The 115343-nt window shown below is 65.0% G+C and carries 112 protein-coding genes (2 of these 112 cut by a window edge); 63 read left to right on the top strand and 49 right to left on the bottom strand.

All coding sequences use genetic code 11. The annotated features are described in order from the left end of the window. Positions 1-287, top strand: partial view of a DUF1906 domain-containing protein gene (locus CH292_RS08790; RefSeq protein WP_019665433.1) — the end only. The gene continues 481 nt to the left of window position 1, outside the view; 287 of the gene's 768 nt are visible here — the last part of the coding sequence; its start codon lies beyond the left edge, outside the window; the stop codon is at positions 285-287. Between the two features lie 62 nt (positions 288-349). Here the strand turns inward: CH292_RS08790 and CH292_RS08795 are convergent, their stop codons facing one another. Then, positions 350-1579 (bottom strand): MFS transporter, encoded by a 1230-nt coding sequence (locus tag CH292_RS08795; protein ID WP_037141179.1) that lies wholly within the window; start codon positions 1577-1579, stop codon positions 350-352. A gap of 51 nt (positions 1580-1630) precedes the next feature. Then, on the bottom strand, positions 1631-2434 hold the full coding sequence (locus CH292_RS08800) for a hypothetical protein (protein ID WP_037141181.1): 804 nt from the start codon (positions 2432-2434) through the stop codon (positions 1631-1633). A 324-nt stretch (positions 2435-2758) separates the two neighbouring features. Between CH292_RS08800 and CH292_RS08805 the strand changes: the two genes are divergently transcribed. After that, positions 2759-4003 (top strand): mannosyltransferase, encoded by a 1245-nt coding sequence (locus tag CH292_RS08805; RefSeq protein ID WP_019665430.1) that lies wholly within the window; start codon positions 2759-2761, stop codon positions 4001-4003. Here the strand turns inward: CH292_RS08805 and CH292_RS08810 are convergent. After that, positions 3945-4235: a 4a-hydroxytetrahydrobiopterin dehydratase gene (locus CH292_RS08810; protein WP_019665429.1), complete on the bottom strand. Its 291-nt coding sequence runs from the start codon at positions 4233-4235 to the stop codon at positions 3945-3947. The two genes, CH292_RS08805 and CH292_RS08810, sit on opposite strands and share 59 nt — an antisense overlap. Between CH292_RS08810 and CH292_RS08815 the strand changes: the two genes are divergently transcribed. After that, entirely contained in the window at positions 4234-4653 is a 420-nt protein-coding gene (locus tag CH292_RS08815) for a (deoxy)nucleoside triphosphate pyrophosphohydrolase (RefSeq protein WP_094654506.1), read from the top strand. The genes CH292_RS08810 and CH292_RS08815 overlap by 2 nt on opposite strands. On the opposite strand, the gene CH292_RS28860 is transcribed toward CH292_RS08815, so the two are convergent. Continuing rightward, positions 4631-4807 carry a hypothetical protein gene (locus CH292_RS28860; protein WP_019665427.1) on the bottom strand — a complete coding sequence of 59 codons (177 nt, stop codon included), beginning with the start codon at positions 4805-4807 and terminating at the stop codon, positions 4631-4633. The genes CH292_RS08815 and CH292_RS28860 overlap by 23 nt on opposite strands. 187 nt (positions 4808-4994) lie before the next feature. Between CH292_RS28860 and typA the strand changes: the two genes are divergently transcribed. The 5 genes from typA to CH292_RS08840 all read left to right on the top strand — a co-directional run bounded on the left by typA (position 4995) and on the right by CH292_RS08840 (position 10342). Then, entirely contained in the window at positions 4995-6932 is a 1938-nt protein-coding gene (gene typA, locus CH292_RS08825) for a translational GTPase TypA (RefSeq protein ID WP_020112613.1), read from the top strand. Between the two features lie 134 nt (positions 6933-7066). Continuing rightward, complete coding sequence (locus CH292_RS08830; RefSeq protein WP_037182661.1) at positions 7067-8794, top strand: ABC transporter family substrate-binding protein; 1728 nt, start codon at positions 7067-7069, stop codon at positions 8792-8794. After that, positions 8770-9675, top strand: coding sequence for an N-acetyl-1-D-myo-inositol-2-amino-2-deoxy-alpha-D-glucopyranoside deacetylase (gene mshB / locus CH292_RS08835; protein ID WP_020112612.1), 906 nt, complete (start codon positions 8770-8772; stop codon positions 9673-9675). The genes CH292_RS08830 and mshB overlap by 25 nt, the downstream gene beginning before the upstream one ends. 27 nt (positions 9676-9702) lie before the next feature. After that, positions 9703-9861 carry a hypothetical protein gene (locus tag CH292_RS28865; RefSeq protein ID WP_179277938.1) on the top strand — a complete coding sequence of 53 codons (159 nt, stop codon included), beginning with the start codon at positions 9703-9705 and terminating at the stop codon, positions 9859-9861. 28 nt (positions 9862-9889) lie between these two features. Beyond that, positions 9890-10342 (top strand): hypothetical protein, encoded by a 453-nt coding sequence (locus CH292_RS08840; RefSeq protein WP_019665421.1) that lies wholly within the window; start codon positions 9890-9892, stop codon positions 10340-10342. On the opposite strand, the gene CH292_RS08845 is transcribed toward CH292_RS08840, so the two are convergent. Genes CH292_RS08845 through CH292_RS08855 form a run of 3 tightly spaced genes read right to left on the bottom strand, consistent with a single transcriptional unit; the run spans position 10269 to position 12933 of the window. Then, entirely contained in the window at positions 10269-10961 is a 693-nt protein-coding gene (locus CH292_RS08845; RefSeq protein ID WP_179277939.1) for a uracil-DNA glycosylase, read from the bottom strand. The two genes, CH292_RS08840 and CH292_RS08845, sit on opposite strands and share 74 nt — an antisense overlap. Beyond that, positions 10958-12448: a PH domain-containing protein gene (locus CH292_RS08850; RefSeq protein ID WP_094654508.1), complete on the bottom strand. Its 1491-nt coding sequence runs from the start codon at positions 12446-12448 to the stop codon at positions 10958-10960. Before CH292_RS08850 ends, CH292_RS08845 begins: the two co-directional genes overlap by 4 nt. After that, entirely contained in the window at positions 12445-12933 is a 489-nt protein-coding gene (locus CH292_RS08855) for a PH domain-containing protein (protein WP_019665418.1), read from the bottom strand. The genes CH292_RS08850 and CH292_RS08855 overlap by 4 nt, the downstream gene beginning before the upstream one ends. Before the next feature lie 236 nt (positions 12934-13169). Here CH292_RS08855 and CH292_RS08860 point away from each other — a divergent pair, with 236 nt between their 5' ends. From CH292_RS08860 to CH292_RS08885, 6 genes are all read left to right on the top strand, one after another. After that, positions 13170-15749: a bifunctional FO biosynthesis protein CofGH gene (locus tag CH292_RS08860; RefSeq protein ID WP_051104911.1), complete on the top strand. Its 2580-nt coding sequence runs from the start codon at positions 13170-13172 to the stop codon at positions 15747-15749. A gap of 1 nt (position 15750) precedes the next feature. After that, positions 15751-16500, top strand: a complete 750-nt coding sequence (locus tag CH292_RS08865; RefSeq protein WP_020112609.1) for a hypothetical protein — start codon at positions 15751-15753, stop codon at positions 16498-16500. A gap of 111 nt (positions 16501-16611) precedes the next feature. Next, entirely contained in the window at positions 16612-16935 is a 324-nt protein-coding gene (gene fdxA, locus CH292_RS08870; RefSeq protein ID WP_019665415.1) for a ferredoxin, read from the top strand. A gap of 2 nt (positions 16936-16937) precedes the next feature. Beyond that, positions 16938-18041, top strand: coding sequence for a succinyldiaminopimelate transaminase (dapC, locus tag CH292_RS08875; RefSeq protein WP_094654509.1), 1104 nt, complete (start codon positions 16938-16940; stop codon positions 18039-18041). A gap of 40 nt (positions 18042-18081) precedes the next feature. After that, on the top strand, positions 18082-19554 hold the full coding sequence (locus CH292_RS08880) for a SulP family inorganic anion transporter (RefSeq protein WP_094654510.1): 1473 nt from the start codon (positions 18082-18084) through the stop codon (positions 19552-19554). A gap of 3 nt (positions 19555-19557) precedes the next feature. Further along, positions 19558-19947, top strand: coding sequence for a MerR family transcriptional regulator (locus tag CH292_RS08885; RefSeq protein WP_019665412.1), 390 nt, complete (start codon positions 19558-19560; stop codon positions 19945-19947). On the opposite strand, the gene CH292_RS08890 is transcribed toward CH292_RS08885, so the two are convergent. Next, complete coding sequence (locus tag CH292_RS08890) at positions 19919-20323, bottom strand: hypothetical protein (protein WP_094654511.1); 405 nt, start codon at positions 20321-20323, stop codon at positions 19919-19921. The two genes, CH292_RS08885 and CH292_RS08890, sit on opposite strands and share 29 nt — an antisense overlap. A 2-nt stretch (positions 20324-20325) precedes the next feature. Between CH292_RS08890 and CH292_RS08895 the strand changes: the two genes are divergently transcribed. Beyond that, entirely contained in the window at positions 20326-21741 is a 1416-nt protein-coding gene (locus CH292_RS08895; RefSeq protein WP_094654512.1) for an acyl-CoA synthetase, read from the top strand. Here CH292_RS08895 and CH292_RS08900 read toward each other — a convergent pair. Next, the gene (locus CH292_RS08900; RefSeq protein WP_094654513.1) at positions 21738-22337 is read right to left on the bottom strand and encodes a CHAP domain-containing protein; all 600 of its coding nucleotides are present in this window, start codon (positions 22335-22337) and stop codon (positions 21738-21740) included. The two genes, CH292_RS08895 and CH292_RS08900, sit on opposite strands and share 4 nt — an antisense overlap. 87 nt (positions 22338-22424) lie before the next feature. Here CH292_RS08900 and CH292_RS08905 point away from each other — a divergent pair, with 87 nt between their 5' ends. The 5 genes from CH292_RS08905 to CH292_RS08925 all read left to right on the top strand — a co-directional run bounded on the left by CH292_RS08905 (position 22425) and on the right by CH292_RS08925 (position 26276). Beyond that, the gene (locus CH292_RS08905; RefSeq protein ID WP_094654514.1) at positions 22425-23435 is read left to right on the top strand and encodes a MerR family transcriptional regulator; all 1011 of its coding nucleotides are present in this window, start codon (positions 22425-22427) and stop codon (positions 23433-23435) included. Positions 23436-23572: 137 nt separating this feature from the next. Further along, positions 23573-24085: an OsmC family protein gene (locus CH292_RS08910; protein ID WP_094654515.1), complete on the top strand. Its 513-nt coding sequence runs from the start codon at positions 23573-23575 to the stop codon at positions 24083-24085. Between the two features lie 3 nt (positions 24086-24088). After that, complete coding sequence (locus tag CH292_RS08915; RefSeq protein ID WP_094654516.1) at positions 24089-25387, top strand: O-acetylhomoserine aminocarboxypropyltransferase/cysteine synthase family protein; 1299 nt, start codon at positions 24089-24091, stop codon at positions 25385-25387. After that, positions 25384-25839, top strand: a complete 456-nt coding sequence (locus tag CH292_RS08920) for a CoA-binding protein (protein WP_094654517.1) — start codon at positions 25384-25386, stop codon at positions 25837-25839. The genes CH292_RS08915 and CH292_RS08920 overlap by 4 nt, the downstream gene beginning before the upstream one ends. Beyond that, the gene (locus CH292_RS08925) at positions 25836-26276 is read left to right on the top strand and encodes a 6,7-dimethyl-8-ribityllumazine synthase (protein WP_094654518.1); all 441 of its coding nucleotides are present in this window, start codon (positions 25836-25838) and stop codon (positions 26274-26276) included. Before CH292_RS08920 ends, CH292_RS08925 begins: the two co-directional genes overlap by 4 nt. Here the strand turns inward: CH292_RS08925 and CH292_RS08930 are convergent. The 3 genes from CH292_RS08930 to dapD all read right to left on the bottom strand — a co-directional run bounded on the left by CH292_RS08930 (position 26273) and on the right by dapD (position 29422). Next, a complete protein-coding gene (locus tag CH292_RS08930; protein ID WP_094627520.1) occupies positions 26273-27679 on the bottom strand; it encodes a cytochrome P450 in 1407 nt (468 codons plus the stop codon). The genes CH292_RS08925 and CH292_RS08930 overlap by 4 nt on opposite strands. Further along, entirely contained in the window at positions 27658-28368 is a 711-nt protein-coding gene (locus CH292_RS08935) for a hypothetical protein (RefSeq protein ID WP_094627519.1), read from the bottom strand. Before CH292_RS08935 ends, CH292_RS08930 begins: the two co-directional genes overlap by 22 nt. Before the next feature lie 100 nt (positions 28369-28468). Then, positions 28469-29422, bottom strand: a complete 954-nt coding sequence (dapD, locus tag CH292_RS08940) for a 2,3,4,5-tetrahydropyridine-2,6-dicarboxylate N-succinyltransferase (RefSeq protein WP_094627518.1) — start codon at positions 29420-29422, stop codon at positions 28469-28471. Positions 29423-29577: 155 nt separating this feature from the next. Here dapD and CH292_RS08945 point away from each other — a divergent pair, with 155 nt between their 5' ends. The 11 genes from CH292_RS08945 to CH292_RS08995 all read left to right on the top strand — a co-directional run bounded on the left by CH292_RS08945 (position 29578) and on the right by CH292_RS08995 (position 38719). After that, on the top strand, positions 29578-30480 hold the full coding sequence (locus CH292_RS08945; RefSeq protein WP_256977991.1) for an SMP-30/gluconolactonase/LRE family protein: 903 nt from the start codon (positions 29578-29580) through the stop codon (positions 30478-30480). A gap of 16 nt (positions 30481-30496) precedes the next feature. Then, on the top strand, positions 30497-31588 hold the full coding sequence (gene dapE / locus CH292_RS08950; RefSeq protein ID WP_020112599.1) for a succinyl-diaminopimelate desuccinylase: 1092 nt from the start codon (positions 30497-30499) through the stop codon (positions 31586-31588). Positions 31589-31612: 24 nt separating this feature from the next. Then, entirely contained in the window at positions 31613-32356 is a 744-nt protein-coding gene (locus CH292_RS08955; protein ID WP_033188056.1) for a TIGR00730 family Rossman fold protein, read from the top strand. After that, positions 32353-32898, top strand: coding sequence for a TIGR00730 family Rossman fold protein (locus tag CH292_RS08960; protein ID WP_019665396.1), 546 nt, complete (start codon positions 32353-32355; stop codon positions 32896-32898). The genes CH292_RS08955 and CH292_RS08960 overlap by 4 nt, the downstream gene beginning before the upstream one ends. Before the next feature lie 99 nt (positions 32899-32997). After that, the gene (locus tag CH292_RS08965; RefSeq protein WP_037141221.1) at positions 32998-34776 is read left to right on the top strand and encodes a long-chain-acyl-CoA synthetase; all 1779 of its coding nucleotides are present in this window, start codon (positions 32998-33000) and stop codon (positions 34774-34776) included. 22 nt (positions 34777-34798) lie between these two features. Beyond that, entirely contained in the window at positions 34799-35659 is an 861-nt protein-coding gene (gene folP / locus CH292_RS08970) for a dihydropteroate synthase (RefSeq protein ID WP_019665394.1), read from the top strand. Further along, positions 35656-36588 (top strand): glucosyl-3-phosphoglycerate synthase, encoded by a 933-nt coding sequence (locus CH292_RS08975; RefSeq protein ID WP_094654519.1) that lies wholly within the window; start codon positions 35656-35658, stop codon positions 36586-36588. Before folP ends, CH292_RS08975 begins: the two co-directional genes overlap by 4 nt. Positions 36589-36631: 43 nt before the next feature. Next, positions 36632-36925, top strand: a complete 294-nt coding sequence (locus tag CH292_RS08980) for a DivIVA domain-containing protein (RefSeq protein WP_019665392.1) — start codon at positions 36632-36634, stop codon at positions 36923-36925. Beyond that, positions 36922-37527, top strand: a complete 606-nt coding sequence (locus tag CH292_RS08985; protein WP_037141227.1) for a DNA-3-methyladenine glycosylase I — start codon at positions 36922-36924, stop codon at positions 37525-37527. The genes CH292_RS08980 and CH292_RS08985 overlap by 4 nt, the downstream gene beginning before the upstream one ends. A 97-nt stretch (positions 37528-37624) precedes the next feature. Beyond that, positions 37625-37792: a DUF3117 domain-containing protein gene (locus CH292_RS08990; RefSeq protein ID WP_068369835.1), complete on the top strand. Its 168-nt coding sequence runs from the start codon at positions 37625-37627 to the stop codon at positions 37790-37792. A gap of 90 nt (positions 37793-37882) precedes the next feature. After that, on the top strand, positions 37883-38719 hold the full coding sequence (locus CH292_RS08995; RefSeq protein WP_019665389.1) for a putative RNA methyltransferase: 837 nt from the start codon (positions 37883-37885) through the stop codon (positions 38717-38719). Here the strand turns inward: CH292_RS08995 and glgA are convergent. Beyond that, positions 38689-39864 carry a glycogen synthase gene (gene glgA, locus CH292_RS09000; protein WP_026347837.1) on the bottom strand — a complete coding sequence of 392 codons (1176 nt, stop codon included), beginning with the start codon at positions 39862-39864 and terminating at the stop codon, positions 38689-38691. The genes CH292_RS08995 and glgA overlap by 31 nt on opposite strands. A gap of 76 nt (positions 39865-39940) precedes the next feature. Between glgA and glgC the strand changes: the two genes are divergently transcribed. After that, positions 39941-41155: a glucose-1-phosphate adenylyltransferase gene (gene glgC / locus CH292_RS09005; RefSeq protein ID WP_026347836.1), complete on the top strand. Its 1215-nt coding sequence runs from the start codon at positions 39941-39943 to the stop codon at positions 41153-41155. Positions 41156-41398: 243 nt separating this feature from the next. Here glgC and CH292_RS09010 read toward each other — a convergent pair whose 3' ends face one another. Beyond that, a complete protein-coding gene (locus CH292_RS09010; protein WP_026347835.1) occupies positions 41399-42031 on the bottom strand; it encodes an O-methyltransferase in 633 nt (210 codons plus the stop codon). A gap of 199 nt (positions 42032-42230) precedes the next feature. On the opposite strand from CH292_RS09010, the gene sigE reads away from it, so the two are divergent. The 4 genes from sigE to tatB are packed head-to-tail and all read left to right on the top strand — an operon-like array spanning position 42231 to position 45141. Then, the gene (sigE, locus tag CH292_RS09015) at positions 42231-42836 is read left to right on the top strand and encodes an RNA polymerase sigma factor SigE (protein WP_026347834.1); all 606 of its coding nucleotides are present in this window, start codon (positions 42231-42233) and stop codon (positions 42834-42836) included. A 16-nt stretch (positions 42837-42852) separates the two neighbouring features. Beyond that, the gene (locus CH292_RS09020) at positions 42853-43188 is read left to right on the top strand and encodes a hypothetical protein (RefSeq protein WP_033188102.1); all 336 of its coding nucleotides are present in this window, start codon (positions 42853-42855) and stop codon (positions 43186-43188) included. Between the two features lie 59 nt (positions 43189-43247). After that, positions 43248-44723, top strand: coding sequence for a S1C family serine protease (locus tag CH292_RS09025; RefSeq protein ID WP_196806923.1), 1476 nt, complete (start codon positions 43248-43250; stop codon positions 44721-44723). Between the two features lie 10 nt (positions 44724-44733). Continuing rightward, complete coding sequence (tatB, locus tag CH292_RS09030) at positions 44734-45141, top strand: Sec-independent protein translocase protein TatB (RefSeq protein WP_019665382.1); 408 nt, start codon at positions 44734-44736, stop codon at positions 45139-45141. A gap of 95 nt (positions 45142-45236) precedes the next feature. On the opposite strand, the gene CH292_RS09035 is transcribed toward tatB, so the two are convergent. The 6 genes from CH292_RS09035 to CH292_RS09060 form a co-directional block, all read right to left on the bottom strand. Continuing rightward, on the bottom strand, positions 45237-45968 hold the full coding sequence (locus tag CH292_RS09035) for an amino acid ABC transporter ATP-binding protein (protein ID WP_019665381.1): 732 nt from the start codon (positions 45966-45968) through the stop codon (positions 45237-45239). Beyond that, positions 45965-47425: an amino acid ABC transporter substrate-binding protein/permease gene (locus CH292_RS09040; RefSeq protein ID WP_020113422.1), complete on the bottom strand. Its 1461-nt coding sequence runs from the start codon at positions 47423-47425 to the stop codon at positions 45965-45967. Before CH292_RS09040 ends, CH292_RS09035 begins: the two co-directional genes overlap by 4 nt. 98 nt (positions 47426-47523) lie before the next feature. Next, positions 47524-48660 (bottom strand): Mrp/NBP35 family ATP-binding protein, encoded by a 1137-nt coding sequence (locus CH292_RS09045; protein ID WP_019665379.1) that lies wholly within the window; start codon positions 48658-48660, stop codon positions 47524-47526. Positions 48661-48738: 78 nt separating this feature from the next. Further along, complete coding sequence (locus tag CH292_RS09050) at positions 48739-49605, bottom strand: lytic transglycosylase domain-containing protein (RefSeq protein ID WP_027499054.1); 867 nt, start codon at positions 49603-49605, stop codon at positions 48739-48741. A gap of 96 nt (positions 49606-49701) precedes the next feature. Then, the gene (locus tag CH292_RS09055; protein ID WP_051104910.1) at positions 49702-50247 is read right to left on the bottom strand and encodes a DUF1003 domain-containing protein; all 546 of its coding nucleotides are present in this window, start codon (positions 50245-50247) and stop codon (positions 49702-49704) included. Positions 50248-50267: 20 nt separating this feature from the next. After that, positions 50268-51542: a magnesium transporter MgtE N-terminal domain-containing protein gene (locus CH292_RS09060; RefSeq protein ID WP_019665376.1), complete on the bottom strand. Its 1275-nt coding sequence runs from the start codon at positions 51540-51542 to the stop codon at positions 50268-50270. Positions 51543-51619: 77 nt separating this feature from the next. Between CH292_RS09060 and CH292_RS09065 the strand changes: the two genes are divergently transcribed. The 6 genes from CH292_RS09065 to CH292_RS09090 all read left to right on the top strand — a co-directional run bounded on the left by CH292_RS09065 (position 51620) and on the right by CH292_RS09090 (position 57559). Next, a complete protein-coding gene (locus CH292_RS09065; protein WP_094654520.1) occupies positions 51620-52621 on the top strand; it encodes a CoA ester lyase in 1002 nt (333 codons plus the stop codon). After that, positions 52618-53109, top strand: coding sequence for a general stress protein (locus tag CH292_RS09070; protein ID WP_019665374.1), 492 nt, complete (start codon positions 52618-52620; stop codon positions 53107-53109). Before CH292_RS09065 ends, CH292_RS09070 begins: the two co-directional genes overlap by 4 nt. 199 nt (positions 53110-53308) lie before the next feature. After that, complete coding sequence (locus tag CH292_RS09075; RefSeq protein ID WP_019665373.1) at positions 53309-54631, top strand: ABC transporter substrate-binding protein; 1323 nt, start codon at positions 53309-53311, stop codon at positions 54629-54631. Further along, positions 54628-55551, top strand: a complete 924-nt coding sequence (locus CH292_RS09080; protein WP_019665372.1) for a carbohydrate ABC transporter permease — start codon at positions 54628-54630, stop codon at positions 55549-55551. Before CH292_RS09075 ends, CH292_RS09080 begins: the two co-directional genes overlap by 4 nt. Continuing rightward, positions 55551-56384: a carbohydrate ABC transporter permease gene (locus CH292_RS09085; RefSeq protein ID WP_019665371.1), complete on the top strand. Its 834-nt coding sequence runs from the start codon at positions 55551-55553 to the stop codon at positions 56382-56384. The genes CH292_RS09080 and CH292_RS09085 overlap by 1 nt, the downstream gene beginning before the upstream one ends. Before the next feature lie 5 nt (positions 56385-56389). After that, positions 56390-57559: an ABC transporter ATP-binding protein gene (locus tag CH292_RS09090; protein ID WP_019665370.1), complete on the top strand. Its 1170-nt coding sequence runs from the start codon at positions 56390-56392 to the stop codon at positions 57557-57559. A 104-nt stretch (positions 57560-57663) separates the two neighbouring features. Here CH292_RS09090 and CH292_RS09095 read toward each other — a convergent pair whose 3' ends face one another. The 4 genes from CH292_RS09095 to CH292_RS09110 all read right to left on the bottom strand — a co-directional run bounded on the left by CH292_RS09095 (position 57664) and on the right by CH292_RS09110 (position 61200). Beyond that, entirely contained in the window at positions 57664-57939 is a 276-nt protein-coding gene (locus CH292_RS09095; RefSeq protein ID WP_019665369.1) for a hypothetical protein, read from the bottom strand. An 84-nt stretch (positions 57940-58023) separates the two neighbouring features. Further along, entirely contained in the window at positions 58024-59526 is a 1503-nt protein-coding gene (locus tag CH292_RS09100) for an MFS transporter (RefSeq protein ID WP_094654521.1), read from the bottom strand. A gap of 110 nt (positions 59527-59636) precedes the next feature. Next, a complete protein-coding gene (locus tag CH292_RS09105; protein WP_019665367.1) occupies positions 59637-60494 on the bottom strand; it encodes a hypothetical protein in 858 nt (285 codons plus the stop codon). Beyond that, positions 60484-61200: a metallophosphoesterase gene (locus CH292_RS09110; RefSeq protein WP_037141238.1), complete on the bottom strand. Its 717-nt coding sequence runs from the start codon at positions 61198-61200 to the stop codon at positions 60484-60486. The genes CH292_RS09105 and CH292_RS09110 overlap by 11 nt, the downstream gene beginning before the upstream one ends. 33 nt (positions 61201-61233) lie before the next feature. Between CH292_RS09110 and CH292_RS09115 the strand changes: the two genes are divergently transcribed. After that, a complete protein-coding gene (locus tag CH292_RS09115) occupies positions 61234-61830 on the top strand; it encodes a suppressor of fused domain protein (protein WP_094654522.1) in 597 nt (198 codons plus the stop codon). On the opposite strand, the gene CH292_RS09120 is transcribed toward CH292_RS09115, so the two are convergent. Then, entirely contained in the window at positions 61827-62924 is a 1098-nt protein-coding gene (locus CH292_RS09120; RefSeq protein ID WP_026347831.1) for a magnesium and cobalt transport protein CorA, read from the bottom strand. The two genes, CH292_RS09115 and CH292_RS09120, sit on opposite strands and share 4 nt — an antisense overlap. A gap of 57 nt (positions 62925-62981) precedes the next feature. On the opposite strand from CH292_RS09120, the gene CH292_RS09125 reads away from it, so the two are divergent. The 4 genes from CH292_RS09125 (at position 62982) to CH292_RS09140 (ending at position 66273) form a co-directional block, all read left to right on the top strand. Beyond that, positions 62982-63833 (top strand): PHP domain-containing protein, encoded by an 852-nt coding sequence (locus CH292_RS09125; RefSeq protein WP_020113102.1) that lies wholly within the window; start codon positions 62982-62984, stop codon positions 63831-63833. Continuing rightward, complete coding sequence (locus tag CH292_RS09130) at positions 63830-64444, top strand: MarC family protein (protein WP_019665362.1); 615 nt, start codon at positions 63830-63832, stop codon at positions 64442-64444. The genes CH292_RS09125 and CH292_RS09130 overlap by 4 nt, the downstream gene beginning before the upstream one ends. A 16-nt stretch (positions 64445-64460) precedes the next feature. Further along, positions 64461-64709, top strand: a complete 249-nt coding sequence (locus CH292_RS09135) for a hypothetical protein (RefSeq protein ID WP_019665361.1) — start codon at positions 64461-64463, stop codon at positions 64707-64709. Between the two features lie 367 nt (positions 64710-65076). Further along, positions 65077-66273: an NADP-dependent malic enzyme gene (locus tag CH292_RS09140; protein WP_020113101.1), complete on the top strand. Its 1197-nt coding sequence runs from the start codon at positions 65077-65079 to the stop codon at positions 66271-66273. A gap of 31 nt (positions 66274-66304) precedes the next feature. On the opposite strand, the gene CH292_RS09145 is transcribed toward CH292_RS09140, so the two are convergent. From CH292_RS09145 to CH292_RS09160, 4 genes are read right to left on the bottom strand one after another with little or no spacing between them, the layout of a single operon-like run. Then, positions 66305-67003, bottom strand: a complete 699-nt coding sequence (locus CH292_RS09145; RefSeq protein WP_033188066.1) for an ABC transporter permease — start codon at positions 67001-67003, stop codon at positions 66305-66307. Continuing rightward, the gene (locus CH292_RS09150; RefSeq protein ID WP_019665358.1) at positions 67000-67665 is read right to left on the bottom strand and encodes an ABC transporter permease; all 666 of its coding nucleotides are present in this window, start codon (positions 67663-67665) and stop codon (positions 67000-67002) included. The genes CH292_RS09145 and CH292_RS09150 overlap by 4 nt, the downstream gene beginning before the upstream one ends. Next, positions 67665-68834, bottom strand: a complete 1170-nt coding sequence (locus CH292_RS09155; RefSeq protein WP_094654523.1) for an ABC transporter ATP-binding protein — start codon at positions 68832-68834, stop codon at positions 67665-67667. The genes CH292_RS09150 and CH292_RS09155 overlap by 1 nt, the downstream gene beginning before the upstream one ends. Before the next feature lie 12 nt (positions 68835-68846). Next, on the bottom strand, positions 68847-69812 hold the full coding sequence (locus CH292_RS09160; RefSeq protein ID WP_170947450.1) for an ABC transporter substrate-binding protein: 966 nt from the start codon (positions 69810-69812) through the stop codon (positions 68847-68849). Positions 69813-69988: 176 nt separating this feature from the next. Here CH292_RS09160 and CH292_RS09165 point away from each other — a divergent pair, with 176 nt between their 5' ends. Then, positions 69989-70876: a glycine betaine ABC transporter substrate-binding protein gene (locus CH292_RS09165; RefSeq protein ID WP_033188067.1), complete on the top strand. Its 888-nt coding sequence runs from the start codon at positions 69989-69991 to the stop codon at positions 70874-70876. Here CH292_RS09165 and CH292_RS09170 read toward each other — a convergent pair. The 3 genes from CH292_RS09170 to CH292_RS09180 are packed head-to-tail and all read right to left on the bottom strand — an operon-like array spanning position 70832 to position 74170. Next, positions 70832-71770, bottom strand: coding sequence for an alpha/beta hydrolase (locus CH292_RS09170; RefSeq protein WP_019665354.1), 939 nt, complete (start codon positions 71768-71770; stop codon positions 70832-70834). The two genes, CH292_RS09165 and CH292_RS09170, sit on opposite strands and share 45 nt — an antisense overlap. 4 nt (positions 71771-71774) lie before the next feature. Further along, a complete protein-coding gene (locus CH292_RS09175) occupies positions 71775-72608 on the bottom strand; it encodes an SDR family oxidoreductase (RefSeq protein WP_019665353.1) in 834 nt (277 codons plus the stop codon). After that, positions 72605-74170 (bottom strand): NAD(P)/FAD-dependent oxidoreductase, encoded by a 1566-nt coding sequence (locus CH292_RS09180; protein WP_094654524.1) that lies wholly within the window; start codon positions 74168-74170, stop codon positions 72605-72607. The genes CH292_RS09175 and CH292_RS09180 overlap by 4 nt, the downstream gene beginning before the upstream one ends. A gap of 69 nt (positions 74171-74239) precedes the next feature. On the opposite strand from CH292_RS09180, the gene CH292_RS09185 reads away from it, so the two are divergent. Further along, positions 74240-74875, top strand: a complete 636-nt coding sequence (locus CH292_RS09185; protein ID WP_019665351.1) for a TetR/AcrR family transcriptional regulator — start codon at positions 74240-74242, stop codon at positions 74873-74875. Between the two features lie 160 nt (positions 74876-75035). Here CH292_RS09185 and CH292_RS09190 read toward each other — a convergent pair whose 3' ends face one another. From CH292_RS09190 to CH292_RS09215, 6 genes are all read right to left on the bottom strand, one after another. After that, a complete protein-coding gene (locus tag CH292_RS09190) occupies positions 75036-78869 on the bottom strand; it encodes a multifunctional oxoglutarate decarboxylase/oxoglutarate dehydrogenase thiamine pyrophosphate-binding subunit/dihydrolipoyllysine-residue succinyltransferase subunit (protein WP_080733888.1) in 3834 nt (1277 codons plus the stop codon). Positions 78870-78981: 112 nt separating this feature from the next. Then, complete coding sequence (locus CH292_RS09195) at positions 78982-82773, bottom strand: ABC transporter ATP-binding protein (RefSeq protein ID WP_179277940.1); 3792 nt, start codon at positions 82771-82773, stop codon at positions 78982-78984. Positions 82774-82809: 36 nt separating this feature from the next. Beyond that, the gene (locus CH292_RS09200) at positions 82810-83574 is read right to left on the bottom strand and encodes an ABC transporter permease (protein ID WP_019665348.1); all 765 of its coding nucleotides are present in this window, start codon (positions 83572-83574) and stop codon (positions 82810-82812) included. Then, the gene (locus CH292_RS09205; RefSeq protein WP_094627508.1) at positions 83571-84620 is read right to left on the bottom strand and encodes an ATP-binding cassette domain-containing protein; all 1050 of its coding nucleotides are present in this window, start codon (positions 84618-84620) and stop codon (positions 83571-83573) included. The genes CH292_RS09200 and CH292_RS09205 overlap by 4 nt, the downstream gene beginning before the upstream one ends. 97 nt (positions 84621-84717) lie before the next feature. Continuing rightward, entirely contained in the window at positions 84718-85587 is an 870-nt protein-coding gene (locus CH292_RS09210; RefSeq protein ID WP_094654525.1) for an LLM class F420-dependent oxidoreductase, read from the bottom strand. A 19-nt stretch (positions 85588-85606) separates the two neighbouring features. Further along, positions 85607-86347, bottom strand: coding sequence for a hypothetical protein (locus CH292_RS09215; protein ID WP_094654526.1), 741 nt, complete (start codon positions 86345-86347; stop codon positions 85607-85609). A gap of 83 nt (positions 86348-86430) precedes the next feature. Here CH292_RS09215 and CH292_RS09220 point away from each other — a divergent pair, with 83 nt between their 5' ends. Together CH292_RS09220 and CH292_RS09225 are read left to right on the top strand one after the other, a co-directional pair. After that, on the top strand, positions 86431-87246 hold the full coding sequence (locus CH292_RS09220; protein WP_256977986.1) for a helix-turn-helix domain-containing protein: 816 nt from the start codon (positions 86431-86433) through the stop codon (positions 87244-87246). An 18-nt stretch (positions 87247-87264) separates the two neighbouring features. Beyond that, positions 87265-87684 carry a VOC family protein gene (locus CH292_RS09225; protein ID WP_179275253.1) on the top strand — a complete coding sequence of 140 codons (420 nt, stop codon included), beginning with the start codon at positions 87265-87267 and terminating at the stop codon, positions 87682-87684. Here CH292_RS09225 and CH292_RS09230 read toward each other — a convergent pair. After that, positions 87666-88673 carry a glutathione S-transferase family protein gene (locus tag CH292_RS09230; protein WP_179275252.1) on the bottom strand — a complete coding sequence of 336 codons (1008 nt, stop codon included), beginning with the start codon at positions 88671-88673 and terminating at the stop codon, positions 87666-87668. The genes CH292_RS09225 and CH292_RS09230 overlap by 19 nt on opposite strands. Before the next feature lie 4 nt (positions 88674-88677). Next, positions 88678-89370, bottom strand: a complete 693-nt coding sequence (locus tag CH292_RS09235) for a GNAT family N-acetyltransferase (protein ID WP_094654528.1) — start codon at positions 89368-89370, stop codon at positions 88678-88680. A gap of 148 nt (positions 89371-89518) precedes the next feature. Between CH292_RS09235 and CH292_RS09240 the strand changes: the two genes are divergently transcribed. Both CH292_RS09240 and CH292_RS09245 read left to right on the top strand, forming a co-directional pair. After that, positions 89519-89722: a cold-shock protein gene (locus tag CH292_RS09240; protein ID WP_019665340.1), complete on the top strand. Its 204-nt coding sequence runs from the start codon at positions 89519-89521 to the stop codon at positions 89720-89722. A 228-nt stretch (positions 89723-89950) separates the two neighbouring features. After that, complete coding sequence (locus tag CH292_RS09245; protein ID WP_019665339.1) at positions 89951-91399, top strand: MFS transporter; 1449 nt, start codon at positions 89951-89953, stop codon at positions 91397-91399. A 94-nt stretch (positions 91400-91493) separates the two neighbouring features. On the opposite strand, the gene CH292_RS09250 is transcribed toward CH292_RS09245, so the two are convergent. Beyond that, a complete protein-coding gene (locus CH292_RS09250; RefSeq protein ID WP_019665338.1) occupies positions 91494-92639 on the bottom strand; it encodes an acyl-CoA dehydrogenase family protein in 1146 nt (381 codons plus the stop codon). 87 nt (positions 92640-92726) lie between these two features. On the opposite strand from CH292_RS09250, the gene CH292_RS09255 reads away from it, so the two are divergent. Together CH292_RS09255 and CH292_RS09260 are read left to right on the top strand one after the other, a co-directional pair. Next, entirely contained in the window at positions 92727-93518 is a 792-nt protein-coding gene (locus CH292_RS09255) for an enoyl-CoA hydratase/isomerase family protein (RefSeq protein WP_094654529.1), read from the top strand. 10 nt (positions 93519-93528) lie between these two features. Further along, on the top strand, positions 93529-94464 hold the full coding sequence (locus CH292_RS09260; RefSeq protein WP_094654530.1) for an adenosine deaminase: 936 nt from the start codon (positions 93529-93531) through the stop codon (positions 94462-94464). Here CH292_RS09260 and CH292_RS09265 read toward each other — a convergent pair. Together CH292_RS09265 and CH292_RS09270 are read right to left on the bottom strand one after the other, a co-directional pair. Further along, positions 94457-95938: a molybdopterin-dependent oxidoreductase gene (locus CH292_RS09265; RefSeq protein WP_019665335.1), complete on the bottom strand. Its 1482-nt coding sequence runs from the start codon at positions 95936-95938 to the stop codon at positions 94457-94459. The two genes, CH292_RS09260 and CH292_RS09265, sit on opposite strands and share 8 nt — an antisense overlap. Before the next feature lie 18 nt (positions 95939-95956). Then, complete coding sequence (locus CH292_RS09270) at positions 95957-97252, bottom strand: D-arabinono-1,4-lactone oxidase (protein ID WP_094654531.1); 1296 nt, start codon at positions 97250-97252, stop codon at positions 95957-95959. Between the two features lie 66 nt (positions 97253-97318). On the opposite strand from CH292_RS09270, the gene CH292_RS09275 reads away from it, so the two are divergent. Next, positions 97319-97951, top strand: coding sequence for a TetR/AcrR family transcriptional regulator (locus CH292_RS09275; protein ID WP_019665333.1), 633 nt, complete (start codon positions 97319-97321; stop codon positions 97949-97951). A gap of 46 nt (positions 97952-97997) precedes the next feature. Further along, complete coding sequence (locus tag CH292_RS09280; RefSeq protein ID WP_176458789.1) at positions 97998-99191, top strand: alanine racemase; 1194 nt, start codon at positions 97998-98000, stop codon at positions 99189-99191. On the opposite strand, the gene CH292_RS09285 is transcribed toward CH292_RS09280, so the two are convergent. Continuing rightward, positions 99188-102622: a bifunctional RecB family nuclease/DEAD/DEAH box helicase gene (locus tag CH292_RS09285; RefSeq protein WP_094654533.1), complete on the bottom strand. Its 3435-nt coding sequence runs from the start codon at positions 102620-102622 to the stop codon at positions 99188-99190. The genes CH292_RS09280 and CH292_RS09285 overlap by 4 nt on opposite strands. Positions 102623-102678: 56 nt before the next feature. Here CH292_RS09285 and CH292_RS09290 point away from each other — a divergent pair, with 56 nt between their 5' ends. Next, the gene (locus CH292_RS09290; RefSeq protein WP_020113087.1) at positions 102679-103293 is read left to right on the top strand and encodes an alpha/beta hydrolase; all 615 of its coding nucleotides are present in this window, start codon (positions 102679-102681) and stop codon (positions 103291-103293) included. A gap of 43 nt (positions 103294-103336) precedes the next feature. On the opposite strand, the gene CH292_RS09295 is transcribed toward CH292_RS09290, so the two are convergent. Continuing rightward, the gene (locus CH292_RS09295) at positions 103337-105124 is read right to left on the bottom strand and encodes a long-chain fatty acid--CoA ligase (RefSeq protein ID WP_033188077.1); all 1788 of its coding nucleotides are present in this window, start codon (positions 105122-105124) and stop codon (positions 103337-103339) included. Between the two features lie 450 nt (positions 105125-105574). Here CH292_RS09295 and CH292_RS09300 point away from each other — a divergent pair, with 450 nt between their 5' ends. The 5 genes from CH292_RS09300 (at position 105575) to CH292_RS09320 (ending at position 112503) form a co-directional block, all read left to right on the top strand. Then, on the top strand, positions 105575-107266 hold the full coding sequence (locus tag CH292_RS09300) for a DEAD/DEAH box helicase (protein ID WP_170945279.1): 1692 nt from the start codon (positions 105575-105577) through the stop codon (positions 107264-107266). Positions 107267-107399: 133 nt separating this feature from the next. Beyond that, positions 107400-108878 (top strand): carboxylesterase/lipase family protein, encoded by a 1479-nt coding sequence (locus CH292_RS09305; protein WP_094654534.1) that lies wholly within the window; start codon positions 107400-107402, stop codon positions 108876-108878. Positions 108879-108968: 90 nt separating this feature from the next. Then, a complete protein-coding gene (locus CH292_RS09310) occupies positions 108969-109463 on the top strand; it encodes a 2Fe-2S iron-sulfur cluster-binding protein (RefSeq protein ID WP_019665325.1) in 495 nt (164 codons plus the stop codon). Next, positions 109460-110455, top strand: a complete 996-nt coding sequence (locus CH292_RS09315) for a xanthine dehydrogenase family protein subunit M (RefSeq protein WP_020113083.1) — start codon at positions 109460-109462, stop codon at positions 110453-110455. Before CH292_RS09310 ends, CH292_RS09315 begins: the two co-directional genes overlap by 4 nt. Next, on the top strand, positions 110452-112503 hold the full coding sequence (locus CH292_RS09320) for a xanthine dehydrogenase family protein molybdopterin-binding subunit (RefSeq protein ID WP_094654535.1): 2052 nt from the start codon (positions 110452-110454) through the stop codon (positions 112501-112503). Before CH292_RS09315 ends, CH292_RS09320 begins: the two co-directional genes overlap by 4 nt. 40 nt (positions 112504-112543) lie before the next feature. Here the strand turns inward: CH292_RS09320 and CH292_RS09325 are convergent, their stop codons facing one another. The 4 genes in view from CH292_RS09325 to CH292_RS09340 are tightly spaced (at most 9 nt apart) and all read right to left on the bottom strand, a layout consistent with a single transcriptional unit that may run on beyond the window. Next, positions 112544-113290 carry an amino acid ABC transporter ATP-binding protein gene (locus CH292_RS09325; RefSeq protein ID WP_094654536.1) on the bottom strand — a complete coding sequence of 249 codons (747 nt, stop codon included), beginning with the start codon at positions 113288-113290 and terminating at the stop codon, positions 112544-112546. Next, positions 113287-114771 (bottom strand): ABC transporter permease subunit, encoded by a 1485-nt coding sequence (locus CH292_RS09330; RefSeq protein WP_080733889.1) that lies wholly within the window; start codon positions 114769-114771, stop codon positions 113287-113289. The genes CH292_RS09325 and CH292_RS09330 overlap by 4 nt, the downstream gene beginning before the upstream one ends. 9 nt (positions 114772-114780) lie before the next feature. After that, positions 114781-115263: a RidA family protein gene (locus tag CH292_RS09335; protein ID WP_020113080.1), complete on the bottom strand. Its 483-nt coding sequence runs from the start codon at positions 115261-115263 to the stop codon at positions 114781-114783. Between the two features lies 1 nt (position 115264). Next, on the bottom strand, positions 115265-115343 hold the 3' portion of the coding sequence (locus tag CH292_RS09340) for a histidine phosphatase family protein (protein ID WP_019665319.1). Its footprint extends 488 nt past the window's final position; 79 of the gene's 567 nt are visible here — the last part of the coding sequence; its start codon lies beyond the right edge, outside the window; the stop codon is at positions 115265-115267.

Genomic DNA, 115343 nt, shown 5'->3' on the forward strand with positions numbered 1-115343 from the left:
CCGCGGTGCAGTTCGCGACCCTGATCGCGCCGTACATCCTGGGCTGGGAATCGATCGTCGGCCCGGAGAACACCGGCATCTACGCCAATTCACCCACGATCGAACTGGCGTCCATCGCCGGGCTCGGTCAGTGGTACTGGCAGCACAACTGGGGCACTCCGAAAGGATTCCGCCACCCGGCTGCGCATTTGCATCAGGTTCAGATCGACAAAGCGAAAATCGACGGAATCGGCATCGACCTGAATGTAATTCTGAAGCCCGATTACGGCCAGTGGTCGTTGGCCTGAACCGGAAAGAATTCCGCAATGAATCTCATCGATGTCATTTATTCGATCGCGGCGTATTTCTATCAGCTTTTCTCGGATTCGCTCGGCTCCTGATTCGCCGTCGTTCTTCCGAACAGCAGAATCAACGACACGACGGCCAATGCTGCGACCGCCGCAGAGAACACGACACCTGCGGTGACCAGACCCCACGCCGTCGCTGCAGCACCTGCGCCGATGACGGGGACAGAAATGGCGATGTAGAGGACGACGAACAGCGTCGACGTCACCTCGGCGCGGCGGTCCGGGGGTAGTTCCTCGGTCACCGACGCCAATCCCTTGCTGAACGTGATGCCCTGACCGATGCCGCACACCACCGCGGCGACCAGCAGTACGGGCAGGGATGCGGTGGCCAGAGCCAGGCACAGAGCGCCGACGCCGACGATCAGCGTGATGCACCCACCGCGTAGTGCGACGGTGGTGTCGAGACCGCGCAGGGCGATCTGCGCGGCCGCCGACGACGCGAACGTCACGAAGACGACGGCGCCGACGACGGCGTGGTTCTGCACTCCCAGAATCTGCGTGACGAAGCCGGGGGAGACGCCTGTGAACAGCCCGAGAACGGCGAAGCCGGCGAACCCACCGATCGATGCCCGGACGAACGTGGCCCGGACCGGGCCGGGCACGGACAACCTCTGCATGTGCGGACGCGCTCCGGGCAGCACGGTCACCGGCTCCGGAATCAGGAACACGGCGACGCCTGCGACCGCCAGCAGGACGAGGTTCACGACGAACGTCAGCTGCGTCGGCTCGGGGAGGTACTCGACCAGCAGTCCCGCCACGAGCGGTCCGAGCCCGAGTCCGCCGATGTTCGCTGCCGTGGCTATCGCGGGAGCCCGGGACTTCCACGTCGAGGCGCTCGAACCTGCAGGCCCCGGACGTGGATCGGGAGCCAGTTCCACCAGGGTGACCGTGGCCGTGCCGACGAAGATGCCCGCGGACAGGCCGGACAGGACACGTCCGACGAGAAGGGCAGCGAGGGACCCGGCGAAGACGAACACCAGTGCGCTGGCGATGCCGAGCGCAATGCCTGCAAGCAGGAGCGGGCGCCTACCCAGCGAATCGGACCAACGTCCGAACGCCAGGAGGGCGGCCAGGACGCCGAGCGCGTACGCCGCGAAGATCACGGTCACGACGAACACCGAGAACCCGAACTCGGCCTGGTACAGCGAGTACACCGGGGTGGGCATCGTCGTGCCCATCATCGCGATCGTGAACGCGTAGGTGATCGCTACGAATGCAACAGGTTTGCTCACCAGCAAACCTTAGTGGGCAATGCCGGCCAGGGAACGACCAGGCTCGGTCGATCAGGGAACGAACACGGTCCCGATGGTCGGCAGGAATCCGCACGTGCGTGCCGGAGCGGCCGGATCTTCCTTGGACTGCGTCGTGATGGAACCCGAGACGACAGCGAGCACGCGGCCGGGGCCGGTGTCGGCGATAGCCGAGACGGTGGCCGGTCCGTCCGGATTGATGTTCGATGCCCCGGTGAGTTCCGTGGTGCCTGTTCGACGGTTGTCGAGGTTGAGCCACGTGACCGTCAGCGGAGCTTCCTGGACCTGCGCGATGGGCGCGGTGCCGAGCGCGGTGAAGACGAAACCTGCCTGGCCGGCGGGCGGACCGGGAGGGGGCAGCGTTGCCGGGCCGGGTACTGCGAGTGCTGTGCCGACCGAGTCCGCGCTGTCGGAGATGCATCCCTTACCGATGGTGGGGTACAGGAACTGCGCGATGACCGGACCGTCCGCGGGAGGAAGCTCCGGGCCACCGCCGCCGGAACCGTCGAGGAACGTGATGACCCGCTCGAGGGTGGACTTGACCTGATCCGGCAGAGCCGAGTTCTCGAGGAGCGCGCGCGCCTGGGCGAGAAGATCCGCCTGAGGTGCGGCGGCGACATCCGTCGGACCGGCTGCAGCGCCGAGAATGGCCGGCGCGAACGAGGCGAGGGCTTCGATCTGTGCGTAATCGGGAAGCGGCTGATCCGGAGTAGGGAGGAAGAAGGGAGGTACCTGCGTCTCGGGAGTCGGGGACTCAGGAGCGGCGGGGGCCTGCAGTGCAGGTTCGGCCGATGCGGTGGCCGGCACTGCCAGCGCGGCAGCGATTGTCACAGCCACTGCGGTGACGGTCCTGCGCGTTACCCCGTTACGAAGCACTTGATTTCCCCATCCTCATCGAAAGCGGGCCGTGGAACTGTTGCTGGCTCGAGGGGTCACTCTATGTATACGGCCCATCGTTGTACAGCCGATGCCGATGCCAGACTGCCACCGTAGATTAGCCTGTTACAGAAGTGAATAGTGTTACTGGTGATGAAACTGTTATTTGTGACAATCCAACACGTGGTCGCGGAATTTCTGTGAACGGCTGTTTCGGAACCGGATCCGGCGCCCTATAGGCTCAGGCGTCAATCGCGGTCGAATCGAACGGGAGCAGTTACTTCAGTGAACCCCCCGCCCCGTCTGTCGATCCTCCGGCTCGCACCTCTCCTGCTGGCTGTGTCGGTGATCGCGCGTCTCGTCTGGGCGTTCGCAACCGAGAACGGCATGAACCTCGTCGACCTGCACGTCTACGTCGACGGATCCGCGGCGCTGCTGCGGGACGACCTCTACGACTTCACGTATTCCGAAGAGACTCCGGACTTTCCGCTTCCGTTCACGTATCCGCCGTTCGCGGCACTCGTGTTCTTCCCGCTGCACTACCTGCCCTTCACGTTCGTCGGCGTGTGCTGGCAGCTCGCGACGATGGCCGCACTGTTCCTGCTGATCAAGCTCGCACTCGAGATGATCCTCGGCGACGACGCGGCAACCGTGCGACCCGCCATGGCGTGGACCGCGCTGGCTCTGTGGACCGAACCGGTACGCACCACGCTCGACTACGGGCAGGTCAACGTCTTCCTCGCCCTGGGGGCCGTGCTCGCGGTACGCAGCTCCAGATGGTGGGTCGCAGGCGGCATCGTCGGTTTCGTCGCCGGCATCAAGCTGACGCCCGCGATCACCGGACTGTTCTTCCTCGCCACCCGACGATGGAAGGCCGCTGCATTCTCGGCCGTCGCGTTCGGGGCGACTGTCGCCGTCAGTTACGCGGTCCTCGGACACCAGGCGGGCACGTACTTCACGACTCTGCTGGGCGACGCCGACCGCATCGGTCCCGTCGGATCGGTGTGGAACCAGTCGCTCCGAGGGGCGATGAGCCGCATCGCGGGATACGACGTCGAATCGTCCGTCGCCTGGATCGCCGGCGTACTGGTGATCGCTGCCCTCGCGGTCGCTGCGTGGCGGGCGCTGCCCCCCGGTGACCTCCTCGGCACGCTGATCATCGTCCAACTGCTCGGGCTCGCCGTCTCGCCCATCTCCTGGTCCCATCACTGGGTCTGGGTCATGCCGATGCTCGTGTGGTTGCTGCACGGCCCCGACCGCCGACGAATCGGAACCCGCATCGTCGCCGGATACTGGCTGCTCACGACGCTCGTCGGAGTGCCGTGGATACTCAGCTTCTTTCAGGAATCGATCTGGCTGGTCTCCCGGCCCGGAGTGCTCGCCTGGTTCGGTGCCGTCGACATCGTCGGAATCGTGCTTGTCTACGGCTGGGTCGTCTACCTCGGTCGAGATCGCCTGCGCGAGCAGTTGCTCAGTCTTCGGGCAGCAAGGCGTCGATCCGATGCGCCAGATCCACATCCTTCTGCGTGAGCCCGCCCGCCGAATGCGTCGACAGAGCGAACGTCAGCTTGCGCCATCGAATGTCGATGTCCGGGTGATGGTCGGCGGCCTCCGCGGCAGCCGCCACACTGGAGACGAACTCGATCGCGGACGGGAAGGTCGGAAGTTCGACGGTGCGGACGATCGACGAGTCCACCCGTCGCCACTGGGGGAGGGCGCGAAGGGCGTCGTCGACATCGGAATCGGAGAGTAGGTCGTCCATGACTGACGATGGTGGCACGAAGAGACGTCTCGTGGTGGCAGGAGCGATCGTCTCCGACGGATTGTTGCTGCTCGCGCAGCGCTCGCGGCCCGCCGAACTCGCCGGCCTGTGGGAGCTTCCCGGCGGGAAAGTGGAGCCGGGCGAAACCCCCGAGGCGGCGTTGGCGCGCGAGCTGCGTGAGGAACTGGGCGTCGAGACCGCCGTCGGCAATGCGTTGACCGGTGATGTCGGTCTGGCCGAAGGCCGTGTGCTCCGCGCCTACCGCGTCGAGTTGATCTCCGGTAACCCGGTACCGCTCGATCACTCCGCGCTTCGCTGGGTGGATGCGTCGGCGCTGTCCACAATGGACCTCGTCGACGCCGATCGCGCCTGGGTCCCCGAATTGAGTGCCTTTCTCAGGCAGCCCGAGCCTTCTTGAGGCCCTTCTTCAAGTCCTTGCCGGTGGCGCCAGCATCTTCGAGTTTCTTCATACGCATGATGACGACGGGGCACTTCAAGCACCGTGTTTTCTTGCGGCAACACTTCTTCTTGGGCTTCAGACCCGAGATGTCCTTGGCCTTGACCTTGCCCATTTTGGTGGCTCCGCTTTGCTCGACTCGAAGGTGAATTCCTACCCAACAGTACTGCGTGGTGCAGGTCACCCTGTGCGAGCGGGTAAACTCGATCGGTCGCGAGAACCTCGCGGTGCAGCGCGCTTCTCTAGCGACATAAGCCCGCTAGCGAACAAGAGCCCGCATTCGACCCAGGAGAATTTTTCGCGTGAGCGCCCCAAGCAGTGCAGACAACATCGACAGCACCACAACCTTCCGCAACGTAGCCATCGTTGCACACGTCGACCACGGCAAGACCACGCTGGTCGACGCCATGCTGCGGCAGTCGGGAGCGTTCGAGGAACGCGCCGAACTCGTGGACCGAGTCATGGACTCCGGTGACCTCGAGAAGGAAAAAGGCATCACCATCCTGGCGAAGAACACCGCCGTTCACCGCCACAACCCGGACGGCACCATCACCGTCATCAACGTCATCGACACCCCCGGCCACGCCGACTTCGGTGGAGAGGTCGAACGCGGCCTCTCGATGGTCGACGGCGTCGTCCTGCTCGTCGACGCGTCCGAAGGCCCACTGCCGCAGACGCGCTTCGTGCTCCGCAAGGCGCTCGCCGCGTCGCTGCCCGTCATCCTGGTCGTGAACAAGACCGACCGTCCCGACGCGCGCATCGAAGAGGTCGTCTCCGAGAGCCACGACCTGCTGCTGGATCTGGCGTCGGACCTCGACGACGAAGCGTCCGAGGCAGCCGAGCTCGCCCTCGACCTTCCCGTTCTGTACGCCTCCGGCCGTGAGGGCAAGGCATCGAAGGTGCAGCCCGAGAACGGCAGCGCACCGGACGCCGAGAACCTCGACGAACTGTTCGACGTCCTCCTCAACTACGTTCCCGCGCCCAAGGGCAACGTCGACGCGCCGCTCCAGGCGCACGTCACCAACCTCGACGCGTCGGCCTTCCTCGGCCGCCTCGCGCTCGTCCGTATCCACAACGGCACGCTCAGCAAGGGCCAGACCGTCAGCTGGATGCGTGAAGTCGACGGCGAGCCCGTCGTCCAGAAGACCAAGGTCACCGAGCTGCTCAACACCATCGGTGTCGAGCGCGTCCCCGGCGAGAAGGGTGTCGCGGGCGACATCGTCGCTGTGGCCGGTTTCCCGGACATCATGATCGGTGACACCCTGGCCGACCTGGAAAACCCGGTCGCCCTGCCCCGCATCACTGTCGACCAGCCGGCCATCTCGGTCACCATCGGCACCAACACGAGCCCGCTCGTGGGACGCGTCAGCGGCCACAAGCTCACCGCTCGCATGGTCAAGAGCCGTCTGGATTCCGAGCTCGTCGGCAACGTCTCGCTCAAGGTCCTCGACATCGGTCGTCCCGACGCCTGGGAGGTGCAGGGTCGTGGTGAGCTCGCCCTCGCCATCCTCGTCGAGCAGATGCGCCGCGAAGGCTTCGAACTGACCGTCGGCAAGCCCCAGGTGGTCACCCGCCAGGTCGACGGCAAGATCCACGAGCCCTTCGAGGAGCTCACCATCGACACCCCCGAGGAATTCCTCGGCAGCGTCACCCAGCTCCTCGCGGCACGCAAGGGCAAGATGGTGCAGATGACGAACCACGGCGCAGGCTGGGTTCGGATGGAGTTCATCGTCCCGTCGCGAGGCCTGATCGGTTTCCGCACCGACTTCCTCACCGACACCCGCGGCACCGGTATCGCCAACGCCGTCTTCCACGGCTACGCACCGTGGGCAGGCGAGATCCGTGCACGCCACACCGGCTCGCTCGTCTCGGACCGCAGCGGAAGCGTCACCCCGTTCGCCATGATTCAGCTGGCCGACCGCGGAACGTTCTTCGTCGAGCCCGGCGCGGACACCTACGAGGGCATGGTCGTAGGTATCAACCCGCGTCAGGAAGACCTCGACATCAACGTGACCCGCGAGAAGAAGCTGACCAACATGCGTCAGTCCTCCGCCGACGTCATGGAGACCCTGGCCAAGCCGAAGAAGCTGGACCTGGAAATGGCCATGGAGTTCTGTGCAGGCGACGAGTGCGTCGAGGTGACCCCCGAGGTCGTTCGCGTCCGCAAGGTGCACCTCGACTCCAACGAGCGCGCTCGCGAGCGTTCGCGTAGCAAGTCCCGCGACAAGGCTGCTCTGTAATCAGTCTGTTTCGGTAAATTCTGGGCTGATGTCTCAGGTTCGAGCGTGGTGACCCTGCAGAGGGCCACCACGCTCGTGACAGGAGTGGAGCTCGAGGAGTGGACAGGTGCTGTGACGACGAAGGAGCGGCCATAGTGCGGCGGACGAAGAGTGGCATTGCAGTCGCAGCCATTGCACTGGCGTTGGCAGCCTGCACGGCCAATCCGCCGCCTCCCGTCGAGAGCGAACCCACTCCCGAGACCACGACGACCACTCCGGCGCCGACCGAAACCGGCGATCGGGTGGTCGTGGCCATCGACGACGTGGGGATCGGTTTCAATCCCCACCTGCTCTCGGATCAGTCGCCGGCCAATTCTGCTGTCAGTTCCCTCGTCCTACCGAGCCCCTTTCGTCCGATCGCCGATCCGAACGATCCGGCGAGCACCGTCTGGGCTCTGGATTCGACTGTCCTCGTGTCGGCCGAGGTGACGTCTCAGAACCCGTTCACGGTCAGATACCAGCTGCGCAACGACGCACAGTGGTCCGACAGTGCGCCCATCGCCGCCGAGGACTTCAGATACCTGTGGCAGCAGATGATCTCGCAGCCAGGCGTCGTCGATCCCGCTGGATACGCGCTGATCGAGGACGTCGCCTCGTCCGGTGGAGGCAAGACCGTCGACGTCACCCTGTCTCAGCCGTACCCGAACTGGCAGCGACTGTTCACCGACCTGCTGCCGAGTCATCTGCTCAAGGACTCGCCCGGCGGCTTCGAGACCGGCCTCAGCGACAACGTTCCCGTCTCCGGCAGTCAGTTCAACATCAAGTCCATCGACCGTGGGCGCGACGAAATCCTGCTCGAGCGCAACGACCGCTATTGGGGTGAGCCCGCCTTGCCGTTCCAGATTCTGCTTCGCCGGGGCGGAACTCCGGCTCAGCTCGCGGATTCGCTGCGTTCGGGCGACGCACAAGCTGCGCAGGTCCGAGCAGGAACGGCTACGGAAGCGCAACTGTCGGCAATCCCCGGTATTCGCACCGGCATTCGGTTCCAACCCCGCGTTCTGGATCTGACGCTGAACGGGCGCACGCCCGTGCTGGCCGACCCGGTCGTGCGGCGAGGGATGCTGGGTCTGCTCGACTCCTCGCTGTTGTCCACCGTCGCAGCAGGATCCGGATCTGCCGATCATCCTGCCCGTGCGCATCTGACCTCTCCGTCGGACACGCGCTACGACGCCACCGCGCCGGCTCCGATCTCTCGCGAGGCCGCGGTGACGCTGCTGGAACAGGCCGGGTACGTTCCCTTGGCCGACGGGTCTTTCGGAAAAGCCGGTGTGCCTCTCGATTTCGTGATCGGTGCCGTGGAGAACGACACGGTGTCGATCGCCGTCGCGAACACCGCGGCGGACCAGCTGTCCGGCGCAGGAATCAAGGCAACGGTCACTGCGCTGCCTGCGGAGGAGTTGTACAGCACCGCTCTGACCGACAGCGAGGTCGACGCGATCGTCGGGTGGTCCGCGGCCGGAGTGGATCCGGCAACCGTCATGGCGTCTCGATTCGGTTGCCCGGCAACGCAGACCGACGCGCCCGCGCAAGTGGAGACCGAGGGCGACGACGCGCCTCTGCCGTCACCGAGCAATCTGTCCGGGCTGTGTGTGCCGGAGCTCGAAGGCTCGGTGGACCGCGCGCTTCGAGGGGAACTACCGGTTGACCGCCTCGTCGCCGAAGCCGAGCCGAAGCTCTGGGAGTTGGCCGCGGTGCTCCCGATCATGCAGGATTCTTCCGTCGTCGCAGCGGGCACCGGCGTGGAAGGTGCGTCGTTGACCGGTCCCATCGAAACGGGGATCTTCGGCGACGCATCGAAATGGGTGAGGACACCGACCAAGTGAAACTGCTACTCGTTCACGCACATCCGGACGACGAGACCATCACCACCGGAGGCACCATCGCGCGTTACGCGCGAGCAGGCGTGGAAGTGACGGTCCTGACGTGCTCGCTCGGCGAGGAGGGCGAGGTCATCGGAGACACGTGGGCACACCTCGTGGTCGACGAAGCGAACCAGCTCGGTGGATACCGCATCCTCGAATTGGACAGGGCGCTGGCAGTTCTCGGTGCACAGCCTCCGAGATTCCTCGGTGGAGCAGGGAAGTACCGCGACTCGGGAATGGCCGGAACGGCGGCGGCGGCCAATCCGCGGGCGTTCGTCAACGCGAATCGAGACGAGGCGCTCGAAGCGATGCTGTCGGTGGTACGCAGTGTGCAGCCGGACGTGATCGTCGGCTACGACCCGGAGGGCGGCTACGGTCACCCGGATCACCAGCAGGTGCATTCTCTGGTGACGGAAGCGTTCGACCTGGCGGGAACGGACCACTATCCGGACGCGGGTGCGCCCTGCACGCCGAGGAAGTTCTACTGGACCGTCACCGGCGAGAAGCAGCTGCACGACGGTATCGACGCGATCGGCGAGGTGCCCGACGGTTGGAGGATGCCGGAGGACGGTGAACTCCCCTCGGTTCCGGAGAGTGTCGTGACGACGTCGATCGATGTGCGTGAGGTCTTCGACCTCAAGCGTGATGCCCTGCGTGCCCACGCCACTCAGGTGACCGTGGCGCCGTCGGGTGTCGAGTACGCGCTGTCCAACAACATCGTGCAACCCATCCTCGCCGACGAGCAGTACGTGCTGGTCCGCGGCGAGCCGGCGGACCTCGATTCGTCGGGTAGGGAAACGGATCTGTTCGCCGGCGTACTAGGATATGGCGTGAATCACTAATTTGATTGCATCTGGGGTGGGTCACACATGTACAACTGGATCGTGCAGGACGCCATAGTCGCGTTCGTCAACTCGCTCATGCCGGACTTTCCGCGGCAGGAAATGCTCTACCAGCAGGGACTGACCGATATCGCGTCGGCGCTGAGCACCCTACTGACCTCGTTGGGATACCCGCCGGTCTCCTGATCGATCTCGATACGTCAGTATTGGACGCATGATCTCGAAGGCCGCATCCAATGCTGTCGTCCTCGTGTCGAGGGCAACTCTCGCAGTACTGATCTTCGACGGTTTTCTGTGCGGCGTTCTGTCGATCCTGTTTCTTCCCACCTACCTCGGCTCGGTGCCGTTCCCGGTGAGTGCGCTCCTTGCCGGGGCTGCGAACGTTGCGTTGCTGTTCGCGGCCCGCAAGGTCGCCGAGGAACCGGTTGCCGTCGCGTCGCCGCTGATCGCGTGGTTCGTGGCCGTCCTGCTGTGCATGTTCGGTGGCCCCGGCGGAGACGTCCTGCTCCTGGCGGACTGGCGCACGGCGGTACTGCTTCTCGGCGGACTCGTTCCACCGGGTGTCCTGCTGTTCAGCTGGAGGCTGCAACGTCTCACAGCAGCCCCGCATGCTCACCCGCATCCCGGAGCACATTCTCGATCATCGTCGGGGTCAGCCTCCCGGTGAACGTGTTCTGCTGGCTGACGTGGTAGCTGCCGAACAAGCGGACGCCGTCGAGTTGGACGTGCACGCCGTGCCCGAACTTCGGCCGCGGTCGCGGGACTTCCCACCCGTTTCGTTCGAGCATCGGCAACAGTGATTGCCAGCCGAAGCCGCCGAGGACGACGATCGATCGCAGTGTCGGCTTCAGCAGGCGCAGTTCGATATCGAGCCACTTCTGGCACCGGTCACGCTCGGTGACCGTCGGCTTGTTGTCCGGGGGAGCACAGTGCACGGGAGCCGTGATCCGTACACCTCGTAGCTCGAGGCCGTCACCGATATGGGTCGACGTGGGCTGGTTGGCCAGCCCGACGGCGTGCAGCGCCGCATAGAGAAAATCTCCGCTTCGGTCGCCGGTGAACATGCGCCCGGTGCGATTGGCTCCGTGAGCTGCGGGCGCGAGCCCGACTATCAGAACGCGTGCATCCGCCGGCCCGAATCCAGGGACCGCTCTGCCCCAGTAGGTTTCGTCGCGGAACGCCGCCCGCTTCTCGACGGCCACCTTTTCACGCCAGTTCACCAGGCGTCGGCAGGCCCTGCACTGCGATACCGCCGCGTCGAGCCGAGGAATGTCTCGTGGGGTCATCGAGCCCACTTGTCACCGGCTCCCGGAGTCACCGCCTCGACGAGTGACCACGCCTGGTCGACGGGTACGTCGAGGATTTCGTAGTGCCCGACACCTGCGGGAGTCGCGGCGACGATGGTCGCGACCCCGGCGCGGCGCTGGAAGAAGCTCTGGCGCACGGTCCACCCGATGATTCCTGCAGCCTCGAGGCTGTGGCGCTTGCGATCCAGCGAACCGTGCTGCGTGATCAGCCAACCCGGTAGAACGGCGTGGCCGAGACCCCGACAGCGGTCCCAGGCAACCAGGAGTGCGCCGACGAACAGAACGGCCAGTGCGGCCCAGACGAGGATGGGGATCGGTGCACCTGCGTACTCCGCGACGCCGACGCCTGCTGCGACGACGGCGACAGGTAGCACCGCCCGTGTGTAACGCCGACGCTGTGCAGCCGGGCCGTGCACCACCAAAGGTTTTCTGGCGTCCCCGTGAAGTCCCGCGTCACCGAGGACGACGGTCATCATTCGTCTGGCTTCGACAGCGGGAGCCTGGGGGAGCAGCAGTGACGACTCCTTCTTCTCCGCACTGACACCGGTCATGATGGCGTCGAGCTTCGCGCCTTTCGCGACCCGCAGCAGCAGCGGCTCGGACAGTGACGTCCCGCGCAGACGTTTACGGTCCAGTGTCGTCGACCGGGTCCTCAGCAGTCCGTGTGCGACGTGCAGTCGAGTGCCGTCGTCGGTGACCGTCAGGTTGCCGTACGCGATCAGGTAGCGGACGCAGGCGAACACGCTCGCTATCGCCAGCAGGACGAGGAGTCCGACCACGATCACCACTGCGATCCCGAATCGCTCGGCGGAGTCGATGCTGTCGGTGACGACCGAGGACTCGGTGATCGTTTCCGCGAATCCGTACTGGAACAGGACACCGATCGCTGCGGCGATGGTGACGACGCCGGTGAACGAGAACGGTGCATAGCGCACCCACGACGTCCGCCAGTGCGCGATCTCGTTCTCTGCCGGTGGCGCTTCGTTCGGAGAGTCCAGTCGTCTCGTGACTCGCTCGAGCAGCTCTTCGCGCAGGGCAGGTACGACCTTCGAGTCGAGTGCGTTCAGCTCGAACTTCTCACCCTTTCCCGCCTGCTGACCCGTGCCGATGCGCAGGATCGACAGACCGAGCACGCGGTGGAGCACACCGGCCTCGATGTCCACGGACCGAATGCGGCTGCGCGGCACCGACAGGAGCTTCTTCTGAAAAACGCCGGTACGCAGCTGCACGTGCACCGGGCCGATTCGGTAACTCGTGGTGAACCAGCGCAGAATCGCGAACACGACGACCACCGCGACGATGATCAAGCCCCACAGATGATTGCCGCTCTGACTACCGACGATGAACGACACCAGCAGGACCGGCAGAACCTTCACTGCCTCGTTGACCGGATGCACCAGCAGCATCCGCTTGTCGAGCCGCAACCACGGTTGCTGCTCTTCCTCGGCGAGGAGTTCGTTGCTCATGTGGCGTCGCCCAACGTCCGTCCCGCGATGTCGGTCAGCTGTGCGACGGTCTTGTCTGCAACCTCCTTGTCGAGGGCCGTGATCTTGACAGCACCCGCGGAGGACGCCGTCGTCACCGTCACCGTCGACAACCCGAGCAGGCGATCGATCGGACCACGCTCGGTGTCCACTGTCTGCACCCGGCTGATCGGGGCGACACGTCGCTCCTGGTTGAACCACCCCGTGCGGGTGTAGACCGCGGTGTCGCTGATCTCCCAGCGGTGCACTCGATACCGCCAGATCGGCGTCACCACGATGTCCAGTACCGCGAGCACAACCGACACCCCGAACACCGTGACGTGCGGCCACGTCGTCCACGTATCAACGACCACCGCCCACACGACCTGTGCAACGAACACCGGAATCCAGATCAACGTCGCATTGATCGCCCACAACTGCTTGGCACGGGGACTCGGACGCCACGCCGGGTCGGTCATCGTGATCATGCCTACAGACCCTATCCGCACACCCTGGCCGCGCGGGTTGTAGCGGGAGCGCGGGTTGCAACCTGCGCGGTGGAACGGAACGTGCGCGGGGAGCGTGGTGACGAGGGATGTTGCGCCGAGCACGTTTGCAGCGGGAAACCCCTGCAGGGTGATCCGGTCGTTGTCGTGACGATTCACCCGCGAAGCGGTCCCGGTGGCACGTCCGTGTGTCGGAGGAGCATGATCGACTGGTGACCATGTTGCCCGATCCCGTTTCCGTGCCGTCCGCAACAGAGAAAGCTTCCGCAGCCGAGAAAGCTCCTGCACCGTCCGCTATGCGTCGGGTGCTCCGGCGCGCGCGTGACGGTGTCAGCCTGAACGTCGACGAAGCCACTGTGCTGCTGCATGCTCGCGGTGACGACTTGGTGGACCTGATGGCGTCGGCGTCTCGGGTTCGCGACGCCGGTCTTCTGGCGGCCGGGCGGGAAGCCACCGTCAGTTATTCGCGCAAGGTGTTCGTGCCGATCACGCGGTTGTGCCGGGACAAGTGCCATTACTGCACGTTCGTGACGGTCCCGGGAAAGCTGAAGGCAGAAGGCCACGGGCTGTTCATGGATCCCGACGAGATCGTCGAGGTCGCTCGGCAGGGTGCGGCATTGGGCTGCAAGGAGGCGTTGTTCACGCTCGGTGATCGTCCCGAGGAGCGGTGGCCGGAGGCGAAGGAATGGCTCGATTCGCGTGGCTACGACTCGACGTTGGATTACGTGCGTGCCATGGCGATCAAGGTGCTCGAGGAGACCGGTCTTCTGCCGCACCTGAATCCGGGTGTGATGTCGTGGCAGGAACTCTCGCGTCTCAAGCCTGTCGCGCCGTCGATGGGCATGATGCTCGAGACCACGTCCCGTCGGTTGTTCGAGGAGAAGGGGCAGGCGCATTACGGCAGCCCCGACAAGGATCCCGAGGTGCGCTTGCGCACGCTGACCGACGCGGGCCGGTTGAACATTCCGTTCACCACGGGAATCCTCGTGGGTATCGGCGAGACCATCCGTGACCGTGCGGAGTCGATCATGGCAATCCGTAAGGTGCACAAGGCGTTCGGGCATGTGCAGGAAATCATCGTGCAGAACTTCCTCGCCAAGCCGGACACCGCGATGCGCCAGGCGCCGAATGCCGGCATGGAAGAGTTCCTCGCGACCATCGCGGTGACCCGGATCCTGCTGGGGCCGGCCATGCGAATTCAGGCTCCGCCCAACCTCGTCGAGGCAGCGGAGACGGCTGCGTTGCTGGGCGCGGGCGTCGACGACTGGGGCGGTGTGTCACCGTTGACGCCGGACCACGTCAATCCCGAGCGGCCGTGGCCGAATCTGGACACCCTCGCCGAGCTGAGCCAGGCCGCGGGATACACCCTCGTCGAGCGGACCGCGGCGCAGCCGCAGTACATCCTCGCCGGCGCGCCCTGGATCGATCCGAGGATCTCCGCGCACGTCAAGGCGCTGGCCGACCCCGAGACCGGGATGGCGCGCGAAGGCGTCATCCCGGAAGGGCAGCCGTGGCAGGAGCCGGACGAGGAGTGGGAATCGTCGGGACGTGTCGACCTGAACACCGAGATCGACACCGAAGGCCGAAACACCGACACTCGAAGCGATCTCGCGAACGCGTTCGGTGACTGGGAGTCGATCCGTGAGCAGGTTCGTGACCTGGCGGGCCTCGAGCGGGTCGACCGAGACCTGGTGTCGGCGTTGAATGCGGCGGAGAAAGACCCGGCAGGGCTGTCGGACGAGCAGTATCTCGCGTTGGCGACGGCCGAGGGCCCTGGCATGGATGCCGTTGCGGCGTTGGCCGACGACCTGCGCAAGCAGGTCAACGGAGACACCGTCACCTACGTCGTCAACCGGAACATCAACTTCACCAACATCTGCTACACCGGTTGCCGATTCTGCGCGTTCGCGCAACGTAAGGGCGACGCCGACGCCTTCACGCTGTCGACGTCCGAAGTCGCCGATCGTGCATGGGAGGCGCACGTCGCGGGGGCGAGCGAGGTGTGCATGCAGGGCGGCATCGATCCGGAGTTGCCGGTCACCGGCTACGCGGATCTGGTGCGTGCGGTGAAGGAGCGGGTGCCGTCGATGCATGTGCACGCGTTCTCTCCGATGGAAATCGTCAACGGGGCCTCGCGCGGCGGTCAATCGATCCGTGAGTGGCTGACGGAACTCCGGGCGGCAGGCCTGGACACCATCCCCGGCACCGCCGCCGAGATTCTCGACGACGAGGTCCGCTGGGTGTTGACCAAGGGTAAGTTGCCTGCAGCCGAGTGGATCGAGGTCGTCACCACCGCGCACGAAGTGGGACTGCGCTCGAGCTCGACGATGATGTACGGGCACGTGGACAACCCTTCGCACTGGGTCGGACACATGAACGTGCTCAAGAAGATTCAAGACAAGACCGGGGGATTCACGGAATTCGTGCCGCTGCCGTTCGTGCACCAGTCGTCGCCGTTGTACCTGGCGGGTGCGTCGCGTCCCGGCCCGACAAATCGGGACAACCGCGCTGTTCATGCGTTGGCGCGCATCATGCTGCACGGACGGATCGACTCCATCCAGACGTCCTGGGTCAAGCTCGGGATCACGGGAACTCAGGTGATGCTGAACGGCGGAGCCAACGACCTCGGCGGAACGCTGATGGAGGAGACCATCTCGCGGATGGCGGGCAGCCAGAACGGGTCGGAGAAGACCGTCGCCGAGTTGCACGAGATCGCTAACGGCATCGGGCGCCAGGCACGCGAGCGCACGACGACCTACGAACTCGTCGACCGTGTCCCGGCCGTGGAGCTGGTCTGACATGGAGGATCGCACCGTAGCGGCGGCTCTGGGCCGCGCCGTCGCCATCATCGACCCCGTACTCGACCTGCTGGCCCAACGGGACCCGGTGGGACTCAAAGGCAGAACGTTCAGGACATCGACGGACACCGACACGGCGCTCGACAAGGTTCTGGACACACTGGCGTCGGCGCTCGATGCGACCGACTTTCCGGGGACCAAGGGGTGGGAGGCTCTCGACGAGGACGCGCGATCGCAGTGGTGGGTGGCGCGCATCGGCGCGTTGAACACCGTCGCGGTCGCGTTCCCCGGAGTGTTCGGCGTTCTCGTCAACCGGCTTCCGCTGCAGGACCTGCTCGGTTTCGCCAACCAGGCGATGGTCCTGGTCGCGGTGGCGCGCGAGAGCGGCGTCACCGACCGAGCGGATCACGTCCGGATGCTCGCGTCGGTGCTGTGCGAACGTGAGATCGATCTCTCTGCCCCCGAACCCGAGCGTCCTGCCACACCGAGAGGTCGCGGTCCTTTCGCGTTGTTGCGCGGAATGTGGGACGTGGCGAACGTGCTGCGCGATGTGTCCGGCGAGCTGGCGAAACGCCCACGTAGCCGGGGTGTGCTCCGGGTGCTCTCCGCCATCCCGGTCGTCGGGGGCGTCGCCGGATACCTGGGAGAACGTGGTGCCCTGTCCCGGGCTGCGGAACAGGGGAGGCAGTGGATCCGTGCGCACCGGAACGACGCAAGCCACGTAGGCTCGAAAGTGACGGTGCGTAAGTGAGGACACCCTGCGCTGGTTGTCGGAATTCTCCGGCGCGATACTAGGATCTTCAGGGCGCCAGGTTCGATCGGATCGTGGCGCCGACTTTGCGGAAAGGGAGGGAGAGCAGCAGTGCCCTACACGATTGCGGAACCGTGCGTGGATGTGATGGACAAGGCATGCATCGAAGAATGCCCGGTGGACTGCATCTACGAGGGCAACCGAATGCTGTACATCCACCCCGACGAGTGCGTCGACTGCGGTGCCTGTGAGCCGGTCTGCCCGGTCGAAGCCATCTTCTACGAGGACGACGTTCCGGATCAGTGGAACGGCTACATCAGCGCCAACGTCGACTTCTTCGACGAACTGGGTTCGCCCGGCGGCGCGGCCAAGCTCGGCCGAGTCGACCACGACTCGCCGTTCGTCAAGGCACTTCCCCCCATGGCCGAGAACTGACGTTGGCGCGCATCTCCGTTGCCGCTGGACTCCCGGATTTTCCGTGGGATTCGCTGACCGCGGCCAAGGACAAGGCGTCGGCGCACCCGGACGGCATCGTCAATCTGTCGGTGGGCACTCCGGTCGACCCCGTCGCTCCGATCATCCGTGACGCTCTGAACTCGGTCTCGGACCAGCCCGGCTACCCGACGACCCTGGGAACGGATGCGCTGCGGAGCGCAGCAGCCGAGTCGTTGGCTCGCCGCTACGGAGTCACCGGTATCGACCCGTCCGCGGTGCTCCCGGCCATCGGTACCAAGGAAATGATCGCCTGGTTGCCGAAGCTGCTCGGCCTCGGCGCCGACGATCTCGTGGTGATCCCGGAACTCGCCTACCCGACGTACGAGGTCGGCGCTCTGCTCGCCGGCGCGCGCGTCACCCGGGCCGACGGGCTCAACCGTCTCGGGCCCGAGAACGCGTCCCTGGTCTTCGTGAACTCGCCGTCCAACCCCACCGGCAAAGTGCTGCCGGTCGATCACCTGCGGAAGGTGGTCGCGTGGGCGCGGGAGCGGGGTGCCGTCGTCGTGTCCGACGAGTGCTACCTCGGTCTGACGTGGGAGGCGGACGCCGTGTCCGTCCTCGACCCGCGTGTGTCCGACGGAGACCACACCAACTTGCTGGCGGTGCATTCGCTGTCCAAGACGTCGAACCTGGCCAGCTACCGTGCCGGGTTCGTGACCGGTGACCCGGTGCTGGTGAAGGATGTGCTCGAAGTGCGTAAGCACGCAGGCATGATGGTGCCTCTTCCGGTGCAGGCGGCCATGACCGCGGCCTTGAACGACGACGCGCACGAGAACGAGCAGCGTGAGCGATACCGTGCACGCCGTACCGAACTGAAGTCTGCCGTCGAGAAGGCCGGATTCACCGTCGACCACTCCGAGGCCGGTCTGTACCTGTGGGCGTCGCGCGGCGAGTACTGCCGTGACACGGTCGACTGGCTCGCCGAACGGGGCATCCTTGCTGCGCCGGGGGAGTTCTACGGCCCGGGCGGGACCCAGCATGTGCGCATTGCGCTGACGGCCACCGACGAGAGAATCCACGCGGCAGCGGAGCGGTTGCTCTCCTGACGTCGAACTCTACCCTCACGTGAGGGTAGAGTAGCGCTACGTGCCGACCGACGTACTGAGCGCGCTGCGTTCACCCAAGATCCTCAAAACCGAGATCCTCGCCGGACTCGTCGTTGCCTTGGCGTTGATTCCCGAGGCGATTTCGTTCTCGATCATCGCCGGTGTCGATCCGCGAGTCGGTCTGTTCTCCGCCTTCACGATGGCCGTCACCATCGCGATCGTCGGCGGCAGAACCGCAATGATCTCCGCCGCGACGGGTTCCGTCGCACTGGTCATCGCCCCGATCGTCCCGAAGTACGGTCTCGACTATCTGGTCGCGACGGTCTTGCTCGGTGGACTGATGCAGATCGTCCTCACCGCGTTCGGGGCAGTGAAGCTGATGAGGTTCATTCCCCGCAGCGTCATGGTCGGATTCGTCAACGCGCTGGCGATCCTGATCTTCATCGCCCAGATCCGATACTTCGTCGACGTGTCGTGGCTGGTGTTCCCGATCGCCGCGGCCGCGATCGTCATCATGGTGGTTCTGCCCCGACTCACCACCGCGATTCCGGCGCCGCTGGTTGCCGTCGCGGCTCTGACCGTCGTCACCATCGTGTTCGGAGTTCGGGTCCCGAACGTCGGCGACGAAGGGGAGTTGCCGTCGTCGCTGCCGTCGCTGTTCTTCCCGGACCTTCCGATGAACCTCGAGACGCTGAAGATCATCGCGCCCTTCGCTTTCGCCATGGCGCTCGTGGGACTGCTCGAATCCCTGTTGACCGCGAAACTCGTCGACGACGTGACCGACACACCGTCGAACAAGACGAGGGAAGGCGCCGGGCTCGGTGTCGCGAACATCGTGACCGGCGCGTTCGGAGGCATGGGCGGGTGCGCATTGATCGGCCAGACGATGATCAACGTGAAGATCTCCGGAGCCCGGACGAGGATTTCGACGTTCCTCGCGGGAGCGTTCCTGCTCGTCCTCGTGGTGGTCTTCGGCGACGTCGTCGCGCGCATACCGATGGCCGTTCTCGGAGCCGTCATGATCATGGTCTGCTTCGCGACGTTCGACTGGCACTCGATCGCGCCGAAAACCCTGCGCCGCATGCCGCTCAGCGAAACCGCCGTGATGGTGGCGACGGTGGCGGTCACGGTCGCCACCGACAATCTGGCCTACGGCGTCATCGTCGGTGTCGTCGTCGCGATGATCCTGTTCGCACGTCGCGTCGCGCACGTCACGGAGGTCGTCGAGATCGCGCATCCCGACGACGACACTCGGGTCTACGGCGTACGCGGCGAACTGTTCTTCGCGTCGAGCAACGACCTGATCCACCAGTTCGACTACGCGACAGACCCGGCCAACGTCGTCATCGACCTGTCCGACGCGCACATCTGGGATGCGTCGACCGTTGCTACCCTCGATGCCGTGACGACGAAATACGCCAAGTACGGCACGCACGTCTCCATCGTCGGACTGGCCGGGGCAAGCAAGGAAAGGCATGATCGACTGACCGGACGCCTCGGCGGAGAAGGCTGAATCATGGCTGCGCACATGCAGATCGGTGAAGTCGCCGAACGTACCGGCTTGTCCATCAGAACGCTCCGCCACTACGACGAGGTGGGCTTGGTGCCGCCGTCGGAGCGCAGTGCCGGCGGGTTCAGGTTGTACACCGACACGGACGTCGAGCGACTGCTGGTGATCCGGCGCATGAAACCACTCGAATTCACGCTCGACGAGATGAGCAGACTACTGGCCTCGCTGGACACCATCGAGTCGGGCGGCGACGACGCCCAGGAGGCAGGCGCTTTCGTCGACGAATGCCATGCCAGGGCCGAGGCAGCGTGCGCGAACCTGCGGAAGAAGCTGGCATACGCCGAGGAGTTGACCGCGGTTCTGGCCGCTAACCGACATCCCAGCCGCCGCGCCTGATACGCAGGATGTACACCAGCTCGGTGCTGCCGAACGCCTCGACCGTCGTGAACCTCTTCGGTTCGGTGTTCGTGGACGGGTTGCGGGCGAACTGCTCCTCGTAGAGTTGCCCGGCCCGAAGGTCGGCAAGTTCGACGCGTGTCCAGAAATCGTCGGACTGCACCGAATACACAAGCCGCGGCGCACTGTCGGTGACATGGTCGAAGTCGAGATCGTCGTCGTCGGCGGTGTCGTCCGCCACTTCGTCCGATTCCTCGTCGGTATCGACGTCCTGTTCGGCGTCGGTGCCGATGAGGTACACCCCGGGTTGCAAGCTGCCGGCCGGGACCGTCAGATATTCGGCGTAGTCGCCGGAGTCGATTCCATCGGCGTCCATGTATGTACGGTAACCATGTGCTGCTTCGTTCACTGAACCCACTCGCCGTTGCGCGCGGAGACGATATTCCCGACGCCGTCACCATCGACGGAGTCTCGCTGTCACGAGGAGACATTCTCGGGGCGGCAACGTCGGTGGCGGAGCGTGTCGCCCAGGCGGACCGGCTTGCCGTGCTGGCGACGCCGTCGGTGAAGACGGTGCTGGCGGTGGTCGGGTGTCTGATCGCAGGCGTGACCGTCGTTCCCGTGCCTCCGGACGCGGGGCCGGCGGAACGGGCTCACATACTTCGAGACTCCGGTGCCCAGGCGTGGCTCGGAGCCGCTCCCGACGACAACGCCGGGTTACAGGTGCTGCCCGTGCGTCAACACGCTCGGTCGTGGCACAGCTACCCGGACCCGCACCCGTCGTCGACGGCGTTCGTTCTCTACACCTCGGGCACCACCGGCCCACCGAAAGGCGTGCTCCTCTCGCGTGAGGCCATCGCAGCGGGAATCGACGCCCTCGCCGAGGCCTGGCAATGGACGTGGAAAGACACACTGGTGCACGGCCTTCCGCTGTTCCACGTACACGGACTGATTCTCGGTCTGCTGGGACCGCTCCGGGTGGGAAGCCCCGTGATCCACACCGGCAAGCCGACGCCGGAGCTGTACGCCGCCGCGGGTGGCTCGCTCTACTTCGGAGTTCCAACTGTCTGGTCGAGGGTCGCCGCGGACGCCGACTCCGCTCGCGCACTGTCCGGTGCTCGTCTGCTGGTATCGGGGAGCGCGCCGTTGCCGGTACCCGTGTTCGAGAAACTGCGCGAGTTGACCGGTCAGGCACCGGTCGAGCGGTACGGCATGAGCGAAACGCTGATCACACTGTCGACGCGTGCCGACGGAGAACGCAGGCCGGGATCGGTGGGTCTTCCCGTTGCCGGCGTCGATACCCGGTTGGTGGGCGAGGACGGCGCGGTGCTGCCGCACGACGGTGACTCCATCGGTGCGCTCCAGGTCCGCGGACCGATGGTGTTCGACGGCTACCTGAACAACCCCGAGGCAACGGCCGAGTCCTTCACTGCCGACGGCTGGTTCGACACCGGGGATGTCGCGGTGATCGAGCCCGACGGCTTCCACCGAATCGTCGGCCGCGCGTCGACGGATCTGATCAAGTCCGGCGGTTATCGCGTCGGGGCAGGGGAGATCGAGACGGTACTGCTCGGTCACGCGACGGTCGACGAGGTGGCCGTGGTGGGGCTTCCGGACGAAGACCTGGGGCAGAGAATCGTTGCATTCGTCGTCGGGACGGGTGTGGAGCCGACGGTGTTGATCGACCTGGTGGCGTCCGAATTGTCGAACCACAAGCGGCCCAGGGAAATTCGTGTCGTGGATTCGCTCCCGCGGAATGCGATGGGGAAAGTGCAGAAGAAGCAGCTCAGCTAGGAAAGTCGGCCGAAACCGACTATCGCGGAATCGGACAGAACGTCGACGGAGTGCACACGAATCTTTCCGAGTTCGTTGCCTCCCACCGTCGTTGCGGTGTCTCCGTCGACCGCCACGACGATGTTGGTGTGCTGGCCGACCCAGCTGCTGTTGTCGTACAGCACGACGTCGCCGACGGAGGGAACGTAACCCTTGGGCTCGAACGAGCCCTGCTGCTGGTAGTACTCGGTCAACGTGTACACCCCGGGGATGCGCCAACTGCCGGAATGCGGGTTGCTCAGCGGGCGGCCCGCTTCACGCATGATCCAGCTGACGAAGTTCGCGCACCAGGCCTCATCGACGCCCTCGGAATAGAAGGTGCCGGGGCGTTGCCGTTCGTGCTCCGCCCGAGTGAGGTCGACGACGGCCGCCTGCTCGGGAGTTAGTGCGGACGTGTCGACGTCGGGAAACGGCGTCGTGTCCCACGGCAGGTACCGGCTCGGGGCCGACCACAGCACGGCGCCCGCCACCACCACGACGACCGCGACGAACGCCACGAACCAGCGGCCGACGCGTCGGCGACCGCGTTGCGGGGCGGTGGGGACCTCGATGCTCATTCCTCGAATGTACCGGCAGGTCCGTTCGAGCCGACGGTGAAGAACCACGCTTGACCTTCGACCGACCGGAGACCCCAGGATGGGCTCGTGACCACATCGGAATTGATGACAATCGGCGCATTCGCCCGCGCAACAGGGTTGACCCCCGGTGCCCTGCGCTTCTACGCGGACTCGTCTCTCCTGGAGCCCGCCAGGATCGACGAGACCACCGGCTACCGCTACTACGCGCCGGGGCAGCTCGAGCAGGCCGAGGTGATCCGGAGCCTGCGGCAGATCGACATGCCGTTGGACATGATCGAGTCGGTCCTCGCCGGCGACGCCTCACCGATCGATCGGCACGTTGGCACCCTGACCGATCAGGCGCGGCTGGCGGCCCGTTCCGCCACCGCCGTACACGCAATACTCGACACCGAAAGCAGGAAGCCAATGTTCACTGTCAACGGCCCGGTTCTCGCCGCCGCACTCGATCAGACCCTCACCGCGACGTCGCATCACCCCGAGCATCCCGTCCTCGCCGGGGTGTACCTGGAATGGCGGGACGACACGCTGACCATGACCGCGACCGATCGATTCAGGCTGGTGTCCCGGTCGCTGGTCGCGAAAGCGGTTGCAACCGAGACCGAATGGACCGCAGTGGTCGACGGGGACGATCTGCGGTCCGCGGTCCAATCCATCAGACAGCACCATCGAGTGCAGGTGGATCGCACCCCCTCGGCGGTGACCTTCCGGCCGGGCGACGACCGTGCCCGCATCCTTGCGGCCGAGTTTCCGGACTACCGCGCAATGCTCGGCGCGCTGCCGGACGTCACCACCCGGATGGTCGTCGCCAAGTCGACGTTGCTGTCCATGCTCGACACCGAGAACGAGTACATCGATTTCACCACGTCCGACATGGATGCAACCGTGTCCGGACCCGACGTGGACATGGCGTTCGCCGTGACCACCCTGTACCCGGCCGTCGTGGCAGCGCTCGGCCCCGACGTCATGATCGACGTGTCGGGTCCGGAGTACCCGGTGGTGATTCGCTCCGCGGACAGCGGCGACCTCACCACTCTAACGATGCCCGTCGACCGGAAGCTGCTACTGTCGCGTTCGTGACCGCGACCCACGTGACAGCCGATGTGCTGGTGAGGCGTCGCACCGTCGATTTCGGACTGGTCTGCTCTTCGCGTTGTTGCGCGTCCTGATCCAACCAATCAGGTCAGCACCCAACACACCTCACGAAGGGGACAATCATGTCCACAGCTCTGTCGCACCTCGGATCCGTCACCAGCGCAACCAAGAACGCAGTCGACGCCGATCCACACAACGCCCTCGTCGTCTTCCGTGCATCCGCAGCCGCGCACGATGCCGTCGCCAGCACGGTCACGCTCGGCAAGTTCAGTGTCGAGGTGGACGAACCGCCCGCCCTCGGCGGCGAGAACACCGCGGCCAACCCCGTCGAGTACTACCTGGCGTCTCTGCTGTCCTGCCAGGTCGTGACCTACCGGGTCTGGGCGGACAAGCTCGGTATCCCGGTCGACGACATCACCGCGCGTGCCGAGGGTGACCTCGACGTTCGGGGCTTCTTCGGCTTCGACGACTCGGTTCGGGCCGGGTTCGGCGAGGTCCGAGTGATCGTCAAGGTCACCGGGCCGGAATCGCGTGAGCGCTACGAGGAACTGCAGGAAGCGGTGGACGCGCACTGCCCGGTCCTCGATCTCACACGCAACCGGACGCCGGTGCACACGACCCTCGAAACGGCCTGACGGATGAGCGAGAGGTCGTTCGGTCTCCGAACGCGCGCGATACATGCAGGTGCCAGACCCGATTCCGAGACCGGCGCGCGGGCGGTACCGATCTACTCGACCGCGAGCTACGTGTTCGAGGACTCGGCGGACGCCGGCGACCTCTTCGCTCTGCAGAAGTACGGAAACGTCTACAGCCGGATCGCCAATCCCACCGTCGCCGCCTTCGAGGAGCGCATCGCCAGCCTCGAAGGCGGCATCGGGGCGGTCGCATTCGCCAGCGGCCTGGCTGCGGAGTTCGCAGTGTTCGCCGCGCTCGCCGGCACCGGTGACCACATCGTCGCGGCAGCCGGGTTGTACGGCGGCACCATCACACAACTCGACGTCACGCTGCGACGGTTCGGTGTGGACACCACGTTCGTTCCGGGAACCGACCCGGCGGACTACGCAGCAGCGGTGACCGACCGGACGAAGCTGATCTACGTGGAGGTCATCGGCAACCCGTCGGGTGACATCGCCGATCTGGAAGGCCTCGCCGTCGTCGCCCACGAGCACGGAATCCCGCTCGTCGTGGACGCCACCATGGCAACGCCGGTGTTGTGCCGGCCGATCGAGTTCGGCGCGGACATCGTCGTCCACTCGGCGACGAAATTTCTCGGCGGTCACGGGTCGACGCTCGGAGGAGTGGTCGTCGAATCCGGCAGATTCGACTGGGGCTCGGGGCGATTCCCGCAGATGACCGAACCCGTCGCGTCGTACGGAGGCCTGTCCTGGTGGGGGAACTTCGGCGAGTACGGCTTCCTGACGAAACTTCGCAGTGAACAACTCCGCGACATCGGTGGGTCCTTGGCCGCGCAGTCGGCGTTCACCCTGATACAGGGCGTGGAGACCTTGCCGCAGCGGATGGAGGCACACGTGCAGAACGCCCGCGACGTGGCAGCCTGGCTCGACGCCGATCCGCGAGTGGACTACGTCGCGTTCTCGGGTCTGCTGAGCCATCCCCACCACGAGCGTGCCGCGAAATACCTTCCGTCGGGACCTGGTGCAGTGTTCACCTTCGGGGTCGACGGCGGCAGGGACGCCGGCCGAGCATTCGTCGAGAACGTCCGAATCGCGAGCCACGTAGCGAACATCGGCGATGTGCGCACACTCGTCATTCACCCGGCCAGTACGACACACCGCCAACTGACCGACGATCAACTACACGAGGCCGGTGTCCGGCCCGAGGCCGTCCGCATCAGCGTCGGGCTCGAGGACGTCGACGACATCGAGTGGGACCTCGACCAGGCGCTCACGGCGGCAACGGGACGGGAGCGGTCATGAGCATCAGGCAGATCCTTCAGCAGACCACGTCGGTCGCGATCGTCGGCGCATCGAAAAATCCATCGCGTGCAAGCTATTTCGTGAACAAGTATCTGTCGTCGACGAGCGCGTACGACATCTACCTCGTCAACCCCACGATCACCGAGATCGAGGGCACGCCGGTGTATCCCACACTTGCCGACCTTCCGGTGAGACCGGACCTCGTCGACGTCTTTCGCAAACACGACGACCTGCCGGCCGTGTTGGCGGAAACAATTGCCGTCCAAGCGAAAACGATTTGGCTGCAACTCGGACTCGTACACGACGAGGTCGCGCGCGACGCCGAACGCGCAGGACTGTCCGTGGTGATGGACAAGTGCCTGAAGATCGAGCATGCACGGTTCCACGGCGGACTTCACCTTGCCGGTTTCGATACCGGCGTCATCGACTCACGGAGGCGTCTAGCATTATGACCATGACCGAGCAGCCCCGAACCGTCGCATTCGTGCAAGCCACCTGGCACAAGGAACTCGTCGATCGAGCACGCGAGGGTTTCGTCGCCGAATTCGGTGCCGACGTCGAGATTTTCGAGGTACCGGGCGCGTTCGAAATTCCGCTGCACGCCCAGCGACTCGCACGGACCGGCCGCTACGCGGCCATCGTCGCCGCAGCCCTGGTGGTCGACGGCGGAATCTACCGACACGAATTCGTGGAAACCGCCGTCATCGACGGCCTCATGCGGGTCCAACTGGACACCGACGTTCCCGTCTTCTCGGTGGTGCTGACTCCGCACCACTTCCACGAACACGCCGATCACACCGACTTCTTCGCCGACCACCTCGAGAAGAAAGGCGTCGAGGCGGCACGGGCAGTCACACGAACCCTGGTATCGCTGAACTCGATCGGCTAGAGCGCGCACCTGGCATCGCCGGCGCTCGGGGTGATCGAGCGCTGCCGAACCCTCATGCGCATGTTCTGCGGCTTCAGCGTCAACGATTCCTGGATGTCCAGTTCGTAGCCGTCTTCGAGGTCGAAGTCGAAGGACCGCACCAAGTGCGCGAGCGTCAGCACAGATTCGTGCAGCGCGAACTGACGCCCGATGCAGCCGCGCATTCCGGTTCCGAACGGCTTGTACGCCTGCGCCGGGCGAGATTTCGAGCGGGCCGATGAGAAACGATCAGGATCGAAGACGTGAGAATCCGGGCCCCAGATCGGGTCGCGGTGCAACCCGAGTGTCAGTACGAATGCCCACTCACCGGCCTTCATCGGATATTTGCCGTCCGCCAACGACGTGTCCTGACGCGCCTTACGGAAGTAACCGGGAGCCGACGGCCAGAGACGTAGCGTCTCGTCGACGACGCTGCGGGTGTAGCGCAACTTGGAGACGTCCGCGTAGCTCACCACGTCGGATGCGTTGTCCGCCTCTTGGCGGACTCGGGCGGCGACATGGGGATGTGTCGCGAGGAAGTACAACGCGAACGCCAAGGTACCCGCGGTGGTTTCGTTTCCCGCGACGAGGAACGTCAGAACCTGGTGGCGAATGTTCACCTTGTCGAGCAGTTCCCCGGTCTCGGGATCGGGGGTGTGCAGCATGAGATCGAGCAGGTCGTCGTGACGAGTCTCTGTGTCCAGCATCCTTTTCCGAATGACGTCGTCGACCACGCCGTGCACGTACTCGATGTCGCGCTCGTTCCGGACCCGAGCTTTCCTGTCGAACAACCGCATGAACGGCAGGTCGTTCGACGTCCGGTTCACGTGACCGAGCACGCGGACTATCGCGGATACGAATGCGTCGTCGTCTCGTCGGAACGAGTCGAAGCTGTAGCCGAACCCGGCGCGGGCCATGTTCTCCAGTGTCAGCTTGTTCAGATCCGCCGTCACGTCGATCGACTGGTCGGAGCGCGTCCGCCAGTGCGAGGTGAGCTCGTTCGCCACGCCCTGCATGACGTGGTGATGACGTTGCATTGCATCCCGGCTGAATCCTGGCATCAGAACTCGATGTGCCGCACCCCAGTTGGGCTCGGAGTTGAACGCGGTGAACAAGCCGTCGCCACCCAGTGCACGCAGCTTGCGATGGGGGAGTGCGAGAAACTTGGCGAACCGTGTCTCGTCGTTCAGCTCGGCCACCAGATCAGCACCGCTGACCACGACAAGGCGGTGCGACAGGATCTTCCGTTCGAATATCGGTCCCAATTCCGACGCCATCTTCAGTTCACGCTGGGTCGGTTTTGCCGCATCGATGCTGAGGATGTCACCCACTATCGGGAGGCGGAATCGAGGTTTGGGAATTGTCACGCCGACAGTGTGCCCCATACCGAGCGGATGGTCGATGTGAGAATGCGCGCGTAAGCCTGTGTCGTGGAAGGCGACAGATCAGCTGCGGTGACAGTGGATCCGGACGAGAGGTGCGGATCGTAGGGCACTTCGAGAACGTCGAAGACTCGGTCGAGGTCGCGCCGCACGTCGTCGACCGCCGAGGTGTTCGGTCCTGGAGTGCAGTGCGCGACCACAACAGTGGTGCGGCGCAGTGCTTTCTCACCGGCAGCCAACCCGATCGTGTGGAGCGCAGCCCTCGATCGTCGAACGGCATCGGGCCTCGCAGGGACCACGAGCACCACAGCTGCCGACGGCCCGCTCCGCAGTGGGTTCGCGCTGTCGCGTTCCACACTTCCGTGCCCGAAATCGTAGATCGCCGCGTCGGTCGTGCAGGTCAGATGCCAATCGAGACGGCCGAAGTCGGGGTCGATCGAGTCCGGCCACGCCCGACCCAGCACTTGTGCCCCGGTACTGGTGGTCGACAACTCGACGCCGACATACCCCGATTCGACGGTCGCTGCGGTGACAGTGTTGTCGGCGGCGCGTTCGACGAGATCACCGCCGCCAACGGTCGCGTCGACGACCACCACGGACTTCCCGTGCAGCGAAAGAGCATTGGCAAGACCGACCGACGTCGTCGTGGTCCCGGCCCCGCCGCACGCCCCGAGTACCAACGTCACACTCATGGAGCGCCTTCTCGACAGATTCGGTGCAACGTCCGGGCCGAGCGTCAAGCCGCGGGAAGCTCCCAAGCGGAAGCGCGGGGGTCAGTATACAACCGGCAAATCAGTCGTTCGCGTGCAGAGCAGCGTTCAACTCGACGCCGGTGCCCTTCCACGGAACGACCTCCACCGCACCGGACACGGAGTTCCGACGGAAGAGCAGATTGCTCTTTCCGCTGAGCGTCGCAGCCTTGACCACGGTGCCGTCGGGACCGGACACCTTGGTGCCCGCGGTGATGTAGAGACCGGCCTCCACCACGCAGTCGTCACCGAGCGAGATACCCAGACCGGAGTTGGCGCCGAGCAGGCAGCTCTTACCCACCGAGATGACGTTCTTTCCGCCGCCGGACAACGTACCCATGATGGACGCGCCGCCGCCGACGTCGGAGCCGTCGCCGACGACGACTCCGGCCGAGATGCGACCCTCGACCATCGAGTTACCGAGCGTCCCGGCGTTGAAGTTCACGAAGCCCTCGTGCATGACGGTGGTACCGCTGGCCAGGTGTGCACCGAGGCGCACACGGTCGGCGTCGGCGATCCGCACGCCGGAGGGGGCGACGTAGTCGACGAGGCGGGGGAACTTGTCGATCGAGTACACGGTGACCTGGCCGCGGGCACGAAGGCGAGCGCGAACGGTCTCGAAGCTCTCCACCGCAGCCGGGCCGAAGTTGGTCCACACGACGTTGGCGAGGAATCCGAACTGGCCGTCGAGGTTGACACCGTGCGGCTGCACGAGTCGGTGAGAGAGCAGGTGAAGGCGAAGGTAGACGTCGTGCGCATCGACAGGTGCATCGTCGACGGACGCAATGGTGGTGCGCACGGCCACGACGTCGACGCCGCGAGCCTCGTCCGGGCCGACGAGTGCCGCGAGCTCGGCGGGGATGTCCGCACCGTCGAGTCGGGTGGTGCCGGAATCGGTGTAGTCACCGAGCTCAGGGCTCGGGTACCAGGTGTCGAGTACGACTCCGCCGGTGGTGATGTTGGCAAGACCGATTGCAGATGCTCCCTGTGCGCTCACAGGTATCGAGAATACGGTGTGGGTCCGCAGGGTGTGGACACGGCCGATGGATGTCACCGCCGGGGTGTAGACATGAACGTGGGTAGCGGGGAGCCATCGACGTGTGGGGGACGAACGTGCGCATAGTGAAACGAATTCGGACAGCAGTGACAGCAGTGACCGTGGCGGCGGTTGCCGCCACCGGCGCGGTGCTCGTCGGGACACCGGCCGCGTCCGCGGCACCGGACTGCGCGGCCGCTGCGGCACCGGTCCGGGTCGGTTCGGTCGGCGGCGCGGCGCTCGAAGGACTCGCCGTCGACTCGGCGGGCAGGCTCTACACGACGGACATCATCACCGGAGGCGTCTTCCGGATCGACGCACCTGGGCTGCCCGCCTACGAGATCGCGCGTGTCCCCGGCGGCGGTGGCGCGCTCGCCTGGATGCCCGACGGCACCCTGCTCGTCGGCTACGGAGCCAACCCGACCGTCATCGTCGGCGACATCGTCAAGGCAGCCGGGATCGTGCGGTTGAATATCGACACGCTCGAGACCAGCACGTTCGCCACCGGCCTCAGCGCAGCCAACGGTCTTGCCGTGGCCGACGACGGAACTGTGTACGCGACAAACGATTTCGGTAGCCTGGTCGGCCAGGTCGCGCCGGACGGGACGGTGAACCCCGCGTGGGCGCGGCTACCCAGTGCCAACGGCGCGGTGCTCGACGACGCTGGTCGGTACCTGTACGTCTCCCGAACGTTCGTGAACTCGGGCGTCAGCAGAATTCCCATCGCGAACCCGTCCGCACCGGAGAGCATTCTCGACCTGAACGGACTCGACTCGCTCAGCGCACCGGACGGGCTCACCCTCGATTCCGCCGGCCGTCCGGTCGTGCCGCTGAACACCCGAGGCCAGATCGTCCGAATCGATGCGCCCGGGCAGTACTGCGTCCTCGGCAGCGGAATCCCCACCTCGAGCGTCGTGATCTACGGACGGGGCGAGCAGGGCTTCTCCAGCGGACGGCTGTTCCGGGCGGGCTTCGACGGGTCGGTGTACGAGATCCCCGGCGGCCGCGACCTCGGCTAGAGCTTAAAATCGTCCGATGAGTGTTCCCCGCCTGGATCTGCACGCCGACCCGATCGACCTGACAGCCGCACTCGTCGACATCCCCAGCGTCTCCGAGGACGAGTCGGTGATCGCCGACGCCGTCGAAGCCGCACTGCGCGAGCAGACAACCGGGTTCGAGATCGTCAGGAACGGCAACGCTGTACTCGCGCGGACACACCGCGGCCTGCCCACTCGCGTGATGCTCGCCGGGCACCTCGACACCGTTCCGATCGCGGACAACGTGCCGAGCCGTCGTGAACGCGACCACGCCGACGGCGACGTGATCCACGGTTGCGGCACGGTCGACATGAAATCCGGGGACGCAGTCTTTCTGCACCTGGCGGCCACCGTCGACGCTGCCCACGACCTGACCTTGGTCTTCTACGACTGCGAGGAAATCGCGGCGTCCAAGAACGGACTCGGCCGCATCGAACGTGAACTGCCGGAGTGGTTGCAGGCGGACGTCGCCGTTCTGGGTGAGCCGTCGGGAGGGTTCATCGAGGCCGGCTGCCAGGGCACTCTGCGGGTGCGCCTGACGGCGAGTGGCACCCGTGCGCACAGTGCCCGATCATGGCTGGGAGACAACGCCGTTCACAAACTCGGTGCAGTGCTGGACCGGCTGACGGCATACGAAGCCCGGCAGGTCGACATCGACGGCTGTGTCTACCGCGAAGGACTGCAAGCGGTGCGCATCTCCGGAGGCGTCGCGGGAAACGTCGTCCCCGACGCCGCCGAGCTCGACGTCAACTTCCGATTCGCCCCCGACCGCAGCGTCGAGCAGGCCGTCGGTCATGTTCGCGACGTGTTCGCCGGGCTCGATGTCGGCGTCGAGGTCACCGACTCGTCGCCCGGTGCACTGCCCGGCCTCGGAGCTCCTGCCGCGGCTGCGCTGATCGAGGCCGCAGGTGGCCAATTCCGCGCCAAGTACGGGTGGACCGACGTCTCCAGGTTCTCCGCTCTCGGTATCCCCGCCGTGAACTACGGGCCGGGCGACCCGAATCTGGCGCACAAGCGTGACGAGCGGGTGCCGACAGCACAGATCACCGACGTCGCAGCAGTCCTTCGTGCCTATCTCTCGAAGTCGTGAAGGGCCGCCGGATAGCCTGTCCGCATGGACGACGACAAGGCAGCTAGGCACAAGGGTTCGGTGGTGTTGCGGCGCGGACGCAACTCCGAGACGTCCACGTCGGATCAGCGTCTGCTGGATCAACGCGGCCCCGGCAACTGGATCCACACCGACACGTGGCGGGTGCTCCGCATCCAGAGTGAATTCGTCGAAGGGTTCGGTGCGCTCGCCGAGGTGCCAAGGGCCGTCACGGTATTCGGCTCCGCCCGCACCCCGCAGGATCACCCGGAGTACGAGCGCAGCCGGCAGCTCGGACAAAGCCTCGCCGAGGCCGGATTCGCCGTCATCACCGGTGGCGGGCCCGGCGTCATGGAAGGAGCCAACCGCGGCGCATCCGACGCCGACGGCTTCTCCATCGGCCTCGGGATCGAGCTTCCGTTCGAGCAGGGACTCAACGACTGGGTCGATCTCGGCGTCAACTTCCGCTACTTCTTCGTCCGAAAGACGATGTTCGTCAAGTACTCCCAGGCATTCGTGTGCCTACCCGGCGGATTCGGCACCCTCGACGAACTGTTCGAGGCACTCACCCTCGTTCAGACCCGGAAAGTCACCAGGTTCCCGATCATCCTGCTGGGCACCGACTTCTGGTCCGGTCTGATCGAGTGGATCAAGAACACCCTCGTCGCCGAAGGCAAGGTCTCGCCGTCCGACCTGGAACTCATCCACTGCACGGACAGCGTCGAGGAAGCCGTGCGGATCATCCAAAGCACAACGGGGGAGCAGTCATGAGTTGGAACGTCTGCGTGTACTGCGCGTCGGGGCCCGTCGATCGGTCGTTCATCGACTTGGCGCGCGAGCTGGGAACGGAGATCGGACGCCGAGGATGGGGGCTGGTGTCCGGCGGCGGCAACGTGTCGATGATGGGCGCCGTCGCGGAGGCAGCTCGCGCGGCAGGCGCGAACACCGTCGGCGTGATCCCGAAGGCGCTCGTCCACCGTGAAGTCGCCGACGTCGACGCCGACGAACTGATCGTCACCGACACCATGCGCGAGCGAAAGAAGATCATGGAGGACCGCGCCGACGCGTTCATCACGTTGCCGGGAGGCATCGGGACGCTCGAGGAACTGTTCGAGACCTGGACAGCGGGTTACCTGGGAATGCACGCCAAACCGATCGTTCTGCTGGACCCGGTCGGTCACTACGACGGACTCCTACAGTGGATCGACAGCCTGTCCTCGACGGGATTCGTGCAACAGCGGGCCCTGGACGCGCTGGTCAGAACCGACACCGTCCGGGGTGCACTGGATGCATGTGCGGAGCCTGCGGAGTGACCTCGAAAACGGCCGGGAGCGGAGCCTGCGGAGTGACCTCGAATTCGGACGTTACTCTGGAGTAAGGTTAGCAAGGTCACATCGGACTAAGGGGAGTTCATGGCTGTCGATGCCCGTCAGAAGATCAAGGTGACCGACGTCGCCGTCGCGTTGCCGAAAATGGTGACGGAGGTGCCCAGCCTGCTTCGGGGTGTCGCCGGGTTCACCCGCAAACCCCATCACAAGGCGTCGATCGGCCTCGTGTTCCAGGATGCTGCGGCGAAGAACGGTGACAGGCCGTTCGTGCGGTTCGAAGGGGAGTCCACGTCGTACGCGGACGCCAATGCGATCGTCAATCGGTACGCTGCTGTCTTCGCGGACCGGGGTGTGACGCGCGGGGATGTCGTCGGGGTGTTGAGCAAGAACCGCCCGGAGGCTCTGTTCGCGGCGTTGGCTGCGGTCAAGCTCGGTGCGACGGCTGGAATGCTGAACTACAACCAGCGTGGTGACGTGCTCGAGCACAGCCTGGGAATTCTCGATGCGAAGGTCCTGGTGTTCGACGAGAACACGCAAGAGGCACTCGATTCGCTCGAGGCTGCTCCGCAGGCCGGTTCGGTGCTGCCGCTGAAGGAACTGGACGAGCTGTCGCAGAAGGCGTCGCCGAAGAATCCGTCGGTCACCGCGGAGATCCTGGCGAAGGAGAAGGCGTTCTACATCTTCACCTCGGGCACGACGGGAATGCCGAAGGCGAGCCTGATGAGCCATTTCCGGTGGCTCAAGTCGATGTCCGGTCTGGGCAACATGGGTGTGCGTCTGCGTAGCGACGACGTCATCTACTGCTGCCTGCCGCTCTATCACAACAATGCTCTGACGGTGACGCTGTCCTCGGTGCTCGCCGGTGGTGCGACGATGGCGATCGGCAAGCAGTTCTCGGTCAGCAATTTCTGGGAAGACATCAAGGTGAACAAGGCCACGGCGTTCACCTACATCGGTGAGCTGTGCCGGTACCTGCTCACCCAGCCGAAGAAGGCGACCGACCGGGACAACACGGTCAAGCTCGTCGTCGGCAACGGCCTTCGCCCGGAGATCTGGGAGGAGTTCACCGAACGGTTCGGCATCCAACGCGTCGCCGAGTTCTACGGCGCCAGCGAGTGCAACATCGCCTTCATCAATGCGCTGAACATGAAGAAGACCGCGGGAATCTGCCCGCTGCCGTACGCGGTGGTCGAGTACGACGAGGAGTCCGGCAAGGCCAAGCGCGGTCAGAACGGCAAGCTGCGGAAGGTCGGGAACGGTGAGGTCGGTCTGCTGCTCTCCAAGGTCACCGATCGCGCCCCGTTCGACGGCTACTCCGACGACGAGGCCACCGAGAAGAAGCTCGTCCGCGACGGGTTCAAGGACGGCGACGCATGGTTCGACACCGGCGACCTCGTGCGTAAGCAGGGTTTCCTGCACGTCGCTTTCGTCGACCGCCTCGGCGACACGTTCCGCTGGAAGGGTGAGAACGTCGCGACCACACAGGTGGAAGGTGCCCTCGGCGGCCATTCCGCCATCGACGGTGCCGTCGTCTACGGCGTCGACATCGACGGTGCCGACGGCAAGGCAGGCATGGCTGCGGTGACGTTGCGCGACGGTGAGTCGTTCGACGGCAAAGCCGTCGCAGCGCATCTGTACGACAAGCTTCCGACGTACGCCGTGCCGTTGTTCGTGCGCGTCGTCGACAGCCTCGAACAGACGTCCACGTTCAAGAGCCAGAAGGTCGCCCTCCGCAAGCTCGGCTACGAGGAGGACGGGGAGAGCGAGCTCTACGTGCTGCGCGGCAAGTCCGGCGGTTACGACAAGGCGTACGACGGTTACGTCGACGAGGTCGCGGCAGGTAAGGCGCCCAGCAGCAAATAATGCCCGTGCCAGTATTGAAAGCATGAGCACTCTCTGCGGCAAGCCGGTGGCCGACGATCGCGCGCTCGTCATGGCGATCGTCAACCGCACTCCTGATTCCTTCTACGACAAGGGTGCGAACTTCACCGACGAGGCGGCGATGGCGTCGGTCCATCGCGCCGTCGCCGAGGGTGCCGACATGGTCGACATCGGCGGCGTCAAGGCGGGCCCGGGTGTGCTCGTCGACGCTGCCGAGGAGATCCGTCGCGTCGTTCCGTTCGTCGAGGCCATCCGCGGTGAGTACCCGGATCTGCTGATCAGTGTCGATACCTGGCGTAGCGACGTGGCGAGGCTTGCGTGCGGTGTCGGTGCCGATCTCATCAACGACACGTGGGCCGGGGCGGACCCTGGCCTCGTCGGGGTGGCCGCCGAGGAAGGCGTCGGCATTGTCTGCTCGCACACCGGAGGTGCCACACCGCGTACCCGACCACACCGTGTTCGCTATACCGATGTCGTTGCCGATGTCGTCGAGGAAGTGACAGCCGCGGCCGAGAAAGCTGTTGCCGCGGGTGTGCGTCGCGACTCGATTCTCGTCGATCCGACCCATGATTTCGGCAAAAACACCTTCCACGGGCTCGAGTTGTTGCGTCGCGTGGACGTTCTTGTAAACACCGGATGGCCAGTGCTCATGGCGCTGAGCAACAAGGATTTTATCGGGGAGACTCTAGGTGTAGAACTCGCCGACCGGTTGGAGGGAACATTGGCAGCGACAGCATTGGCCGCAGCAGGCGGCGCCCGAATGTTCCGGGTGCACGAGGTTGCGTCGACCAGAAGAGTCGTAGACATGGTTGCGGCGATACAGGGAAACAGGGCTCCGGTGCGGACCGTCAGGGGGCTGGCATGACGCTTGCGGACCGAACCACCGTCCTGGATTCATGGGCGGACACCAATACGTGGGACACCCCGTCGTGGTCCATCGCCGAACTCGAGGCAGCGAAGGCGGGCCGCACCATCTCCGTCGTACTGCCTGCGCTCGACGAGGAAGACACCGTCGCGGCAGTAGTGGATACCATCCACCCGTTGCTCGGTGGTCTCGTCGACGAACTGATCGTCCTGGACTCCGGGTCGACCGACGCCACCGCCGAACGTGCCACGGCCGCCGGCGCACGAGTGATCAGTCGCGAGGAAGCAATTCCCGGACTCGACCCGGTCAAGGGCAAAGGTGAAGTGCTGTGGCGAGCGATCGCTGCCTCGACGGGTGATCTGATCGCGTTCGTCGACTCCGATCTGATCAACCCGGACCCGGCGTTCGTACCCAAGCTTCTCGGCCCCCTGTTGATGGGCGACGGTATCCATCTGGTGAAGGGCTACTACCGACGTCCGTTGCGCACCAGCGGCACCGAGGACGCCAACGGCGGTGGCAGGGTCACCGAACTGGTTGCCCGGCCGATGCTCGCCGCCATGCGCCCGGAGCTCACCGGCGTGATCCAACCGCTGGGCGGGGAGTACGCGGGAACGAGAGAGCTCCTCTCCGCGGTGCCGTTCGCGCCCGGCTACGGCGTGGAGATCGGGCTGTTGCTCGACACCTACGACAAACTGGGACTCGGCGCGATCGGTCAGGTCAATCTCGGTGTCCGCAAACACCGCAACCGCCCGCTGGTGGAACTGGGCGCGATGAGCCGTCAGATCGTGGGCACCATGTTGAACCGCTGCGGAATGGTGGACTCGGGGGCCGGACTGATGCAGTTCCGCGTCGACGGAGATTCCTTCGTGCCGTTCTCCACCGAGGTGTCGTTGGCCGATCGACCCGCCATCAACACCTTGCACGTGTAACGCGCAGAACCGTTCGAGAGCAGGGCTGTGAGAAGATTCTGCGATGCTGACGCTTCTGCTGTACGTCGTCGTCATCGCGGTCATCGCAGCCCTGCTCTTCTTCGTCGCAAGTGCCGTGTTCGGTCGCGGTGAAGAGCTCGAACCATTGCCCGAGGGGACGACGGCCACCGTCCTACCTGCCGAGGGCGTGACTGGCGACGACGTGAAAGACCTCAAGTTCCAGCAGACGTTGCGTGGCTACAAGCCCAGCGAAGTCGACTGGGCCCTGGAACGACTCGCCGCGGAGATCGACCTGCTCCGGTCGCGCCTGGACGATACGACGAACGTGGACAAGTGACGGCCGTACCCGGCCCCGACGGCAAGCTGCGGTGCCCGTGGGGAGCAACCGACGACGAGCTGTACCGGACCTATCACGACACCGAATGGGGTCGTGAACTCCACGGCCGAGACGCCCTGTACGAACGATTGTGTCTCGAAGCGTTCCAGTCCGGATTGGCGTGGATCACGATCCTGCGCAAGCGCGAGAACTTCCGTCGCGCCTTCGCCGGATTCGATCCGGAGAAGGTCGCGGCATTCGGCGCCGCGGACACCGAGCGGCTGATGCAGGACAGTTCGATCGTGCGCAACCGCGCCAAGATCGACGCAGCCATCGGCAACGCGAGGGTGATCCTCGACCTGGACCCCGACCTCGATTCGCTGCTCTGGTCGTTCGCTCCGGCCCCGCGAGGACAGCGTCTCGATTCGATATCGGACGTACCTGCGGTGACCACCGAATCCACCGCGATGGCCAAGGAGCTCAAGCGTCGTGGGCTGCGGTTCTTCGGTCCGACCACGGCTTACGCATTGATGCAGGCCACCGGAATGGTCGACGATCACCTGACGGGATGTTGGGTGAAGTCCCCGAATACCGACTCCAGTTCCCGGTATCGGTCCCGATAGGGAAGAATGGAGCGCAAGAACCATTCTCGCTCACGGCGAGAACACTTTTTTGGCCGAAGCGCAGAGCTGGGTGGCGCAGATCTGGAGGGAGCAGAGGATGGCGGCGATGAAGCCCCGGACCGGGGACGGTCCCCTCGAAGCAACCAAAGAGGGACGAGGGATCGTGATGAGGGTGCCGCTCGAAGGCGGAGGACGCCTGGTCGTCGAGCTCACCCCTGACGAGGCAGCCGCCCTCGGTGAAGAGCTGAAAGGCGTCACCGGTTAACTGTTTTTCGTTTCTGTGCCCAGCCCCGCTTGCCGATTCCGGCAGGTGGGGCTTAGTGGTGGTCGGGGTGCGCGGTAGGCGGGGTGTGTCGTGCTCGCCGACGTGATCGACCTGCTCGTCTGCCCGCACTGCGGCTCCGACCTCGACGTGGAGGACCGCACTCTCCTGTGCGATCGAGGGCATTCGTTCGACGTCGCACGTCAGGGATACGTCAGTCTCCAACCGGGCAGCGCAGGCAAGATCACCGGCGACTCACCGGACATGATCGCGGCCCGCACCGCGTTCCTGAGCACCGGCCACTTCGACCGGGTGACGGCGGCCCTCGTCGACGCGGTCGGTGCGTCTCGCACCGTGCTCGAGATCGGCGTCGGCAGCGGTCATTATCTGGCGGCCGTCCTCGATCGCACCGGTGGACGCGGAATCGGCATCGACGTGTCCAAGGCCGCGGCTCGTCGTGCGGCGCAGGCTCATCCCGCGATCGGGTCCGTGGTCGCCGACGTCTGGAACGGTCTACCCGTCCGTTCCGGCTCGCTCGACGCGATCACCTGTGTCTTCTCGCCGCGCAACGCCGCAGAATCCAGGCGGGTCCTCGCACCGGGAGGCAGGCTCGTCGTCGTCACCCCCACCGTCCGGCATCAACAGGAACTGATCGGCGAACTCGGCCTCATCGGCGTGGACGAGGACAAGGCCAGGCGGCTCGGCGATTCCCTGTCCGGAGGGTTCGACCAGGTGGACCGGACAGCCGTCGAATACCGCATGGAGCTCACCCACGCCGAGGTGGGCAGCCTCGTCGGGATGGGTCCGTCCGTTCGGCACACCACCGAAGCGGACAGGCGTGCCGCAATCGAATCCTTGTCCGAGCCGGTGGCCGTGACCGCGTCGGTCGTCGTCGGAACCTACGAGCGACGGGCGAGCGCCGCGGAGTAGACGTCCAGCGTCTGCTGAGCGATGGCCGCCCACGAGAATTCTGCGACGGCACGGGCACGACCGGCCTTGCCCATCGATGCCGCGAGCGTCGGATCCAGCGCGACCTCGTTGACCGTCCGGGCCAGAGCCTGCTCGAACGCCTGCGGTTCGTATGCGTTGTAGTGCACGAGGCGACCGGTGACACCGTCGTCGACGACCTCCGGGATGCCGCCGACGTCGGACGCGACCACCGCGGTTTCCGCTGCCATGGCCTCGAGGTTGACGATGCCCAGTGGCTCGTACACCGACGGGCAGACGAAAACCTGTGACGCAGAAAGTATTTCGCGGATCTTTTCGGTGGGAAGCATTTCGCGCACCCAGTGGACGCCGTCGCGCGCAGCGGACAGCTCGGCAACCGCACGTTCGGTCTCCGCGGCGATCTCCGGAGTATCGGGAGCGCCCGCGCAGAGCACCAGCTGAATCGACGGATCGAAATGGTGCGCGGCCGCGATCAGATGCCCGACGCCCTTCTGGCGCGTGATCCGCCCGACGAACGCGACGATCGGCCGATCCAGGTCGACACCGATGGCGTCCAACGCGGAATCCGACGGATCCGCGGCGGGTCCGGCGTGCCAGTTCTCGGTGTCTATTCCGTTGCGCACCACATGAACACGCTGCGGGTCCAGGCGCGGGTAGGCATCGAGGACGTCCTTGGCCATGCCCTCGCTGACGGCGATGACCGCGTCGGCGTACTCGACGGCATTGCGCTCGGACCACGACGAGATGCGGTAGCCGCCGCCCAGCTGCTCGGCCTTCCACGGACGGCGAGGCTCGAGCGAATGCGCGGTGAGGATGTGCGGAACGTCGTACAACTCCGCGGCCAGGTGGCCGGCGAGACCGGTGTACCAGGTGTGCGAGTGCACCACGTCCGCGTCCGCCGCGGCGTTCGCCATTCTCAGCTCCGCCGACAGGGTCGTCAGCGCCGCATTGGCGCCTTTCAGTGCCGGATCGGGATCATGGACGTGCGCGGTGTCCCGCGGCGCACCCATGCAGTGGATGTCGACCTCGCACAGCGCTTTCAGCTGCGCCGCGAGTTCGGTGACATGCACCCCGGCGCCTCCGTAGACCTCCGGCGGGTATTCCCTAGTCATCATCGCCACGCGCACATCTGTAAACCTACATTCCCGCGGTGAAACGCGTGTACTGCTAGCAAGCTTCACCCAGTGCGGATAGGTTGGCTCTGTGAGGACACAACCGCATGTTCTAGGGATCGTGCTTGCCGGCGGTGAGGGTAAGCGGCTCTACCCCATGACCGCGGACAGAGCAAAGCCAGCCGTACCGTTCGGCGGCGCGTACCGACTGATCGACTTCGTTCTGAGCAATCTCGTCAACGCCGGATACCTCCGGCTGTGCGTGCTGACCCAGTACAAGTCCCATTCACTGGACCGCCACATCTCCCAGACCTGGAGGCTGTCCGGATTCGCCGGCGAGTACATCACCCCGGTGCCGGCGCAGCAACGCCTCGGCCCACGCTGGTACACCGGCAGCGCCGACGCCATCTTCCAGTCGCTCAACCTCGTCTACGACGAAGACCCCGAGTACATAGTCGTTTTCGGTGCCGACCACGTCTACCGCATGGACCCCGAGCAGATGGTCCAGCAGCACATCGACTCCGGTGCAGGCGTCACCGTCGCCGGGATCAGGGTGCCGCGCAGCGAGGCCTTCGCGTTCGGATGCATCGACAGCGACGAGAACGGCAAGATAACCCAGTTCCTGGAAAAGCCCGCTCAGCCTCCAGGCACACCCGACGACCCCAACGTCACCTACGCATCGATGGGCAACTACGTCTTCACGACGAAAGTACTGATCGACGCCATCAAAGCGGACTCGGAGAACTCCGACTCTGACCACGACATGGGCGGCGACATCATTCCCGCACTCGTCGAAGCCGGTGTCGCCTCGGTCTACGACTTCAACGACAACGTCGTACCCGGCGCCACCGAACGCGACCGCGGATACTGGCGCGACGTCGGAACCATCGACGCCTTCTACGACGCACACATGGACCTGGTGTCCGTGCACCCGATCTTCAACCTCTACAACCGCCGCTGGCCCATCCGCGGCGCCGCCGAGAACCTCCCACCCGCCAAGTTCGTGCAGGGCGGGCTCGCGCAGGAATCCGTCGTCGGCGCCGGATGCATTCTCTCGGCCGCGACCGTCCGCAATTCGGTACTCAGTTCCAACGTCATGATCGACGACGGTGCCACCGTCGAAGGCAGCGTCCTCATGCCAGGCGTACGCATCGGCAAGGGCGCAGTGGTTCGCCGGGCGATCCTGGACAAGAACGTCGTCGTCGGGCCCGGCGAAATCATCGGCGTCGACATGGAACGCGACAACGAACGCTTCAACGTCTCCGCAGGCGGCGTCGTCTCCGTCGGCAAGGGCGTCTGGATCTGACGGATTTGAGTCTGCGGAATGACCCAATTCGTCTGGAGCCTGCGAAATGACCCAAGGTCAGCTGCGCGAAGCCCCGGGAGTGGAGCTTGCGGAACGACCCGAGGTCAGCTGCGCGAAGCCCCGGGAGTGGAGCCTGCGGAGACCCGAGGTCAGCTGCGCGAAGCCCCGGGAGTGGAGCCTGCGAAATGACCCAAGGTCAGCTGCGCGAAGCCCCGGGAGTGGAGCCTGCGAAATGACCCAAGGTCAGCTGCGCGAAGCGCAGATCAGTCCGTCGCCGAGCGGAAGCAGGACGGTGGTGAGACGCTCGTCTTCGGCGATGGCTCGGGCTGCTGCCCGGACTGCGACGGTGGTGGCGTCGCGCTGAGTCGAGTCCGGCACCCGGCCGTTCAGCAGTGCGTTGTGTAGCACCAATACACCGCCGGGGCGTAGTAGTCGGACGCTCTCCTGAACGAAATGAAGATGGTCGACGGGGCTGGCGTCGATGAACACGAGGTCGTAGGTGTCGTCGGCGAGGCGAGGGAGGACGTCGAGCGCCCACCCGTTGATCAATCGCGTACGTGACGGCGGGATACCTCCGGCTCGGAACGCTTCCTTGGCCGCGCGCTGGTATTCCGGTTCGGTGTCGATGGTCGTGAGTACGCCGTCCTCGCGCATCCCGTCGAGCAACCAGAGGCCGCTGATGCCGGCGCCGGTCCCGATCTCGACGACGGTCTTGGCGCCGAGCATCTGAGTGAAGATGCTGAGAATCGCGCCGACGGAGGCCGGCACGGGTGCTGCACCGAGGTCCTCGGCGCGTTCGCGGGCCGAGACGAGAACGTCGTCCTCCTGGGCGGATTCCTCGGCATACGACAGCAATCTCTCGGCATTAGTCGGCACCCTGCGACATTAACGTGACCCGGACGAATTTCCGAGCGGACAGGTTTCTCAGCGGCACCTCAGGTTATTCACACGTCGGCCACACGCGAGTGGGAGAAGCTACTTGTGATCGCTTGATCGACGAGCAACGCGAAACAGGAACATCCCGGCGGTGTCGCTGGTTGTACTGGTACGTGTTCCTGAGCAGGAGGATCCAGCCATCTACGAGATCAAAGAAGATCTAGACACCGCCGAACTGAGCGGCACCGCCGCTTTCGATGCCAGCGGCGAGGACGCCACCATGCCGTCCTGGGACGAACTGGTCCGTGAGCACGGTGACCGCGTCTACCGTCTTGCCTACCGGTTGTCCGGTAACGCCCAGGATGCCGAGGATCTGACGCAGGACACGTTCATCAGGGTGTTCCGTTCCTTGTCGAACTACCAGCCGGGAACGTTCGAGGGTTGGTTGCACCGCATCACCACCAACCTGTTTCTCGACATGGTCCGTCGACGCAACCGCATCCGCATGGAGGCGCTGCCCGAGGACTACGACCGTGTGCCGTCGGAGACACCCAACCCCGAGCAGATTTATCACGACGCCCGGCTGGATCCGGATCTTCAGTCCGCGCTGGACTCGTTGGCGCCCGAGTTCCGTGCAGCGATCGTGCTGTGCGACATCGAAGGGCTGTCCTACGAGGAGATCGGTGCGACACTGGGCGTCAAGCTCGGGACGGTGCGTAGTCGTATCCATCGTGGACGCGCGGCGCTACGGGAGTACCTTCGAGTGAACGGGAAGGTCGACACTTCTCACGCCAGTGTTCAGTAGCTACGAGGAGGGTTGGATGACGCAGGCCCGAGAGCCACGGCGGTTCAGCTCTACCGAACATCTGGCCAGCGAAGCGATCGCTGCATTCGCCGACGGTGAGCTGCGTATGAACGCGTACCTACGTGCTGCTCGGCACATTGCAGAGTGCCCGGAGTGCGCAGCCGAGGTCGATGCCCAGCAACAGGCGCGTAGCGCCCTGAAGGATTCGGGCGAGATGTCCATGCCCAACTCGTTGCTCGGTCTGCTCAGTCAGATCCCGATGTGCGAGCCGCCCGAGGTCAAAGCAGAGGTCGAGCGACGCCGACGCGTCATCGTGACGTCGGTCGTGAACCTTCGTCGCAGACGCCGTTAGGGTCGCCCTGTGTAATCTTGGCCGCTGTGACCGACGTGAGCGAGGGGTACCGGGAACGCGTGAGCACCAATACAGATCGCAGCACCGACACTGACCCGGAGGCGCCGCGGCTACCACCGCGTCCGGTCTACCGGCCGGAGGTCGATCCTGCCGCCACTGCCGCCTTCGGTCGGCCGAGCGACGTCCAAGGCTCCTTCACCCCCGCGGCACGACGCGGCGAACCGTCGCCCAGAATCACCTCGCGCGCGCCCGACCCTGTTCTCGCCGAGGCTTTCGGCAGGCCCACCGACGCGCAGGAATCGCTGCAGCGCGATCCTGAAGCTCCCACCGGCCCCCCGGAGGCAGAACCGGAACCCGAGGATCCGTGGCGCGACCCGAACTCCACCGTCAGGCTCGGCGCCGCAGCCGAGGACATCCCCGAGCCCGCAGTCCAACCGTTCGGCCCGAAGCTCGGTGTCCGTGAGGTTCTGTTCGGCGAGAAGGTCGCCCCGAAAGCGCTCGTCGTTCTCGGCGTCGTCGCGTTGGCCATCGGTCTCGTCGGCGGCCTCATCGGGCGCGAAACAGCCGAGGTGACCGGAGCGTTGACCAGCCAGAAGGTGAATCTGACGCAGTCGACCGGCGAGGACTTGCCCCAAGGGCAGGTGGCACGCGTCGCCGACGCCGTCCTGCCGTCCGTGGTGTCCATTCAGGTCACGCTCGGCGAGAACGCAGGCACCGGATCCGGCGTCGTCATCGCCGGCGAGGGCTACATCGTCACCAACAACCACGTCATCTCGATGGCGGCCACCAATCCCGATCGCGCCACGCTGCAAGTGACGTTCTCCGACGGCACCAAGGTTCCCGCGGACATCGTCGGCCGCGACATCAAGACCGACCTCGCAGTGCTCAAGGCCGACGTCGGCAACCTCACCGTGGCCGAGCTCGGCAACTCCGCCGACGTCCAGGTGGGGGAGGACGTCGTCGCCGTCGGCTCGCCGCTCGGCCTGAACAAGACCGTCACACGCGGCATCGTCAGTGCACTCGACCGGCCCGTTCGACTGTCCGGCGAAGGCACCGACACCGACGCCGTCATCGACGCAGTGCAGACCGACGCCGCGATCAACCCGGGTAACTCCGGAGGACCACTGATCGACGCCGAAGGCCGCGTCATCGGCATCAACTCGGCTATCCGCAGCGAGAGCGGCGGATCGGTCGGCCTCGGTTTCGCCATCCCGATCGACGACGTCACCGAGGTAGCTCAATCGCTGATCCGGACCGGCGAGATGAAACACCCGGACATCGGCATCAACGCTCGATCGGTGATCAACGACGCAACATCCGGTGCCGAAGTGGCGAACGTGCGTGCGGGAGGGCCGGCACAGGAAGCCGGAATCGTCGAGGGCGACGTCATCACCAAGGTCGGTGACCGCGCTGTGACCAGTGCCGATGAGTTGGTCGTTGCCGTTCAATCGAGCGAAATCGGCCAGTCGACGCCTGTTCAGCTGGTCCGGTCCGGCAGACTCGTCGATGTGTCGGTCACCCCGGTTTCGGACTAGGCTGGCAGGCGTGTTCGGCAACATCGGCTGGGGAGAGCTCGTCATTCTCCTGGTAGCAGCACTCGTCATCCTCGGTCCAGACCGGCTGCCCGGCGCCATCAGCTGGGTCACCAAGTCCATCCGCCAGGTCAAGGAATACGCCAACGGCGCAAGCCAGCAACTCAAGGACGAGCTGGGCACCGACTTCGAGGACCTGCGTAAGCCCCTCGCCGACCTCAATCAGCTCCGCGGCATGACGCCCCGCGCTGTCATCACCAAACACCTGCTCGACGGTGACGACTCCATCTTCACCGGCAACTTCGACTCCAAGAAGCCGAACGGCAGCTCCAACGGAACCCCGAACACCCCCGCCAAGCCGTCGCTCGAGAAGAAACTGCCCGCAGGCCAGACCCCGCCCATCGACTCCGACGCCACGTAGCGCTCTTAGCGTCACAGCATGAAGGCGCCACCGCAGTGCACTGGATCCCGTGGGTCGGACAGCTGCGGTGGCGCCTTCATGCTGTGGGTCGAGCCTTACAGCACCTTGTTCAGGAAGTCCTGGGTCCGAGGGTTCTGCGGATTGCCGAAGAGCTGATCCGGGGTTCCCTCTTCGACGATGACGCCGTCGGCCATGAAGATGACTCGGTCCGAGACCTCGCGGGCGAAGCCCATTTCGTGGGTGACGACGACCATTGTCATGCCGCCCTTGGCGAGGTCCCGCAGAACCTGCAGTACTTCGCCGACCATTTCGGGGTCGAGTGCCGAGGTGGCTTCGTCGAACAGCATGATCGACGGGCTCATCGCGAGTGCTCGGGCGATGGCGACGCGCTGCTTCTGACCGCCGGAGAGGCTCGCGGGCTTGTAGTCCGCGCGCTCGGACAGTCCGACCTGCTCGAGCAGTTTCAGTGCCGTGTCCTTGGCCTCGGACTTCGACATCTTCTTCGTCTCGACGGGTGCGAGCATGACGTTCTCGAGTGCCGTCATGTGCGGGAAGAGGTTGAAGTGCTGGAACACCATGCCGATGTTCTGGCGAATCTTGTCGAGATTGACGTTCTTGTCGGTCAGGTCGACGCCGTCGACGACGACGTGGCCGCCGGTGATGTCCTCGAGCTTGTTGAGGCATCGCAGGAAGGTGCTCTTACCGGATCCTGACGGTCCGATGACGCAGACGACCTCGCCGTTGGCGATCTCGGCGTCGATTCCCTTGAGGACCTTGTTGTCGCCGAATGCCTTCTCCAGCGCCTTGATCGAAATCTTGGTGCTCACTTGTTGATCCTCTTCTCGAGCCGGTTCGACAGCTTGGTGAGTGCCATGATGATGATGAAGTACATGACGCCGATGATCAGCCACATGTTGAACGACTCGAAGTTGCGGGCGATGATCAGTCGGCCTGTCTGGGTCAGCTCGGCCAGGCCGATGACCGACAGCAACGAGGTGTCCTTCAACGTGATGACGAACTGGTTGATGTACGACGGAATCATCGTGCGGATGGCCTGCGGCATGACGACGCGGCGCATCGACTTGAGGTAGCTGATCCCGAGGCTTCGCGACGCTTCCATCTGGCCCTTGTCGACGGCGAGGATTCCGCCTCGGACGATCTCGGCCATGTAGGCGCCCGCGTTGAGCGACAGCGTGATGATGCCGGCGGTGAATGCGGACATCTGGAAGTTCAGTGCCGCAGGGACACCGAAGTAGATGAAGAATGCCTGCACGAGCAGCGGTGTGCCGCGGAAGATGTCGACGTACGTCGTGCCGATTCCTCGGAGCACGATGTTGGACGAGACACGGAACAGGCCGAAGATCGCGCCGAGAACCAGAGCGATCGCGATGGAGATGACGGTGAGAACGACCGTCAGCCACAGACCTTTGAGCAGCAACTGCCAGCTGCTCTTGATCAGACCGGGGATCGAGTTGTCCGACGTCGACGCTTCCGCGCTGAGGTAGGTGTCGAGAATGTCGTCGTACTGCCCGCTCTCACGCAGGTTCGCGAGCCCGGTGTTGAACTGCTCGAGCAACTGCGCGTTGGTGCCCTTGGCGACGGCGAAGCCGTAACTTGCTCCGGCTTCCTTGTCGGTGACGGTCTTGAATCCGTTGCCCTGGTTGATGCCGTAGGCGAGAACGGGGTAGTCCTCGAAAGCGGCGGCGGAGTTGCCGGTACGCACTTCCTCGAACATCGTCGCCGAGTCGTCGAAACTACGGATCGTGAAGCCGTACTGGTCTGCGATGGAGTCCGCGAACGTTGCACCCTCGGTGCCGTTCTTGACGGCGACGGACTTCCCGCGCAGGTCCTCGTAGCTCTCGATGTCGTTGTTGGACTCCAGAATTGCCATCTGGACACCTGAATCGAAGTACGGGTCCGAGAAGTCGAACGTCGCCTTTCGTGCGTCGGTGATGGACATTCCGGCGATCATTCCGTTGAACTGACCGCTCGTGACGCCTTGCAGGGCGGTGTCGAAGCCGACCTGCTCCACGTTGTAGGTGAAGCCCTGGTCCGCGGCGATCGCTGCCAGGAGGTCCATGTCGATTCCGACGAGTTTGCCCTGCTCGTCCTGGAACTCGAAGGGAGCGAACGTGGTATCGGTGGCGATGGAGTAGTTCTGTCCGGACGGCGGTGGCTGCTGCGCCGACGCCAGGGCCGGACCGAACAGCGACCCCACCAGGGTCACGAAAAGGGCGAGCACGATCGGTACCAGTACCGTCCGACTCGATTGCGGCTTCTTCATGCAGGCCACTCTCTATCGAAGAAAAGGATTCTCACCAAAGTGTAAGACTTGGCGAATTCTAAGACTCCAACCCTCGACAGGTGTGCATTCGGGTGGTATCAGGCCCTTCGGGTGGTGTCGATGCTCAGCGACATTCCGACGAGCCCGCGCTCCCGCACTGCGAGTTGCTTGGCCACCGCTTCCAACGCCTGCGCGGCCGGAGTCTCGGGCTGCGCCAACACGATCGGAGTGCCCGCGTCGCCACCCTCACGGACTGCAGTGTCGAGTGGAATCTGGCCTAGCAGAGGCACTTTCGCGCCCACGGCTTTGGTCAGCCGATCCGAGACATCCTGGCCGCCGCCGGATCCGAAAATGTCCATGCGGGTGCCGTCGGGCAGCTCGAGCCAGGACATGTTCTCCACGACTCCGGCGATGCGCTGACGGGTCTGCAGAGCGATGGCGCCTGCGCGTTCGGCGACCTCGGCGGCAGCCTGCTGCGGCGTCGTCACGACGAGGATCTCGGCGCCGGGAATCAACTGAGCCACGGAGATGGCGATGTCTCCGGTGCCGGGCGGGAGGTCGAGGAGCAGCACGTCGAGGTCGCCCCAGAACACGTCCGCGAGGAACTGCTGCAACGCGCGGTGCAGCATCGGTCCACGCCACACGACGGGCGTGTTGCCCGAGGTGAACTGCGCGATGGAGATGAACTTCACGCCGTGTGCCTGCGGCGGCATGATCATCTTCTCCACTTGAGTGGGTTTGGCGTCGTTGCCCAGCATGCGGGGGACCGAGTGACCGTAGATGTCGGCGTCGAGCACACCCACCGACAGACCACGCTTGGCCAGCGATGCGGCGAGGTTGACCGTCACCGACGACTTCCCGACGCCGCCCTTGCCCGACGCGACGGCGTACACACGCGTCAGCGAGCCGGGTTGAGCGAACGGGATGATCGGTTCCGCGGAATCGCCGCGTAGAGACTTGCGGAGTTCGGTGCGCTGCTCGTCGTTCATGACGTCGAGTTCGACGGTGATGGTGCCGACTCCCGCGACATCGGCGACGGCTTTGGTGACGCGGTCGCTGATCTCCGTTTTCATCGGGCAACCGGCAGTGGTGAGGTAGATCCCGACGTCGACGGATCCTCCGTCGCCGATGGTGACACCCTTGACCATTCCCAGGTCGGTGATGGGTTTGCGAATTTCCGGATCGATGACTTTCGAGAGCGCGCTTCGAACGTCGGATTCCGTCAGTACTGCCATGAGCTCATGCTAGTGGGGCGGGAGTGGAGCCTGCGGAATGACCCGGGGGAGGCGGGAGTGGAGCCTGCGGAATGACCCTTAGTGGATGCGCGGGAGCTGGTCGGAGGTGGGGACGATGCCGGTGGCGTAGCCAGTGGACCAGGCGAGGACGTTGGCGACGTAGGCCATGGAGTTGTTGTAGCGCAGGATGGCTTTGGTGGTCTGTCCGAGGTCGCGGAGGTTCAGGCCGCCGTCGCACAGGTAGTCGCCGGTGGCGAGGGCTGCGTCGTAGAGGTTCTGTGGGTCGGAGATGCCGTCGCCGTTGCCGTCGGCTTTGTAGCGGTTCCAGGTTTCGGGGAGGAACTGCATCGGTCCGACTGCGCGGTCGAAGTTGGGGTCGCCGTCGAGTGCGCCGCCGTCGGTGTCGGCGATGACGTTGTTGCCGGCAAGCGATCCGTCGAGGCGGGGGCCGAGGATGGGCTCGAGCAGCTGTCCGAGGTCGTCGGCTTTGCCGTTGTTGGCGTGGGTGGATTCGACGCGGCCGATGCCGGCGATGATGGTCCAGCTGATTCCGCAGCCGGGCTGGGTTTCGGCGAGAATCCGCTCGGCGTTCTTGTAGGCGGAGACGTTGACCGTCGGGATTGCGATGGGGCTGGCGGCGAGGCTCGTCGGCAGCTCGGGAGTCGGCGGGATCTCCGGCGCGGGCGCCGGGACGGGTGCTGCCTGCGGGACGGGTGCCTCGGCTGCGGCGACGGGCTGTGCCTCGGTGTCATCCGCGATGGGGGCGGGTGTTTCCACGACGGGCTCGGCTTCCTGCGCCGTGGAGGTGGTCGTCATGAAGGGGATGTACTCGGCCGCGCCTGCGCTGGTGGCGGCGGTGATGAGTCCTGCGGGGACGAGACCCGTCAGAGCAATCACCGAATTCCGGCGTACGTTGGAATTCGATGCTTTTCTGTGACGTCCCACGCGTCGGTACCTCCTGATCGTTTGCGAACCGGGGTCGAGGGTACCTGATTCGAGATCGTTCCGTTACACGGCCGTTATCAAGCGGCCCGGGCGGAACTAGTCCACGTCGAACGGGGCGTCGCTCTCCGGCGCCGGACCGTCCTCACGCTTGCGTGGGCTTTGCTTCTTCCGTGACTTCTTCGGCGCCGCGGACGGCTCGCCGCCCATCTGTTCCAGCAACTCGCGGATCTCGTCGAGTTCACGCCGCAGGTAATCACGAGTCGCGACCTCACCGACGGCGATACGCAGCGACGCCAGCTCGCGGGCAAGAAACTCCGTGTCCGCCTTCGTCTGCTGTGCCCGGGCACGGTCCTCTTCCAGCGAGACCCGGTCGCGATCGTCCTGACGGTTCTGCGCGAGAAGGATCAATGGCGCCGCGTACGCAGCCTGCGTCGAGAACGCGAGGTTCAACAGAATGAACGGATACGGGTCCCACTGAAGTGCGACGACGGCGACGTTCAGGAAGATCCAGACGATGACGATGATCGTCTGAATCGCCAGGTACCGTCCGGTGCCGAGGAAGCGGGCGGCGCGCTCTCCCGAGCTGCCGAGGTCGACATCGAGATGCCAGTTGAACAGCCGCGAGCCCTGCGGTGTGTCCATGCGCTGCCGAGCGGTTTCCTTCACTGTCCTGCCACCTCCTGATCACGCCAGTCCTCGGGAAGAAGATGGTCGAGAACGTCGTCCACTGTCACTGCTCCGACCAGGTGATCTTCGTCGTCCACCACCGGCCCGCACACCAAGTTGTACGTCGCGAAATATCGGGTGACGGCCGTCAGGCTGTCCTCCGGCGACAACTTGGGCAGCGCTTTGTCGATCACGCCGCCGACCAGGCTCGCCGGCGGCTCGCGGAGCAGTTGCTGCAGGTGAACACACCCGAGGTACGCGCCCGTCGGAGTTGCCGTCGGCGGGCGAACCACGAACACCAGTGAGGACAGCGCAGGCGTCAGATCCGGGTTACGTACCCGGGCGAGAGCCTCGGCCACCGTCGTCGACGCGTTCAACACCACCGGTTCGGTGGTCATCAGACCACCGGCAGTGTCCGGTGAGTGTTCGAGAAGGCGCCGGACAGGAGCGGAGTCCTCCGGGTCCATCAGACGGAGCAGCGACTCCGCCTCGGGCTCGGGCAGTTCACCCAGAAGGTCGGCTGCGTCGTCGGGGTCCATCGCCTCGAGCACGTCGGCGCCGCGTTCGACACCGAGGTAGTGCATCAGTTCGACCTGATCGTCGTCGGGAAGTTCCTGCACGACGTCGGCGAGCCGCTCGTCGTCGAGGGCGTGTGCCACCTCCATCCGTCGTTTCACCGGCAGCTCACGCATCGCGTTGGCCACGTCGGCAGCCCGGAGATCCTCGAACTGCATCAACAGCTGCGCGACGCCTTGGCCGGGGAGGGACAGCTCGTTCTGGGTCAGGCCCTGGACGTGTTGCCAGTCCACGACATGGATTGCACCTCGGCGCGCGAGCCTGCCGCGGCTGCGCCGGACCGCGACCCGAGCGACCAGCCAGTCACGGGTTCGAGTCAGTTCGATACCGAGGTCGACGACGATGGAATCGGCGTCGTGCAGCTCTTCGAGTTCCGGGTCGTCGACGCGAACCTTGGAGTCGAGAATCTGCGCGAACACGAGGATTTCGTTGGCTCGCTGCGAGAATCTGCGCAGACTCACGTTGCCGGTGTTGAGCTGAACGGAGTTGGGTTCGATGCTGGTGACGCGCAGCATCGGCACGAAAATTCTTCGGCGCGTCGCGAGTTCGACGACCAGGCCGAGTACTCGGGGTTGGGCGCGGCCGACGCGCATGGTGATGACGAGATCGCGGACGCGGCCGATCGATTCGCCGTCGGGGCCGAGCACGACCAGACCCGCGAGCCTGGCTGCGAATAGCTTGCTCAGTGCTGCCATGATGGAAAGGTTAGAGCGTGACAGTACGAACCGGAGAATCGACAGCCGGTGAACAAGCAGGGAGCGATGAGGCTCGAATGAGCTCGGTGAAGCAAGACCGTCCCCGCCGATCCGTACTCGCGGTTCCCGGCAGTTCCGCGAAGATGATCGAAAAGGCCAAAGGACTGAAGGCCGACGCGATCTTCCTCGATCTCGAGGACGCAGTCGCCCCGATCGCCAAGGTGGAGGCGCGCGGACGCATCGTCGAAGCGCTCCGGTCCGACGGATGGGGAGACCAACTGAAGGTCGTCCGCGTCAACGACTGGACGACGCCCTGGACCTACGGCGACGTCATCGACGTCGTCTCCGGTGCAGGTTCTCGGTTGGATGCGATCCTGCTTCCGAAGGTCGAGACCGCAGCACACGTCGAAGCACTGGATCTGCTTCTGACCCAGGTCGAGAAGACGAGCGGACTCGAGGTCGGCGCCATCGGAATCGAACCGCAGATCGAAAGTGCTCGCAGCCTGCGCAACATCGACGAGATCGCCACGTCCAGTCCCCGTGTGCAGACTCTCGTGTTCGGTCCCGCGGATCTGATGGCCAGCGTTAACATGCGCACCCTCGTCGTCGGCGAACAGCCGGAGGGGTACGACACCGGTGACGCCTACCACCACATCCTGATGACCATTCTGCTCGCCGCGCGGACCCACGGACTGCAGGCGATCGATGGTCCGTACCTCCAGATCCGAGATCTAGACGCGTTCCGCCGCGCCGCGGGCCGCACGGCCGGTCTCGGCTTCGACGGCAAGTGGGTACTGCATCCCACCCAGATCGATGCCGCCAACGAAATCTTCTCGCCCCGGCAGGCCGATTTCGACAAAGCCGAGAACATTCTCGAGGCGTACGAATTTCATACCTCCGAGGCCGGTGGTGGCCGCGGTGCGGTGATGCTCGGAGACGAGATGATCGACGAGGCGTCGAGAAAGATGGCCCTGGTGGTCAGTGCGAAAGGGCGCGCGGCAGGAATGCTGCGTAGTGAAGTAACACCCGGTGTCCGACGCAACCCGTGTACTGCAGATTCGGGCACAATAGAGCAATGACGAATCCACTTTCGCAGCCCGGCCGCCCAGGTCAGGGTCTTCCGACTCCGCCGTCCGGGTGGCCGATCGGTTCCTACCCGACGTACGCCGAAGCGCAGAAGGCCGTCGACTACCTCTCCGACCAGGAGTTCTCGGTTCAGGACGTCACCATCGTCGGCGTCGACCTCATGCAGGTCGAGCGTGTTCTCGGTCGGTTGACGTGGCCGAAAGTCATTGGCGGAGGCGTCGTCTCGGGCGCCTGGCTCGGACTGTTCCTCGGCCTGGTGCTTGGTATCTTCACCAACGGCAACATTCTCGGGGCGTTGATCATCGGCATCGTCGGCGGCGTCATCTTCGGATTGATCTCCGCGGCCATTCCGTACGCGGCCACCAAGGGTCAGCGAGATTTCGCGTCGAGCATGCAGTTGGTCGCCGGTCGGTACGACGTGTTGTGCGAGCCCAAGAGTGCGGAGAAAGCACGCGATCTGCTCGCCCGTCTCGCGCTCTGACACGTTCGTCGCGACGGCAGGTTACGGAATAGTTCCAATATCCCTATCGCCGGCCCTCGTTCGGTTACGTTTCTTTACGTACAGGACAGTCAATAAGGAAGTTCTGTATACGTAATCGAAAATACGGAGGCGGAAAGTGCCGAGACAACGTAGTCAAAGGCCTCGGAGTGCGAGGCCTGCACACGCAACCAGAATAGGGGTGTTGGCGGCCGCTGCGTTGGTCGCCAGCCCGTTGCTCGCAGCCTGCGGATCCTCCGACAGCAGCACACCGGTACTGAGTTTCTACACCGCAGCGGACGGCGCCGAGCAGTACGCCGCCGCTGCGGAGGCGTGTTCGGCCGCGTCGAACGGACGCTATCGAGTGGAACAGCGAACTCTCCCCAAGAGCGCGAACGATCAGCGACTGCAGTTGGCCCGACGTCTGGCGGGCAACGACAATTCGTTGGACCTGATGACCCTCGACGTGGTGTGGACCGCCGAGTTCGCCGAGGCCGGCTGGGCACTTCCGGTCCCGGATGATCTCGCCGCCAAGCTCGAAGGCGGCGCCACCCTGGAAGGCCCGCTCGAAACGGCGCAGTGGCAGGACCAGCTGTACGCGGTTCCACTGAACTCCAACACGCAGCTGCTGTGGTACCGACCCGATCAGGTGCCGGGTGGTCAGCCGCCGCAGACGTGGGACCAGATGATCGACGAAGCCGAATCCAACGCGGCCGAAGGCAAACCCGCGTACATCGGCGTCCAGGCCAAGCAGTACGAGGGCCTGATGGTGTGGTTCAACAGCCTCCTCGTCAGCGCAGGCGGTCAGGTCGTCGCCGACGACGGTACGACGGTGACCCTGAACGACACTCCCGAGCATCGTGCGGCGACCGAAAAGACACTCGAGATCATGAAGCGCGTCGCCACGGCCGACGGCCACGACCCGTCGATCTCGCAGACCGACGAGGCCACCGCCCGTCTCGGCATGGAGGCCGGCAACTCGGCATTCCAGGTCAACTACCCGTTCGTGCTCCCGGGCATCAAGGAGAACGCGGCAGCCGGGGCAGTACCGTTCCTCGATCTGACGAACGTCCCTGCGGACCAACAGGATGCCAAGGTAGCCGAGGTGTTCCGCAGCGCGCCGTACCCGGCGGTGATCCCGGATACTCCGGCCAAGGTGACCATCGGTGGCTTCAACATCGGCGTCGCCAAGACCACTCAGCACGAGGACCTCGCGTGGGAAGCCGTCGAGTGTCTGACCAACGAGGACAACCAGCGCAACAACGCCGTCAACGGCGGAGTTCCGCCGGTGCTGGCGCAGCTGTATCAGGACCCTGAATTCCAAGCCGTCTACCCGGCGTGGGAAGGCGTACTCGACTCCATCGAGAACGCCGCGGTCCGACCCGTCTCACCTGCCTACCAGAGCATTTCGATTCTGCTTGCCGACGCGCTCAATCCACCTCAGAACATCGATCCCGTTGCGGACGTGGACAAGCTCGCCGACCTGGTCTCCAAGGCTGTCAATTCGGAAGGGCTGATTCCATGAGCGAGACGTTGGACAAACAGGAGATCCTGAAGAAGGTCTCCGACGGCAAGAAGGCCGAACGTCGGCTCGGTCTGACGTTGATCGCTCCCGCCGCGATCATGATGATCGCGGTGACCGGATACCCGATCATCTACGCCTTCTGGCTCAGCCTGCAGAAGTACAACCTCGCGTTCCCCGACGATCGTGAGTTCGTCGGAATCTCCAACTACGTCACCGTTCTCACCGACGGATACTGGTGGACGGCGTTCGGTGTCACCACCGCGATCACCATCATCTCGGTGATCATCGAATTCGTACTCGGCCTCGCGGTAGCGCTCATCATGCACCGCACGATCTTCGGCCGCGGACTGGTGCGCACGGTCGTACTGATCCCGTACGGCATCGTCACCGTCGCCGCCGCCTACAGCTGGTACTACGCATGGACGCCGGGCACCGGCTACCTCGCCAACCTGCTGCCCGACGGCAGTGCCCCACTGACCGAGCAGATTCCGTCGCTCGCCATCGTCGTGCTCGCCGAGGTGTGGAAGACGACGCCGTTCATGGCCCTGCTTCTGCTGGCCGGTCTCGCACTCGTCCCGGACGATCTGCTCAAGGCCGCGCAGGTGGACGGCGCGGGAGCGTGGACACGGTTGGTGCGCATCACGATCCCGCTGATGAAACCGGCGATCCTCGTTGCGCTGCTGTTCCGCACACTCGACGCATTCCGCATCTTCGACAACATCTACGTGCTCACCAAAGGCAGCAACGGCACGGGATCGGTGTCGATTCTCGGCTACGACAACCTGTTCGGAGCGTTCAACCTCGGACTCGGCTCGGCGATCAGCGTTCTGATCTTCTTCTGCGTCGCCATCATCGCGTTCGTGTTCATCAAATTGTTCGGTGCGTCGGCGCCGGGCTCGGACGACGGAGGCCGTAAGTAATGACGACCGTGACGCCTCGCAAGAAGGTCGGTTGGACCGTCATCAATGCGCTCGTGCTGCTGTACGCGCTCATCCCCCTGGCATGGATCATCAGCTTGTCGTTCAAATCGACGGCCACCATCGCCGACGGCAAGTTCATTCCGAGTTCGTTCACCCTGGACAACTACAAGGGCATCTTCCAGACCAACCAGTTCACCTCGGCACTGATCAACTCGATCGGAATCGGACTGATCACCACGGTCATCGCCGTCGTGATCGGAACCATGGCTGCCTACGCCGTCGCTCGCCTCGACTTTCCGGGCAAGAAGGCGCTCGTCGGTGCGGCTCTGCTCATCGCGATGTTCCCGCAGATCTCGCTCGTGACACCGCTGTTCGACATCGAACGCGCCATCGGCCTGTTCGACACGTGGCCGGGCCTGATCATTCCGTACATCACGTTCGCGTTGCCGCTCGCGATCTACACGCTGTCGGCGTTCTTCCGGGAAATCCCCTGGGAGTTGGAGAAGGCCGCCAAGATGGACGGCGCGACACCGGCACAGGCATTCCGCAAGGTGATCGCACCACTGGCGGCACCCGGCATCGTCACCGCCGCGATCCTGGTGTTCATCTTCGCCTGGAACGACCTACTGCTCGCGATCTCGCTGACCGCGACGGAGCGATCCATCACCGTTCCGGCCGCGATCTCGCAGTTCACCGGTAGCTCTCAGTTCGAGGAGCCGACCGGGTCCATCGCCGCGGCTGCCGTGGTCATCACCATTCCGATCATCATCTTCGTGCTCTTCTTCCAACGACGTATCGTGGCGGGCTTGACGTCCGGCGCAGTGAAGGGATAACCGTCATGGCCGAAATCGTTCTCGACAAAGTCACCAAGCTCTACCCGGACGGCGCGGCTGCGGTCAGCGACGTCGACATCACCATCGCCGACGGCGAATTCATCATCCTCGTCGGTCCGTCGGGCTGCGGAAAGTCGACGACGCTCAACATGATCGCCGGTCTGGAGGACATCTCCTCGGGTGAGCTGCGCATCGCAGGCGAACGCGTCAACGAGCGGGCACCGAAGGACCGCGACATCGCGATGGTGTTCCAGTCCTACGCGCTGTACCCGCACATGACGGTGCGTCAGAACATCGCGTTTCCGCTGACGCTCGCGAAGCTCAGCAAGGACGAGATCAACACCAAGGTCGAGGAAGCAGCGAAGATCCTGGACCTGAGTCAGCACCTGGACCGCAAGCCGTCGAATCTGTCGGGTGGTCAGCGTCAGCGAGTCGCGATGGGCCGGGCCATCGTTCGTACACCCAAGGCGTTCCTGATGGACGAGCCGCTGTCCAACCTCGACGCCAAGCTGCGCGTGCAGACGCGTGCGGAGATCTCGCGGTTGCAGAAACGTCTCGGCACGACGACGGTGTACGTCACGCACGATCAGACCGAGGCCATGACGCTCGGGGACCGGGTCGTCGTACTGCGGGGTGGGCTCGTGCAGCAGATCGGATCGCCCCAGGAGCTGTACGACAAGCCGCGCAACCTGTTCGTGGGCGGGTTCATCGGATCGCCGTCGATGAACTTCGTTCCGGGCCAGCTCACGTCGGACGGGGTGCAGACGGACCTCGGCACGTTCGAACTGCCGCACGAGCGTCGTCAGGCGATCGCGCAGAAGAACCCGGGCAAGGACGTCGTCGTCGGTATCCGTCCGGAGCACTTCGAGGACGCGGCGTTGATCGATTCCTATCAGAAGTTGAACGGTGCGACGTTCACCGCGAGGGTGGATGTTCTGGAGTCGATGGGCAGCGACAAGTACGTGTACTTCGAGTCCAAGGGCAGCAAGGTGCAGTCCGCGGAGTTGCAGGAACTGGCTGCGGACGCCGGTCTCGGGGACACCGGAGGTGCTCAGATCGTCGCCCGTCTGGCCGCGGAGTCGGCGGCCCGCGAGGGCGGCGACGTCGAGCTGTGGTTCGATCCGGGCAAGATCTCGGTGTTCGACCAGGCCTCGGGTGACAACCTGACGCTGTAGAGGGCTCTACCCCCTGTGTGAGTGGAAATGTAGGCCCTGGGCCACCGGAGCGGAGTCGGCGAAGCGACCCGAAGACACATTTCCACTCACATAGGGGAAGCGAGCTACAGGGACGAGCCGGTGGACAAGCCCTGGAAGAACCCGGGCGCGAAGTTCGGAATGTCGGTCGGCGCCGGGGCGGGGGCAGGCGCGGGGACCGGTTGAGCCGGAGCCAGATTCGGCAACTGGAACTGCGGAAGCTCCCATTGAGGCTGAGCCTGCTGATGTCCCTGCTCGTCACGGATCGGATCGGCCGAGGCGGTACCCACCACCGCGACGAGCGGAACGGCAACCAGTACCCCGGTGACAGCGGTGCGGGACAAAATCTTTCGAGCGTTCATTCGGATTCCCTTTCGTATGCGTACAACTCGAATCTAGGTACGCACGGAAGGGTCCGAAAGGGAGAAGCGGCTACTCCCAGAACGTCAGCAGTCTTCTGCCAGGATGCGCTCACCAGCGGATGCGCGTGCTTTTGCCTGCTCGGAATCGCCTCCGACCGTGGAGGCTGCTGTGAGTGTGCTCCGAGTCGCGCGGGGTACGCGGATCGCGAAGGCGGACAGGGTCGCAATGGCGCACGCGAGTGCACCGACCAGGAACGCTGCGGTGTAGACGATCTCGCGAGGAACAGATGTGCTCGCGATCGTGTAGGTGGCGAGCATCGTCGTCAGGACCGCGCTCGCAATGGATGTCCCGACTGTTCGAACGATGGAGTTGACGCTGTTCGCGACGCCGGTGTCCGCCGGAGAGACCTCGGCCATCAGCAGGTTCGGGATCGAGGCGAAGGCCAGCGACACGAAGACGTTGACGATCGACGACGCGAGAATCACCTGCCACGTCGTGTCGTGGAACAACGCGAACTGGATGAATCCGACGATGCCGATCGCGCCGCCGCCGATCAGAACCGGCCGTGGGCCGAACCGTCGGATCAGCCCACCGCTCAACGTCGCCGCGACGACGCCCACCGCGGCACCGGGGAGCAGGTAGACGACGCTGGCGGACAGCACGTCGGCGCCGAAACCGTATCCGGCGACCTCGCGCGGTGTCTGCACGAAGTACGAGCACGCCAGGAAGTTGACGAACATGCCGATGCCGACGAACAGCGTCGCGACGCTCGTTGCGAGTAGTGGGCCGTGGGTCAGCATGCGCGGCGCGACGAGCGGGGCGGCAATGCGGTTCTCGAATATCCACCAGCAGGCGAGGACGGCGATGCCGCCGACAGCGCAGAGAACCGTCGGAATCGATCCCCAACCCCACGACCGGCCCTGTGTCAGTGCGAGGAAGAGAAGTACCAGTGCGCCCGCGAGCAGGATCGCACCCCACCAGTCGACCGAGCCGGTTCCGGTGCGTGCGCGCGCGGGAACACCGAACCAGACGAGTGCGATCGCCGCGGCGACGAAAGCGACGGTGAGCCAGAACACACGGTGATAGTCCGCGCCGTCGGCCGTCAGGACTCCGGTGAGCACGAGACCGAACCCACCGCCCGCGCCGAGAGTGCCGGACAGAATGGCCATCGATCCGACGAGGCGGCGCGGGGGCATTTCGTCGCGCAGCAGAGCGAGGGAGATGGGAAACAGCGCGTAGGACAGACCCTGGAGGACGCGTCCGGCGAGCAGAAGTGGCAAGGATTCGGTGACGGCGGCCAGGAGCGATCCGAGCAACACGAGAACCAGGACGGCGATGAGGACGGGTCGCTTGCCGTGCAGGTCGGCGAGGCGACCGATGACGGGGGTCGCGACGACGGCGGCCAGTAGGTTGGCCGTCAGGACCCAACCGGCCGCTGTCGTGCTGACGCCGAGCTGTGTACCGATCGTGCCGATGATGGGGACCACCATCGTCTGAAGGACAGCAAGTGTCATGACGACGAAACAGAGGCCGGGAAGCAGCAGGCGTCCAGGGTGGATCTCGTCGGTGCGAGCCTGGGTGGGCATGACGAAAACCTCGTTACTTTTTCACAAGAGCTAAAGGGAAGACCAAAAGTTTGATGTGTGCATCTAAGTAACTATCAGGTTTGTGCCCGCCGGGAAAGACGAGCGGTGTTCTACGGAGTGCGCGAGCTGCGAGCGCGCTGGCGAAGCTCGGACACGATCTCGTCGTTCCAGATGTGTTCGCGGACCAATCGGTACCGCTCTCGGCTCATCCACATGTACGCCTCGGCGTCGGTCCGGCCCTCGAGAATGTCGGCGGCCCGGACCATCCTGACGACGGGCAGGAACTCCTCACCGAACCATCGGCGCGCGACGGTCGCCCGGTCCACGAATTCGCCCAACTCCTGCATCAACCTGAAACCCCACGCTTCGACCGACTCGCTCAGCTCGGCGTAATCGAACGGGTCGGTCACGGTGACGGCCTCACGAGCCTTCCCGACGAGGGGGACCCGGGACAGGAAAATCCGTCGGTGATCCTTGATCAGCAGGTCACCGCGCCGAGTGATTCCTTCGGGGGAGATGCGGGTGACGATTTCCGTGACGAGCGCGTCGATCGTGGTGCGGTGCATCGCGAACGCGATCGACACCCGGTGATGGCCGTCGAGCACGAAATGCATGGAACCGATGCGGTAGACCTGAATCGGCGGCATCGCCTCGCCTCGCCGCTGCGCCGCAGCAAGACGCTGCCACCGCTCCCTGATCCGAGCCGACGTCGGCCTGAAGAACCGGTCGAAGTCCCGGGTGCGGTCGACACTGCCGACGATCGAATCGACACGAATGACCTGAACACCCAGTTGGCGTTCACCGACCTTGCCGAGCGCGGCGACCACCTCGTCGAACGGCAGGATCGTGTTGATGTCGTCGGGTTGGCGACGCAACCAGCCGACGAGACGCGCCACATCGGCACGCCGACGCTGACGGGTGAAGTCGTTCTCGGCGTCGGCCGCGGGGAATCCGGTGTCACGTGCCATGTCGTCGCCTCACGATGGTCGGTGCTGTGATCTCCCGAGCCCCTCCACCGGGTTCTATGTCCAGCAAGGTGTAGCCGACGGTGTTCACGACGGCTGTGTCGTGCAGTCGAAGATCCGGAGGTGACTGCCCGTGCGGATGAATGTGCCCGTGTAGCAGAACCTGCGGTCGAAGAGACTGCACCGTGTCGTGCAGGCACTCGAATCCGATGTGAGCGGGATCGGTGTCGTCTCCGACGCCGAACGGTGGACTGTGAGTCAGCAGTACATCGACGCCGCGGTCGTCGCCCCGGACCTTCTCTGCCCACGTCTTGGTCCGTGTCAACGTCCGTGCCCGACGCCTCTGTTGGCGCTGGGTCCACTGGTTGGGTCCGCCGTTGTAGCGGATGGACCCGCCGAGACCGGCGATGCGAAGGCCCGCTGCGGTCACGATCCGACGATCCGCGTTGACGGCGCCGACGGGGCCCGGCCAGGTGCTCGGCAGTCCCGCCCGCATCCATCCGGCGCGTCCGGCCGAGTAGCCCGTCAGGTCGGCGTCGTGGTTTCCCGGCACGAACACGCACGGCGCGTTCAGGGCGTCGGTCAGATACTCGAGGTAGTCGAAGGGGAGGTCTCCCGCGCCGAGAACGAGGTCGACGTCCAGTGAACGCACCTGAGAACTCCACAGGCTTTCGATCGTTTCGTCGGAGACGGCAAGGACAGAGACCACGCGGACGACGCTACCGGGCAGCGGTGGTGTTGGATGGACTTCGTGAGCGACAGTGTCATAGCTCGGGTACGCAGTCATCTGCTTGCCGCGATCGGAGACGAGGAGCCGACGCCGTTCTCGGTGACGTTCCTCGGTCTCGAATCGTTGGACGTGTTGACGTTCTTCCCGCGACGCGACGAGTTCGCCCGGTTCGTGACGCTCGGTTGTTCGAGGTATCCGATGTCGGATCCGAGCGAGATGATCGCCGACGCCACCCGCGGTCCTCGCGCCGAGCTGATTCTCGTCACCAGAGTGTTCGACGGGATCGACAAGGATTTCCTGCGGAACCTGGCCAAGCTTGCCGCGACGCCGTCCGTCGAGGGTGTCGTGCTCCGCGAGGATCTCCTGCTGGATCTCGGTGAACCATTGTGGGCGGGTGCGCCGTTCACGGCGGTACTGCTCGGGCGCAGCGACATCGAGGATCTCGAGCTGCCCGAGCCTGCCGACCCGGTCCAGTTTCTCGATGTCGTGCCGATCACGGGCACCGAGGCGGCGTGGGTTCGGCTGCGCGGCGCCGAGGCCCTGCGCGACGCGTGGACGGAAGCGGGAATCGACGTCCGTGACCCGAGCCGGTCCGCCGTGACGCTCTAGAGCCAGTCGTTCTTGCGGAACGTCGCGAACAATCCCACGCAGGCCACGGCCACCACGGCGACGACGATGTAATACCCGTACTTCCAGTGCAGTTCGGGAATGTTGTCGAAGTTCATCCCGTAGATGCCGGCCACCATCGTCGGCAGGGCTGCGATGGCCACCCACGCCGAGATCTTGCGCATGTCCATGTTCTGCTGCATCGTCACCCGCGCCAGCGCGGCGTCGACGAGCGAGCTCAGAACCTCGTCGAACTCCGCTACCCGTTCCGCGACCAGAGTGTGATGGTCCTGCACGTCGCGCAGGTAGCGTCGTACCGCTTTGGGGACAGGATTCTCCGAGCTCTGCGCCAGCTGATTCAACGGCGTCGACAACGGCGTAACGGATCGTCGAAGTTCGACGACCTCACGCTTGAGCAGGTAGATGTTCTCGATCGGTACGTGATGGTGAGGCGAGAAGACCTCTTCCTCCATGACGTCGACATCTCGCTCGATCGAGCCGGTGACCTCGAGATATTCGTCGACGACGTGGTCGGCGACGGCGTGCAGAACGGCCGACGGCCCCAGAGCCAGCTGCTCGGGATTGTTCTCGAGCGTTCGCCGCACACCGGACAACCCCGAATGCTCGCCGTGGCGCACGGTGATGACGAAGTCCCGTCCGAGGAACACCATGATCTCGCCGCTCTCGACGATTTCGTTGGCCGTGGTCACCGATTCGTGTTCGACGTAGCTGATGGTGCGCAGAACGAGGAACAACACGTCGTCGTAGCGCTCCAACTTGGGACGCTGATGCGCGTGGACGGCGTCCTCGACCATCAGTTCGTGGAGGCCGTAGCACTGCGCGACACCGTCCATCTGACCCTCGTCCGGGGCATGCAGACCGAGCCAGACGAAGCCTTCCCCTCGCTTGCGGACCTCGGCTATCGCCGCCGAATGCGTGTACTTGCCCGGCAGCCGGTGCCCGTCGACGTAGACCGCGCAATCGACGATCGCGCGAGCGGTGGGTACGGGAACCTTCGGTCCGGCTGCCTGTCCACGATTGGACGGCCGCAGGGAGTGGAGCGACGGAAGCGACGGCCTCGGAGGTAGAGACGGCATGGCGCGAATCGTACGCCTGCGATACCAACGCCCGGTGCGCCTGAGACACTGGCTGTCGTGCGCATCGACCTCCACACCCACTCCTCGGTCTCCGACGGCACCGACACTCCCGCGGAGCTGGTCCGCGCCGCTCGTACCGCCGGACTCGACGTCGTCGCGCTGACCGATCACGACACCACATCGGGGTGGGACGAGGCCCTCGATGCAGCCCCGACCGGACTGACCGTCGTGCGCGGTATGGAGATGTCGTGCGTCGGCCGAGGGGAAGACGGCAAGCCGGTCCCGGTGCATCTTCTGGCCTACCTGTTCGATCCGAACGACTCGAGCTTCGCCGACGAACTCGCCCGCCTTCGAGGGGAGCGAGCGGCCAGAATCCGGCTGATGGCCGAGCGTCTAGCCGCTGACATCCCAGGCATCGTCCCCGACGACATCATCGCGGCCACCGGCGAATCGGCAGGCAGGCCTCACCTCGCCCGAGCCCTCGTCGACCTCGGCGCCGTCGACAGCGTTCAGCACGCGTTCGACGGCTACCTGTCGACGACCAGCCCGTACTACGTCGACAAAGTGGACACACCGATCCAGCGGGCCGTGGAGATGATCGCGGCGGCAGGGGGCGTCAGCGTCGTCGCGCACGCCCGTGCACGCAAACGCGGACGGATTCTCGACCCGAACCACATCCGCGAACTCGTCCCGCACGGTCTCGGCGGCGTCGAAGTCTTCCACGCCGACCACGACGAGCCGGACACCCACTTCATGCACGAACTCGCCGACGAACTCGGCATCATCGCGACCGGATCGTCGGACTACCACGGAGCGAACAAACCCCTGAAGCTCGGAGAACACACCACCGCGCCGGACCAGTACGAGCGCATCCTCCGCGCGGCGACAGGGTCGACGGTCCCGTCGTGAGCTTCGACACGACCCTCTACCTCACCGTCCTGATCACCCTGTTCGTGATCATGGACCCGCCCGGTGCCATCCCGGTGTTCCTCTCCCTCGTCGGACGCAAGAGCAAGGAAGCACGCAACCGCGCCGCATGGCAGGCACCGGCGGTATCGCTCACCGTCATCACCGTGTTCGCGATCGGTGGCCAGGCCATCCTGAACTACCTGCACATCGGTATCCCCGCACTGCAAGGCGCAGGAGGACTGCTCCTGCTCATCATCGCGCTGTCCCTGCTCACCGGACGCGGAGCCGGCGGCGGCGCCGAAGCCGAAGACGTCAACGTCGCACTCGTCCCACTGGGAACCCCACTGATGGCCGGGCCGGGAGCAATCGCCGCCGTGATCGTCAACGTCAGCCAAGCCGAAGGACACGTCGGATCCCTCCTCGCGGTCGCACTCGCAATAGTGACCATCCACCTCGTGTTCTTCCTCGTCCTCCGATTCTCGACCGTCCTCATCCGCATCCTCGGCGAAGGCGGCATCACACTGCTCGCCCGCATCGCGGGTCTACTGCTGGCCGCAATCGCGGTCCAGCTCATCGCGGACTCCGTCCGCGGATTCATCACAGGAGGCTGACGGTTTGCTACGAGGTTTGAGTGGGGCCGTCACCGCGGGCCTCGTCGTACTGGCCGTCGTCGTCGCCGGCGCACAGTATCTCGGCAGCCAACGGGGATTCCCCGGCCCGGGAACAGTATCCGTCGCCGCGCACATCGCCGCAGCCATCGGCGCCGTCGTGATCCAACACTTCGCGGATCACCGACGCCGCGCCGTCTCCGTCATCGCATCACTACTTGTCCTCGCCGTCGCCGGCATCCTGCTGTGGACACAGTGGTGGGGCTGACGGAGGCTCACTCCGCAGGCTCCGCTCGCGGGTGGGGCTGACGGAGGCTCACTCCGCAGGCTCCGCTCGCGGGTGGGGCTGACGCAGGCTCACTCCGCAGGCTCCGCTCGCGGGTGGGGCTGACGCAGGCTCACTCCGCAGGCTCCGCTCGCGGGTGGGGCTGACGCCGCGGGCTCAGTCCGTCCTGGACCGCAGTCGACGGCAGGGATGTTTGCGCATCACGCGGTCCCGGTGGCAGACTGACCGACCAGTGCAGCCTGCGGTGCCACAGCGCCCGGCTCTTGTCTGCGACGGCGTCACCCGCCTCACGCCATCTTCGTGATTTCCCGACGCTTTTACGCGTCTTTACGTGACTGGGGCAACTAACGTGACTGCTGTGACCGAATCCATCGACAACGCCATCGACCCGACCGCCATCACCGACGAGGACATCTTTCTCGGCCACGTCGGCGGAAAACTCTCGGTCGAACTGACTGCGCCGTTGGACACGCAGCGGGACTTGTCCATCGCTTACACGCCCGGCGTCGCGCAGGTCAGCCGCGCGATCGCGTCCGACGCCTCGCTGGCGAAGCAGTACACGTGGACCGACCGTCTCGTCGCCGTCATCACCGACGGATCGGCTGTTCTCGGACTCGGCGACATCGGACCACGCGCGTCGCTTCCCGTCATGGAAGGCAAGGCGGCGCTGTTCAAAAGGTTCGCCGGCCTCAACTCCATCCCGATCGTTCTCGACACGAACGATGTCGACGAGATCGTCGACACCATCGTCCGGCTCCGCCACAGTTTCGGTGCGGTCAATCTGGAGGACATTTCTGCGCCCCGCTGCTTCGAGATCGAGAAGCGGGTCGTCGAGGCTCTCGACTGCCCGGTGATGCACGACGACCAGCACGGCACCGCCATCGTGGCGCTCGCAGCACTCAACGGCGCCGCGAAGTTCCAGGGCCGACGTACCTCCGAACTGAAGATCGTGATCTCCGGAGCGGGCGCCGCTGGAGTCGCATGTGCCAACATCTTTCTCGCAGCGGGTATCTCGGATGTCGTGGTGCTGGACTCCAGAGGCATCGTCTCCGCCGACCGCGGTGACCTGAACGCCGTCAAGGTCGATCTCGCTGCACGCACCAACCCGCGTGGACTGTCCGGTGGGGCAGGGGATGCGCTCGTCGGCGCGGACGTGTTCCTCGGGGTCTCTGCGGGCAAGATCGACGAGAGCTACATCGCGTCGATGGCGCCGCACTCCATCGTCTTTGCATTGTCGAACCCCGACCCGGAGATTCATCCGGAACGGGCTGCGCTGTACGCGTCGATCGTCGCGACCGGTCGCAGCGACTTTCCCAATCAGATCAACAATGTGCTCGCCTTCCCCGGCGTGTTCAGAGGCGCACTCGACGCCGGAGCGCGACGGATCACCGAAGGCATGAAACTCGCCGCCGCCGAGGCAATCCTCTCGGTACTCGGCGACGAGCTGGCTGCGGACAAAATCGTGCCCAGCCCGCTCGACCCTCGCGTCGCCCCGGCCGTTGCGGACGCAGTTGCGGCAGCAGCGCGAGCCGAGGGTGTCGCGTAGGACAGGGAAACGAAGCGCCCCGAATCACGCCTCACCTGGCTGTGGTTCGGGGCGCTTTCCTGCGTAGGGTCAGCCGGCCGGTGCCGGGCACGGACGCGTACACCGCGAGGGCGAGGAGGCCGTCGACGACGAGTGCGAGCACGGCAACCAGGATGGCGCCGACGAGAACTCGGTCGTAACTGTAGAGCGCCAGACCGTCGAAGATGTAGCGTCCGAGCCCGCCGAGGTTGACGTAGGCCGCGACGGTCGCGGTAGCGATGACCTGCAGGGTGGTGTTCCGAAGACCGCCGAGAATCAAGGGCATCGCGTTGGGGATCTCGACTCGGAACAACACTTGCAATTCGGTCATGCCCATAGCGCGTGCTGCATCGACGACGTCTGCGTTCACGTTCGCCACTCCGGCATACGTTCCGGCGAGCATCGGCGGAATGCCCAGTAGGACAAGGGCGATGATCGGTGGAACGAGCCCGAGACCGATGAGCAGCACGAGGAACACGAGCACGCCGAGCGTCGGAAGCGAACGAAGGGCGTTGACGAGTCCGACGATCAGCACCTCGCCGCGGCGCAAGTGCCCGATCAGCAGCCCGACGGGTACTGCGATCGCCGAGGAGACGACGACGGCGATGAAGCTGTACCAGATGTGTTCGAGGATCCGTGCGCCGATTCCGGTGCTGCCCTCCCAGTTCGCCGGGTCGGTCATGTACGCGAAGGCGTCGGTGAAGATATTCATGCCCGTGCTCGCTTCTTGCCTGCCGACGTTCCGATACGGGTCCACGGCGTCAGTCGACGCCCCAGCAGATACAGCGCAGCGTCGAAGATCAGCGCCAGGAACACGATGGAGATGATCCCCGCGACGATCTGATCCGGGTAGTCACGCTGGTACCCCTGGGTGAACAACTGGCCGAGACCGCCGATGCCGATGACCGAACCGACGGAGACGAGCGAGATGTTGGTGACGGCGACAACGCGGATGCCTGCCACGAGAACCGGAAGTGCCAGTGGCAGTTCCACTCCGATCGCGCGGCGCAACGAGGTGTAGCCCATCGCCTGCGCGGAGTCGACGACGGCGAACGGCACCGAATCGAGTGCTTCGGGGACCACTCTGATCAGGAGCGCGGTGGAGTACACGGCGAGAGCGATGACGACGTTGATCTCGTCGAGAATCCTGGTGCCGAGGATGGCTGGGATGGTCACGAACAAGGCGAGCGACGGGATGGTGAACGCGATGCTGGCCACCGTCAACGTGATTCGGCGGATCCACGAGACGTTGCGAACCAGAGTGCCGACGGGGACCGCGATTGCGAGTCCGATGAGCAGGGGGACCAAGGACAGGTACAGATGAGTCTTGGTCAGGTCGAGAACGACGTCGAAATTGTCGACGAGCCAACGCATCAGAGCGACCCGAAGTGGTGCTCGTTGCGCGCCTCGTCCTCGGCGCGGCGTTGTGCCGCCAGATGCTCGAGAATTTCCGAGCCGTCGAGACTGCCGACGACCGCACCCGACTCGTCCACAGCGACACCGATTCCGGACGGAGACGAAATGGCTGCGTCCAGCGCCTGTCGGAGGTCACCTCCGACGGTGAACAGCGACCCGCCTGCCGCGGTGCTTTCCTGAACACTGCGCCCGGCGCGGATGCCCTCGACACCGGTGACGTCGATCCAACCCAGCGGCGCACGATCGGCCGTGACGACGAGAACCCACTGGCCCTGCTCGAGCCGGAGGCCGTCGAGTTTCTCGACCGGAGAGGTGTCGATGTCGTGCACGGGAACGGCGTCGGCGCTGCGGAAGGACAATCCGCGGTAGCCGCGATCGCGTCCGACGAACGAGGCCACGAAATCCGTTGCGGGTGAAGAGAGTACGACCTCCGGCCGGTCGTACTGCTGAAGCCTGCCTCCCGTCCCGAAGACGGCGATACGGTCCCCGAGGCGTACGGCCTCGTCGATGTCGTGGGTGACGAACACGATCGTCTTCTTCAGCTCGGCCTGCAGCCGGAGCATTTCGGTCTGCAGGTCCTCGCGAACGACCGGATCGACGGCGCTGAACGGCTCGTCCATCAACAGGATGGGTGGGTCCGCAGCCAGTGCACGGGCGACACCGACTCGCTGCTGCTGCCCACCGGACAGCTGAGCCGGATAGCGGTCGGCGAAAGCAGGGTCGAGCCCCACACGTTCGAGGACACCCAGTGCGGCGGTTCGTGCAGCGCGGCGTGGCGTGCCCCGCAACACCGGGACCGTCGCGACGTTGTCGACGACGGTCCGGTGGGGGAGCAGACCCGCACTCTGGATGACGTATCCGATACCGCGCCGCAGCTTCACCGCGTCGGACTCGGCGATGTTCTTCCCGTTCACCGTGATCACCCCGGACGTCGGGGTGATCATGCGGTTGATCATCCGTATGGACGTCGTCTTGCCGCAGCCCGACGGCCCGACGAACACCGTGAACGATTCGGCCTCGATGTTCAGATTCAGCGAATCGACCGCGGTGGTGCCGCTGAGAGTGGAGCCTGCGGAACGACCCCCGGCTTCCGGGTATCGCTTGGTGACGTTCTCGAATGTGATCACGTGCGGCTCTCTCTAGGAGACCGGAGTATCCAGTCCCTGTGCGGTGACCCACTGCTGTGCGGCAGCAGCAGGCTCTGTCTTCGACTCACCGGAGACGGACTGGTTGAGCGCCAGCAGTTCCTCGGTGGTCAGCTTGTCCGAGATGGCGTTCAGCACCGACGTCAGCTTGTCCGACGTCTTGCCCGCGTTGATGACGGGAATGACGTTCTGCGCGGCGAAGTTGAACTCCGGATCCTCGAGGACGACGAGGTTGTTCTCGGCGATCGACGCGGATGTGGAGAAGATGTCGGCGGCCGTGACCTCGCCGGAGGTCAGCGCTCGGACCGTGGCCGGGCCACCACCGTCGGACAGCGGCACGAAGTTGGCCGGATCGATGTTCACGCCGTAGTTCTCGCTCAGCCCGGGGAGGCCGTAGGTGCGCTCGGCGAACTCGGGAGGTGCACCCAACTTGATCTCACCGGAGTAGGGGGCGAGGTCCGCGATGGACGTCAGATTCCACCGGTCGGCGGTCTCCCTCGTCACGACGATGGAATCCTTGTCCTCCGCCGACGCCGGGTCTGCGACGACGAGGTCCGAGCCCAACGCGTCAGGGAGCGCAGCTTCCACGTCGTCCGCCGACGTTGCCGTGGCCTCGGGATCGAGGTACTGCAGCAAGTTACCGGTGTAGTCCGGGATCACGTCGATGGAGCCGTCCTTCAGTGCCGGGATGTACGCCTCACGGCTGCCGATGTTCAGGGTTGTGCTGACGTCGAAGCCGTTGACCTTCAGCACCTCGGCGTAGATGTTGGCGATGATCTCCGACTCGGTGAAGTTCGCCGATCCGACCACGATGGAATTGGGGTCGGAATTGGTGTCACCTCCGCCCGAGGACAACGGATCGGAGTCCTCGCCGCCGCATGCAGTGAGAGCGAGGGCCGCTACCGACAGGGCCGCGACAGCGCGCGCAGTTCGGGTGATCTTCACAAGGAATCCTTCCATCGTGTCCAGCCGTCGCGTTCAGCCTGTTCCAGAGCTGTCCGAGCATGCGGGATGGTGCTTCGAGCGAGTCTAGCCATAAGGTTGTCCGGAGTATTTCTCTCGCAGGGCTCTGTTCCCAGCGTGCGAAACGTTAAACCAGACCACCGACAACTACTCCTCGAACGGAGATCTCTCTCGTGCGTGCGTTCGGCAACCGGCTGGTCGGCTCCCTCGTCCTGGCGTCGGTGGTCACCGCATGCAGCGCCGTGGCCGAGCCGACGGACGCGTCGTCGGTGGTGGTCGGTCGAGGAGACGACACGACGAGTGAACTGCTGGCCGAGATCTACGCGGGAGCGATTCGGTCCGCCGGAGTCACCGTGTCGGTCACGGACGGTCTCGGAGAACGCGGTGACTACCTTGCCGCACTCGACGCCGGGGATGTCTCGCTCGTTCCGGATTTCACGGGCGAACTTCTGCGTACGTTCGATTCGACGTCCACGTCGACGGACGCCGAGGATGTCTTCGTCGACCTGAACAGGTCGTTGCCGGAAGGGTTGTCTGTGGGCGACTACGCGCTTGCGGAAGACCGCATTGCTGTCGCGGTAGCGCCCGACGGGCCGCTTGCCGAACTGACGACAGTCTCGGAATTCGTGGACAACCGCGGTAGGGCGACGTGGGGTGTCGTCGGTGATCCGCCCGACCCGGACCCGATGGAGGTCGCCATGCGGCTGGTTCCTAGCGGAACAGGATCTGTGTTCGAGGACATCGCCGTCTACGTCGATGCAGACGCTGCGACAGCCGCACTCGAGTCCGGCGAGATCGGAGCGTTGGTGTTCAGAACGGCATCGCTCGGCCCGGCGGCGGCGAATCTGCTGACCCTCGAGGACGAACAGTCGGCGTTCAGCGCGGAGAACGTCGTGCCGTTGATGCGCACGGGGACGTTGAACGATGCCGCGACAGCGACGTTGAGTGTCGTTGCGGGCGAACTGACCACAGCGGACCTCGCCGACATGATCGGCGAGGTCCGCAGTGGCGGAGAATCAGGCGATGTCGCTGCTCGTTGGCTCGGCGAGCACAACCTCTGACGATCGCAGACGCGCCCCGAGGAAAGCACCGAGGTGGTGAGTCGCCTCGGCGGCCTCGCGCAGTATCGAGGTCTGCAGATGCGCGACGTGCCACAGCTTCTCGTACTCCACGTACTCGACCTCGTTGCCCTGCGTCAGTAGCCGATCGTGAAAATCCACGATCTGCGAGTAGAGCACCTCGGCCTTGCCGACGTGCATGACGATGGGCGGAAGTCCGGACAGGTCTCCGTGCAACGGCGCGAAGCCCTGATCGAGTGGATCCCCGTCGCCCAGGTACGCTTCCGCGGCCGCGAAGGACCAAGCGGTGTTGACGACGATGTCCCGGGGGAACGGCGCGTCGCGAGCACCTGGATCCACCCACGGCGAGATGAGGCCCAGCGCAGCCGGTTTCACACCGTCGTCGACGAGATGCCGGGCCGTCGCGACGGTCAGCCCGCCGCCCGCGGAATCGCCGGCGATGGCAATCCTGTCCGGCGTGTATCCGTGTGCCTTGACGAGTTCGCGGAACGCCGCGACGGCGTCGTTCAGCCCGGCGGGATAGGGGTTCTCGGGCGCCAGGCGATAGTCGAGAACGTACACGGCACTAGCCGATTCGCGCGCCAGGTGGGCAGCGAGCGAACGGTGCGTCGAGATGGATCCGATGGTGTACGCGCCGCCGTGCAGATACAGAATCGCAGTATCGCGCTCGGTTGCTCCGACGGTGATCCGCTCGGCGGGTCGGCCGGCAAGCGTCGTCTTCAGGCTGACGGCGCCGTCGGGCATGGTCTGCAGCGGAGAAGCCAGATCGAGGATCCGTCGCTGCACCGACACCGGCAACCTGGCGTCGAGGGCCAAGCGGTAGAACGGTTTCAGTGCGGCGGCGACCAGCGGAAGCGGCAGGTAGAAGGACTTCATCGTCCTACTTCTTCCTGGGCATGACGCGGTTGGCGATGGTGGCGACCACTCGCTGGTACTTCGACCCGGTGATCCGCTGGAACAGGTCCAACGCGATGGCGTCGGATCCGATGAGTACGCGGCCCTTGCCCTTCTCGACGCCTTTGAGGATCGTCTTCGCGGCCTGATCGGGTGTTGTCTTGGCGAGTTTCGCGTCGAAGAACTTCGCGACCGACTGCTGGTCGTAGTTCTCGGCAACCGTGGCGTTGCGCGCGATGGCGGTCTTGATGCCACCGGGGTGCACGACGGTCATCTTGACGGGGGCCTTGGAGATCAGCAGTTCCATCCGCAGCGCTTCACTGAAACCGCGGACGGCGAACTTCGCCGCGTTGTAGGCGGCCTGCGACGGCATCGCGAGCAGCCCGAAGAGGCTGGAGATGTTGACGATGTGACCGTCGCCGGATTCCTGCAGGTGCGGGATGAAGGCTTTGGTGCCGTTGACGACGCCCCAGAAATCCACGTCGACGATGCGTTCGATGTCCTTGAACGAGGACTGCTCGACGTCACCGTGGTACGCGATGCCTGCGTTGTTGTAGATCTGGTTGATCTTGCCGAAGCGTGTCTTGACGGTCTCGGCGTACTCGATCACGGTTTCCCGCTGGGTGACGTCGAGGAACTGTGATTCGACCTCGCCGCCGAGTGCCTCGACCTGTCGCACGGTCTCGGCCAGGCCGTTCACGTCGACGTCGGACAGTGCGAGTTTCGCTCCGCGCTGAGCCAGGTTCAGCGCAAGGGCGCGTCCGATACCCGATCCCGCGCCGGTGACGACGGCAACCTTGCCGGTGAATGTGGTGGTCACTTCGCTGCTACCTCGATGTCGGAGTCGTTCACGGTGCCCACGGCGGGAGCGGGCACATCGGATGCTGCGACGCTTCGGTAGGCCGCCAGATCGAACTTACGGGTGATGGCGCGGAAGCGGAAGGTGAAGTCCGGCCACAGCGTCGTGTTGTTCCCGTGCTTGTCGAGGTACCAGCTGGCGCAGCCGCCGTTCATCCAGACGCTGTCCGCCATACGGTCCTGCAGGTCGGCGTTGTAGTCGTCCTGGATGTCCTTGCGGACCTCGATGACACCGATGTCGTGCTTCTCGATGGTGTCCAGGGCGTCGACGACGTAGTTGAGCTGCGACTCGATCATGAAGACCATCGAGGTGTGGCCGAGACCTGTGTTGGGCCCGACGAGGAAGAACATGTTGGGGAAGTTCGCGACAGCGGCCCCCTTGTAGCCTTGCTGGCCTTCCTCGTCGAAGGTCTGCGCGAGGGTCTTGCCGCCCTTGCCGTAGATCCCCTGGTAGGCGGGCGAATCCGTGACATGGAATCCCGTTGCCACGACGAGTGCGTCGATCTCGCGCTCCGTGCCGTCCGCGGAGACGATCGAGTGCGCCTTGACCTCGGCGATGCCGTCGGTGACGAGGTCGACGTTCGGGCGGTCCAGCGCGGGGTAGTAGGCGTTGGAGATGAGCATGCGCTTGCAGCCGATTCGGAAGTTCGGCGTGACCTTCTTGCGGAGCGCCTTGTCCTTGATGCCCTTGTTGATCTGCTGCTTGGCGATGAGCTCGAAGATGCGCATCAGCGCGGGCTTCTTCGCGAGACCGACGACCTGCGTCTCGCGTGCCGCGTAGATGCCGGTGCGGGACAGTCGCTGGAATCCGGGGATGCGCTTGAAGGCGAACTTCTCGAGTGCGGTGTACTCGCGGTCGAACCGGGGAAGGATCCACGGCGCGGTGCGTTGGTACACGTCGAGGTGCTTCACCTTGCCGGCGATCGCGGGCACGATCTGGATGGCCGACGCACCGGTGCCGATGACGGCGACACGCTTTCCTTCCAATGAGACGTCGTGGTTCCACTGTGCGGAGTGGAAGACGTCGCCTTCGAAGCTCTCGATGCCTGCGATGGGCGGCAGGTTCGGCTCGCACAGGGCGCCGACGGCCGTCACGACCACCTTTGCGGTGTACTCGCCGGTGCTCGCGACGACGTCCCAGCGGTGAGTGCTCTCGTTCCAGGTCACGGAGGTGACGTCGGAGTTGAACACGTGCTTGTCCAGCACGTTGTACTTCCGCGCTACAGACGAGATGTACTTCTGGATCTCGGGCTGAGTGGAGAAGGAGCGGGTCCAGTCCGGGTTCAGCGCGAACGAGTACGAGTACAGGTGCGACGGCACGTCGCAGGCTGCACCCGGGTAGGTGTTGTCGCGCCAGGTGCCGCCGACGTCGCTGCCGCGTTCGAGCACGAGGAAATTGTGCTTGCCCTTCTGGGACAGCTTGATCGCTGCACCGAGGCCTGCGAATCCGCTGCCGATGATGAGGGTGTCGACCGTGCGCGGGGCAGTCACGCGCTCCGAGTTATCTGTTACGGAAAGACTCATGAAACAGAGAGTAGGAGCTTATTGAGTGTGAGTCAATAGTTATTGACTGCTATTCAGTAAGCTGGTTGCATGTCCAGTGTGAACACCCCGGCTGCCAAGCGAACGCGTATGAGTCCACAGGAGCGTCGTGCCCAGCTGATCGAACTGGGAACGGAGATGCTCGCGGACCGACCGCTGGAACAGGTATCGGTCGAGGACATCGCCGACCAGGCCGGAGTGTCCCGCGGCCTGCTCTTCCACTACTTCTCGTCGAAGCAGGACTTCCACCTCGCCATCGTGCGAGAAGCAAGCAAGACCATGCTCGAGCGCACCGCCCCGGACATGACCCTCGACCCGTACCAGATCCTGCGCGACTCCATCGCCAACTACGTCGACTACGTGACCGAGAACCGCGAAACCTTCATCTCTCTACTCCGCGGCTCCGCCACCGGCGACCCGGACATGCGCGACGTCTTCGAGCAGACCAGAACCACCATGGCCGAGCGCACCATCGCCAACCTCTACAAACTGCACGTCGAGGCCAACCCCACCACCGAACTCGCCGTGCGTGGATGGATCGCCTTCGTCGAGGAAGCCACCATCTCGTGGCTCCGCGACCCCCGCATCAGCCGAGACGAACTCATCGAACTGAACGTCGGCGCACTGCCCGCCGTCGCCCTGGCGCCCAGCATGATCGCCAGCCTCCTCGGCACCGGGGCTGAGTAGACCTTCCCTCTGTTCGGCATGAATGCGCCATGGCAGCCGTACGATGAATGTCACGTGACACCGATGCCGATGCCGAAACTGGCGGCCGAAAAAACGAATGCGCCGTTCGGTCACTCGAGGTGACCGAACGGCGCATTCGCTCCGAACTGGTGCGGGTCGGCTATCCCTCGCCGACGCCCGAGAAGGCTTCGTCGATGATTTCGAGCTGCTCCACGGCGTGGACCTTGCTCGAACCCGAGGACGGTGCGGACATTGCACGGCGGGAGACGCGCTTGATGTTGCTGAGCACGTCGGGCATGAGCTCGGGGAATGCGAGGCCGAAGAACGGCCATGCACCCTGGTTCGCAGGCTCTTCCTGGACCCAACGGAATTCCGTTGCGTTCGGGTAGCTCTTGATGGCCTCGGTGATCCGACGGGTCGGGACCGGGTAGAGCTGCTCGATGCGGACGATGGCGACGTCGTCGCGGTTGTCCTTCTGCTTGCGTGCCAACAGCTCGTAGTAGAGCTTGCCGCTGACCATCAGGACGCGCTTGACCTTGCTACGGTCACCGGTTCCGGTTTCGTAGGTCGGCTCGTCGAACACCGAGTGGAACTTGCCGTCGGTGAAGTCCTCGATGTTGGACACAGCGGCCTTGTTGCGCAGCATCGACTTCGGGGTGAAGACGATGAGCGGACGCCGGATTCCATCGCGTGCGTGGCGACGCAGCAGGTGGAAGTAGTTGGCAGGCGTCGACGGAACCGAGACGGTCATCGATCCTTCGGCGCACAGCGTCAGGAACCGCTCGATGCGGCCGGACGTATGGTCCGGGCCCTGGCCTTCGTGGCCGTGCGGGAGGAGCAGCACGACGTCGGACAGCTGTCCCCACTTGGCTTCACCGGAGCTGATGAACTCGTCGATGATGGACTGCGCGCCGTTGACGAAGTCACCGAACTGCGCTTCCCACAGGACGAGTGCGTCCGGGTTGCCGACGGAGTAGCCGTACTCGAAGCCGACGGCCGCGAACTCGCTGAGCGCGGAGTCGTAGACCATGAACTTGCCGGGATTCTCGCTGCCGATGTTGTGCAGCGGGGTGTACTCGGCGCCGGTCTTGCGGTCGATGATGACCGAGTGACGCTGGGTGAACGTTCCGCGGCGAGTGTCCTGGCCGGAGAAACGGACGTTGCGTCCTTCGTCCACGAGCGATCCGAGGGCGAGCAGCTCGCCGAACGCCCAGTCGACCTTGCCTTCGTAGGCCATCTCGCGACGCTTCTCGAGCACGGGCTTGACGCGCGGGTGCACGTTGAAGCCTTCGGGGACCTCGAGGAACGCATCGCCGATGCGGTGCAGGATGGACTTGTCGACGGCCGTGGTGAGCTTGGCCGGCAACTGCTGGTCGAGTTCGACCGATTCGCTGGGCTCGGGGTTGTACTTCTCGAGTTCGCGAACCTCGTTGAACACCCGCTCGAGCTGTCCCTGGTAGTCGCGGAGCGCGTCCTCTGCCTCTTTGAGGGAGATGTCGCCGCGGCCGATGAGGGATTCGGTGTAGCTCTTGCGGACGCTGCGCTTGGTGTCGATGACGTCGTACATCGCCGGCTGCGTCATCGACGGGTCGTCGCCCTCGTTGTGGCCACGCCTGCGGTAGCAGATCATGTCGATGACGACGTCCTTGTTGAACTTCTCGCGGAAGTCGACGGCGAGCTGTGCAACGCGGACGCATGCCTCGGGGTCGTCGCCGTTGACGTGGAAGATCGGCGCGCCGATCATCTTCGCCACGTCGGTGCAGTACTCCGAGGAACGGGAGTGCTCGGGTGCGGTGGTGAAGCCGACCTGGTTGTTGACGACGATGTGCACGGTGCCGCCGGTGCGGTAGCCGCGCAGCTGTGCGAGGTTCAGCGTCTCGGCCACGACGCCCTGGCCCGCGAAGGCCGCGTCGCCGTGGAGCATGAGCGGCAGAACCGAGAAGCCGCCTTCGCCCGGTCCCTTGTCCAGAAGGTCCTGCTTGGCGCGAACGAGGCCTTCGAGGACCGGGTCGACGGCCTCGAGGTGCGACGGGTTCGCGGTCAGCGACACGGCGATGTCGTTCTCGCCGAACATCTGGATGTAGGTGCCTTCGGCGCCGAGGTGGTACTTCACGTCGCCGGAGCCGTGTGCGGCTGCCGGGTTCATGTTGCCCTCGAACTCGGTGAAGATCTTCGAGTACGGCTTGCCGACGATGTTGGCCAGCACGTTCAGTCGACCGCGGTGCGGCATACCGATGACGACCTCGTCGAGGGCGTGCTCGGCGCTCTGGTCGATGACGGCGTCCATCATCGGGATGACGGACTCGGCGCCTTCGAGCGAGAATCGCTTCTGGCCGACGTACTTGGTCTGCAGGAAGGTCTCGAATGCCTCGGCGGCATTGAGCTTGCTCAGGATGTACTTCTGCTGTGCCACAGTCGGTTTGACATGAGTGGCCTCGACGCGCTCCTGCAGCCAGGCAACCTGGTCGGTCTCGAGGATGTGGGTGTACTCGACGCCGACGTGGCGGCAGTAGGAGTCGCGCAGAACGCTCAGCACGTCCCGCAGCTTCATCTTGTCCTTGCCGTGGAATCCGCCGACCTTGAATTCACGGTCGAGGTCCCACAGCGTCAGGTCGTGGCTGATCACGTCGAGGTCCGGGTGCATCCGGAACTTGTCCTTGGTGAACTGCAACGGATCCGTGTCGGCCATCAGGTGACCGCGGTTCCGGTACGCCGCGATGAGCTCGAGAACGCGGGTGTTCTTGTCGACGGTGCCCTCGGGCAGATCCTTGCGCCAGCGGATGGGCTCGTACGGGATCTTCAGCGAATGGAAGATCTCGTCGTAGAACTCGTCGCTGATCAGCAGGTTGTGGATCGTGCGGAGGAAGTCGCCGGACTCTGCACCCTGGATGATGCGGTGGTCGTACGTCGAGGTCAGCGTCATGAGCTTGCCGACGCCCAGTTCCGCGAGGCGCTCGTCGGACGAGCCCTGGAACTCGGCGGGGTACTCCATGGCTCCTGCGCCGATGATGGCGCCCTGGCCGTTCATCAGGCGAGGAACGGAGTGCACGGTTCCGATGCCGCCGGGGTTGGTCAGCGAGATCGTGACGCCCTGGAAGTCGTCGCCGGTGAGCTTGCCGTCACGGGCACGCCGGACGATGTCCTCGTAGGCGTTGTAGAACTGCGTGAACGAGTGCTCGTTCGTGTTCTTGATGGCAGCGACGACGAGGGAGCGGTTTCCGTCCTTGCCGGGCAGGTCGATCGCGAGGCCGAGGTTGGTCGACGCCGGGGTGACTGCGTTGGGCTTGCCGTCGACCTCGGCGAAGTGCCGGTTCATATTGGGGAACGCCTTGACGGCCTGCACGATGGCGTAGCCGAGGAGGTGCGTGAACGAGATCTTTCCGCCCCGCGTGCGTGCGAGGTGGTTGTTGATCACGAGGCGGTTGTCGACCATGAGCTTGGCCGGGATAGCGCGGACGCTGGTCGCCGTGGGGATCTGCAGTGAGGCCGACATGTTCTTCGCGACGGCAGCAGCGGCGCCGCGGAGGACCTTGGACGATGCCTCGGCCGCGGGGGCGGCTGCAGCGGGCTTGGCTGCGGGAGCGGACGGTGCCGCACCTGCCGCCTTGGAGGTCGCGGGCTTCGCGGTGGGCGCAGGCTTCTCGGCAGCTGCCTTCGGCGTTGCGGATTTCGGGGCGTCGGCCTTGGCTGCCGGGGCCTTGGGTGCAGCCTTCGCTGCCGGGGCCTCGGACTTCGTGGGCGCACCGTTGCCGTTGGAGCTCGTGCCGTTGGAGCTGCTGGAGCTCGTCGACTTTCCGGAGCTCGCCGAGCCGCTTCCTGCACTTCCGTTCGGAACCGGCGCGGCCTCGTCACCTGCCGGCGCGTCCGGGTCGTAGTCGGTGAGGAATTCGTGCCAGCTTGCGTCGACCGATGACGGGTCGTCCTTGAATCGCTGGTACATCTCGTCGACCAGCCATTGATTTTGTCCGAATTGGGTAGTGGAGCTGCTGCTCACGGCAGTAGTTCGCCTCGCTTCTTCTCTTCGTTCCCGATCACACGCGCGTACACATCCAGGGTAGACCTCATCCGGGGAGCGCGGACGTCCGGGACGTGGCTGTGGTATGTACTCACGAGTAACTGTCAACCTCGTTGCTGACGACTCCTGTGCTTATCGAATTATTCCCGCCGCGCGTTTCGGCCGCATCCCACAAGCGTGCGTAATACCCGCCGCGGGATCTCAGATCGTCGTGAGTCCCGGTCTCGACGATCCGACCGTGGTCGACCACGACGATCATGTCGGCGCGTGCCGCCGTCGCCAATCGGTGCGCGACGACGACGGACGTTCGTGCACGCAGCACCCGCGTGCTGGCGTCGAGGACCGTGCGTTCGGTCGCGGGATCGAGTGTCGCGGTCGCCTCGTCGAGGAGCATCAGGTCGGGGTCCACCAGCTCGGCTCGGGCCAGCGCGATCAGCTGCCTCTGCCCGGCGGACAGGCCTTGACCACGTTCGCCGACGGGTTGGCGCATACCGCCTCGAAGTGCGGCGATGGCCTCCAGTGCGCCGACGGCGCGGGCCGCTGCTTCGATCTCCTCGCGCGTTGCGTCGGGTTTGCCGAAGGCGATGTTCGACGCGACGTCGCCGGTGAAGAGGTGCGCTTCCTGCGGGACGACGCCGAGCCTGCCGCGGTATTCGGCGAGTGAATAGTCGCGGAGATCGGTGCCGCCGACGCGTACCGATCCGGAAGTCGGGTCGTAGAACCGGGCGAGGAGTTTGACGATGGTGGACTTGCCCGCGCCGGTCTCTCCGACGAGGGCGACGGTTGCTCCACGGGGGATTGTGAGATTGACCTCACTGAGTGCTTCGGTGTCTGCCCCGGCATAGCGGAAGCCGACTTCGTCGAAGGCGATGTCGGTTCTGAGTCGGCCGTCGGGAATGCGTGTGGCAGCTCCGGTCGTCGCTGCTTCGATGGAACTGGGGGTGCGCAGGAGGTCGCCGATTCTCCGTACCCCGACGCTGGCTTGCTGGTAGCCGTCGAACACTTGGGACAGTTGCTGGATGGGCCCGAACAGCAGGCCGAGGTAGAGCACGAACGCGACGAGGGTTCCGGCGGAGGTCGACCCGGAGGCGACCTGGTGAGCACCGACGAACACGACGAGCGCGAGTGCGGCGTCGGACAGGAACGTGATGAAGGGGAAGTACACCGAGATCGCGCGCTGAGAACGCATCCGGCTTGCGCGATACAGGTCGGCTCGCTCGGCGAACCTGTCGGCGGCGAACTGTTCTCGGCGGTAGGCCTGTGCGGAGCGCAGTCCGGCGATGTTCTCCTGGAAGTCGGCGTTGACCGCGGAGATTCTTTCCCTGGACTCGGTGTACGCGGCGGAGGAGATCCGCTTGAACACGACGGTCGCGATGATGAGAGGAGGTACGACTGCCAGCGCGACGAGTCCGAGAGGCAGGTCGGTGATCAGCAGGGCCGTGGCGATGCCGACGACGGTCACGAGGCTGACGACTGCCGTGGACGCCCCGGTCTGGATGAAGGTGGACAGTGCGTCGACGTCCGTCGTCATTCTGGTCATGATGCGGCCGGACAGTTCCCGCTCGTAGTAGTCGAGTCCGAGGCGCTGGATGTGCGCGTAGCTCTTGACCCGTAACCCGAACAGCACGCGTTCGCCTGCTCTGGCGGTGATGACCGTGGTGGCTGCGATGACGAACCACCCGGCGACCGCGAGGAACACGCCTGTCGCGGTGGCTGTCCAGAGGGCGCCCGTGTCGGCGCGGGAGACTCCGTCGTCGACGGCGAAACGAACGATGGATGGAAACGCGATCGACGCGAGGGAGTCGAGCGCGAGCAGGACGACGACGGCTACGAGGAGTGTGCGTACCGGCGTGAGGAGCCGTGACAGCCGGAAGTCGGTGTCCGGGGCGCGTACGTCGCTGGGCGTGGGCGGCATTTCGGTAGCTGGGGGAAGGGCGTCGACGGCGTCCCTGAGCTCGGGGGTGGCCGCGACACTTCCGAGGGCCCCGGCGATCTGACCGCCGCCTCCGCCGCCGGTGGGTCTGCCCGCGCTCTGTGGTGTGCCGGACGTCGTAGCCGCCGTGCCCGCAAGTGCAGGCTCGGTGTCGGGCCACAGCTCGTTGCGGTGCGGGTTCGCAGACGCGGAAGCGTCGGTAGCGCCGTCGTCGGCTTTCTGGTCGTTGGAGAGCAGTTCGCGGAACAGTGGACATCGCGCGTCGAGTTGGTCGACGGTTCCGATGTCGATGACTCGGCCGTCGTCGAGTACGGCGACTCGGTCGGCGAGGGTCAGCGTGGATCGGCGGTGCGCGAGGACGATGGTGGTGCGCCGTTGTCGACGCCGGAGTGCGTCGAAGATCTTGGCCTCGGTTGTCGCGTCGACAGCGGAGGTTGCGTCGTCGAGGACGAGAACTCGCGGGTCGGTGAGCAGAGCCCGGGCCAGCGCTATGCGTTGTCGTTGGCCGCCGGACAGGGTGAGGCCGCGTTCGCCGACCACGGAGTCGTAGCCGTCGGGGAGTTCGGAGATGAAGTCGGCTGCTTCGGCGAGTACGGCGGCGTCGTGTATTTCCTCGGCGGTGGCGTCGGGACGGCCGAGGGCGATGTTGGCTGCGATGGTGTCGGAGAACAGGAACGGCTCGTCGAACACGAGGCCGACTGCTTCGCGGAGGTGCTCGGCGCTGACGTCGGCCACGTCGATTCGCGCGGCGCAATCGCCGGTCGAGGTGAGGGCGACGGAGCCCGAGCGCGGACTGTAGAAGCGTGGCAGAAGCAACGACAGTGCTGTCTTGCCCGACCCTGCGTGCCCGACGACGGCGACGCTCTCACCTGGTGCGACGGCGAGATCGAAGGATCGGAGTACGTCGCGTTCGGGCTCGAAACCGAAGGTGACGGCGGATAGGTCGATACCGAGGGGGCCGTCGGGGAGGGCGATGGGGTGCGGCGGCTCGGGTACGGATGGGTCGGTGTCGATGACGTCGTAGACACGCTCGACTGCGGCGCGAGAGAGCTGCGCGAGGATGACGACGGAGGACAGAGTGCGGGTGACTGCGGACAGGGTCGCGACGTAGGTGGCGAAGGCCAGGAACGTGCCGACGGTGATGTGGCCGTGCAGTGCGAGGTAGCCGCCGAGCGCGATGACGCCGACGAGGCCGAGTTGGGGGATTGCGGCCATGGAAGGGGCGAGCCGGGCGTTGATCTTCGCTGATCTCATCCGCTCGGCGAACAGGGTGCGGGACAGGTTCTCCAGCCGATCGACGGCGCGTCCTTCCTGTCCGAAGCCTTTGACGACGCGGACACCGGTGACGGTTTCCTCGACGTGTTGGGCCAGGTCGGCGGCGCGTTGTTGGGCCGACCAGGTGGCGGCGAACTGCTTCGGTCGGACTTTGTACACGACCAACGTGACGGCGGGGACGATCGCCAGCGCGACGACGGTGAGGAGCGGGGACAGGTACGCCATCACCACGAGTGCGAGGACGAATTGCAGGAGCGCGCCCGCGGACAGCGGAACCATGGCGAGGAGGCCCTGCACCAGCTGTAGGTCGGTGATGGACCGGGACACCACTTGGCCGGTGCGGATTTCGTCCTGTTTGCGGCCGTCGAGGCGTTGCAGGGAGGAGAGCAGGCCGAGGCGCAGGTCGTGTTGTACGTCGACCGAAAGGCGACCGGCGAGGAGTCGTCGGCCGAACTGGCATCCGAACCGGACCACGGCCAGGCCGCCGATCGCGAGGGCGACCCACATGATGGTCTCGCCCGCACCGGCAGAGGCGTCGTCGATGGCGATCCGTGTCAGCAACGGAAACGAGATGTCGATGACGGCGGCGATCATCGTGACGGCCAACGCGCCCACGGCGGTGCGTCGGTGCACCCAGCACTGCGCTACGAGCCGACGTATCCAGGATTCACTCATCGATAGCGAACGGTAGTCCGCACCTCCGACAGGCGATCAGCTGATGTCACGCTCCCGGGTCCGCAGCCACCCGGCAACGACGATCAGTGCGGCCCACAGCGCCAGGCCGATGGGCGCCCACGGCCACTCTGCCAAGCCGTTGCCGTCGTCGAGGTTCCACGCGACGACGGTGGACAGCGTCAGAGATCCGGGTGCGATCTGCCAGAACCCGACGAGGCCGAGGCCGGAGAGAATGCCGAGGACAACCAGTTCACCGACGGGGAACCAGGCGACGATGGCGATCGACGGCCAGGTGGGTGAACCGAACAGCAGCCCGAGACCGGATCCGATGAGCGACCACATCACGACGACGAACAGTCCTGCTGCGATGTAGCCGAAGACGTCGCCGTTCAGTGTGAAGTCTCCGGCGGTGAACGCGAGCATGCACAGAATGGTCAGGATGGAGACCACCAGCCCGTATCCCAACGCGAAGAGTGCCGTCACGAGCACTTTGGCGCCGATGACCCGATCGCGCCCACGCGCGGACAGGAACGACGTCGTGATCGTGTCGTGGCGAAACTCCGTTCCGGCGTTGATCGCCGAGAACACGGATCCGAACAGTGTTGCCGCACCGAGGGCGACGAAGAGCCCGGCGAGGACCACTTCGTTCATCTCGCTGCCGGTGATGTCGCTCATGCCCTTGCCGACCGCCGAGGAGATGGCGGTGGCGCCGATGCCGACGAACACCGGCGGTAGTGCCAGGGCCCACCAGAACTTCAGGGTGGTGACCTTGCGAATTTCCGAGGTGAGGACAGTGCTCATCGTCGGTCACCTTCCCACGGAGACGGTTGTGCAGCGGGCGGCCAGTAGCCGGGCTGCGGTTGTCCGTAGCCGGGTGGCGGTTGTCCGTAGCCGGGTGGCGGGTAACCCGCGTGCTGTGGTGGGTGGCTCGGTGCTGCCGCGTACTGCCCGGCCGTCATGGAGAGAAAGACCTGCTCGAGGTCGACGTGTTCGCTGCTGGTTCCGAAGACCGTGACCTCGGCTGCCACGGCGATGCGGCGCACGGTGTCCGCGTCGGCGCCGGCGACTCCGAGACGGCCGTCGGGAAGGAGTTGTGTGTTGGTGATGCCGTTCGACGCGAGGGCGAGGGCGAGGGTTGCGGGATCGGATACCGCGACGAGGATCCGGTTGGGTCGTGAGGAGCGCAGTTGTTCGATGCTGCCCTGGTAGACGAGCGACCCTGCACTGACGATGACGAGGTTGTCGACGGTGGCCTCGACCTCGCGCAGGAGATGGCTGGAGATCAGCACGGTCCTGCCGCCGGCCGCGTAGGACTTCAGGAAGTCGCGGAGCCAGGCGATGCCTTCGGGGTCGAGTCCGTTGGCCGGTTCGTCGAGTACGAGGATCTCGGGGTCGCCGAGCAGCGCGGTGGCGAGGGCCAGTCGTTGCCGCATTCCCAGGGAGAAGCCGCCGACCTGGCGTTTGGCGGTGTCGCTGAGTCCGACGAGGTGGAGGACGTCCGCGGCACGTGAGTCGGGGACACCGATCGCCGACGCGAAGATGCCGAGGTGACCGATGGCAGTGCGCTTGGGATGCAGGCTGCGCGAGTCGAGTACCGCGCCGACGGTACGGGCCGGGTCGACGAGTTCGGAGAACGGGACACCGGTGACGAGTCCGATTCCTGTGGTGGGTTTCGCGAGACCGAGCAGTAATCGAAGGGTGGTGGTCTTGCCGGATCCGTTGGGGCCGAGAAAGCCGGTGATGGAGCCGCGGGGCACGGCGAAGGACAGATCCGACACCGCGCGGACGGTACCGAAGTTCTTGGTCAGTCCGTGCGCTTCCAGTGCGTTGCCGAAGCCGTACGTCATGTGTGCGTGTCCCCCGGGCCGACGTGAAGTACCGGGCCGGAAGATCCGGCCCGGTACGAGGTTACGGGTTCACACGTCGGTCAGGGGAGCACGTGCTTCACAGAAATGCCGCGGCCACTTCCCGGTAGATCACCGACGGGTCGCCGTCGTCGGGTAGCGAGTGCAGCGTGACGTGCGAGGCGCCCGCGTCGAGGTGCTGACGGAGCCGGGAGGCGATGGCGTCCGCGTCTCCGTGTGCGACCAAGGCGTCGATGAGACGATCGCTGCCGCCGTCGCCGATCTCGTCCGCGGAGTACCCGAGACGCTTCAGGTTGTTCACGTAGTTCACCAGGTGCAGGTAGGGATTGTTGACGGGCGGCCGCCCGATCTCCCGAGCCTTCTCCGCATCGGATTCGAGCACTGCCTTGTGTTCGGGCGCGAGGATTTTGTCCGGGCCGAGGATCTCGCGGGCTTCGGCGGTGTGCTCGGGCGTCGTCAGGTACGGGTGAGCGCCTGCGCTTCGATCGGCCGACAGTTTCAGCACCTTCGGACCGAGGGCGGCGAGTACGCGTCGGGACTCGGGGACGCCGCCGTCGTCGAGGGCGTCGAGATAGTTCACCAGTGCGTCGTACGGCTTCTGGTACTCCTGCGTCGCTTCGGGGTGCCCGGCACCGATGCCGAGGAGGAATCGACCGGGATGCTTCTTCTCGATGCGGTGGTAGGACTCGGCCACGTCGGGCGCGGCGGCGGACCAGATGTTGACGATGCCGGTGGCAACGACGATGGACTCGGTGGCGTCGAGGATCTCCTCGGCCGAGGTCAGGTCTGCCGGCGGCGAGCCACCGAGCCAGATCGTGCCGTAGCCGCTGGATTCGATGAGGCGGGCCAGTTCCGGCGGGATGCCGGAGTAGTGCCGCCAGATTCCGAGTGTGCCCAAATCGGGTGTGCCCAGATCGGGTGTGCGCTGCTCAGGTGTGTCGGTGGTCATATGGTGTCCCAACGCCGAGTCACTGCTCGAGAATTCCGTCGATCGGGTCCGCGTCGATGACGGCGCCTTCGGGCCACATCTTCGGTGCCGGTCCGAAGGCTTCGCGGGCGTTGCGGATGACGCCCTTGCCGATGACGCGGTTTCCTGCGCCGCCGATCACGGCGCCGATTCCTGCGGGCAGAAGTTTGCCGAACAGCAGTGCACTGCGCTTGGCCAGGTACTTCTGGACGAATTTCTTGACGAGGGACTTGTTCATGTTCGTCATCGCGCCACCGGGAATTCGCGATGTGACGAGCGGGCCCCAGTTCTTCGCGGAGCTGCCGACGGTCTTCTGGACGATCTGCATGCCGGATTCACCCAGCGCCACCGACAGGACCAGCGCGCGTCGTTGTTGGTGATCGTGCACCGGAATGCCGTGCACCGATGCGACCGACAATGTCAGCAGCGCGGACGATTCGATGAAGAATGCGGTCTCGGCGCCCACGGCGGCGATCGACGCGACGGTGCCGACGCCCGGTACCGCGGCCGCTCCGCCGACGGCGCTGCCACTGCCGGTGACGGCGAGGAGGAAGCGGTTCTCCAGACGCTCGATCAGCTGTGCAGGCGTGTCGTCCGGGTGTGCCCGACGCATGTGTGCGACGTACTTCTCGACGGCGGGCCCCTGCAGGCGCGATGCGTTGTCGAGGATCTTGACGAGCGATTTCTCGAGACGCCCGCCTTCCTTGATGGTGTCGACCTGGTCGTTGCTCTTCTTCGCCACCGGCGCTCCCGATCTGCTCGTCGTACCGGTTTTCCGGCCCCGTCCCATTGCTACCCGTTCGCTCACGGTTCTACCCTGCGTGAATGGGCTGTGTTTCCGATGGTGCGCGACGGCGTCCTGCCGGCCGGCTTCGGCCGTACGTCTCGTCGTACGACGGATATCGGCTTGCCGGTTTCGAGCCGGGCGAGCATGTGGGCATGCCGAGTCCGGCGTTGACGGTCATCGTGTCGATCGAGTCGAAGCTCGAGATCGCGGATTCTCCGCGGCAGGGGTCCTGTGCGTTCGAGACGTTGGCCAGTGGCATCTCGGCCGAGCCCGTGACGATTGCGCACGACGGCAATCAACACGGGATCCAGTTGTCGTTGACGCCTGCGGGGTCGCGCGCGCTGTTCGGAGTGCCGACGTCGGCTTTGGGGGAATGGATGGTCGATCTGCCGGAGGTGCTGCCCCAGGCCGCCGAGATGGTCGAGCGTGTGTCCGCCGAGTCGGACTGGGATCGACGCTTCGATGTGCTCGACGAGATCCTCGGCCGTGCGTTGGTGGCGAGCGCGATCGATCCGACGTTGACCGAAGCCTGGCGTCTGCTGGTGGAGAACGGTGGATCGGCACGCGTCGGGGATGTGGCGCGGGAAATCGGGTGGAGTCGACGGCACCTGATCAACCGGTTCACGGCGGAGTTCGGCGTCGGGCCGAAGGACGCGGCGCGGATCGCGCGTTTCGATGCATCTCATCGACTTCTGCGACGCGAGACGATTCCTCCCCTCGCCGACATCGCCGCACAGTGCGGGTACTACGACCAGGCACACATGGCGCGGGAGTGGCGCGAGTTCGCCGGGATGGCGCCGTCGCGGTGGCGTCGGGAAGAGAAGTTCGCATTCGTACAAGATGACGACGTCTGATCCGAGCATGCTGTGGCCATGACATCCACGACAGTCTGGCCTTGTTTCCGCTACCGGGACGCCCGCGCGGCAATCACGTTCCTCGTCGACGTCCTCGGGTTCGCCGAGGCCGCCGTGTACGGCGACGGCGACGTCGTCGAACACGCCGAACTCCGCTGGCCCGAAGGCGGCGGCGTGATGCTCGGCAGTGCAAGTCGGGTCGTTCCGCAGACTCCACTCCAGGCCCGACCGGACAGCGCGATATCCGATCTACCTGCTGGAGTGGGCTCTGCCTATGTCGTCACCGACCACCCCGACGAGATTCACGATCGCGTCGTGGCGGCAGGTGGCGTCGTCGTCCAGGGGCTTCGGGAGGAGGACTACGGAAGCCGCGGCTTCACGTGCCGCGACCCCGAGGGTGTGCTGTGGAGTTTCGGAACCTACGCCGGAACCCAGTGATCGGCGGGAACGAGCTCCTCGGTGCGAGGCGGGGGAGGCGGGGTTCCGTCCCCGAAGGGACGTCCACCGAGTGATTCACGGCCGTGCGGTTCGAGCCAGCCGTGCAGATCCGGTCCTTTGGGCACGATCGACGTGGGATTGATGTCGGTGTGCACCACGTAGTAGTGCCTCTTGATGTGGTCGAAGTCGACGGTGTCTCCGAAGCCCGGCGTCTGGAACAGGTCCCGGGCGTAGTTCCAGAGCACCGGGATCTCCGTGAGCTTGCTGCGGTTGCATTTGAAGTGGCCGTGATAGACGGCGTCGAACCGCACGAGTGTGGTGAACAGGCGGACGTCGGCCTCGGTGATGGTGTCTCCGACGAGGTAGCGCTGCTCGCTCAGCCGCCCGGTCAACCAATCCAGTGCAGTGAACAGCCTGTCGTACGCATCGTTGTACGCCTCCTGTGACCCGGCGAATCCGCAGCGGTAGACGCCGTTGTTGACCTCGGTGAACACGCGCTTGGAGACTTCGTCGATCTCGGATCGAAGCGCTTGCGGGTACAGGTCGGGGGCGCCGTCGCGGTGGTACTGCGTCCACTCGGTCTCGAGGTCGAGGGTGATCTGCGGGAAGTTGTTGGTGACGACCTGTCCTGTGGCGATCTCGACGATCGCCGGCACGGTGATGCCGCGCGGGTACTCGGGGAACCGTGCGAAGTAGGCGTCCTGCAGCCGGGGGATGTTCAGGACCGGGTCGACGCCCCCGGGTTCCTCGTCGAAGTTCCAACTGCGTGGATCGTGCGTCGGACCTGGAATGCCGAGCGACAGCACGTCTTCGAGGCCGAGAAGACGACGGACGATGATCGAGCGGTGAGCCCACGGGCACGCGCGGGCGGCGACCAGTCGATATCTGCCCGGCTCGACCGGATACCCGTCGCGGCCGTCCGCGGTGATGCGGGTTTCGATGTAGTTGGTGTCGCGGGTGAATTCCTTGCCGTTCTCCACATAACTCATACCTTCAACCTACTTCGATCGACACCAGCACACCCCACTCTTCGAAACCCAGTCTCGCGCCGAGCCGTCGGGCAACGACGTTGTCGGCGTGGCACCGCCACTGCGGGATCATTCCTTCGTCGAACGCTTCGTTGGTGGCGAGGCGCGACACGACCTGGCCGTTGCCCTGGCGTCGGGCATCAGGGGCGGTGAGCACCCCGACGTCGCCGAGAAGTCCTTGCCATTCCGCGTAGCCCGCACTCGCGAGCGGTGCGGCTGCGTCCACAGGTGCGTCGTCGCCGAGAAGGGTGAACCACGACTGCTTGTGCACGAGGTCGGCAGCGATCACGTCGTCGGGCGCACAGGCGGATTCGAGACTGTCGACGTGTGCGCGTTCGTGCGAGATCAGTGGATCGTGGCGGTCGATGGTGGTGCCGGCATCGTCGGCGTACGACAACACGATCGGGCCGGATGTGCGACCGGAAGCGAGTTCCCTCAGGCGTCCGCCGGTCAGCTCGTCGTCGGACATCGTCGCCGCCGCGGTCAGTGCCGACGCGGGCCCGATCAGTGCGCTGGAGTCACCGAGACGAACAAATGTGACGGAGGTCGCATTCTCGTCGGAGTGCACGTGGCGAACACCGGGCCGAAACGCGGAATCGCCGAGGTCGAAGTGCCTGGACCACGCGAGGCGGATGATGTCGTGATGATGTGAATCCACCGAATCGAGGCTATCGGGTGCTCGGGAAAATCAAGCTATTGGACTTTTTCTGCCCCGCTGTTTCGCAATCGCGTGATCAATGGCAGTATCGCCAGTGAGATTAGTGCTTCGACGTGAAGGGCTAGCTCGCTTACAGAAGGTTTACGGTATGACGCAGGGCAGTGTTAAGTGGTTCAACGGCGAAAAGGGCTTCGGCTTCATCGAGCAGGATGGTGGCGGACCTGACGTGTTCGTTCACTACTCGGAGATCCAGGGATCTGGCTTCAAGACGCTCGACGAGGGTCAGCGCGTGGAGTTCGAGGTTGGACAGGGCCAGAAGGGTCCTCAGGCAACGGGCGTTCGCGCTATCTGATCCCCTCAAGGATCGCCACCCGAAATTGCTGACGGCTTGACGCTGTCTTCAGTTCAGGTACCCGAAGAGGCCGGGCACACGGAGTTCGCTCCGAGTGCCCGGCCTCTTTGCGTGCCGACTTCGCTGTGGTGGCATTGTCATCGGGGACCGAATGAACCGTTCGGTCACTCCAAGTGACCGAACGTCACGTTCGGTCACCTCAGGCGATGAACCGACGGGGGACAGACGATGACGACGCAGAGTGCGCCGGTCGAGATCAAGCCGTGGCCTGCGCTGTGGGCGCTGTGTCTCGGCTTTTTCATGATTCTCGTCGACACGACGATTGTTGCGGTGGCGCAGCCGGCGATTCTCGACGGTTTGCAGACCGATATCAACAATGTCATCTGGGTGACCAGTGCGTACCTGTTGGCTTATGCCGTACCGCTTTTGGTGACCGGTCGGCTCGGGGATCGGTTCGGACCTCGGAATCTCTACATCGCGGGCCTTGTGGTGTTCACCCTGGCGTCGGTGTGGTGTGGTCTGTCGGGTTCGATCGAGATGTTGATCGCGGCTCGTGCGGTGCAGGGTGTGGGCGCAGCGATGATCACCCCGCAGACCATGGCGGTCATCACGCGAATCTTCCCTGCGGACAAGCGCGGGACAGCGATGGGTGCGTGGGGTGCGGTGGCCGGGGTCGCGACGCTCGTCGGGCCCATTCTCGGCGGCGTGCTCGTCGATTCGCTCGGGTGGGAGTGGATCTTCTTCATCAACGTGCCGGTGGGGGTCGTCGCCATCGTGTTGGCACTGAGGTTCGTTCCGGTGTTGCCGACCAACGAGCACAAGTTCGACATCCTCGGTGTGGTGCTCAGCGCGGTGGCGTTGTTCGCCATCGTGTTCGGGATCCAGGAGGGGCAGCGGTTCGACTGGGACGGCCGCGTCTGGTCGTTGATCGCCGCCGGGACAGTGGTCTTCGCGGTGTTCGTGTACTGGCAGGCCAAGAACCGCAACGAGCCGCTGGTTCCACTGGCGCTGTTCAAGGATCGTAATTTCTCGCTGTCCAACATCGGTATCGCCGCAATGGGTTTCGCGACGGCCGGAATGATGTTGCCGTTCATGTTCTATGCGCAGAGTGTGACCGGACTGAGCCCGACGCGCTCTGCCATCCTGTTCGTTCCGATGGCCGTGCTGACGGGGGCTCTGGCGCCGAACGTCGGAAAGCTCGTGGACCGAACCCATCCCCGCTACATCGCGGGCACCGGTTTGTTGTTGCTGGCGATATCGCTGCTCGCATTGGCCGTACTCATGACGCCGACCACGGCAATCTGGAAGCTTCTGATTCCCATTGCGCTGATGGGTGTGGCGAACGCGTTGATCTGGTCGCCGTTGGCGGCCACGGCGACTCGTAATCTCCCGCTGTCTCAGGCAGGCGCAGGCGCCGGTGTCTACAACACGACGAGAATGATCGGATCGGTCCTGGGCAGTGCGGGTATCGGCGCCCTCATCCAGTCTCGATTGGCCGTGGAAATTCCGGGTTCCGACGCGGCCGGTGCTAACGAGTTCAGCGGTCGTGTACCGGAAATGCTCCGTGACGGGTTCTCCACAGCCATGGCGCAGTCGTTGATTCTGCCGGCCATCGTGCTGCTGCTCGGTATGGTGGCGGTCTCGTTCTACGCCAGGCCTGCGTTCAAGCCTATGTGAGTGGAAATGACAGTCCCATCGGGTCGCTCCGCAGGCTCCGCTCCTGCCCCAGGGCCTACATTTCCACTCACACGAACATTTCGACTCACACAGGTCAGAGCCCGAGATCGCGGCCGATGAGCTCTTTCATGATTTCGTTCGACCCGGCCCAGATCTTGCTGACGCGGGCGTCCTTCCATGCCCGGGCGGCGCGGTACTCGTTCATGAAGCCGTAGCCGCCGTGCAGCTGCACGCAGTGGTCCAGGATTTCGTTCTGCACCTGGGACGTCCACCACTTGGCCTTGGCCGCGTCGATGGCGGTGAGCTCGCCCTTGCCGTGCGCGACGATGCAGTTGTCCACGAATGCCTGTGCGACATCGAGTTTGGTGACCAGCTCGGCGAGCAGGAATTTGTTCCACTGCAGTGATCCGATGGGCTGACCGAATGCCTTGCGGTCCTTGGCGTACTGGATGGTTTCCTCCAGGATCGGCCGTGTCTGCCCGAGGTTGGCCACGGCGCAACTGATGCGCTCCTGCGGCAGCAGCTGCATCATGTGGATGAATCCACCGTCGAATTCGCCGATCATGTTCGACGACGGCACGCGGACGTTCTCGAAGAAGAGTTCCGCGGTGTCGGATTCCGGCTGGCCGACCTTGTCGAGTTTGCGGCCGCGAGAGAAGCCTTCGGTGCCGTTCTCGACGGCGAAGAGCGTGATGCCCTTGGCCTTCTTCTCGGGCGTCGTGCGGGTGGCGACGATGACGAGGTCGGCGCTGTTGCCGTTGGTGATGAACGTCTTGGAACCGTTGATGATGAAGTCGTCGCCGTCCTTGACGGCGGTGGTCTTCAATGCGGCGAGGTCCGATCCGCCGGACGGTTCCGTCATCGCGATGGCGGTGAGGAGTTCACCGCTGCAGAACCCGGGGAGCCAGCGCTTCTTCTGTTCCTCGGTGGTGAGCTTGACGAGGTACGGCGCGACGATGTCGTAGTGGATCCCGAAGCACGACGCGACCGCCGCGCTCGATCGTGCGAGTTCCTCGCCGAGGACTGCGTTGAATCGGTAGTCGTCGGCGCCGCTGCCGCCGTACTCTTCCGGTACTTCGAGGCCGAGGAAGCCGTTGCGTCCGGCTTCGAGCCAGATGTCACGGTCGATGAAGCGCTGCTCGATGAGCTTCTCTTCTCGGGGCGCGATCGTGCGGGTGACGAATTCTCGGGCGGATTCGCGGAACGCGTCGTGGTCGTCCTCGAACAGGGAGCGCTTCATGTGTGTTCCTTCCGGTAACGGTAATTCTCGTCTGCACAATACTCGCCGGTAACTTCGCCTTCGGCAGCGTATGGCACTCTGACAGTCATGGCTGACCAACCCACGTCCCTCGTCCGGTACACCACCGACGCCGGCGCCGAGGTCGCAGTGCTGACCTTCGACCACGGCCCCCTCAACCTGTTCGACCAAGCGATGTTCGACGCCGTGGCGGCCGATGTCGCCGCCCTCGTCGCCGATCCGCCTCGCGCGGTCCTGCTGCGCGCCGAGGGCAAGGTCAACTCGGCCGGGGTGGACGTGCATGTCTTCGAGGGGCTGACCGCTCAACAGGGCGCCGATCTGTGGCGCACGCTCTTCGCGCAGATCGCGCATCCGCTCGAGGCGTTGCCGTGCCCGGTCGTGTATGCCGCGCACGGCCTGACTCTCACCGCGGCCTTCGAGATCTCTCTTGCCTGCGACATCATCGTGGCGTCGCCGAGAGCGAAGTTCGGACTGGTCGAGACCGTCGTCGGGCTCACGCCGTCCATGGGCGGCCCGCAGCGTCTCGCCGAGCGCGCCGGTTCCGGACGTGCGCGCGAGCTCGTGATGACGGGTGATCTCTACGACGCGGCAACCCTGAAGGATTGGGGCGTCGTCAACAGCATCCACGACGATGTCGACGCCTATGCCCGTTCCCTGGTGGAGCGGTTGGCCGCCGGTCCGACGGTGGCTCACGCTGCCACCAAAAAGATTGTGGCAGCGTGGCGTTCGGGTGGTGTTGCTCATGCGGACGAGGTGACGTCGGACGTGTCGGGGGCGTTGTTCGAGACCGATGATCTTCGCGGGGCGGTTGCGAGTTTTCTCGAGAACGGCCCGGGTAAGGCGACGTACACAGGCAAGTAAGCTGGTTCCAATGACCACGTTGCCCCTCGCAGAATTGCACATGCACATCGAAGGGTCCTTGGAGCCTTCGCAGATCTTCGAGTTCGCCGAGCGGAACGGTATGGCGTTGCCGTACAGCGATATCGGTGAGTTGGAGGCGCTGTACGAGTTCACGGATCTGCAGTCGTTCCTGGATCTGTACTACGCGAACATGTCGGTGTTGCGGACGGCGGAGGATTTCGCCGATCTTGCGCGGGCGTACTTTCGTCGGGCTGCGGCGGGTGGTGTGACGCGGGCGGAGATCTTCTTCGATCCGCAGGCGCACACGGATCGGGGTGTTCCGTTGGAGGCTGTCGTCGAGGGGTTGGCCGAGGCGTCGGCGTCGAGCGAGCGGGAGTTCGGCGTCACGAGTGGGTTGATCGCGTCGATTCTGCGGGACAAGCCGGTGTTGCATGCGAACAAGCTGCTGGATGATCTGCTGGCGATGAAGGCGCCGATCATCGGTCTCGGTCTGGATTCCGCGGAGGCGGGGTTCCCGCCGTCTCTGTTCGTGGACGTGTTCGCCAAGGCCAGGGCCGAGGGTTTGCACGTGGTCGCGCACGCGGGCGAGGAAGGTCCGGCGGAGTACATCTGGGAGGCTCTGGATCTGCTGAAGGTCGAGCGGATCGATCACGGTGTGCGGTGCCTCGAGGATGATACGTTGGTGAATCGTCTTGTGGACGAAGAGGTTCCGTTGACGGTGTGCCCACTGTCGAATGTTCGGCTCAAGGTGATTCCCGACCTGAAGGACCATCCGATTCGGCAGATGATCGAGCGTGGCCTGGTGGTTACCGTCAATTCCGACGATCCGGCGTACTTCGGCGGTTATGTGGACGACAACTTCGCTGCGCTCACCGAGCAGGTGGGTCTCACCGAGCGCGAACGAGAGATCCTGTACGACAATTCGATCAAGGCGTCCTTCATCTGACGGTGACGAACGCCTTCGGGTAGCCGGTGGCGCCGTCGGGAACGGTGTCGGCCGTCATCGAGGTCTGGATGTCGCCGTCGGCGTCGGTGGCTCGTGCACGGATGGTGTGGTCGCCCGGTGCCGCGTCCCACTGGTACGTCCACTGGCGCCAGGTGTCCGTCGAGTACTCCTCGGACAGTGTTGCGGCGACCCAGTTTCCGTCGTCGATCTGGACGTCGACGCCGGAGATTCCGGTGTGTTGGCGCCAGGCGACTCCGGCGATCACGACGGTGCCGGCGTCGACCGCGGCACCCGAGCGTGGGGTGTCGATACGTGATGCGGTCTTGATGGGTCCACGTTCGCCCCAGCCTCGGTCGGTCCAGTAGGCGCTGGCCTTGTCGAAGCGGGTGATCTCGAGGTCGGTCACCCACTTGGTCGCGGACACGTAGCCGTACAGCCCCGGGACGACGAGACGAGCCGGGTATCCGTGTTCCACGGGCAACGGTTGACCGTTCATGCCGACGGCGAGCAGCGCGTCCCTACCGTCGAGCAACACGTCCAGCGGCGTTCCGGCGGTGAAGGCGTCGTGGCTGGAGGACAGCACCATGTCCGCATCGTCGTGAATGCCGGCCTCCTCCAGGAAGTCTCGCAGCGGGTAGCCGATCCACGTCGCATTGCCGACGAGGTCACCGCCGACGATGTTGGACACGCACGTCAGCGTGACCGTCCGCTCCACCGCTTGCCTCGACATCAGGTCCTCGAACGTGATCTCGATTTCACGGTCGACCATCCCGTGGATGCGTAGTGACCAGTCCTCGGACGACACCTGCGGCACCACGAGTGCAGTGTCGATGCGGTAGAAGTCCTCGTTCGGGGTGATGTAGGACGCCAAGCCGTCGATCCGCAGGTCGGCGCCGTCGGGAATCGGGGTCTGCGGAGTCGGTACCGGGAGGCGGAAACCGAGCCGGTTGGCCGTGACATCGCGTGCGTGGCCGATCAACCGACCTGCTGTTCCCGCGGCGACGGCAACCACACCTGCGGCGAGCGCGAGTCCGAGAAAGCTGCGCCGGGATACACCACCTGCAACCGGGTCCTTCGTTTTGAGGAGGGCGTTCAGGACGACGATGCCGGCTGCGACGCCGAGGATCGTCGGCAGCGCGGTGAGCGGGGTCGCGGTCGAGCGAGTGACCGCGGCGAGCACGCCGATCACGCCCAGGACACCGAAGAGCACGGCGCCGAGTGGGCGACGCAGCATGCCCGCTCCGGCTGCAATAGCAGCGATGACCAGTGCCATTCCGATGAAGAGGGCGGTCTTGTCGGCTGTGCCGAACGTGTCGATGGCCCATTCGCGTACGGCTTCGGGGGTGTTGTCGACGACGGCCGATCCGACGGCGAAGAAGGGCGATGCGTTCGGCCCGAACGGTACGGCGACGAGTTCACCGACGCCGAGAACAACTCCGGCAGCGATGATCCCGGCGAGTGGCTTTTCGATCATCACTCCAAGATAGGCGCCTCACATAGGGAGGGTGGTGCGCAGATACTCGTTGCCGAAGATACGGTCCGGGTCCATTCTGTTGCGCACCGCGACGAAGTCCTCGAACCGCGGATACATCTCGGCGAAATCGTCGGCGCGCATCGAGTGCAACTTGCCCCAGTGCGGGCGACCCCCGACGCTGCGGGCGATGGCTTCGACGGCATCGAAGTAGTCGCGATGATCACGGCGGTGGTACTGATGCACGGCGATGTAGGCGGTGCCGCGGCCGTAGGCGGTGGAGAGCCAGATGTCGTCGGAGGCTGCGAAGCGAACCTCGACGGGGAATGCGACGACCAATCCCGACGATCGTTGCCACCGATCGATTTCCCGTATCACCGACGCCACCGTGTCCGCGGGGACCGCGTATTCCATCTCGCGGAATTTGACGGTGCGCGTCGACGCGAACACCCGGTAGCTGCGATCGGTGAACTCGCGGGCGGACAGCGCCCGGGACGACAACGCGTTGACGCGCGGAATGGCCGACGGGAATCGCGTCACGGCGCGGTTGACCAGCTCGAATGCCCGGTTGGCGAGCAGGTCGTCGTCGACGAACGCCCGCAGGCGAGAGAGTGGCCTCGTGGCGTCACCGGGCACGCGCGTGTTCGTTTTGGTGAGTACGCGGTCGGTGTGCGGGAACCAGTAGAACTCGAAGTGGTCGGCGTCGTTCCACGCCTGAGAGTCGAGCGTTCCACCGAGCGTCGCGGGTGCTTCGGCAGCGTGCAGCACGTACGCGGGCTCGCATCGCAACGTCACCTTCGTGATGATTCCGAGAGCGCCGAGCCCGACGCATGCGGCGTCGAACACGTCGGTTTCGGTCTCCCGGGAGCAGTGCACGATGCTGCCGTCGGCGGTCACCAGTTCCAGCGCGAGAACCTGAGTCGAGATGCCACCGAAGCGCTGTCCCGTCCCGTGAGTACCGGTCGAGAGTGCACCGGCGATCGATTGTTCGTCGATGTCGCCGAGGTTCGTCATCGCCAGACCCAGATCCCACAACGCGGCCGACAATGCGCGGAGGCGAGTGCCCGCGAGGACGGTGACGGCGGAACAACCGTCGGGCAAGGGATGTACGGACTCGATGCCCTGCATCAGGTCCAGGCTCATCTGCACCCCGTCGGTGACCGCGATGGATGTGAACGAGTGCCCGGCGCCGACGCACTTCACCGTCGCCCCGCGCTGCAGAGTCCGTATCACGTCCTGCACCGATCTCGGCCGCACCACATCCGCCGGATGTGCGACTTGGTTGCCTGCCCAGTTACGCCACTCGCGCCCCGTCATCGACCCACTATGGCACTCGAGGGAATCCGACCACCGGGTCCGACACGCGGGCCTACTATCGGACGCATGCAGACCCGGCTGCCCGTCGATGCTCGGCGTGCACACCTGGTCCACGCGGCGTTGAACCTAGCCGAACGGGTCGGTGTGGACGCGTTGACGGTCCGTGCCGTCGCCGAGGAGGCGTCGGTTCCCCGCGGAGCCGTCTACTACTGCTTCGAATCCAAGGAAGATCTGGTCATCGCCATGGGCGAGGGCTTGGTGGTCGATGTCACAGCGGCGCTGTTCACCGCGTTCGAGCATCCGAGTCACGTCGGCGGGGTGCGTGGGCTGCGGATGTTGGTGCACAGCGGTCTGACGGCGATCTGGCCACTCGTGGAGGAGACGGCCGATCGGCAATTGCTGTCCTACGAGATCAAGACGTATCTGCTTCGGCACCGCGCGCTCGGCTCGGAGGTCGCCGCGACCATCGCATCCGGTCAATACCGGATTCGCGACACCGACACGTTCGCGTTCCTGGACAGGTGCGCGCGGATCACCGGCACCCGCTGGCTGGAGCCGACGTCGGCCGTCGCGCATTTCGGGATGGCCACAGTTGACGGGCTGATTCTGCGGTGGCTGGTCGACAGGGACGACATGGCAGTGATCACTGCACTCGACGATCTGTCCGGTGTCATCGCAGGCAAGGCCGTCGAAATCTGACGGGGAGGGCGATCGGTGGTTAGCTGACCGGGTGCCGACCGACCGTATGCCCTCTCTGAATCTTCTCGCCGACGCCACCGCGCATCTCGAGCCGCCGTTCGCCGTCGTCGATGCGGGGGCTCTGGACGCGAACGCTGCTGATCTTCGGCGGCGGGCGGGGTCGACGCCGATTCGTGTCGCCAGCAAGTCGGTCCGTTCCCGGGCGATTCTGGAGCGTGTGCTGGGTCCGAATCTCACTGCAGCACAGCAGTTCGAGGGAATCATGGCGTACTCGCCGGCCGAGGCGATCTGGTTGGCGAGGGCGGGGGCGGAGGACGTTCTGGTCGGGTATCCGACGGTGGACAGGGTCTCGTTGGAGGAGATCACCCGAGATCGGGTGCTGTCGGGGCGCATCACGCTGATGATCGACGATCCCGCCCATCTCGATGTGATTCGCGAGGCCGCCGGTTCGGATCGGCCTCGGCCGCGCGTGTGCATCGACGTCGACGCCTCGCTTCGTCTGGGGCCGATCCACCTCGGTGTCCGACGGTCACCGCTGCGGGAGCCTGCGCAGGTGGCGTCGTTCGCGAGGACGGCCAAGGACCGAGGATTCCGGGTTGTCGGTGTCATGTTCTACGAGGCGCAGATCGCGGGACTGCCGGATTCCAACCCGGTGGTCGAGCTGATGAAGAAGGTGTCGACTGCAGAGTTGCGGACCCGCCGGTCGACGGTAGTCGACGCGGTCGTCGATGCCGTCGGCCCGCTGGAACTGGTCAACAGCGGCGGCACCGGGTCGCTCGAAGTCAGCTCCGCGGCGTCCTCGGTCACCGAGGTGACGGCCGGGTCGGGGTTGTTCGCGCCGACGTTGTTCGACCGCTACCGGGCATTCACGCCGGAGCCCGCGCTGTACTTCGTGTTGCCGGTCGTCCGTACGCCGACGCCGACGATCGCGACGGTGTTCGGTGGGGGATACGTCGCGTCGGGTCAGGCATCGAGGTCGCGTCTGCCCGCCCCGGTGGCGCTCTCCCGAACTGCGCAGGGAATCCTGCGGGGAGGGCTGAAGCTTCTGCGCAACGAAGGCGCCGGTGAGGTGCAGACTCCCGTCGCCACCAGCGGTGCGCGTATCGGTGATCGCATCTGGTTCCGTAACGCGAAGGCCGGAGAGCCGTGTGAGCGGGTCGATACGCTGCATGTCGTCGAGTCCGACGGCAGCGTCAGCGTGGTCCCGACGTACCGCGGCGAGGGCAAGAACTTCGGCTAGGCGGGTGTGTTCTCGGTCAACGCCATGAACGCCCCGAGGGAGTCCAGGCCGTCGGGGGTGGCGGGGAGGTAGTGGGTGAGGGTTCGGGACTGGATGATCATTGCTGCCCATTGCCCGCGAGAGAGGGCCACGTTCAACCGGTTTCGGGACAGCAGAAATCCCGCTCCGCGGGGTGAGTCACCGAGGTTGGATGCGGTCATCGACAGGAGGGCGACTGCGGCTTGTCTGCCTTGGAACTTGTCGACGGTTCCGACGAGGACCTCGGCCAGTCCGGCGCGGTCCAATGACTCTCGGATGCAGGCGACCTGGGCGTTGTACGGGGCGACGACGATGAAGTCGGTCGGCTCGAGTGGGCGGGGACCGGAGTGCGTGTCGGGGTTGGTCCACGGCAGGCCGACCATCTTCTCGATCTGTCGACGAACTTCTTCTGCTTCTTCGGGTGATTCGGTGGTTCTGGCGTCGTGGTCGATGGTCACCGTGTGCAGTCCGGGTCGCAGGCCGTCCAGGACGCGTCGGGACGTGGCGTCCTCGTTGGAGAACAGTTTGTTCTCGTAGGACAACGCGGAGACCGGTGCGCACAGGTCGGGGTGCATGCGCCAGGTGCGGCTGAGGAAGTAGCCGCGGTCGGCGGGAAGTGCACCATGCCCGGCGGCGAGCCATCCGAGCGCGGACTCGTCGACGGGCTCCGGATGTGTTCCTTGGCTGACCTGGGGGAGTTGCTGAGGGTCGCCCAGTAGCAACAGGTTTCGTGCGGACCCTGCGACGGCGATGGTGTTGGCCAGGGAGAATTGTCCGGCTTCGTCGACGACGAGCAGGTCGAGCGATCCGGGGACGACGCGGGTGGTGTGCGAGAAGTCCCAGGCGGTTCCGCCGACGACGCAACCCTCCGCTGCGTCGGCCACGAAGGACGGGTACTTGCCCTCCTCGAGCTCGGTCACGCCGTCGGGCGCCTTCTTCTTGCCGACGAGCTGTTCGGGGACCCCGGCGCGGACGATCCCGTCGAGCAGGTTGTCCACGACAGAATGTGACTGTGCGACAACGCCGATACGCCAGTGGTGATCGCGGACGAGCGAGGAGATGACCGCGGCCGCGGTGTAGGTCTTGCCGGTTCCGGGTGGTCCTTGCACGGCGAGGTACGAGTTGTCGAGATCGGTCAGTGCGCCGAGGATCGCGCCGATGTAGTCGCTGCCGACGACGGCGGGAAGCCCGGAGCCGGACCGCGTGCGAGGAGCCGACCGTGATGTCAGATCGGCGACTGCCGTTGCAGGGAGGTCGGGCAACGATGCCGCGAGTTCCTCGGCGGCAGTGACGATCGCCGCTTCGATGCTGACCGTGGGGATGGGTGAGACCGGCGCTGCGGCCATCGGCAGCGCCGACCACGGGTCCGCGCCTGCTGTCAGCTTCTCCTCGATCACGACGACGTCGTCCTCGGCCTCGACCAGGTCGCCTCGGCTGCACGCCCGGTACGACGGGTGAGGCTGTTCCAGGCCGTCGGGTGCGGGTGTGTCGTAGAGCAACCGGACCGACTTCTCGACGCTTCCCGCGCCCGTCAGTCTCAGTCGCCGTCGCAGCAACTTCTGCCGCGGCGTGGTCTTCGCCCATTCGCTCTCGGCTTCCGCCGAGTCGACGGTGAACACTCCCGGGGCGTCGGCCCACTCGTCGACGGGGCTCTGCAACCGGTCGAAGTGTGCCCACCAGAACGGCTTTCGTTCGCGTCGGTGGTATCCGATGGATCCGCCGTAGAGTGCGACGGCGTGCTGGAGATCGGACCTGTCGCCGGTGAGTCCGGCGAATTCGCGGAGCGATTCTTCCAGCGGGGTGGCTTCTTCCTCGGTGTCGGCGCCGATGTCCGCCGCGTGGCGGGGTGGGATTCCTGCGTCGGAAGCCCTCTCCAGCAGCCAGTCTCGTAGTTTCAGAGTGGAATCACAGTCGTAGCGGTTGTAGTCGGCGATCTCGTTCAATAGTGCATCGGCTTCCTCGGTCCTGCCCTCGTCTCGGAGGTCGCACCAGTTGGCGTACTCGACGATCGACGCCGCGGCGTTGGTGACGTCGCCGTCGCGACCCGCGGGCATGTAGAGGGGTTCGAGTTTCTTGATGCTGTAGGAGCGTTCGCCGATGCGTAGCGCTGCTCGTACGACGGGGTAGAGGTCGACGAGCACGTTGTCGCGGAGGAGGTCGTCGACGACCTCCTCGCCGACGCCGTATCGCCCGGCGAGCCTGAGCAGCGCGGTCTTCTCGTAGGCGGCGTAGTGGTAGACGTGCATGCCGGGAAATTGTTTCCGGCGTTCGACGACGTAGGCGAGGAAGTCGATCAGGGCCTGGCGTTCCTGTACGCGGTCGTGCGCCCACAACGGAAGAAACTGCCCGTCGGTGTCGAGAACGCCGAACAGATATTCCAGGCCCCACTCGGTGGATCCTGCCGGGAGTGCAGCCCGCGGATCGGCTCCTGAGGTTGGTTCTGCCCAGAGTGGGTCGCCTTCGAAGTCGAAGAAGATGTCGCCGGGATTCGGTTCGGGGATGGCGCCGAGCGCGTCGGCGTCGAAGATCTCGTACTCTGTTCTGTCGCTTGCGGACTGGGTGATCTGCAGACCTGCTTGCGCGCGCAGGTTGCCGAGGATGCGAGCCGAGATGCCGTCGATCGGGCCGTCGCCGGATGCCAGTTGGACGGTTGTGGTGACGTCGGCGTCGTGCAGATGCGCTCGGTGGCCTCCGGTCAATCCGGCGACGAGGAGGAGGTCGTCCCGTGCGACGACTTGCTCGTCGCACATCTCGCAGCGCCCGCACTTGGTGAAGCGAGGGTCGGCCCAGTCGACGGCGTCGCCGTCGCGCACGTGTTCGTCGAGGATGTCTTCGAGGTGGGCACGTTGGCGACGGTAGATAGGGAGTAGGTTCCGCCGGGCGTGGTCTGTGGTCGTTCCGTCGCCCAGCATGAGGTGCAGGGTGTCGGCGACATCGATTCCGCTCGATCCGAGTGCGTCGGCGTAGGCGGCGAGTTGCAGTAGTGCCGGGACGCGTGCGTGGCGGGACAGCTTGGTGTCGTACACGGAGTACCCCGCGTCCTCCTTGACGAGGAAGTCGCAGAATCCGAGGAACCGGCCGTCGAAGAATGTCGCCTGGTACAGGACGTCGTACCCCCACAGCGCGGTTTCGATGGTGGCGGCGTGCGCGTCGGCGAGGCCCTGCATGGTTCGTTCGGGGCGCGGCATGATGGACACGCCCGCGCCGAACCGTTTCCGGAACGCGTCGAGTTGGCGTCGTTCGTGGGCGAATCCGAGTTCCGACGTGCGTTCCAGCATCGGGTCGGGTGCGGTGGGGACCGGCTTCGTCCGGCCGAGTTTGGCGTCGAGGGTGCGCAGCAATGCGTATTCGCATTCGGCTGCGGCCGACAGGTCGCTGGCGCTGTAGATGACCTGATCACCGAGTACGAACACGCGCCCAACTGTAGGTGAATGCAGCGACAGGTCCGTGGAGAAGGCAAAATAGTCGAATGCCGTTTTTCGAAGGAGTCACCGGGGCCGTGCACTATCGGTCCTGGACCACGCCGCATCCCCGTCTCGTACTGGTGTTTCTGCACGGCTTGGGCCAGAACAGCGGCAATTATCATCGGTTCGCCCGCGTCATGAACACCGAGAACATCGACGTGTGGGCGGTCGATCACGTAGGTCACGGGCTGACCGAGGGCGAGTTGTCCGACGCGTCGCAGATCACGGGTCTTGCCGACAATGCCCTGCAGCTCGCGGACATCGCACGCTCCGAGCGTTCGGGTGTCCCGGTCGCGCTGATGGGCCACTCGCTCGGTGCCGCGACGGCAATCTCTGCGCTCGGAAAGAACCCGGACGGTTTCGCGTCGGTCGTACTGTGCGGAACTCCCAAGTCGACGACGGGCAAGCCGACCGATCTGAGCGATTCCACCTTGCCGCTGCTGGCGATGCACGGTGTCGACGACCGCATGGCCCCCATCGACGCAGTCCGGTCGTGGATCCCGAACGTGCCGGGCGCCCGCCTTCGTGAATTCGAGGACGCGGGCCACGATCTACTGCACGAGAAGGTTCACCGGACGGTTTCGCTCGAAGCCGCGGAGTTTCTCCTGACACACGTGTGACGGGCGGCCCGGTCCGGGTCCGCCCGCCACACGCAGAAACTGTCTACTTGGCGTAGATCGACTCGATCTCCGAGCCGCGCTCCTGGTGGATGATGTTCCGCTTGAGCTTCATCGTCGGGGTCAGTTCTCCCGATTCGACGGTGAAGTCCTGCTCCAGGATCTTGTACTTCTTGATCTGCTCGGCGTTGGACACCTTCTTGTTGGCGTCGGCGACAGCCTTGTCGATCTCGGCGACCAGTTCGGGGTGCTTCTTCAGGTCCTCGAACGAGATGTCGGTGAGGTTGTGCCGTTCCTTCCACCCGGGCAGGGCTTCGGGATCGAGGGTGAGAAGCGCGCCGATGAACGGCTTGGCGTCTCCGACGACGAGGGTCTGGCTGATCAGGGCGTGCGCGCGCAGTGCGTCCTCGAGCACGGCAGGTGCGACGTTCTTGCCGCCGGCCGTGACGATGATTTCCTTCTTGCGGCCGGTGATGGAGACGTATCCGTCCTGGTCGATGGCACCGAGGTCGCCGGTGTGGAACCACCCGTCGACGATGGACTCCGCAGTCGCCTTCTCGTTGTGCCAGTAGCCACCGAAGACGACCGGGCCCTTGAGCAGAAGTTCGCCGTCCTCGGCGATCTTGGCGGCGTGGCCGTTGAGCGGTTTGCCGACGCTGCCGATGCGCTGCTCGGCGGTGGTGTTGACGGTGATGGCCGCGCTGGTCTCGGTGAGGCCGTAGCCCTCGTAGACGGGGATTCCCACGCCGCGGAAGAAGTGACCGAGGCGTGCGCCGAGGGGGGCGCCGCCGGAGATTGCGCGGTCGCAGTTGCCGCCGAGTGCTGCGCGCAGCTTGGAGTAGACGAGCTTGTCGAACACGGTGTGCTTGATGTTCAGGAGCAGTCCGGCGCCGCCTTTGTCCTGGGCTTCGCTCCACTCGATCGCGGTGGCCGCGGCCTTGTCGAAGATGCCGCCCTTGCCGCCGTCGTGTGCTTTCTGTTTGGCCGAGTTGTAGACCTTCTCGAACACACGCGGGACGGACAGGATGAAGTCCGGCTTGAACGTCGCGAACTGGTCGAGCAGCGTGGTGATGTCCGAGGTGTGGCCGATGGTGGCCTTCGACTCGAATGCGCCGAAGGAGACAGCGCGCGCGAACACGTGCGCCATCGGCAGGAACATCAGGGTGCGGTTGCCCTCTTTCATCGAATCGTGCAGAGCGAGCTGTGTGGCCTGCACCTCGGCGTAGAAGTTGGCGTGCGTCAGCTGGACACCCTTGGGGCGACCGGTCGTTCCGGAGGTGTAGATCAGCGTTGCGGGCGCCGACGCCTTCACCTGGTGACGCCTGGTGTCGAGGTCCTCGTCGCTGACGCCTGCACCGCGGGTGGTCAGTTCGTCGATGGCGCCTGCGTCGATCTGCAGCACCTCGCGCAGGTCTGCTGCGCCTTCGGTGACCTCCTTCAGTGCCTCGGCATGTGCGGGAGTCTCGAGAATCAGCAGTTTGGTGGCGGAGTCCTCGAGGATCCACTGAGCCTGATCGGCTGCGGAGGTCTCGTAGATCGCGACGGTGCAGCCGCCTGCGGTCCAGATGGCGTAGTCGAGGACGACCCACTCGTAGCGGGTTGCCGACAGGATCGCGACGCGGTCGCCCAGCTCGATGCCGGAGGCGATCAGGCCCTTGGCGACGGCTTTGACCTCCTTGGCGAACTGCGCTGCGGTGACGTCGGTCCAGGTTCCGCCGACGAGACGCTGGAACGGTACGAGGTTCGGGGACTCCTTCTCGTACCGGAAAACGGTATCGGCCATCGAAGCATCGTCGGGAATGGTGAATGACGCCGGCACAGAATATTCGCGCACTGTAGGACCCCTCCGGGAAAATGACGTAACAGGTGTGCATTTCATCACATTCGGGGCCGTGTTGCACTACCGAGGGTGTCCGGTTTGCGAATTTTTCCGACCAGTCGTGTGGAGTTAGGTGTGACTCGCAGTGCACAATAACTGTTGCGACCGTCGATTTCGACAGCGAGTGTCGCCTCGGTCACCACGACACCGACGATGCTGGTCGGCGGGACGGGGCGTGGGAGGTGACGTCGACCGCTGATTTGCGACACTCGTCTGTCCGAGTCCGTGACAGGGACTAAGCTCGGCTGTATATGAGCACAATCGACTACTTGTTCAACACTGCCGAATCAGGATGCCGCTGTGACGACTGACGAGTCCACTTCGAGCGGGTCGGCATCGGCGTCCTCCGAAGCGACCCCCTCCGCCGAGTCCCCTTCCGAGTCTCCCACCACCACGTTCGCCGATCTGGGTATCGACGAGCGCGTGCTGAAGGCTCTGCATGCCGTGGGCTACGAGAGTCCGTCGCCGATTCAGGCGGCGACGATTCCGCCGTTGATGAACGGCAGCGACGTCGTCGGCCTCGCGCAGACCGGCACCGGTAAGACCGCCGCGTTCGCCGTGCCGATCCTGTCGCGTCTGGACGTAGAGCGGCGTGTTCCGCAGGCGCTCGTCCTGGCGCCGACGCGTGAGCTGGCGCTGCAGGTGGCCGAGGCGTTCGGCAAGTACGCGGCCAACATTCCGGGCCTGCACATTCTTCCGATCTACGGCGGCCAGGCCTACGGTATCCAGCTGTCCGGGTTGCGCAAGGGCGCGCAGATCATCGTCGGAACGCCCGGTCGTGTCATCGACCACCTGGAGAAGGGGACGCTCGATCTGTCGCATCTCGAGTACCTGGTGCTCGACGAGGCCGACGAGATGCTCAAGATGGGCTTCCAGGAGGACGTCGAGCGCATTCTCTCGGACACTCCGGAGTACAAGCAGGTCGCGCTGTTCTCCGCGACGATGCCGCCTGCCATTCGCAAGATCTCCAAGCAGTACCTGCACGATCCGGTGGAGATCACCGTCAAGACCAAGACGTCGACGGCACCGAACATCACCCAGCGGTACGTCCAGGTGGCGCATCAGCGCAAGCTCGAGGCACTCACTCGCATCTTCGAGGTCGAAGAGTTCGAGGCGATGATCATGTTCGTCCGTACCAAGCAGGCCACCGAGGAACTCGCGGAGAAACTGCGGGCCAGGGGCTTCTCGGCAGCGGCCATCAACGGTGACATCGTCCAGGCTCAGCGTGAGCGCACCATCGGTCAGCTCAAGAACGGCACCATCGACGTTCTGGTCGCGACCGATGTCGCGGCCCGCGGACTCGACGTCGACCGAATTTCGCACGTCATCAACTACGACATTCCGCACGACACCGAGTCCTACGTGCACCGCATCGGTCGCACCGGGCGAGCGGGACGTGCAGGCGAGGCACTGCTGTTCGTCGCACCGCGGGAGCGTCACCTGCTCAAGGCGATCGAACGTGCGACGCGTCAGCCCATCACCGAGATCCAGTTGCCGAGCGTCGACGACGTCAACGCCCAACGTGTCACCAAGTTCGGCGACTCCATCACCGAGAGCCTGAACTCGCCGAACCTGAGCTTGTTCCGCAAGCTCATCGAGGATTACGAGCGTGAGCACGACGTCCCGTTGGCGGACATCGCAGCGGCTCTGGCCGTTCAATCCCGTGACGGCGAGGAGTTCCTGCTCAAGCCCGAGCCTCCTGCCCCGCCGCGCGCACCTCGCGAGAAGCGCGAGCCGCGGCCGGCGCGGACGTTCGACGACGATGCCGCAAGCTCGCACCACCGCAAGACCGGCCAGGCGATGGCAACGTACCGCATCGCCGTCGGCAAGCGTCATCACGTCGCTCCCGGTGCCATCGTCGGTGCCATCGCCAACGAGGGTGGGCTCCGGCGCTCGGACTTCGGACACATCAGCATTCGTCCCGATCACTCGCTCGTCGAGCTGCCCGCCGATCTCGCCGACGAGACGGTCGAGGCGTTGCGGCGCACCAGGATCAGCGGTGTGTTGATTCAGCTTCAGCCTGATTCGGGTCCTCCCGGTGGCCGCGGTGGCCCCCGCGGCGGCGGCAAGTTCAAGGGCCGTCGTCCCCGGGACTGACACGAGCACACGAGAAACCCCCACCCGCACGTCGGATGGGGGTTTTCTCGTGTCCACCGGGCCGGTGGTCCGCACCTCGAGAATTCGATCGACTTGTCGGGACGACGCACCGCCGGCAGGGGATCATGAGTCGGTGATCGCGCAGACACTGTATGGACAGGTGCAGGGAATCGTCGACGACGGTGTGGCCGTGTGGAAGGGAATTCCCTACGCGGCGCCCCCGGTGGGCGATCTGCGGCTGCGGGCACCGCGGCCGCCGACGGCATGGTCGGGCGTGCGCGACGCGACCGAGTTCGGGCACATCGCGCCGCAGACCGAGCACGGCCCCCTGCCCATCGACCCGGGCCTGACCGTCGGCGAGGACTGCCTGACGCTCAACGTGTGGAGCCCGGCCGGCGCCCGAGGCTTGCCGGTGATGGTGTGGATTCACGGCGGCGCGTACTACCTGGGCAACTCCGCGCAACGGGTGTACGACGGCAGGACGCTGGTCACCGACGGTCAGGTGGTGCTGGTGACGGTGGGCTACCGTCTCGGTGCGCTGGGGTTTCTGGATTTCTCGGCGTTCGGGGATTTCGATTCCAACGTCGGTCTGCGTGATCAGATCGCGGCTCTGGAATGGGTGCGGGACAACATTGCGGGCTTCGGCGGTGATCCGTCGCAGGTGACGCTGTTCGGGGAGTCGGCGGGCGGTGGGTCGGTCACCACCCTGATGGTCTCGCCTGCGGCTGCCGGACTGTTCCACCGGGTCATCGCGGAGAGCTCCCCGGCGACATCGGTGTACGGGGCGCAGAGGGCGTCGTCCATCGCAGAGCGTTTCCTGGAACTCGCGGGGGTGGAGGCGTCGGGACTGCGGGGGCTCGACATCGGGGACATCGTGCGAGCGACGGGTGAGTTGGTGCAGGAGATCCCGGCGAAAGTGCCGGGAACCTTGGCGCTGGCTCCCGTCGTCGACAGGGATCTGGTCCCGCACTACCCGGTCGCGGCCTTCCAGAAGGGGTACCAGCACGCGGTCCCTCTGTTGATCGGGACCAACCACGACGAATCGTCGATGTTCAAGCTGATGAAGTCGCCGTTGATGCCGATCACCCCGGACAAGGTGCACGAGATGTTCCAGGCGATCGCCGAGGATCATCCCGAGATGAGGTCCGACGAGGAAGTGGAGGTCACGTCGGCCTATCCGGGGTATCCGACGAAGCGGTCGGCGCTCGAAATTTCGCGCGATGCAGCGTTTCGAATGCCGACGCTGTGGATCGCGGAGGCGCACAGTCGTCGGGCACGCACTTATCTGTATCGCTTCGACCAGGCGACTCCGTTCCTGAAGATCACCAGGCTGGGCGCGATGCACGGTACCGAGGTGCCCTATGTGTTCGGCAACTTCGGCGTCGTTCCCAAGGATCCGACGTTCAAGCTGGGTGGTCGCAGAACTGCAGAAGCGGTCGGTGAGCGTCTCCGGCGCCGCTGGGTCGATTTCGCGTACGGACGTGATCCGTGGGCTCCGTACGACGAGGCGACTCGGACGACTCTGTTGATCGACAAGCACGACACGGAGGTCGACGACCCGGACCGCGAACTCCGTCGGGCATGGGGTGAGGAGATTCTCGGGTTCACCTAGATTTACTCACATAGGCGAGGGAGGTTAGGCTGGCCTTCGTTGTGCGCCACTATGTTTGAGAATTCTACGATCCTGGGTAATTGCGACCGCATGACCAGAGTGACGCTGCGCGTGAACGGCACCGACCACGATTTCGACTGCGATGTGCGGACGACTCTGCTCGACGCACTTCGAGAACATCTCGATCTGATCGGCGCCAAGAAGGGATGCGATCACGGCCAGTGCGGTGCGTGCACCGTGCTCGTCGACGGCCGCCGCATCAACAGCTGCCTCGCCCTCGCAGTCGGCTACCAGGGCCGCGAGGTGGTGACCGTGGAGGGCCTCGCCGACGGTGACACGCTCCATCCTGTGCAACAGGCCTTCGTCGACAACGACGCGTTTCAGTGCGGATACTGTACGTCCGGGCAGATCTGCTCGGCCGTTGCCGTCATCGAGGAGGCGAAGCAAGGCTGGCCGAGCGCGGTCACCGAGGACGATCACCCACGCCTGACCCGCGAGGAAGTCCGCGAACGGATGTCCGGCAACCTGTGCCGCTGCGGTGCCTACGCCAACATCGTGCCCGCAGTGATGGAGGCAAGCGAATGAAGACGTTCACCTACGACGTCGCCACCGACGTCGCCGACGCTGTGAATCGGCTTGCGTCGGATCCGGATTCCGCGCTTCTGGGCGGTGGGACCAACCTGGTCGATCTGATGAAGCTCGGTGCGGCGCAACCGTCGTCGCTCATCGACGTGACGAGGTTGCCGCTCGGTGAGATCGACATTCTGGACGACGGGTCGCTTCGGGTCGGCGCAGCGGTGAGCAACAGTGATCTGGCTGTGCATCCGGTGGTTCGCTCGCGCTATCCCGTGTTGTCGCGTGCGGTGTTGTCCGGTGCGTCGGGTCAGCTCCGCAACATGGCCACCGTCGGGGGCAATCTGTTCCAGCGCACGAGGTGTGTCTACTTCATGGACACCTCCAAGCCGTGCAACAAACGTGATCCTGGTTCCGGCTGTCCGGCCATCGCGGGTGATCATCGCAACCTCGCCATCCTCGGGGCGTCGGATCATTGTGTGGCGACGCATCCGTCGGACATGGCAGTGGCGTTGACCGCGTTGGATGCGGTGGTGAACATTCAGGGCCCGCACGGGGCCCATCGTGTGCCGATCGGGGAGCTGTACCGGCTACCCGGACACGATCCCGATCTGGACACCACCATCGGCCACGACGAGATCGTCACCTCCATCGACATTCCTGCGCTGCCCGACGGCGCGGTGTCGCTGTACCGAAAGGTGCGCGACCGTGCGTCCTACGCATTCGCGCTCGCGTCGGTGGCTGCGGTCCTTCGGGTGGAGGGCGGTCAGGTCACCGAGGCGCGCGTGGCGCTCGGCGGAGTCGCGCACAAGCCGTGGCGTGCGATCACCGCGGAGGGTGAACTGCTGGGCAGGTCAGCGAAGCACGAGGCGTTTCGTGAAGCGATCGACTTGGAATTGAAGGCCGCGGTGCCGTTGCGGGACAACGGGTTCAAAGTTCCCTTGGTGCGCAATCTGGTGACCGAGGCCCTGACCGATCTGGCAGCCAGGAGTGTGCAGGAATGAGTACCGCATCGATAGGGCAGTCGATCCCCCGGACGGAGAGCGTCGCGAAGGTGACCGGCCAGGCGCGATACGCTGTCGAGCAGCATGCGGAGACGGCGCCGGCCTACTGCTGGTATGTCCCGGCGGAGATTCCTACAGGTCGCGTCACCCAGGTGACCGCGCCGGCCGACGTCACGCTGCTGTGGCACGAGAACGCCGAGAAATTGGGTGAGATCGAGGACACCGAACTTGCTGTGCTGCAATCCGATCGAGTCGCCTACCGTGGTCAGATCGTCGCCGCAGTGGTGGCCGACTCCCTGGAGGCCGCACGCGAGGGCGCCGCGCAGGTTCGGGTGACGTACGCGGACGAGGCGCGGCCGGACAACGAACTGACGACGGATCACGCGTCGCTGTATGCGCCGGTGACCGTCAACGCAGGGTTTCCGACCGACGTGACCGTCGGCGATCCTGACTCGGCGTTGGCGTCCGCGGCCCACGTCGTCGACCGCTGGTACACGACGGCTCCCATGCACAACAGTCCGATGGAACCGCACGCGACGACAGCGCAATGGTCGGACGGCGTTCTGACGGTGTGGGATTCGACGCAGGCGCCCTCCGGAGTCCAAGGGGACCTCGCGACGGTGTTCGGTCTGGACCCGTCGAACGTCCGCGTCGTCGCCGAGAACGTCGGCGGCGGGTTCGGCGCCAAGGGCAGTACCCGGCCGAACGCGGTGCTGGCGGCCATGGCGTCGCGTGCCGTCGGCCGCACTGTCAAGCTGGCGTTGCCGAGGCAGGCGTTGTTCGATCTCGTCGGATACCGCACGCCGACGATCAACCACGTCCAGTTGGGTGCATCCGCCGACGGCACCCTCGCGGCGTTGGCACACGACACGTTTCAGCAGACGTCGCAGATCTTCGAATTCTGCGAGCAGACCGCGGAGTCGTCGCGCCACATCTACGCCTCGCCCCACCGTCGCACCACGCATCGACTGGCAGTGCTGGATGTCCCGACGCCGCGCTGGATGCGGGCACCTGGCGAGGCTCCCGGGATGTTCGCGGTGGAGACGGCGATCGACGAGTTGTCCTACGAGGTCGGAATCGATCCGATCGAGTTGAGAATACTGAACGAACCGGACGTGGACCCGGCGAGTGGCAACGCGTTCTCCTCGCGCAGCGTCGTCGAGTGTCTGCGTGAGGGAGCCGAGAGGTTCGGGTGGGCGGAGCGCGATCCACGTCCGGGGCATCGCAGGGAAGGGCGCAAGCTCATCGGTACCGGTGTCGCCACGGCGAGTTACCCGGTGCTGATCAGCCCGTCGACGGCGTCGGCGACGCGGGCCGAGGACGGCTCCGTCACGGTGTCCGTGGCGGCGTCGGACATCGGTACCGGCGCTCGAACCGTGTTGCGGCAGATCGCCGCCGATGCCCTCGGTGTGTCCGCGGATCTCGTGGTCCTGAAGCTGGGTGACAGTGCGCTGCCGAAGGCCCCAGGTGCAGGCGGTTCCTCGGGCACGTCGTCCTGGGGGTGGGCGGTGACGAAGGCGTGCACGGAACTCGCCTCGAAGACCGGCCCGGCCGAGGTCACCGTCGACACCTCCGACGACCTGGACGCGCAGAAGGACTTCGCACGCATGGCGTTCGGTGCGCAGTTCGCCGAGGTCGAGGTGGACGTCGACACCGGTGAGGTGCGGGTCCGGCGAATGCTCGGTGTCTTCGGGATCGGGCGTGTGATGAATCCGCGCCTCGCTCGGTCGCAACTGATCGGCGGCATGACCTTCGGGATCGGCATGGCGTTGATGGAAGCGGGAAACACCGATCCGGAGTTCGGCGGATTCTCCAACCACGACTTCGCCGAGTATCACGTTCCGGTGTGCGCGGACATTCCCGTCGACATCGAGGCGACCTGGGTCGAGGAGCACGACGACGAACTGAGCCCCATGGGAGGCAAGGGAATCGGCGAAATCGGTACGGTCGGTTCCCCCGCAGCGATCGGTAACGCCGTCTTCCATGCCACCGGCGTGCGGGTCCGGGACCTTCCCATCACTCTGGACAAGGTCCTTCCGCACCTCTAGTCACGTGCGCGGAAATGTAGGCCAATGCCTACATTTCCGCTCACAGGAGCAGACGGCTGAGGAACTGCCTCGTTCGGGCCTCGGCGGGGTTCTTCAGTACGTCGGCGGGAGTTCCGCGTTCGACCACGACGCCGCCTTCGATGAACAGCACCTCGTCGGCGACCTGCTCGGCGAACCGGATCTCGTGGGTCACGATGACCATCGTCCAGCCCTCGGACGCGAGTTGTTTGATGACGGCGAGGACTTCGCCGACGAGTTCGGGATCGAGTGCCGACGTCGGTTCGTCGAACAGCATCAGTTTCGGTTTCAGCGCCAATGCCCGTGCGATGCCGACGCGTTGCTGTTGGCCGCCGGAGAGCTGGAACGGGTACTGATCGGCCTTGGCGTCGAGGCCGACCTGGTCGAGCAGGCGGTGTGCGTCGGCTTCGGCGTCCGCGCGGGGGCGCTTCTGCACGATGACGGGGCCTTCGGTGATGTTCTGCAACACGGTCTTGTGCGGGAACAGGTTGTGCTGCTGAAACACCATTCCGCTCTGGGCGCGATATGCGCGCAGAGCTGCGGCGGAGGGGTTCGCGCCGAAGTCCACGGCCACGTCGCCGATGCGGACGATGCCTGCATCGGCGGGATCGAGAGCGTTCAGAGATCGCAGAACCGTGGTCTTGCCCGATCCCGACGGGCCGATGATGACGGTGACCGTGCCCGACGGCACCGTGAAGGAGACGTCGCTGAGGACGTCGATCGGGCCGAACGACTTTCGCAGAGACTTGACTTCGAGAAGATCTGTCATTTGGCCACGTACCTGTCGAGTCGGACTTCGAGTTTGCCTTGGAAGAACGAGAGGATCATGCAGATCACCCAGTAGTAGAGGGCGGCGACGCTGTAGAGCGCGAAGAAGTCGAAGGTGGGTGCGGCGGCGAGCTGGGCGACGCGCAGAAGTTCGGTCACGAGGATCGTCGACGCCAGCGAAGTGTCCTTCACCAGCGAGATCAGTGTGTTCGACAGCGGAGGGACCGCGGTACGCAGGGCTTGGGGAAGGACGATGCGCTGCAGCGTGGTCCGGTAGCCCATACCGATGGTCTGCGACGCTTCCCACTGGCCCTTGGGCACGCTGAGGATGGCGGCTCGGATGACTTCCGCGGCGTATCCGCCGACGTTGAGGGAGAAGGCGATCACCGCGGCAGGGAACGGATCGATCACGACGCCGAACTGAGGCAGCGCGTAGAAGACGATGAACAGCTGCAGCAGCAGGGGAGTGCCGCGAATGATCGAGACGTAGAACCGGGCGGCCGACGAGAGCGCTGTGGTGGACGAGATCCGCGCCAGCGCGACGCCGAGGGCGATGACGAGTCCGACGACGAAACTGATGGCGGTGAGCGGAATCGTCATGGTGACGGTGGCCTTCAGCATCGGCCAGAGGTTGTCGAGGATCAGGTCGAACTTCGACTGTTGTTCGCTCGCAGCGCCGTCGGACGTCGGAGCCTGGGTGTCCGCGGTGGGTGCAGCGACGGCCGAGCCGAAGTACTTCTCGGAGATCCGGGCGAGTGTGCCGTCGGCCTGAAGGGTGTCGATCGCGGCGTCGATGTCGTCCATCAGTCCGCTGTCCTTGCGGGCGGCGAACGCCTGATAGCTGGTGTCTCCGGTTTGTGCGGCGACCTTCACGCCGGTGTCGCCGGTTTCCTTCAGATATTCGGCGACGGCGAGGCTGTCGTTCACGGTGGCGTCGACTCGGCCGTCCTTCACCAGGGTGACCGCTTGGACGAACCCTTCGACAGCCTCCACGTCGGCACCGGCATCGGCGGCCACCTCGGCCCAGTTGCTCGTCGACGACTGCGCGGTGGTCTTGCCGGCGAGGTCGGCGACGGAGGTGATGGAAGTGTTGTTCGCCGCGGTGAGGATCTCGCCTTCGGAGACGGTGTACGGCTTGGACAGGTCGTACGCGCTCTGCCGTTCGGGGTTGATGGTGACCTGGTTGGCGATCAGGTCGAAGCGCTGCGATTCGAGGCCGGCGAAGATCGAATCGAACGGTGTCTGCACGAATTCGACGCCGACCCCGAGTTCGCCGGCGACGGCATTGACGACGTCGATGTCGTACCCGGTCAGTTGGCCGTCGGAACCTTGGAAGCTGAACGGACTGTAGGTCCCTTCGGTGCCGACGACGATCACGCCGTCGTCGCGGATCTTGTCCAGTACCGAACCGGACGATCCGCAGCCGGCCACGGCGAGCAGAGCGACGATCGCGGCCAGTAGAGCGAGCGCTTTTCGGTGCACTGGAAAAACCTACCCGTCGATTTCCAATTCCGCCGAGACAACCACGGCATTGTTCATCGGTAGCGCGGCCACGCCGATCGCGCTGCGGGCATGTGCCCCGATCTCCGGGCCGAACACCTGAAGGACGACGTCGGAGAAACCGTTGATCACGGTGGTGGTCTGTGTGAAGCCGTGGTCCGCGTTCACCATCCCGGAGACGGTCAGCCAGGCCGAGACGCGGTCGAGGTCGCCGACAGCGCGACGGACGCTGGCCAGCACCGCGAGAGCCGCGTCTCGCGCCGCGTCGGTGGCCGCGTCGAGGGAGATGTCCGACGGCACCGCACCGAACGGGCCTGCGAGGGAGCCGTCGGGACGCTGCGGTGAGTGACCGGATACGTACACCCGGTTGCCGCGGACCCGGGCCCAGTCGAAGCAGAATTCGAATCCGGGAGGTGCCTGCGCCTCGGCGGGGAGGACGAAGCCGAGTTCTTCGATGCGTTTCTCGATGTGCATGTCACCACAGCCTCGTCGTCGGGACACCGTTGATCGTCTCGACGGTCCATCCGGATCCGTCGTGCAGGAGCGTCGAGACG

The sequence above is a fragment of the Rhodococcus sp. 14-2470-1a genome (assembly GCF_002259425.1).
Taxonomy (GTDB): domain Bacteria; phylum Actinomycetota; class Actinomycetes; order Mycobacteriales; family Mycobacteriaceae; genus Rhodococcoides; species Rhodococcoides fascians_E.

What these genes read in the sequence shown, in the direction of transcription:
- CH292_RS08915 (WP_094654516.1), top strand. Translation starts at nt 24,089, where the DNA reads ATGAGCGAGAGGTCGTTCGGTCTCCGAACGCGCGCGATACATGCAGGT.
- CH292_RS09275 (WP_019665333.1), top strand. Translation starts at nt 97,319, where the DNA reads ATGCAGACCCGGCTGCCCGTCGATGCTCGGCGTGCACACCTGGTCCAC.
- CH292_RS09315 (WP_020113083.1), top strand. Translation starts at nt 109,460, where the DNA reads ATGAAGACGTTCACCTACGACGTCGCCACCGACGTCGCCGACGCTGTG.
- CH292_RS09225 (WP_179275253.1), top strand. Translation starts at nt 87,265, where the DNA reads ATGACATCCACGACAGTCTGGCCTTGTTTCCGCTACCGGGACGCCCGC.
- CH292_RS09265 (WP_019665335.1), bottom strand. Translation starts at nt 95,938, where the DNA reads ATGATCGAAAAGCCACTCGCCGGGATCATCGCTGCCGGAGTTGTTCTC.
- mshB (WP_020112612.1), top strand. Translation starts at nt 8,770, where the DNA reads ATGGGTGAGGACACCGACCAAGTGAAACTGCTACTCGTTCACGCACAT.
- CH292_RS08850 (WP_094654508.1), bottom strand. Translation starts at nt 12,448, where the DNA reads ATGAGCAACGAACTCCTCGCCGAGGAAGAGCAGCAACCGTGGTTGCGG.
- CH292_RS09120 (WP_026347831.1), bottom strand. Translation starts at nt 62,924, where the DNA reads ATGCCGTCTCTACCTCCGAGGCCGTCGCTTCCGTCGCTCCACTCCCTG.
- CH292_RS09040 (WP_020113422.1), bottom strand. Translation starts at nt 47,425, where the DNA reads ATGAAGAAGCCGCAATCGAGTCGGACGGTACTGGTACCGATCGTGCTC.
- CH292_RS09325 (WP_094654536.1), bottom strand. Translation starts at nt 113,290, where the DNA reads ATGACAGATCTTCTCGAAGTCAAGTCTCTGCGAAAGTCGTTCGGCCCG.
- CH292_RS08910 (WP_094654515.1), top strand. Translation starts at nt 23,573, where the DNA reads ATGTCCACAGCTCTGTCGCACCTCGGATCCGTCACCAGCGCAACCAAG.
- CH292_RS09320 (WP_094654535.1), top strand. Translation starts at nt 110,452, where the DNA reads ATGAGTACCGCATCGATAGGGCAGTCGATCCCCCGGACGGAGAGCGTC.
- CH292_RS08895 (WP_094654512.1), top strand. Translation starts at nt 20,326, where the DNA reads ATGTACGGTAACCATGTGCTGCTTCGTTCACTGAACCCACTCGCCGTT.
- CH292_RS08965 (WP_037141221.1), top strand. Translation starts at nt 32,998, where the DNA reads ATGGCTGTCGATGCCCGTCAGAAGATCAAGGTGACCGACGTCGCCGTC.
- CH292_RS09230 (WP_179275252.1), bottom strand. Translation starts at nt 88,673, where the DNA reads ATGAGTTATGTGGAGAACGGCAAGGAATTCACCCGCGACACCAACTAC.
- CH292_RS08815 (WP_094654506.1), top strand. Translation starts at nt 4,234, where the DNA reads ATGACTGACGATGGTGGCACGAAGAGACGTCTCGTGGTGGCAGGAGCG.
- CH292_RS09245 (WP_019665339.1), top strand. Translation starts at nt 89,951, where the DNA reads ATGACGACGCAGAGTGCGCCGGTCGAGATCAAGCCGTGGCCTGCGCTG.
- CH292_RS09200 (WP_019665348.1), bottom strand. Translation starts at nt 83,574, where the DNA reads ATGAGCACTGTCCTCACCTCGGAAATTCGCAAGGTCACCACCCTGAAG.
- CH292_RS08935 (WP_094627519.1), bottom strand. Translation starts at nt 28,368, where the DNA reads ATGAGTGTGACGTTGGTACTCGGGGCGTGCGGCGGGGCCGGGACCACG.
- CH292_RS09060 (WP_019665376.1), bottom strand. Translation starts at nt 51,542, where the DNA reads ATGGCAGCACTGAGCAAGCTATTCGCAGCCAGGCTCGCGGGTCTGGTC.
- CH292_RS08885 (WP_019665412.1), top strand. Translation starts at nt 19,558, where the DNA reads ATGGCTGCGCACATGCAGATCGGTGAAGTCGCCGAACGTACCGGCTTG.
- CH292_RS09090 (WP_019665370.1), top strand. Translation starts at nt 56,390, where the DNA reads ATGGCCGAAATCGTTCTCGACAAAGTCACCAAGCTCTACCCGGACGGC.
- folP (WP_019665394.1), top strand. Translation starts at nt 34,799, where the DNA reads ATGAGCACTCTCTGCGGCAAGCCGGTGGCCGACGATCGCGCGCTCGTC.
- CH292_RS09115 (WP_094654522.1), top strand. Translation starts at nt 61,234, where the DNA reads ATGGACTTCGTGAGCGACAGTGTCATAGCTCGGGTACGCAGTCATCTG.
- CH292_RS09045 (WP_019665379.1), bottom strand. Translation starts at nt 48,660, where the DNA reads ATGGCAGTACTGACGGAATCCGACGTTCGAAGCGCGCTCTCGAAAGTC.
- CH292_RS09270 (WP_094654531.1), bottom strand. Translation starts at nt 97,252, where the DNA reads ATGACGGGGCGCGAGTGGCGTAACTGGGCAGGCAACCAAGTCGCACAT.
- CH292_RS09255 (WP_094654529.1), top strand. Translation starts at nt 92,727, where the DNA reads ATGGCTGACCAACCCACGTCCCTCGTCCGGTACACCACCGACGCCGGC.
- CH292_RS09145 (WP_033188066.1), bottom strand. Translation starts at nt 67,003, where the DNA reads ATGAATATCTTCACCGACGCCTTCGCGTACATGACCGACCCGGCGAAC.
- CH292_RS09095 (WP_019665369.1), bottom strand. Translation starts at nt 57,939, where the DNA reads ATGAACGCTCGAAAGATTTTGTCCCGCACCGCTGTCACCGGGGTACTG.
- CH292_RS09080 (WP_019665372.1), top strand. Translation starts at nt 54,628, where the DNA reads ATGAGCGAGACGTTGGACAAACAGGAGATCCTGAAGAAGGTCTCCGAC.
- CH292_RS09335 (WP_020113080.1), bottom strand. Translation starts at nt 115,263, where the DNA reads ATGCACATCGAGAAACGCATCGAAGAACTCGGCTTCGTCCTCCCCGCC.
- CH292_RS09170 (WP_019665354.1), bottom strand. Translation starts at nt 71,770, where the DNA reads ATGAAGTCCTTCTACCTGCCGCTTCCGCTGGTCGCCGCCGCACTGAAA.
- CH292_RS08840 (WP_019665421.1), top strand. Translation starts at nt 9,890, where the DNA reads ATGATCTCGAAGGCCGCATCCAATGCTGTCGTCCTCGTGTCGAGGGCA.
- CH292_RS09310 (WP_019665325.1), top strand. Translation starts at nt 108,969, where the DNA reads ATGACCAGAGTGACGCTGCGCGTGAACGGCACCGACCACGATTTCGAC.
- CH292_RS28865 (WP_179277938.1), top strand. Translation starts at nt 9,703, where the DNA reads ATGTACAACTGGATCGTGCAGGACGCCATAGTCGCGTTCGTCAACTCG.
- CH292_RS08810 (WP_019665429.1), bottom strand. Translation starts at nt 4,235, where the DNA reads ATGGACGACCTACTCTCCGATTCCGATGTCGACGACGCCCTTCGCGCC.
- CH292_RS09055 (WP_051104910.1), bottom strand. Translation starts at nt 50,247, where the DNA reads ATGGACACACCGCAGGGCTCGCGGCTGTTCAACTGGCATCTCGATGTC.
- CH292_RS09185 (WP_019665351.1), top strand. Translation starts at nt 74,240, where the DNA reads ATGTCCAGTGTGAACACCCCGGCTGCCAAGCGAACGCGTATGAGTCCA.
- CH292_RS08865 (WP_020112609.1), top strand. Translation starts at nt 15,751, where the DNA reads ATGGAGGATCGCACCGTAGCGGCGGCTCTGGGCCGCGCCGTCGCCATC.
- CH292_RS09180 (WP_094654524.1), bottom strand. Translation starts at nt 74,170, where the DNA reads ATGAGTCTTTCCGTAACAGATAACTCGGAGCGCGTGACTGCCCCGCGC.
- CH292_RS08920 (WP_094654517.1), top strand. Translation starts at nt 25,384, where the DNA reads ATGAGCATCAGGCAGATCCTTCAGCAGACCACGTCGGTCGCGATCGTC.
- CH292_RS09160 (WP_170947450.1), bottom strand. Translation starts at nt 69,812, where the DNA reads ATGGAAGGATTCCTTGTGAAGATCACCCGAACTGCGCGCGCTGTCGCG.
- CH292_RS09020 (WP_033188102.1), top strand. Translation starts at nt 42,853, where the DNA reads ATGACGCAGGCCCGAGAGCCACGGCGGTTCAGCTCTACCGAACATCTG.
- CH292_RS08960 (WP_019665396.1), top strand. Translation starts at nt 32,353, where the DNA reads ATGAGTTGGAACGTCTGCGTGTACTGCGCGTCGGGGCCCGTCGATCGG.
- CH292_RS08890 (WP_094654511.1), bottom strand. Translation starts at nt 20,323, where the DNA reads ATGGACGCCGATGGAATCGACTCCGGCGACTACGCCGAATATCTGACG.
- CH292_RS09205 (WP_094627508.1), bottom strand. Translation starts at nt 84,620, where the DNA reads ATGACGTACGGCTTCGGCAACGCACTGGAAGCGCACGGACTGACCAAG.
- CH292_RS09220 (WP_256977986.1), top strand. Translation starts at nt 86,431, where the DNA reads ATGGGCTGTGTTTCCGATGGTGCGCGACGGCGTCCTGCCGGCCGGCTT.
- CH292_RS08925 (WP_094654518.1), top strand. Translation starts at nt 25,836, where the DNA reads ATGACCATGACCGAGCAGCCCCGAACCGTCGCATTCGTGCAAGCCACC.
- CH292_RS09280 (WP_176458789.1), top strand. Translation starts at nt 97,998, where the DNA reads ATGCCCTCTCTGAATCTTCTCGCCGACGCCACCGCGCATCTCGAGCCG.
- CH292_RS09100 (WP_094654521.1), bottom strand. Translation starts at nt 59,526, where the DNA reads ATGCCCACCCAGGCTCGCACCGACGAGATCCACCCTGGACGCCTGCTG.
- CH292_RS09195 (WP_179277940.1), bottom strand. Translation starts at nt 82,773, where the DNA reads ATGAGTGAATCCTGGATACGTCGGCTCGTAGCGCAGTGCTGGGTGCAC.
- CH292_RS08900 (WP_094654513.1), bottom strand. Translation starts at nt 22,337, where the DNA reads ATGAGCATCGAGGTCCCCACCGCCCCGCAACGCGGTCGCCGACGCGTC.
- CH292_RS09210 (WP_094654525.1), bottom strand. Translation starts at nt 85,587, where the DNA reads ATGACCACCGACACACCTGAGCAGCGCACACCCGATCTGGGCACACCC.
- CH292_RS08990 (WP_068369835.1), top strand. Translation starts at nt 37,625, where the DNA reads ATGGCGGCGATGAAGCCCCGGACCGGGGACGGTCCCCTCGAAGCAACC.
- CH292_RS09150 (WP_019665358.1), bottom strand. Translation starts at nt 67,665, where the DNA reads ATGCGTTGGCTCGTCGACAATTTCGACGTCGTTCTCGACCTGACCAAG.
- dapE (WP_020112599.1), top strand. Translation starts at nt 30,497, where the DNA reads ATGAGTGTTCCCCGCCTGGATCTGCACGCCGACCCGATCGACCTGACA.
- CH292_RS08855 (WP_019665418.1), bottom strand. Translation starts at nt 12,933, where the DNA reads ATGATCACGATGACCGACCCGGCGTGGCGTCCGAGTCCCCGTGCCAAG.
- CH292_RS09250 (WP_019665338.1), bottom strand. Translation starts at nt 92,639, where the DNA reads ATGAAGCGCTCCCTGTTCGAGGACGACCACGACGCGTTCCGCGAATCC.
- CH292_RS08860 (WP_051104911.1), top strand. Translation starts at nt 13,170, where the DNA reads ATGTTGCCCGATCCCGTTTCCGTGCCGTCCGCAACAGAGAAAGCTTCC.
- CH292_RS09085 (WP_019665371.1), top strand. Translation starts at nt 55,551, where the DNA reads ATGACGACCGTGACGCCTCGCAAGAAGGTCGGTTGGACCGTCATCAAT.
- CH292_RS09290 (WP_020113087.1), top strand. Translation starts at nt 102,679, where the DNA reads ATGCCGTTTTTCGAAGGAGTCACCGGGGCCGTGCACTATCGGTCCTGG.
- CH292_RS08975 (WP_094654519.1), top strand. Translation starts at nt 35,656, where the DNA reads ATGACGCTTGCGGACCGAACCACCGTCCTGGATTCATGGGCGGACACC.
- CH292_RS08845 (WP_179277939.1), bottom strand. Translation starts at nt 10,961, where the DNA reads ATGACCCCACGAGACATTCCTCGGCTCGACGCGGCGGTATCGCAGTGC.
- CH292_RS09105 (WP_019665367.1), bottom strand. Translation starts at nt 60,494, where the DNA reads ATGGCACGTGACACCGGATTCCCCGCGGCCGACGCCGAGAACGACTTC.
- CH292_RS09240 (WP_019665340.1), top strand. Translation starts at nt 89,519, where the DNA reads ATGACGCAGGGCAGTGTTAAGTGGTTCAACGGCGAAAAGGGCTTCGGC.
- CH292_RS28860 (WP_019665427.1), bottom strand. Translation starts at nt 4,807, where the DNA reads ATGGGCAAGGTCAAGGCCAAGGACATCTCGGGTCTGAAGCCCAAGAAG.
- CH292_RS08955 (WP_033188056.1), top strand. Translation starts at nt 31,613, where the DNA reads ATGGACGACGACAAGGCAGCTAGGCACAAGGGTTCGGTGGTGTTGCGG.
- CH292_RS09065 (WP_094654520.1), top strand. Translation starts at nt 51,620, where the DNA reads ATGAGCTCGGTGAAGCAAGACCGTCCCCGCCGATCCGTACTCGCGGTT.
- CH292_RS09260 (WP_094654530.1), top strand. Translation starts at nt 93,529, where the DNA reads ATGACCACGTTGCCCCTCGCAGAATTGCACATGCACATCGAAGGGTCC.
- CH292_RS08930 (WP_094627520.1), bottom strand. Translation starts at nt 27,679, where the DNA reads ATGGGGCACACTGTCGGCGTGACAATTCCCAAACCTCGATTCCGCCTC.
- CH292_RS08980 (WP_019665392.1), top strand. Translation starts at nt 36,632, where the DNA reads ATGCTGACGCTTCTGCTGTACGTCGTCGTCATCGCGGTCATCGCAGCC.
- CH292_RS09070 (WP_019665374.1), top strand. Translation starts at nt 52,618, where the DNA reads ATGACGAATCCACTTTCGCAGCCCGGCCGCCCAGGTCAGGGTCTTCCG.